This window comes from Actinomadura sp. K4S16 (assembly GCF_008327685.1).
Classification (GTDB): domain Bacteria; phylum Actinomycetota; class Actinomycetes; order Streptosporangiales; family Streptosporangiaceae; genus Spirillospora.
Genome location: NZ_BDDE01000010.1, coordinates 283118 through 393420, shown reverse-complemented (window position 1 = coordinate 393420; position 110303 = coordinate 283118). Strand labels below are relative to the sequence as shown.

Below are 110303 nucleotides of genomic sequence, written 5' to 3'. Positions count from 1 at the left end.
TTCGGGCGCAACCTGTCGCGGTTCGTCCGGCACGGCATCGGCGTCCACCACGCCGGGATGCTGCCCAAGTACCGGCGGCTGGTGGAGCGGCTCGCGCAGGCCGGGCTGCTCAAGGTCATCTGCGGGACCGACACCCTGGGGGTGGGGGTGAACGTCCCGATCAGGACCGTCGTCTTCACCGCGCTCAGCAAGTACGACGGGCACCGGGTGCGGCGGCTGAGGGCGCGGGAGTTCCACCAGATCGCCGGCCGGGCGGGGCGGGCCGGCTTCGACACGGTCGGGTTCGTCGTCGCGCAGGCGCCCGAGCACGTGGTGGAGAACGAGAAGGCCCTGGCCAAGGCCGGCGACGACCCGAAGAAGCGGCGCAAGGTCCAGCGCAAGAAGCCGCCGGAGGGGTTCGTCGGCTGGGACGAGGACGTCTTCAAGAAGCTGCAGGAGGCCGAGCCGGAGATGCTCCGGTCCCGTTTCCAGGTCAGCCACGCGATGCTGCTGTCGGTGATCGCGCGGCCGGGCAACGCGTTCCAGGCCATGAAGCGGCTGCTGACCGACAACCACGAGGAGCCCGCGGCGCGGCGCAGGCACATCTCCCGGGCCATCGCGATCTACCGGTCGCTGCTGGCGGGCGGCGTCGTCGAGGTGCTGCCGGAGCCGGACGACGTCGGCCGGTACGCCCGCATCACCGTCGACCTCCAGGAGGACTTCGCGCTCAACCAGGCGCTGTCGACGTTCGCGCTCGCGGCCTTCGAGATCCTCGACCCGGCGTCGCCGTCGTACGCGCTGGACGTCCTGTCGGTGATCGAGGCGACGCTGGAGGACCCGCGGCAGATCATCGCCGCGCAGCTCAACCGGGCGCGGGGCGAGGCCGTCCAGGAGATGAAGGCCGAGGGCATCGAGTACGAGGAGCGGATGGAGCTGCTCCAGGACGTCGACCACCCGAAGCCGCTGGAGGAGGAGCTCGGCGCCGCCTACGAGGTGTACCGGGCCGGGCACCCGTGGGTCGGCGACCACCCGCTGCGCCCGAAGTCGGTCGTGCGCGACATGTACGAGCGGGCGATGACGTTCACCGAGTACATCGGCTTCTACGAGCTGGCGCGGGGCGAGGGCCTCGTCCTGCGGTACCTGTCGGGGGCCTACAAGGCGCTCCAGCAGACCGTCCCGGAGTCGATCAAGACCGACGACCTGATCGACCTGATCGAGTGGCTGGGCGAGCTGGTCCGGCAGGTCGACTCCAGCCTGCTGGACGAGTGGGAGCAGCTCGCCAACCCCGCCGCCGAGGACCTGGACGAGCCGATCGAGGAGCGGGTCACCAAGGTGACCGCGAACGCGCGGGCGTTCCGCGTGCTGGTGCGCAACGCGATGTTCCGGCGGGTCGAGCTGGCCGCGCTGGAGCGCTACGGCGAGCTGGGCGCGCTGGACCCCGACTTCGGCGCCGACGCCTGGGCCGAGGCCATGGACCGCTACTTCGAGGAGCACGACGAGCTGCTCACCGGGGCCGACGCGCGGGGGCCGAAGCTGCTCCAGATCGAGGAGGTCCCGGAGGACGCCCTGTGGCGGGTCCGGCAGGTGTTCGACGACCCCGCGGGGCACCACGACTGGGGCATCAGCGCCGAGGTCGACCTCGCGGGTTCCGACCAGGAGGGCGAGGCCGTCGTCCGGGTGACCGGCGTCGACCGGATGTAGGAGGCAGCGGATGGTGCGGGTGGCGGTGGCGCAGTTCGCGCCCGGAACCGACAAGGACGAGAACCTCGCGGCGATCGGCGGGCTGGCCGCCGAGGCGGCCGGGCAGGGCGCGCGGGTCGTGGTCCTGCCCGAGTTCGCCATGTTCACCGCGCCGAGGATGGACCGGCGGTTCGTCGACTCGTCCGAGCCGCTGGACGGTCCGTTCGTGCGCGGCCTCGGCGACCTGGCCCGGCGGCACGGCGTCCACGTCGTCGCGGGCGTGAACGAGCGGCTGGACGACGACCCGGACCGGATCTCCAACACCCTCGTCGCCGTCGCCCCAGGCGGGGACGTCGTCGCCGAGTACCGCAAGATCCACCTGTACGACGCGTTCGGGTACGAGGAGTCGGCGCTGGTGCGGCCCGGCGGGATCGGCGAGCCGGAGACCTTCGCCGTCGACGGCGTCACGTTCGGCATGCAGACCTGCTACGACGTCCGGTTCCCCGAGGTGACGCGGCGGATCGTGGACGCGGGCGCCGACGTGCTGGCGCTGCCCGCCGAGTGGGTGCCGGGCCCGCTCAAGGAGGACCACTGGCGGACGCTCGTGCGGGCCCGCGCGATCGAAAACACGATCTACGTGGCGGCCGCCGACCAGTGCGCCCCGACGGGCGCCGGCAACAGCATGGTCGTCGACCCGATGGGCGTCGTCGTGGCCGCGCTGGGGGAGGGGACCGGCGTCGTGTCCGGGGACGTCTCGCCCGAGCGGATCAAGGCCGTCCGGGCGAAGAACCCGGCGCTCGACCTGCGCCGTTTCACCGTCACCGAGTCCGGCTAGCGGCCCCCGCCGCGCGGGGACCGGCTCCCGGGCCCTTGACAAATGAGTGAGTGCTCACTCAAATGGAGGTGTCCGGCGGCGAACGGGAGGCGGGCAGATGGCTGATCGGCGGTTCAGGTTCGCGGTGATGGCCGCGTGGGCGCGGGACGGCGCGGACTGGGCGGCGCAGGCGCGGCGCGCCGAGGAGCTCGGATACGCGACGCTGCTGACCCCCGACACCTCGGGCACGGCGATGCCCGCGGCGTCCCTCGCCGCGGCGGCGGGCGCCACGACGACGCTGCGGGTCGGCACGTTCGTGCTCTCCGCCGCGACCCGCCCGCCGCACATGATCGCCTGGGAGGCCGCCTCGATGGCGTTCGCCACCGGGGACCGGTTCGAACTCGGGATCGGCGCCGGGCGGCCCGGCGGCGAGGACGACGCCGCGCTGTTCGGCGTCCCGTACGGGTCGGGCGCCGAGCGGCTGGCCAGGGTGGAGCGGGTGCTCGACGCGGTCGCGCGCCCGCCGGAGCGCCTGTTCGCGGGGACGGGCCGCGCGCCGCGCGTGCTCGTCGCCGCGTCGCGGCGCCGGATGCTGGAGCTGGCCGCCCGGCGGGCCGACACGGTCGCGTTCGGGGTGCCGCCGATGACCGACGACGTGCGGCTGGCCGAGTACGTGGAGATCGTCCGGAAGGCGGCGGGCGAGCGGTTCGACGACCTCGAGCTGTGCACGCAGGTCCACGTCGTCGGCGACGAGGTGCCGGAGTGGCTGAGCCGGCAGATGAACGTGGACACCGCCGCCCTGGCGAGTTCCGCCGCGATCGCGAAGCTCTCCGGGACGCCCCGCGAGATGGCCGACACGCTCGCCCGCCGGCGGGACGAGCTGGGCGTGTCATACGTGTCGGTCGCCTCCGCGTTCGCCGAGGAATTCGCGCCGGTGGTGGAGCTGCTCGCGGGCCGCTGACCCGCACGCGAACCTTCGGGGGCCGACCCGGAACTCACGGCCCGCGCGGGGAGTCGTAAATGATCGTGAATTCCAACAGCCACGACATCATCGGCACCGCCCTCGTAGACGCGTTCGCGCAGCGCGGTTATCAGGCGGCGCTGCCCGACCCCGACACCGTCGCCGTCACGCTCAGGGACGGCACCCGTGTGCAGGCGGGCATCGCGGAATGGCGGGCGCACGCCGGGCGGAACCCGAGGTCCGCGCTGCCGGGCATCGCGGCCCAGTACGCCGACCAGGCGGTGCAGGCGCTCGAGCGGCGCCCGGCTCCGCCTCCGGCCGGCGGAACGCCCGACGTCATGAGCCTGCGCGTCCGGCTCTATCCCGAGGAGGCGCTCGACGAGCGGATGCGGGCCGCCCTCGTGACCCGGCCGCTCGCACCCGGGCTGCTCCAGACCGTCGTCATGGACTATCCGGACTCGATCGTGCCGCTCAACCGGGTGGACCTCGGCGGCCTGCCCGAGGCCGAGGCGTTCGGTCACGCGCTGACGCAGTCGATCGAGCGGGAGCCCCACTACGTCCAGGCCACCGACGTGCAGGGCATCAAGATCGCGAACATCGGCGAGCAGCACCGCTACATCGGCGCGCACGTCCAGGTCCTGCGGCGCTACTTCCCCGGGCCGCTGCCGTTCGGCGCACTGGTCGCGTTCCCGCTCCCGGAGTACGTCATGGTCCACGAGATCGGGACCGAGCAGCACCTGGTCCTCGCCATGAAGACCGTCCAGGACGCCGCGGCCAGGCTCGCCGGCACGGGGGAGAAGCCGATCAGCCCGCAGGTGTACTGGTGGCGGCCGGGCGACTACGAGGCCCTGCCCGAGCGCGACGCCCTGTTCGGCGGGCGCGTCCCGGACCTGCGGCCCGTGGGCGTCCAGGTCGAGCAGGGCGGGGAGCGCCTCCAGGTCGGACTCGTCGGCGACCACACCGCCGCGCTGGTGCAGGGCTGGGAGGCGGCGCGCCGCTGAGCGCGGCCGGGGCGTCCCGAAGACCAGGCGGGGGTATCGAGGTGGCAACGTCGCGGCTATTTTCCGTGTCCGGTCGGCTGCTAAGCGTGACCATCGGAGGGTGCGCCTTTCCTCCAGCCTTCCGCCCGCCGGCTTCACCCGCGGCGCGCCCCGGCCGCCCGCCCGGCGCCGGCGCCGCCGGTCGGTGGCCGTCGCGGCGCTCGCCGTCGCCGCGGGGCTCCTCCTCGTGATCGCCTACGGGACGACGCGGCTCGCCCCGGCCCGTTCGGTGGACAGCGTCACCGTTCCCGCGCCGCCCGCCATGCCCTCGTCCGCCTCCTCGCCGCCGCCCGGACGGGACGTCGCGGCGCCCCGCGAGGCGGATCACCGTCACCGCCGCCACGCCGGGCAGAAGAAGCGGGCCCGTCCCCGCAAGCAGGACGCCCCGCCGCGCAGGCACCACCGCCCCGTGCGGCGGCCGCACAGGCCCGCGGTGCGCAGGCCGCCGAAAGCCGCTCGGCCCGCGCCCCCGCAGTGGATAACGAACGAGTGCAAGCGGCGCTACCCCTACGATCCCGCCCGCAGCGCCGCCTGCGTCGGCATGCTCACCGGCGTCTTCGGCCGCTGACCGGCCGAGGACCGGGCGCTCAGGCCGGTGCGCTCAGGCCGCCTTGGACGTCAGCAGGCGGCGGACCTCGGCGCGCAGCGCCTCGAGGTCGACCCCGGCCTCGGCGGCCAGCCGGGCCGACAGGAAGTCCTCGTCGTGCAGGAGGCCGAGCAGGAGGTGGCCGCTGCGGATCTCCTTCTGCCGGAGCCGGATCGCGTGCCGGAGGCTCAGTTCCAGCGCCTTCTTGGCCTTCGGTGTGAAGGGGATGTGGCCCCGGCGGTACCGGTCGATCTTGCCGGCGGGGACGTCGAGGGCGCCCTCGCCGAAGCTCTGCTCGGTGGCCTCCCGGACGGCGTCCAGGTCGATCCCGATGCTGCGCAAGGCGTCGGAGTCGAGGACTTCGCCCCCCGCGCGGTTGACGCGGGCGATCCGGGCCCGCAGGTCCTCCGGGTCGAGCCCGTGCTCGCGCAGCGCGCGTCCCGTGGCGTTCTCGGCGCCCGCCAGGGTGAGCAGGACGTGCTCAGTGCCGATGTGGCGGTCGCTCAGGGCGCGGGCCTCGGCCTGGGCGCCGGTGACCGCCTGCCGCGCGTCCGCGGTGAAACGCTCGAACATCTCCCTACTGCTCCTTCTTGAGAATTCGGCGGCCTGAGCCGTGCTTCTTGTGGACGGCCTGCCTGCTCACGCCGAGGCAGACGGCGATCTCCTGCCAGGACCAGCCCTGGTCGCGGGCGCTGGCGACCTGGAGGGCCTCCAGCCGCTCGGCCAGCTCGCGCAGCGCGCGCACGGCCCGCAGCCCCACCGCGGGATCCCGGCTGCTCGCCTCCTGGGCGAGCGTCACTCCATCGCTCATGGCTGTCAATGTAGGTTGACACTCGCGCCGTGTCAACCAACGTTGACATCGGTGGGGGTGTCAGCGCACGGCCAGCAGCGTGGTGAGCAGGTCGTCCAGGCTGACCAGGCCGGCGACGCGGCCGTCCGGCGCGACGGCGAGGCCGAGGTGGCTGTGGCCGGCCTTCAGGGTGGCGACGGCCTCGCCGACGGGGGTGCCGACCGGCATCGCCGGGACGGGGTGCGCCAGGTCCCGGGCGGGGGTGGTGCGGCCCCGCGCGCGGGCCACGAAGGCGTCCCGGACGTGCACCATGCGGGCCTGCCCCGGCCGCCCGGCGCCGCGCAGCATGAGCCGGGTGTGGCCGGTGCGGGCGGCCGTGTCGATGACCTCCTGCGGGGTCGCGTCCGGCGCGACCGACACGATGTCGGAGACCGGCACGACGAGGCCGGACAGCGGGGCGCGCGGCGCGTCCAGCGCGGCGGTGATCAGGGTCAGCTCGCCCTGCTCGATCAGCCCCAGCCGCCGCGACTCCTGGGCGATGCTGCGCAGCTGCTCGGGGGTGCGCGACACCTCCCGCGAGTCGGCGGGGCGGATGCCCACCAGCCGCAGCAGCAGGTTCGTCGTGCCGTTCAGCGCGGCCAGCACGGGGCGGGCGGCGGTGGCGAACGCGCGGAACGGCAGGCCCAGCACGCTCGCGGAGCGCTCCGGGTCGGCGATCGCCCACGACTTCGGCGCCATCTCGCCGACGACCATGTGCAGGAACGTCACGAGCGCGAGGGCCAGCACGAACGCGACCGCGTGCGCCGCGCCCTCCGGCAGGCCGGCGGCGTGGAACGGCGGCGTGAGGGCACCCGCGAACACCGGTTCGGACACCAGGCCGAGCCCGAGCGAGCACATCGTGATGCCGAGCTGCGCCCCGGCGAGGGTCAGCGACAGCTCGTCGATCCCCGCGACGGCCGCGCCGGCGCCCCGCCCGCCGCGCGCGGCCGACCGCTCCAGCCGCGGCCGCCGCGCCGCCACCAGCGCGAACTCGGTGGCCACGAAGAACCCGTTGCCCGCCAGCAGCGCCAGCGTGACCGGAGCGCCCAGCGCGAGGTTCATCGGCCCTCCTCCACGGTGCGGATGCGGATCAGCTCCGGCACGTGCCGGTGGATCGTCAGGACCTCCACCACGGCGGTGCGGGCGGGCTCGTCCAGCGTGGTCGGCGCCAGCTCCACCCGGACGACGTCGCCCGGCCGCGCGACCCGGCCGAGCCGCTTCATCAGCAGCCCCGCGACGGTCTCGTAGTCGCCCTCCGGCAGCGCGATGCCCGTCTCGTGGGCGACCTCGTCCATCCGCAGTCCCGCGTCGGTCGTCCACCACTCGCCGCTGCGGATCGCGAGCTCCTCGCCCGGCTCGTTCTCGTCGGCGATCTCCCCGACCAGCTCCTCGGCGACGTCCTCCCAGGTGAGGATGCCGGCGAAGCCTCCGTACTCGTCCACCACGCAGGCGATGGGCACGCCCGCGCCCTGCAGCCGCAGCACCACCTCCGGCAGCGGCAGCGACGACGGCAGCAGCAGCGGCGGCCGGGCGATCGCGCCGACCTCGGTGCGCTCCGCCGCGCCCGGACCGAGCGCGACCAGCTCCTCCAGCCCGACGATCCCCACCACGTCGTCGACCCCCTCGCCGAGGACGGGGTAGCGGGTGTGCCCGCTCGCCGCGATCACGTCGCTCATCTCGGCGGCGCGCGCGGAGGCCGGTACGGTCACCACGTCGACCCGGGGCACCATGACCTCCTCGGCGTCCCGCTCGGAGAACACCAGGGCCCGCTCCAGCAGGTCGGCGTGGCCCGCCTGGAACTGCTCCCCGGACTCGCCGATCATGTGCCCGAGCTCCTCCAGCGTCGCGCCGTGCCGCAGCTCCTCCACCGGCTCGATGCCCACCGCGCGGACGAGCCGGTTCGCGGACACGTCGAACAGCTTGATCAACGGGCCCGCCACGGCCAGGTAGACCAGGGTGGACCCGGCCAGCGCGCGGGCCAGCGGCTCCGCCCTCGCCAGCGCCAGGTTCTTGGGGAACAGCTCGCCCAGCACCATCTGGATCACGGTGGCGAGGACGAACCCGAGCGCGACCGCCACCCCGCCGGACGCCGCCTCCGGGACCCCGGCCGCGTGCAGCGCCGGGGCGATCAGGTCGGCCAGCGCGGGCTTGGCGATGAAGCCCACGACCAGCGCGGTGACCGTGATGCCGAGCTGCGCGCCCGACAGCATGAACGACAGCCGCCCCATCACCTGCACCGCGCGCCCCGCGGCCCGGTCGCCCTCCGCCGCCCGCTGGTCGAGCGCCGGGCGGTCCGCGGTGACGAACGCGAACTCCTGCGCCACGAAGTAGCCGGTCGCGGCGGTCAGCACGAGGACGGCCAGCAGTCCGAGCGCGGCGTTCACCCGGGGTTCCTCCTCATGCGCGGCGGCTTCGAGATCACTTCTACCCCCGCCCGGGCCGACCCTCCCCGAGGCTTGGGACGGTTATCGACCGCTCTGTGTGGAATGAACCACATTGCAGGCGAAGAGGCCGGGGCCACGACCGCGAGGGGGCGCCCATGCCGAGACCGTTCGCGTCGTCCGCGGATCTGGGCGACAAGACGCAGACGCTGGAGGTCCTCGCCGACGGGGTGTACGCGCTCACCGCCGAGGGGGACCCGAACGTCGGGGCCGTGGAGGGCGAGGACTTCCTCGTCTGCTTCGAGGCCCTCGCCACGCCCGCCGCCGCACGCGACTGGCTCGCCGTCCTGCGCGAGCACACCGACAAGCCCATCCGCTACCTGGTCCTGTCGCACTACCACGCCGTCCGGACGCTGGGCGCGAGCGCGTTCGGCGCCCCGGTGGTCGTCGCGCACGACCTGACCCGGGCGCTGATCGCCGAGCGCGGCAAGCAGGACTGGGAGTCCGAGTACGGCCGGATGCCCCGGCTGTTCAAGGACCCGGACGGCATACCGGGGCTCACCTGGCCGAGCGCGACCTTCTCCGGCACCCTCACCATCGACCTCGGCGGCGACCGCGGCGACCTCGACCTGGCCTACTGCGGGCGCGGGCACACCGAGGGCGACATCGTGGCGTGGCTGCCCCGGCACCGGATCCTGTTCGCCGGCGACCTCGTGGAGACGCAGGCCGCGCTCTACACCGGCGACGCGTTCCACCGCGAGTGGGCGTCCGGCACGCTCGACCACGTCGACTCCTTCGGGGCCGAGATCCTCGTCGGCGGCCGGGGCGCGGTCGCGCACGGCCGGGACGCCGCCCGCGCCGCCGTCGGGCAGACCCGCGACTTCCTGACCACGATGATCGACGAGGTCGGGCGGGTCCGGCGCGACGGCGGGACGCTCAGGGACGCCTTCGCCGCCGTGCACGCGGCGCTCGCCCCCGCCTACGGCCGCTGGCCGATCTTCGAGCACTGCCTGCCGTTCGACGTGTCCCGCCTCTGGGACGAGCTGGACGGCGTCGAGCGCCCCCGGATCTGGACGGCCGAACGCGACCGGGAGGTCTGGGCGGAGCTGCAGGACTAGCCGGTACGGGGGGAGTGGTGCCCGAGACAGCAGGAGATGTCCGGATCTCGTGACAACCCGGGGAGGGCCGGGTCCCGCGTGGCAGGCTCGGAACCGCCCGCGGGCACGGGGTTCCAGACGCGGAGGGAGTGACGATGACCGAGCGGTACCGCCCCCGTCCGGTGTTCGATCCGGGCATCGCCGGCGACGAGCGCGCGCTGCTGGCCGCCGCGCCCGAGCGGCTCGTCCCGGCCTGCATGCCCGCGCCGCCGCCCCCGCGGCTGCGCACCGCCACGGTCGCGGCGCGGCTGGTGTGGATCCCGGCGTTCGCGCTCTTCTACGGCGTGCTGCCCGGGGGATGGCTGCGCGTGTGCTTCGTCGCCTCGCTGGACGACGACGAACTGGTGGGCGGCGCGGTGCGCTGGGGGAGGCTGCCCGTGCTCGCGATGATGCTCACCCCGGCGCTGCAGGTCCTCCTGCTGCTGCTCGGCCAGGTGGAGGCCGCCGTCGTCCTCGCCGCCGCGAGCTTCGCCGGCTGGGTCGCCGGGGCGCTGCGGCACGTCCGGGAGCCGGCCGCCGCCCGCGCCGCGCGCGAGCACCACGGCCGCTACCTGCTGCCCGCCGACTTCGACGGGACCGCCGCCGGCCTGCTCGTCCGCGCCCAGCGCGCCGTGGACGGCGTCCTCGGCTCGCAGGCCCACGTCGCCGGACTGCTCGACGACATCAACAACGCGGTCGTCCTGCCCCGGCAGGAATGGGCGATCGCCGGCGCCCTCGCCGAGCACACGCGGCTCCGCCGGGAGCGCCGCGCCCAGCAGCCCGACCGGCTCTCGCCGCGCGTCCGGGCCCTGCTGGAGCCGCAGGACCGCGCCCTGGAGTTGTCGGTGCGCTCGGTCACCGGGCGGATCGAGGCGCTGGAGGCGTACGCGCGCCGGGCGGGCGAGGCCGACGACGCTTACCACGAGTCCAGTGTCCTGCAGGGGCTGCCCGAGCAGAACGCCCGCTACCGGGACCTGCTGGCGAGCACCGTCGGGGACGAGATGGCGGGCGAGCAGATCCGCGGGATGGCCGAGGACGCCCGCCGGGCCGAGCTGGCGCTGCGCGAGCGCGTCGCCGGCGCCGTGCGGGCCGGGCACGAGCTGGGCCCGCCGCTCGGATGACGCCCGGCCCCGGGGCCGCACGCGGTCCCGCTCGCTGCCCCGGGGCGCGGTCCGCGCCCCGGCCGGTCAGTTCTCGGCCAGCACGATGACGCGGTCGTCGGCCGACAGGGTCAGCGGCGCCGTCTTGTCCGGGTTCAGCACCACCCCGTAGCCGGGCGGCTCGTGGAACCGCTCCGTCAGCCGGTAGCCGAGCGCGACCTCGCCGCGCCGCCGCGCCGCCTCGATGAGCGTCGCGAAGTCGGCCTCGGCGCCGGGGGCCAGGTAGTCGCAGGCCGGCTTGAGGTAGATCTCCGAGCCCGCCGGGTCGAGCAGGTCGGCGAACACCTCGTACAGGTGCCGGTTCTCGCTCAGCTGGGTCAGCATCAGGCTGATCAGCTTCTCGCTGACCACGAAGTCGTCGGCCTTGGTGACCTGCGCGATCTCCCGGTTGGCGTCGTCGTTGATCTCGCTGACGATGGCGAAGGGGTCGCCGAGCGCGTCCTCGATGTCGCGCAGGTGCAGCAGCGTGACGAGGGTGCGGGCGTCGGCGTGCTCCCGGTCGTGGCGCGCGTCCGACAGCACGATGACCTTCTGGAAGGAGCCGAGGTCGAGGGACTCCAGCGCGGGCCGCTCGGTCGGCTCCGCCCGGATGAAGTCGATCTTGAGGTTGGCGTGCTCGCGCAGGGCCCCGGTCGGGTCCTCGCGCGGTGCCGCCACCACGAGCGCCGACTCCGGGGCGAGGAACTCGTCCAGCAGCTCGATGATCTTCGGGGCGCGGTGGTTCCAGCCGAGCATCAGCGTGCGCTCGGGCACCGGGGGGCGCGGGGTCGCCGTGGTGATCGCCGCCTCCCGGACGGGCGGCGCGGGCCCGGTGGCGAGCCGGATCAGCAGGTCGTCCTCCGCCAGGAGGATGATCTCGTCGTCGGCGCGGATCACGGTGTCCATCGGCGGGTTCAGCAGGACGGCCCCGTCCGCCCGCCGCAGCCCGGACGGGACGCCGAGGTCGTAGGCCGACAGCGACTCCCCGAACGTCATGCCCACGAGGGCCGGCTCGGGGCGCATGTAGAACTCGTGCCCGATGAAGTCCAGCAGCTCGGTGCAGACCTGCGACAGGCCGGACTGGCGGTGCGACTGCACGATCAGCCGGATCGCCACGTCGTCGGCGTCGATGACGTGCGCGGCGGGGCCGCCCGCGAGCCGGGCGGCGGGCAGGTTGGCCGAGTCGTGCACGGCGGCGACCACGTGCGGGCGGTGCCGCCCCCAGGGGCGGGCTCCGAGCGACAGCAGCACCTTGATGACGCGGGCGTCGGCGTCGTCGACCTGGGGGGTGACCACCATGATCGACCGCGCCGTGCCCGGGCTGATCAGCTCCACGTCCGCGACCTTCAGCGGGTCGCCGGTGCGGCACACGATCCGGGTGCGGCCGAGGTCGCCGACCCGGGCGCGGATGGCGTCCTCCATCTCGACCTTGTCGCGGTCGGCGAGGATCGCGACGCACGACCTGCGCCGGCTCTGGTTGGCCTCGACCAGCTCCGCCACCACGGTGAAGACCTGCTCGGACCAGCCGAGCAGCACCGTGTGGTCGTGCTCGACGATCCGCGACCGGCCCTTGCGCAGCTCGGTGATCTTGGATTCCAGGCCGGTGGTGAGCACACCGATCAGCGAGCTGACGATGAAGATCCCGCCGATGGTCGAGACCAGCATCAGGCCGAGGAAGGGCGCGGTGCCCGCGTCGTCCCCCATCGTGCCCGGATCGAGCGTGCGCAGGAGGCTGCGCCAGACCATGCCGGGCCAGTGCCCGTGGGAGTCGCTGTCGCCCGGCGCGATCAGCACCGCCGCGGTCGCCACCACGAGCACCAGCGCCACGGACGCGAGCCCGAGCCAGCCGATGAGCGCGGGCGTCCCCTTCGACATCGTCCGGTCGAACCAGTACCGGACCCTGTCCCGTCGCGTCACGCGTGTCAACGGGCCGCCCCCTCCGCCGTCGCCCCGGGCGCCAGCCTATTGTGTTGTCTTGCACCATTCCTGGCATTCTCTCCCTCAATGAGGGGAGAATTGGCCCGATGCGCACGCGACGGGGCCGGGGCGTCGACAAATCCACCCCGGCCCCGCCGTGCGCGCCGGAACGCCGCCGGCCGCGCTGCGGCCGCTAGTGCGCCGCTTCGTACTGCTCGATCACATTGGCGGGGATACGGCCCCGCTCATTGACCTTGATACCGCTGTTCTTCGCCCACTCGCGAATCTCCGCGGAGCGCTCGCGGCTGCCCGCCGTGCGCGTCCCGCGGCCGCCCCGGACGGGGGCCTTGCGCGCCTTGCGGGCGCCGGCCACGAACGGCTCCAGGCCGCTGCGGAGCTTGGCGGCGTTCTTCTTGCTCAGGTCGATCTCATAAGACGTCCCGTCGAGGGAAAAGCTGACGGTCTCGTCAGCCTCTCCGCCGTCGATGTCGTCCACGAGAAGGACTTCGACCTTCTGTGCCATGCGGGGACTCCCTCTAGCTATGCGTCCGGCTTGGCGTCCGGATGTGCCTCGATGAATGCAGCATAGACCTCATCCGATATCTTGCCACGTTCGGAGACTTCGATGTCCTCTCGCAATGCCCACGCGCGGACATCGCCGTTCGTGTAGCCCTTGATCTTCGCCGTGCGGGACTTGCGCCCCTTCCCGGCGGGCTTCACCTCGGCGGCGTTCTCGATGAAGGGCGCGAGGGCGTCCAGCATCTCGTTGAGCCGCTTGTAGTTGTCATCGCTCAAGTCGATCGTGAACGTGCGCTCCAGGACTTCGAAGTCCCGCTTTGCGACATCGGCTCCTTCGGAGCCGTCGATGTCGTCCACCCGAATGACCTTCTCGGCCATGTGTTCTGTGTCTTCCTTCCCCTCGCCGACGCGGCGACCTTGACCGTAGCGGATTCCGGGGCCGGTCATGGCGGCGGGACGCGCCGGGCGAGGCGGCGGACGGGCGCCAAGTTCCGGTCAAACATCGCATGGTGCGCGCATCCCGGGGTAGCCGCCACAAGACGTGTGCGATCACCAGCGTCGAGTCACCACCCGAGGGAGCTGCACCATGGCCGACCCCACTGGCCGCGACGACCGGAAACAGGAGCAACTGGGCCATCGGCGGGTGAGCCCGGAAGGGGCCCGGCTCACCACCGACCAGGGGGTCCGGGTCGATGACACCGACAACTCGCTCAGCGCGGGCGAGCGCGGTCCATCGCTGATGGAGGACTTCCATCTGCGCGAGAAGATCACCCATTTCGACCATGAGCGGATTCCCGAGCGGGTCGTGCACGCGCGGGGCTCGGGCGCCTACGGCCATTTCACGCTGCACGAGTCCCTCGCCGAGTACACCACGGCCGAATTCCTGTGCGACACGTCGCTGACGACGCCGGTGTTCGTGCGCTTCTCCACCGTCGCGGGGTCCCGCGGGTCCGCCGACACCGTCCGGGACGTCCGCGGCTTCGCCACGAAGTTCTACACGCGGCAGGGCAATTTCGACCTCGTCGGCAACAACATGCCGGTCTTCTTCATCCAGGACGGCATCAAGTTCCCCGACTTCGTGCACGCGGTGAAGCCCGAGCCGGCGAGCGAGATCCCGCAGGCGTCCTCGGCCCACGACACCCTCTGGGACTTCGTGCAGCTCCAGCCCGAGACCATGCACATGATGATGTGGCTCATGTCGGACCGGGCGCTGCCGCGCAGTTACGCGATGATGGAGGGCTTCGGCGTCCACACTTTCCGGCTCGTGAACGGCCAGGGCCGCGGGACGTTCGTGAAGTTCCACTGGAAGCCCAAGCTCGGCACCCACTCGCTCGCTTGGGACGAGACCCAGAAGATCGCCGGGAAGAACCCGGACTTCAACCGGGCCGACCTGTGGGAGCGGATCGAGGCGGGCGCCTTTCCCGAGTACGAGTTCGGCGTCCAGCTCGTCCCGGAAGAGGACGAGCACGCGTTCGACTTCGACCTGCTCGACCCGACGAAGATCATTCCGGAGGAGGAGGTGCCGGTGCGGCCGGTCGGCACGCTCGTGCTCGACCGCAATCCCGACAACTTCTTCGCCGAGACCGAGCAGGTCGCGTTCCATCTCGGCAACGTCGTCCCCGGCATCGACTTCACCAACGACCCGCTGCTGCAGGCGCGGCTGTTCTCCTACCTGGACACGCAGCTGATCCGGCTCGGCGGGCCCAACTTCCCGCAGCTCCCCGTGAACCGGCCGGTCGCGCCGGTGCGCAACCACCACCGCGACGGCTACCACCAGACGGACATCCACCAGGGGCGGGCGAGCTACCACAAGAACTCGCTGTCGGGGGGCTGCCCCGCGGTCGGCGGAGAGGGCTCCTACACCCACTACCAGGAGCGGGTGGACGGCGCCAAGATCCGCAAGCGGAGCGAGAGCTTCGCCGACCACTACTCCCAGGCGAGGCTGTTCTGGAACAGCATGTCCGACTGGGAGAAGGAGCACATCGTCGGCGCGTTCCGGTTCGAGCTCGGCAAGTGCGACCACCGGCACATCCGGGAGGGCGTCATCGGGCATCTCAACCACGTCGACCACTCCCTCGCCGTCCAGGTCGCCGAGGGCGTCGGGGTGGAGCCGCCGAAGGAGCCGGACGCCGCGGCCCACGTCCGCACGTCGCCCGCGCTGAGCCAGGCGAACGCGCGCGCCGACTCCGTGCGGGGCCGCAAGATCGCGGTGCTGGCGGCGGACGGCGTCGACTCGGCGGCCGTCGCCGCGGTCGGGGACGCGCTCACCGAGGCCGGGGCGGTGGTCGAGATCCTCGCCGCGAAGGACGGCTTCGTCCAGGCGGCCAACGGCGGCCAGGTCGAGGTGACCCGCGCCATGCCGACCGTCGCGTCCGTCCTCTACGACGCGGTGCTCGTCCCGGGCGGCGAGCAGAGCGCGCGGACGCTCGCCCAGGACGGCGACGCCGTCCACTTCGTCGCCGAGGCGTTCGTGCACTGCAAGCCGATCGGCGCGCTGGACGCGGGCATCGGCCTGCTGGAGCGCGCCGGGATCGACAGCGTGCGGTTGTCGGACGGCGACACCGTCGACGACGCCGGCGTCGTCACCGGGCGGGGGCCTGGCGGCGACTTCGCCGCCAGGCTGATCGAGGCGGTCGCGGCGCACCGGCACTGGATTCGCAAGAAGGCGCACGTGCCGGCCTGATCCGGCGGCCGGGACCGTCCTCCCGCTCGCGGGCGGTGCGGATCGGGGACCGGGGTCCGGCGCGGCGGCCCGCGCGAGCCGCCGCGCCGGACCCCGCCGCACTGGCCGCATTCCGCCAATTAATTGTGGGCAACGTCACAGCGGCGCGCGTAGTCCGGCTCAATTGAATTCTCATCTGAAAATATACCTTGTGCGAATGCGCTGGGAATTCGCGCGCTGGTCGGGCGGAAACGGGCCGCTTTCGCTCCGCGCGGGGGCCGGTGACGTGCGGGGTCCGGGCCGCCCGCCGCCCGGCCGCCTCCTGCAAGCGGGCGCTGACATGCGGTTTCCGGGGCGGGAGCGCCTCGCGCGGAGCGCGGCCGGCCGGTGCCGGTTGCCGGACCGGGCAGCCCGGCGCGGCCCGGACTGCCCGGGGGTGCAGTTCAGCATCCCGCATTTCTGTAGCAAGATAACGGCCGTCCGGTCGTATTGTCCGCCCTTCCCGAGGATCGCCGGCGCCGTTTTCGGCGCGGATCCGCGAGCGCGGGCCGGAGAAATGGAGGAAACGCGCGTGGCCGCGTCCGTCATCAACCGATTCCGTGCCCCGGCCGCCGGCGCGCTCGATCCCCGTGATCCCCCCCTGGAGCGGGCACCCGCTCGACCGCGTGCCGGGGACGCCGCCGTTCCCCGGCACGGCCCGGATCCCGGGCGGGCGCGCCCGGCACTGACGGGCCCCGCCGGAGCGCCGGCACGGCCCGAGACCCCCGCAGCAGAGGAGTTGGCACGTGGACGAAGGAGTGTTCGGCAGGGCGGCCCAGGAACGGGCGATCGCCGAGGTCGAGGCGGAGATGGCGCGGCTGTGCGAGCTGCTCGCCGAGGGCATGGCGATGGGGGTGGACGAGGGGCGCGAGATGGTCGGGGGCGCCATGTCGGAGTTCCTCGTGGAGTTCTTCGACCTCGTCCGGGCCGAGGGCCCGCGGCCGGGCGTGAAGAGCGTGGTCACGCTGCCTCTGCTGGTGCACGGGGCCGAGACCGGCGAGCCGGGCCCCGGCAGGCCCGTCGCCGTGCTGCACCTGCTCTGGTGGGCGTCGGCCCGCTACCTCGACGGACTCCCGGAGGCCGCCGGCGCGCCGTCCGCCGCCACCGGCGGGAAGGTGCTCACCGCGCTGGCCGTCGGCGGCCAGCTGCCCGGCAGGCTCATCGCCGGCCTGCCCGTCGGCGGCCCCGTCCGCGCCGCGCTCGCGGACGAGCTCTCGCGCGCCTGGGTGGACGCCGTGGACGGGCGGCTCCGCCGCCTCACCGAGCGGGCGTCGAACGCGACCCTCGCCTCCGTGCTGCGCGGTTACGAGGGCGGGACGGGCGCGCCCTACGCCATGGCCGCGGCCTCGGCGGCGCGGCTCGCCGGGGCGGACGACCGCCGGACCGCGGGCTGGCGGGCGTACGGGCGCGCCCTCGGCGTGCTGCGCCGGCTCGCCGACGACCAGCGCGACCTCGTCACCGGGCGGTACGAGGACCTGGCCGCCGGCACCGCCACGTTCCCGCTCGTCCACCTGCTCACCGAACTGCCCCCCGCGCGGCGCCGCGAGGCGCTCGCCCTGCACGCCTCCGCCCGCCACTCGGCGTCCGCGCGCGCCGAACTGGCGGCCTGGATGCTCGACGAGGAGATCGCCGAGTCCTGCGCCGCCGCCGTCGCACCCCTGATCGACCGCGCCCACGGCCTGCTCGACATGCTCGGCGGCGATCCCGGCTGCGTCCGGGAGCTGCACCGGCTGGTCGACGGGACCGTCGGCCGCCTGCCCGGGCTCCGGCTGGCCGTGGCCTAGGGGGAGGACCGTCGATGACCGTCTCCGGCGGACTCCCGGAAGTCCTCACCGCGCACTGCCCGCGGGTCGCCGCGGCGATCCGGGAGGCACTGCACGGCCACCCCGCCTACCAGCCGATCAGGCGGGCGGCGGGCCCGATGTTCGGCGGGCGCCGGGAGACCTGCGCCCGGCTGCTCGGCCTCGTCCTGCGCCGGTCCCCCCTTCCCGACGACGACCGGGGGCGCTTCCGCGACCTCGGCGTCCTCGCGGCCCGGCAGGCGGTCCCGCTGCCGGTGCTGTCGGAGGCGTGGGACCTCGCGCTCTCCGCCGCGGCGCGGAGCTGCTGGACGGTCGCGCCGCCCGGCTGCTTCGCCGAGATGGCCGAGCTGACCGCGCACGCGGCCCGGCTCGCCGACGGCGCGCGGGAGGCCTGCATCCAGGGCTACGCGGAGGCGCCCCGCGAGGGAGCGCGGTCGCGGCCGCTGCGCCGGCTGCTCGCCGAGACCCTGATCGACGGGGCTCCCGCCGGTGTCATCGCCGACGCGGCCGGCGTCCGCCTGGCTCCCGCCTACCTCGTCCTGCGGTGCGAGGCCCCCGCGCTCGCGGCGGAGGACTGGGAGCGGGAGAGCGAGCGCCTGGAGGCGTGGGAGGGCGTCCTGTACTCGGGCGGCCCGGAGGGGCTCACCGTGCTGTTCCCCGCGGCCGAGCCGCTGCGCGCGGAGAACCTGGCCGCCGAGTTCACCGCGGGCCTGGCCGCCCGCTCGCGCGGCCCGGTGCACGCCGCCGAGTCCTTCCGGCGCGGCATCGCCGAGATCCCGGCCGCGCTGGAGGAGGCGTCCCGGGTCCTGACGATCGCCAAGGCGATCCCCGACGCCGAGGACCGCCCCTACCGGGCCGACGAGCTGCTGGTCGAGCTGGCGATCCTCGGGCAGCCCGCCATCCGCGGCCGGCTCTCCGCCGTGCTGTCCCCGCTCGACGCCGGCACGGACCTGCGGCGGACGCTGGAGGTGCTGCTCGCCTGCAACCTCGACCGCGAGCGCGCCGCGCGGGAGCTGTGGATCCACCGCCGCACCCTGCACTACCGGCTGGACCGCATCCGGGACCTGTCCGGCGTCGACCCCAGCTCCGCGCGCGGCATCCAGCTGTTCCGCGCCGCTCTCACCTCGGCGCGGCTGACGTGCCTGGAGCGCGACGGCCGCCGCGCGGAGGACGCCTCCCTGCCCCCGCCGCTGAGCGCCTGAACGGGGCGCTCCCCGGGCCGGCCGCCGAGGAGCACGGCGCCGGCCCGGTCCTGACGGCGGTCAGGCCAGGCCCATCTCCCGCCTGACCGCCTCGAACTCCACCGCCATCGCGTCCGAGAGCGCCTGCGCGCCCGACAGCGGCCGGACCATGACGCAGAACTCGTCGATGAGCCCGTCGTCGTCGTGGTGCAGGAAGTCGCAGCCGTGCACCTCGCGGTCGCCGACGCGCGCCTTGAAGACCAGCGCGTGGTCGCGGCCGCCGCCGATCTCGCGGACGTAGCGGAAGTCGGCGAAGACCCGGGTCACCGCCCGCAGGATCGCGGTGACCGCCGCCCGCCCCTCGTACGGCGCGAACGCCACCGGGCTGAGGAACGTCACGTCCTCGGCCAGCAGCGCCGGGAGGGCGTCCAGGTCGCCCTTCTCGACGGCCGAGCGGAACGGGTGCATCGGGTCCACCTCCAGACCCCCGGTCATCGGCACGCCCGGGGACGTGCCGAAAGCCTAGGGCCGGCCCCCCGGTCCGCGATCACCGACCGGCCGGTGTCACGTGCCCGGCTGCAGCAGCACCTTGATGGCGCCGTCCCGCTTCTTCTGGAACATCTCGTACGCCTCGGGCGCCTTCTCCAGCGGCCAGCGGTGCGTCGCGAGGTCCATCACGCCGAGCGGGTCGGCGTCGTCGGCCACGAGCGGCATCAGCTCGTCGATCCAGCGCTTGACGTGCGCCTGGCCCATCCGGACGGTGATGCCCTTGTCGAACATCTGCAGCATCGGCAGCGGGTCGGTCATGCCGCCGTACACCCCGCTGAGGGAGATCGTCCCGCCCCGCCGCACGGTGTCGATGGCGGTGGTGAGCGCGGCGAGCCGGTCCACGCCGACGCGGGACATCAGCGGCGCGGCGGAGTTGCCCGGCATGAGCCCGGTGAGGGTCTGCGCGAGCTTGGCGCCGGGGGAGCCGTGCGCCTCCATCCCCACCGCGTCGATCACCGAGTCGGTGCCGCGCCCCCCGGTGAGCTGCCGGACCGCGTCCGCGACGTCGTCGGCGTCGGAGGCGTCGATCACCTCGACGCCGTGCCGGCGCGCCATCTCCAGCCGCTCCGGCACGAGGTCGACCCCGATCACCCGGTGGCCGAGATGGCGGGCGATCCGGGCCGACATCTGCCCGATCGGGCCGAGCCCGAGCACGGTGACCGAACCGCCTTCGGGGATCTCGGCCCAGGCGACGGCCTGCCAGGAGGTGGGCAGGACGTCCGAGAGGTAGAGGAACCGCTCGTCCGGCGGGCCGTCCGGCACCTTGATCGGCCCGAACTGGGCCTGCGGCACCCGCAGGTACTCGGCCTGCCCGCCCGGCACCTGCCCGTACAGGCGGGTGTAGCCGAACAGCGCCGCGCCCATGCCCTGCTCGCGGACCTGCGTCGTCTCGCACTGGGCGTACAGCTCCAGGCCGCACATGTGGCAGTGCCCGCACGAGATGTTGAACGGGATGACCACACGGTCGCCGGGCTTGACGTGGGTGACGTCCGGGCCGGTCTCCTCGACGACGCCGATCGGCTCGTGGCCGAGCACGTCGCCCTCGTTCATGAACGGCCCGAGCACCTCGTACAGGTGCAGGTCCGACCCGCACACGCCGGTCGAGGTGACCCTGATGACCGCGTCGTTCGGCTCCTTGATCTGGGGGTCGGGGACGTCGTCGACGCGGACGTCGCGCTTGCCGTGCCAGGTGACAGCCTTCATCGTGCTCCTCCGGTGGGACGGGGCTCCGTCCCAGGCGGCCCTACCCGCGCGACCGGGGCGAAACGTCCGGGGCGCGGCCCTCAGGGGCAGCGGTGGGCCCGTGCCGCGGCGCGCACCGCCGCCCTCCTGGTCGCCCACAGGTAGGGCACGCCGGGCGGGTACGCCTCCGGCCCGGGTTCCGGGCGCAGCCGGAACCCGCGCGCGTCGTAGGCCTCCCAGCCCGTCCGGCGGCCGCGCAGGTTCAGGACGTGCGTCACGGTCCCGGCGGCGTGCCCGTGGTGCCGCAGATGCCAGCGGTGGGCGTCCCGGTCGGCGGTCGTGAACTGGTGCAGCCGCCAGCCGGGCCCGACGTGGTGCGCCAGGTCGAGCGTGACGAGCGGCTCGTCGTCGGCGGGGCGCCTCGTCCGGGCCTGGGCGGGGACGCGGTCCCCGGGGCCGGCGCGGGCGGGCCGGCGGCCGGAGTCGCGGACGAGCCGGGCGAGCTCGCGCGCGGCCTCGGCCAGAGCGCGCGCCGCCTCCGCGAGCCGCTGCTCCTCCGCGGGCGGCGGCCAGCTCGCGCCGGTCTCGCGGCGCGCCCGCGCCGCCCTCCTGCGCGCGCCGTCCAGCCGGTCGAGGGCGCGGGCGGCCTCGTCCCGCGCGGCCGCGACACCGGCCCGGCTGTCGAAGTCCTGCGTCCGCATGGGCTCCGCGGGCTCGCGGGCCCGCGGGGGCGTCCGGTCCTTCCGCATCGGGGGGAGCTCCTTCGCATGTGCTTTCCGAGCGCACTTCCCCGAGTTCCCGGCTTCATCCCTCGCACGGTCCGGGGGCGCCGCGCCCGCGGCCGGCGCCGAGGAGCCCCCGGACCGGGTGTCCGGCCTGGTGGGCGGGCGCCGGGGGCTGGTCGGGGCCCGGTCCGCGCGGCGTTTGAAACAGGACTGCGAGGCAAGTGGCCGGATGGGGTTAGGACGAGGGAGGGCAGGCCGGGATGACGACCGTCCAAGGGCGGCAGGACACCAGCGTCGCCGACGCGCTCGCACGGCACCGCAAGGGGACCAGGATCAGCCATGTGCTGGCGACGACCGACCACAAGATGGTCGGCTACCTCTACCTCGGGACGTCGTTCGCGATGTTCCTGGCCGCCGGCCTGATGGCCATGGTGATGCGGGCCGAGCTGCTGGAGCCGGGCAAGCAGGTGGTGAGCAACCACACCTACAACGAGATGTTCACCATCCACGGCACGATCATGATGCTGCTGTTCGCCACCCCGCTGTTCGCCGGGTTCGCCAACGTGCTCGTCCCGCTGCAGATCGGGGCGCCGGACGTGGCCTTCCCGCGGATGAACGCGCTCACCTACTACCTGTTCCTGTTCGGCGCGCTCATGGTGCTGGCCTCGTTCGTCATGCCGGGCGGCGCTCCCGGGTTCGGCTGGTTCGCCTACACGCCCCTGTCCACCCAGACGTACTCGCCCGGCCAGGGCGGCGACATGTGGACCATGGGACTGATCCTGTCGGGGTTCGGGACGATCCTGACCTCGGTGAACATGATCACCACGATCATCGCGATGCGCGCCCCGGGCATGGTGATGTTCCGGCTGCCGATCTTCACCTGGAACGTGCTGCTGACCAGCCTGATGGTGCTCATCGCCTTCCCGGTGCTGGCCGCGGCGCTGTTCGCGCTGGAGGCCGACCGCAGGATCGGCGCCCACATCTACGACCCCTCCAACGGCGGCGCGCTGCTCTGGCAGCACCTGTTCTGGTTCTTCGGCCATCCGGAGGTCTACATCGCGGCGCTGCCGTTCTTCGGGATCATCACCGAGATCCTCCCGGTGTTCAGCCGCAAGCCGCTGTTCGGCTACCTCGGCATGGTCGCCGCCACCATCGCGATCACCGGGCTGTCGATGACGGTCTGGGCGCACCACATGTTCGCCACCGGCGGCGTGCTGCTGCCCTTCTTCTCGATCACCTCCTTCATGATCGCCGTGCCGACCGGCCTGAAGTTCTTCAACTGGGTGGGGACGCTGTGGAAGGGGCAGTTGACCTTCGAGACCCCGATGCTGTTCGCGCTGGGGTTCCTGGTGACGTTCCTGTTCGGCGGCCTGACCGGGGTCATCCTGGCCTCGCCCCCCATGGACTTCCACCTCACCGACTCCTTCTTCGTCGTCGCCCACCTGCACTACGTCCTGTTCGGCACCGTGGTGTTCGCGATGTTCGGCGGGTTCTACTTCTGGTGGCCGAAGATGACCGGCCGGATGCTGAACGAGACCTGGGGGAAGATCCACTTCTGGACGCTCTTCGTCGGCTTCCACACCACCTTCCTCGTCCAGCACTGGCTGGGCGCCGAGGGCATGCCGCGCCGCTACGCCGACTATCCCGACCAGTTCGCGACCCTGAACCTCGTCTCGTCGATCGGCTCGTTCATCCTGGGGGCCTCGACGTTCGCGTTCCTGTGGAACGTGCTGTGGTCCTGGCGGCACGCCGAGCGCGTCCAGACCGACGACCCTTGGGGCGCGGGCGGCTCCCTGGAGTGGGCGACGTCCTGCCCGCCCCCGCGCCACAACTTCACGTCGATGCCGCGCATCCGGTCGTCGCGCCCCGCGTTCGACCTGCACTACCCGCCGAAGGAGCCGCCGCAGGAGGCGGAGCCGGCGCTGCCCCCGCCGTGACCGTCCGGCCGGCCGGCGCCGGTCACTCGCCCCGGCCGTCCTCCGCGGAGCCGTCGCGCAGGTCGCCCTGGCCGCCGCCGTGCGACTCGGCCTGGTAGTTGAGGTAGAAGCGGTTGACGCGGGTCCGGACCTGCGTGCGGGCGCGGTCGGGCGTCGGCAGCGGGATCAGGTGGTGCGGGTACGGCGCGACGAGCTCGCCGGGCTGCCGGGCCTCCATCACCGCCTCGGCGTCCTCGGACGGCTGCTCGTGCCGCTCCCGGAACCCCCCGTCCGGCGTCAGCGAGATGAGGCCGCTCTCCACGCCCTCCTCCCGCGTGCGCAGGTCGCGGCGCTGCAGGCTCAGGCACACCCGCCGGGCGATGGCGAAGGCCGCGAGCGGGAAGACGAAGAACCCGGCGCGGAAGAACCAGGTCGTCCAGAACAGCGGGATCTTGAAGGTCGCGGAGATGACGTCGTTGCCGCCGGCCGCCAGCATGTTGCCGTACCAGGCGACGGCGGCGGCGCCGATCGCGGTCCTGGTCGCGGCGTTGCGCGGCCGGTCCAGCAGGTGGTGCAGGCGTTCGTCGCCCGTGGCCCAGCGCTCCACGAACGGGTAGAGGCCGATGAGCGTGAAGAACAGCCCGGGCAGGACGACGGCGGGGAGCAGCACGTTCCAGGCGATGGTGTGCCCGAAGAGGTTCGTGGACAGGCGCGGCATGGTGCGCAGCGAGCCTTCGAGGAACCCGACGTACCAGTCGGGCTGGGAGCCGAACCCGACCTGGTCGGGCTCGTACGGGCCGTACAGCCAGACCGGGTTGATCTGGAAGAACGCCGCCAGCAGGGCCAGGACGCCGAAGGTGAAGAGGAAGTAGGCCGTGCTCTGCGCGGCGAAGTGCGGGAAGGTCGGCTCCCCGGTCACCGCCCGCTCCCGCCGGCCGCGGCCCGGGAAGATGGTGTGCGTCTGGTGCCACAGGATCATCAGGTGCGCGGTGACGAGGGCGATGAGGATGCCCGGGATCAGCAGGATGTGCACGGTGAACAGCCGCGGGATGAACTCCTCGGCGGAGGGGAACTGCCCCCCGAAGATCCACAGGGCCGCGTACGTCCCGATGACGGGGATGGAGAGCACGATGCCCTGGAAGATCCGCAGGCCGGTGCCCGACAGCAGATCGTCCGGCAGCGAGTAGCCGGCGAACCCCTCCGCCATCGCCAGCGCGAACAGCGTCGTGCCGATCACCCAGTTGATCTCCCGCGGCTTGCGGAACGCGCCGGTGAAGAAGATCCGCATGAGGTGGACGACGATGGCCGCGACGAAGACGTTGGCCGCCCAGTGGTGGATCTGCCGCATCAGCAGCCCGCCGCGCACGTCGAACGACAGGTGCAGGGTGGAGGCGTAGGCCTCGCTCACCTTGACGCCCCTGAGCGGGGCGTAGGAGCCGTCGTAGACGATGTCCGTGCCGCTCGGCTTGAAGAACAGCGTCAGGTAGACGCCGGTCAACACGAGGATGACGAACGAGTAGAGCGCGATCTCGCCGAGCAGGAACGACCAGTGCTTGGGGAAGGCCTTCCGGATGTTCTTGTCCAGGAACTCGGTGGAGCCGAGCCGGTCGTTGACGCCCCAGAAGAGTTTCTGCACCCGCTCTGATTTGGCGCTTTCTCTCCCGTTTTGTACCGCCATAGAGCTCTCCCCGGCCCGGCCGTCGTGTCCCTGGGGCGGCTACCCGGGGCGGGTTGGGGCAAACGCTGCGCCGCGGCGGCCCCGGGGCCCTCAGGCGCTGGCCGCGTAGAGGACCTCTCGCATACCGGGTACGGTCTCCCGGTCAGCCCGCCAGACAAGGCGAAGACCCAGGTCGGGAACGTCGAACGCGAGCCGGGCGAGGGTCCCGGCCGCGAGCCGGTCGCGGACGGCGAACTCCGGGAGCAGGGCGATGCCGAGGCCCTGCTCCGCCCAGGACGCCATCACGGTCACGCTCCCCGCCCGGACGCGTTCGACGGCGTCGCCGAGGAGCCGCTCGCCGGCCATCCAGAACGAGCACGCCGGCACGTTGACCAGCAGCCTCTCACCGCGCAGATCGCCCGCGGCAAGGCGCCGCGCCCCGGCGAGCACGTGGTCCGGCGCGGCGACGAGCGCGAGCGGCACCGGCTCCAGGTCGAGGAAGTCCAGCGGTGCGGGCGGCGGCGTGAAACCGAGCCCGCCCACGTCGTCGCCGGCGTCCAGCAGCAGCGCCGCCTCCAGGTCCCCGGCGGCGACCGCGTCGAGGAGCTGGTCGCGGGCCGCGTCCGACCGGACGTCGACCCGCAGGCCCGGCCGCCGCTCGGCCAGCCTGGCCAGGACGCGGGGCACGTACGCGGCGGCGATCGACTCCAGCGCGCCGAGCCGCAGCACCGGCCGCTCCCCGGCCACGTCGCGGCGGGCCTCCTCGGCCTGCCGGAGCAGGCGCCGCGCCCAGCCGCGCAGCCGCTCGCCCTGCTCGGTCGGCCGCATGCCCTTCGGGCCGCGGTGGAACAGCGGCACGCCCAGCGACGCCTCCAGCGCGCGGATCTGCTCCGACACCGACGACGGCGCGAGGCCGAGCGCGTTCGCGGCGTCGGTGACGGTCCGGTGGGCGACGACGGCCTCGAACGTCCGCAGCTGGCGCAGTTCCATGCCGGTGCCAACCCGGGCCGCGCGTTCGGATATTCCGAACGCGGCGTGCGGCGCAGCCGGTGGAGCCTGGCGGCCCGGATTCCCAGACTGGGGCGCCATGAACTCGGTTCTCTCACCCGCACCGGACGGCACGACCCCAATGCGGCGAGGCCCCGCCCTGCTGGGCATCTCGCTCGGCTACTTCATGGTGCTGCTCGACACGACCGTCCTGTCGGTGGCCGAACCCGACCTGGCCCGATCCCTGCACGGCACGGTCGCCGGCCTGCAATGGGCCGTCACCGGCTACACCGTCGTGTTCGGCGCGCTCCTGCTGTCGGCCGGCGCCGTCGCCGACCGGTACGGCGCCCACCGCGTCTTCCGCGCGGGGATCGCGGCGTTCGGCGCCGGATCGCTGCTGTGCGCCGCCGCGCCGGACCTGTGGACGCTCGTCGCGCTGCGGGCGGTCCTCGGCGCCGCCGCCGCGGCCTGCGTGCCCGCGTCCATGGCGATGATCGCCCGCCTCTACCCCGCGCCCGCCGAGCGCGCCCGCGCCGTCGCGACCTGGGCGGCGACCAGCGGCGCCGCGCTCGCGGCCGGACCCGTCGCGGGCGGCGCGCTGGTCGGCCTCGCCGGCTGGCGCGCGATCTTCCTGATCAACGTCCCGCTCGCCGCCGCCGTCCTCGCGCTCGCGGCGGGACGGGCCGTGCGCTGCCCGCGCGGGTCCCGCGGCCTCGACCCGGCGGCGCAGCTCCTCGCGTGCGCGGCGCTGGGACTGCTGACCGACGCCCTCATCGCGCTGGGGAGCGGCGGGGGCGTCCACGCGGCCGCCTCGGCGGCCGGAGCGCTCGCGGCCGGCGCGGCGTTCGCGGTCCGCGAGCGCGGGAGCGCGGCGCCGGTCCTGGTCCCGGCGGTGGTGCGGGCGCCCGGGATGCCCGCCGCGCTGGCCGCCGGCGCCGCGGTCAACTTCGTCATGACCGGCGTGCTGTTCGTGCTGCCGCTGGTGTTCCAGCGGACCCTGTCCCTGACGCCGTTCCAGACCGGCCTGGCGTTCCTGCCGATGACGCTGCCGTTCGCGTTCAACCCGCTGCTCACCGGGCGGATCGTCGCGCGGACCGGGCCGCGCCGCCCCGTCCTCGCCGGGCTCGGCCTGCTGACCGCCGGGGGAGTGCTGTTCGGGGCCGTGCTGCTCGGCGGCGCCTCCTATCCGCCGCTCGTCGCCGGGCTGCTGTGCACCGGATTCGGCGTGTCGTTCGCCCTGCCGGCCCTCGCGACCATGGTCGTCGCGGCCGCCCCCGAGGGCACGGCCGGCGCGGCGGGCGGCCTGCTGAACGCCGTCCGGCAGCTCGGCGCCACCCTCGGCGTCGCGATCATGGGCGCGTTCGCGCCGGTCGGCTCCGGGGGAGGCGCCGGCGACCCGGCCTACGCGCTGTTCACCGCCGCCGCCGTCTGCGCGGTCGTGTGCGCGGCCGTCCTGGCCCTCACACCACGCGCACGTTCGCGCCGGACGCCTTGAGGTCGTCGCGCAGGGCGCGGATGTCGGTGCGCAGCCGCTCGGCGGCCAGCGGGTCCCGCTCCAGGCCGCCGAGGCCGTCCTCGATGAGGGCGAGCTCGGCGGCCCGGAGCCGTGCGAGCAGCCGCCGCGCCTCGCCGACCGGCACGCCCCACTGCTCCTTCCTGCGCCACTTGCGGAACGCGAGCACGTGGCCCTCGCCCGGCACGAGGACGCCGCCCGCGGTCTCCGCGTGCACCGTCCGCCGGAAGTGCGAGAGGTAGCGGCGCCTGGCCAGCCGGTAGGCGACGACCGCGGCCAGCAGGATCGGCGCGCCCTTCACCGGCATCAGCATCAGCCCGGACAGGACGGGGGCGTCCCACCAGGAGTGCAGCGCCATGGCGAGGACGAACGCGCCCACCGCGGCGGCCACGTGCGCCTTGGAGAACCGCCCGATCAGGCAGCCGAGGCCCGCGCCGCCCACCGCGGTCATGGCCCAGTGGCTCCACCACGCCCCGCCGACCACCCGGCTCCCGAAGGAGAAGAACGCCGCGTTCGCGTCGTGGGTGGCGCCGGTCAGCACGATCGTGTTGAGGACGTACAGGAAGTTCTCCGCGAACTGGAAGCCCAGCCCGGCCAGCGCGCCGTAGCCCCACCCGTCGAGCGGCCCGCGGACCGCCGCCGGCGCCATCAGCGCCACGACCGCGACGCCGAGCAGCTTCAGGATCTCCTCGTCGACCGGCGCGGCGATCGACGCGCCCCACGCCGCGTTGAAGCCCGGCCCCGCCGTCTTCCCGACGATCGCCTGGAACGCGGCGTTGGCGGGCAGCGCCGTCCCGAACGCGGCCAGCCCGCCCCACGCCACCGCGACCAGCGCGTAGCCGAGCGGCGGCGAGCGGACCGGGTGCAGCCGCCGCAGCAGCCACACGCCCGCGGCCAGCGCCGGCGCGAGCAGGACGAGCCCGGTGATCGCGCCCGCGGGGAAGGCCGCGGCGTGCGCGCCGATCCCGCGGAGCGCGATCCAGGCGCCGAGCAGGCACGCCGCCGCCCACAGCCAGAACGCGGGACGGTGCGCGAGGTCCCCGCGGGTCAGCCCCATGGCGCCGCGATCCTGATCGTCCGCACCATCGCCTCGACCTGCGGCACCGCCTTCCGGAAGGCGTGCGGCGGGCCGGTGGCCGTGACCGACGCGCCGAGCGTCCCCTTGGCGAGGACGGTCGCCGTGCCGACGCGCTCGCGCCCGGCGAGCCGTCCCGTCAGCCCCGTCACGCCCTGCGCGGTGGTGACCGGGACGGGCCCGGTCCCGAGGCGCGCGTGCCCGCCCGCGGCGACGATCCGGCCGAGGCCGCCCCACAGGGCCCGCGCGTCGGCCGATCCCAGCGGGACCACCACGTTGAGGTCGAAGACCACGTCGCCGCTGAACAGTTCGGCGCCGTTGGAGAGGGACGTGTCGCCCCGGTTCAGGGCCCAGCCGGACGAGGTGACCGAGAACGTCACCGGGCGGACGCCGCCGCGCTCCGTCCCGACCGACACGACCGTGCCGGGCGCCAGCGGCTGCCCGCGGAGTCCGAGGACCCGGTCGAGCAGGGGAAGCCCGGCCCCGAGGACCAGCAGCACGAACGCCGCGGCGCCCGTGCCCCACCATGTGACCCGCACCACGCGACCCCCCGACGTGCGCTGCGGAAAAATGCCCTTTGACGGGCGAAAATGCCCCCAGACCGGGCGGCTAAACAAGATCAGGCCGCGGGCGCCGGCCAGTGCGCGGGCCGCGCGAGCGACTCCGGCAGGCGGGTCGCCGCGTCGCCCCGCGCCGAATCGAGCTGCGCCTGGGTCAGGAAGAGGCACCCGGTGAGGTCCGCCCCCCGCAGGTCGGCGTCCCGCAGGTCCGCCCCGATCAGGTCGGCCGCCCGAAGGTCGGCGCCCCGCAGGTCGGCTGCGATCAGGTACGCGCCGCGCAGGTCGGCCCCGCGCAGGTCGGCGCCCTTCAGCTTCGCGCCCAGGAGGTCCGCGCCCCGCCGGTCCTTCCCGCGTCCGGACAGACCGGCCCGCGCGAGCACGCTGGCCCGCGACAGCAGGCCGCCCGCGCTCTCCCGGACCGCCCGGACGTCCACCTCGGCCAGCTCGCCGGGCCCGCCCCGGGTGAGGCGGTCGATCTCCTCGAAGGCCCGCCGCAGGTCGTCGCGGATCGGCCCGGAGGACGGCAGCGCCGCGGCCTCGTCGAGGTACCGGAGCAGCTCGTGGAGCTGCCGCATGACGGGGAACACGGCGAACATGCGGCGCGCGACGTCCGGATCGCCGCGCCAGTCGCGGCCGGAGAAGGTCAGCTGCGACACCTTCTGGCCGGCGCCGAAGCAGTCGAAGACCGTGCAGCCCGGGAAGCCGCGCCGCCGCAGGTCCGCGTGGATGCCGCAGCGGAAGTCGGCCAGGAGGTTGCGGCAGGGCTCGCCCGCGTCCTTGTCCATCGCGAAGTCGGCCGACCTGGCGAACGGCAGCGCCACGCAGCACAGCCCGAAACAGCTGGCGCAGTCGGCCCTCAGGTCCGCTCTGTCCGACACCCCTGACCCCCGGCTTCTGGACGACGCTCCATTGTCGCGCCGGGCAGGCCATGCGGCGAACGCGTGGGAGCGGCGCGGCCGGGATAAAGTTGCGGACTCCTATGACAGCACCCCTCACCGAACCCGGCATCGTCTCCCGGCTCCGCGCCGCAGGCTGCGTTTTCGCCGAGGACGAGGCCCGCCTCATCCTCTCCACCGCCCGCACCCCCGGCGAGACCAGCGCGATGGTGGAACGGCGCGCGGCCGGCGAGCCGCTCGAACACGTCCTCGGCTGGGCGATGTTCTGCGGGCTGCGGATCGCCGTCGGGCCCGGGGTCTTCGTGCCCCGCCGCCGCACCGAGTTCCTCGTCCGCCGGGCCCACGCCCTCGCGCCGCCCCGGCCCGTGATCCTCGACCTGTGCTGCGGGTCCGGCGCCCTCGGGGCCGCGCTCGCCTCCGGCCTCGACGAGTGCGCCCTGCACGCCGCCGACATCGAACCCGCGGCGGTGCGCTGCGCCCGCGGCAACATCGCCCCGTACGGCGGCGAGGCCTACGAGGGCGACCTCTTCGATCCCGTCCCGGACGCGCTGCGCGGCCGGGTCGACGTGCTCCTCGCGAACGTCCCCTACGTCCCGACCGGGGACGTCGCGCTCCTGCCGGCGGAGGCGCGCGACCACGAGCCGCGCTCGTCGCTCGACGGCGGCGCGGACGGCCTCGACGTCCTGCGCCGCGTCACCGCCGAGGCGTCGCGGTGGCTGGCCCCCGGCGGGCATCTGCTGTTCGAGACGAGCGAGCGGCAGGTCGCCGGCGCCGTCGAGGCCGTGCGGCGCGGCGGCCTCGCGGCGACGGTCGCGGAGTCCGGCGATTTCCATGCCACCGTCATCGTCGGAGCAAAGCCGGTGTAAAACTCCTCAGCGGGGTATCGGTTCGTCAGGACGAACCGAAGGAGTGAAGACAGATGCGCCGCATCAGCGCAGCGATCAGCGCCATTGTCGGGACGATCGTCAGCGTCGTGACCCTGCCGTTCCGCGTTCTTGGGCGGTTGCTGACCCCCGGTCGCGGCCGCGCCCGCACCCGCCGCGGGGCGGTGTGACGCATATCCGCTTCGCCCCGGGCCGCTCCTCAGGAATGGCCCGGGGCGAGCGCGTGGAAAATGCGTTGCACGCCTGCCCGGCGTCCCGCACCATAGGGGTATCGAACTCGACGGAAGTGAACGGGAAGGAGCGGTGACCATGGTCGCGACCGTCGCGCAGCAGGCGCCGCAGCCCTTCGGGGCCGGGGCCGGCCGAGGTCTCGCCTTCGCCCGGAACGCCTCTGGATAGAGCCGTCAGGCTCCGCCGGAGGCCGCCAGGGAGAAATCCCGGCGGCCTTTCTCGTTCCTCGTCGCAGGTCGTTATTCATCGCCTATCGAAGTTCTACACGGGTCAGTAGCTCAATGGGAGAGCACCCGCCTTGCAAGCGGGGGGATGCCGGTTCGAGTCCGGCCCGATCCACGGTCCTCAAAGCGGAATCATTCGGCTCCGCACGTCGCACAGGCCTAAATGGTGAGGCGGCTGGCTTCCACCCAGCAGAACCGGGTTCGATCCCCGGGTGCGGCTCTGGACTGGACCGGCGGGAGTAACGACCCCCGGCCGGTCCTTCCCGTGCCCGCGGCCGGCGGACGCCACCGCCCGCCGGCGGGCACCCGTGCTGGATCGTCCAATGGCAGGATGCGTGACTCTGGATCACGTCATGCAGGTTCGAGTCCTGCTCCAGCAGCTCGTCCGGCGGTGAGCGGGGCGCGTGTCAGGGACGGGCGCCCACGAGGGTCCGCCGCGTCGTCCAGGCGCGGGCCCGCTCGCTGAGCGTGATGCCGAGGCCGGGACGGGCCGGGACGTGCATCCGCCCGCCCTCGATCGCGGGCTTCTCCTCGAACAGCGGGCCGAGCCAGTCGAAGTGCTCCACCCACGGCTCGGACGGGTACGCGGCGGCCAGGTGCAGGTGGATCTCCATCGCGAAGTGCGGGGCGAGCAGGAGGCGCCGGTCCTCCGCGAGCGCGGCGACCTTGAGGAAGTTCGTGATGCCGCCGATGCGCGGGGCGTCCGGCTGGAGGACGTCCGCGGCGCCCCGGTCGACGATCTCGCGGTGCTCGGCGACGCTGGTGAGCATCTCCCCGGTGGCGACGGGGGTGTCGAGCGCGCGGACCAGCGCGGCGTGCCCCTCGGCGTCGTGGGCGTCCAGCGGCTCCTCGATCCAGGTGAGGCCGAACTCCTCGAGCGCGCGGCCCATCCGGCGCGCGGTGGGCCGGTCCCATTGCTGGTTGGCGTCCACCATCAGCGGGAACCCGTCGCCGAGCCGCTCCCGGACCGCGGCGACGCGGCGCAGGTCCTCGGCGGGGTCGGGATGCCCGATCTTGATCTTGACGCCGCCGATCCCGGCCCGGGCGGCCGCGGCCGCGTTGGCGAGGACCTCCTCCAGCGGCGTGCTCAGGAACCCGCCCGTGGTGTCGTAGCAGCGGACGGAGTCGCGGTGCGCGCCGAGGAGCTTGGCGAGCGGCAGGCCCGCGCGCCTGGCCTTGAGGTCCCACAGCGCGATGTCGACGGCGGCGATCGCCTGCGCGGCGAGGCCGCCGCGCCCGGCCGAGGCGCCCGCCCACTCCAGCATCGCCGCGATCCTGCCGATGTCGCTCGGGTCCTCGCCGATGACGGCGGGGGCGATCTCGGCGGCGTGCGCGAACTGGCCGGGGCCGCCGGCGCGCTTGGCGTACCCGAAGCCGATGCCCTCGTGGCCGCCCTCGGTGCCGATCTCGGCGAACAGGAGCACCACCTCGGTCATCGGCCGCTGCCGCCCGGTGAGCACCTTGGCGTCGCTGACCGGTGCGGCGAGCGGCAGCGTGACCGACGACAGCTCGATCCAGGCGATCCGGTCGAGGACCGCCTCCGCAGCGGCGCCCGCCATCTCAGCCCACCCGCTTCACGAGCTCCGCGAGCCGGGCGGTCTCGTCCTCGGTCAGGTCCGTCAGGGGCGGGCGGACGGGGCCCGCGGGGTGCCCGGCGACCCGCATGCCCGCCTTGACGATGCTCACCGCGTAGCCCTTGCGGCGGTTCCGGATGTCGCAGTACGGCAGGACGAACTCCGCCAGCCGCCGCTGGACCGCGTCCCGGTCTCCGGCCCGGACGGCGGCGTGGAAGGCGAGCGCGAACTCCGGGGCGAAGTTGAAGATCGCCGACGAGTACGTCGTCACGCCCATCTCCCGGTAGGGGAGCGCGAACGTCTCGGCGGTCGGCAGCCCGCCGATGTAGACGAGGCGGTCGCCGAGCCGGGACCGGATCCGCGTCATCAGCTCCAGGTCGCCGACCCCGTCCTTGAACCCGACGAGGTTCGGGCACGCGTCGGCCAGCCCGGCGACCGTCGCGTCCTGGTAGACGGCGTTGGCGCGGCTGTAGACCGTCACGCCGAGGCCGGTCGCCGCGCACACGGCCCGGACGTGCGCGGCCAGGCCCTCCTGCGGCGCCTCGGTCAGGTAGGGCGGGAACAGCAGCACCCCGTCGGCGCCCGCGCGCTCGGCGTCCTCGGCCATCCGCACGGCCGCCGCCGTCCCGTATCCCGCGGGCGCGATCACCGGGACGCCGTCCGGCGCCTCCGCGACCGCCGCGCGCACCACCCAGCCCACCTCGTCCGGCGTCAGCGAGAAGAACTCGCCCGTCCCGCCCGCGGCGAACAGCCCGGCCACGTCGTACTCGCCGAGGCGGGCGATGTTCTCCCGGTAGGCGTCCTCGTCGAAGGACAGGTCGTCGCGGAAGTGGGTGACGGGGAACGACAGGAGCCCGGACCCGAGCCTCCGGGCGGTCTCGTCGGGCGCGCTCTGCATCATGCCCCGAGGCTAGGATGGCCGATCGATCCAGGTCCAACACAGAAAACGCATCCACTGATACCCGGAATGAATCGATGTTCACGCTCACCCAGCTCGCGAACTTCGTGGCCGTCGCCGAGGAACTGCACTTCGGCCGCGCGGCCGCGCGGCTGCGCATGACGCAGCCGCCGCTCAGCCGCCAGATCCAGCTGCTGGAGAACGAGCTGAAGGTGCGGCTGTTCGACCGGACGAACCGGTCGGTGCGCCTCACCCCGGCCGGGCGCGCGTTCCTCGTCGAGGCCCGCAGGCTGCTCCAGCAGGCCGACCAGGCCGCGACGTCCGTCCGGCAGGTGTCGGCGGGGGAGGCCGGGACGGTCACACTGGGCTTCACGGCCGCGAGCGCCTACGCCACGCTCGGCCGGGTCCTGGAGGCCGCGCGGACGGCCCTGCCGGACGTCGAGATCGTGCTGCGGGAGATGGTGACCCGCGACCAGGTGCGCGCCCTCGCCGAGGGCGGTCTCGACCTCGGGCTGGTCCGGCCCCCGGTGAGCGACCCCGACCTGGAGGAGCGCCGCGCCGACCGCGAGGCGCTGCTCGCGGCGGTCCCGAGCGGCCATCCCCTCGCGGAGGGGGACGGCCCGCTCTCCCTCGCCGACTTCGACGGGCGGCGGTTCATCATGTACTCGCCCGTCGAGGCGCGCTACTTCCACGAACTGCTGATCAGCCTGTTCCGGCAGGCCCGCGTCTCGCCCGTGTACGCGCAGTACCTCAGCCAGGTGCACAGCGTCCTCGCGCTGGTCAACTGCGGCTGGGGCCTCGCCCTCGTGCCCGCGGCGGCGGCGCGGCTGCGCTACGCGGGCCTGACGTTCCGGGCGGTCGACCTGCCCGATCCGGCTCCCGTCGAGCTGAGCCTGGCCTGGCGGCGCGGCAACGACAACCCGGCGCTCGTCCGGCTGCTGCGCCACCTGGGACCGCCCTGACCACCGGTGCCCCGCCTTGACGGCGCCCGCCCGCTCGCTTAATTTGGCGTCCAAATATTGGCCGTCAAAGTATCGGCCCGCACCGCCCGCACCCTGGAGGAACGATGAGCGACTTTCCCGCGTACGCGCCGTCGGAGGAGCATGAGCTGCTGCGGCGTACGGTGCGTGAGCTGGCCGAGGCCAAGATCGCTCCTTTCGCGGCGGAGGTGGACGAGGAGTCGCGGTTCCCGCAGGAGGCGTTGGACGCGCTGGTGGCCAACGATCTGCATGCGGTGCACGTGCCCGAATCGTACGGGGGTGCGGGGGCCGATGCGCTGGCGACGGTGGTGGTGATCGAGGAGGTGGCGCGGGTGTGCGCGTCCTCGTCGTTGATCCCGGCGGTGAACAAGCTGGGGACGGTGCCGGTGCTGCTGGCGGGGTCGGCGGAGCTGAAGGAGCGGTTCCTGGGGCCGGTGGCGCGGGGCGAGGCGATGTTCTCGTATGCGTTGTCGGAGGCCGATGCGGGGTCGGACGCGGCGGGGATGAAGACGCGTGCGGTGCGCGAGGGCGAGGGGTGGGTGCTGAACGGGACCAAGATGTGGATCACCAATGCGGGGGTGTCGCGGTTCTACACGGTGATGGCGGTGACCGATCCGGGTGCGGGGGCGCGGGGGATCTCGGCGTTCGTGGTGGACGCCGAGGCCGACGCGGGGGTGTCGTTCGGGCCCAAGGAGCGCAAGCTGGGGATCAAGGGGTCCCCGACCCGGCAGGTGATCCTGGAGGACGTGCGGGTCCCGGCGGACCGGATGATCGGTGCGGAGGGGACGGGGTTCAAGACGGCGCTGGCGACGTTGGACCACACCCGGATCACGATCGCGGCGCAGGCGCTGGGGATCGCGCAGGGGGCGCTGGACTTCGCGGTGGGGTATGTCAAGCAGCGCCGGCAGTTCGGCAAGGCGATCGCCGACTTCCAGGGTGTGCAGTTCATGCTGGCCGACATGGCGATGCGGCTGGAGGGGGCGCGGCAGCTGACCTACCACGCGGCGATCAAGTCCGAGCGGGCGATGGCGGGGGAGAGCGTTCCGGACCTGACGTTCGTGTCGTCGGCGTGCAAGGCGCTGGCCTCGGACGTGGCGATGGACGTGACCACCGACGCGGTGCAGTTGCTGGGCGGGTACGGGTACACGCGCGAGTTCCCGGTCGAGCGGATGATGCGCGACGCCAAGATCACCCAGATCTACGAGGGCACCAACCAGATCCAGCGCATGGTCATGGCCCGCCAGCTCCTCAAGTAGCGCGCTCCCGAAGCAGCGCGGTCCCGAAGCAACGCGGTCCCGAAGCAACGCGTCCTCGAAGCGGCGCGGCCTTGAAGCGGTGCGCGGGACGGCCGTCGGGGCGGGCCGTGCGGCCCGCCCCCTCGGCTTCGGCTCGCCGGTGCGAGCGGCCGGAAGTGGGCGAAGGGGGCCGCCTGGTCACCCTCGACGACGTCGGCTCAACCGTGATGCGCGTGGCCGTCGCCGTGTCGAGAGAACTTCACCCAGTTGCCAGCGTGACATGTTCCCACTCGTTGTAGTTCTGGATTAGTTCATCGAGCTTGTTGCGAACGAGCTCGAGTCCGTAGCTGCCTACTGCGAGGCGCAGCGGAGGGTTGTCTGTGCCGACGACATCGGCCACAGCGGACATCGACTTGACCAGGTCGCCACGGCGCGCGCCCGCTGAGAAGTCCGCCATTGCCCGGCGGGCCCCGTCATAGTCGGCAAGTTGAGGATTGGTCGACAGATTGTCGAAGAACGGCGTGGTGAATCCGACAGGCTCAATAATGGTGACGTCGATCCCAATGGGCTCAAGTTCCTTGCTAAGTCCCTCTGAGAGCCCTTCCAGTGCGAACTTCGAGCTGGTGTAGGCCGTCATCGTGGGGAGGCTCACGTGGCCTCCCATCGACGAGGTGTTGAGGATGTGCCCTTCTCGTCGCTCGCGCATCTGCGGGAGGACTGCGTCGATGACCCGGACGACCCCGAACACGTTGGTTTCGTACTGGGCCCGCCAGCGTTCAAGGCTGACCTCTTCCAGCGTCCCGGTCTCTGCATATCCGGCGTTGTTGATCAACGCGTCGATCGGCCCGAACCTGTCGTTTGCTTCTTCGACCGCAGTTCGAACCGACTCGTCGTCGGTCACGTCCGCACGAATAACTTGTACCGCGTCCAGCGCGGCGAACGCACGGTCGGCCTTGCCTGGGTCTCGCATCGTCGCCGCGACATTCCAGCCTCGAGCTGCGAGCTGATGAACAAGTTCACGGCCCATCCCGGTTGAGCTTCCGGTGATGAAAACTGTGCGGCCGTTCTCCTGGCCGACGGTCAGCTTGGTCATGGTGAGGCTCCTCAGCTCGTGGGCGGGTGGTGGATCAAGTGTTCGGGCCTCGCAAGGCGCCGAGCATCAGTCGAATGACTGCACCGGATTCGAGAGGTACCTCGTCCGACAGGCCACAGCAGGGACGGGTGTTGAGCAGCAGCCCCCCAACGCCAGGAGAGGTACTCGATGAGCAGGCCGCCGACGATGACGCCCACGCTGGCGCCCGCACCGATGACCGCGCTGTAGATCGCGATCGCCCGGGTGCGCTCGACGGGGCTGGGAAAGCTCGTGACCAGCAGGGCGAGGGTGGACGGGATCGCGAAGACGACCGCCCTCCGGCGTGACGTGTGCATGGATGAGATGCGTGCTCCGTCGGGGTAGCGGGGGGTGCTGCCAAGATCACCCAGATCTACGAGGGCACCAACCAGATCCAGCGCATGGTCATGGCCCGCCAGCTCCTCAAGTGGCGGCCGGCGGCGCCGGTGGCGATGACTGACCTTCGCCCGTAGCGGGAAGAGGTCGGCCGAGGGGGTGGCTCATGACCGAACAGAGGCCCGTGCCCGGCATCGACACGAGCGTCCCGCACGTGGCGCGCATCTGGAACTACTGGCTGGGCGGCAAGGACAACTACCGGGTGGACCGCGAGGTCGGGGACCAGATCCTCGGGATGCTGCCGGACGTCGCCCGGCTGGCGCGCGCCTCCCGGCTGTTCCTGAACCGGGTGGTGTGGCACCTGGCCGCCGAGGCCGGGATCCGCCAGTTCGTCGACATCGGCACGGGGCTGCCGACGGTGGACAACACCCATGAGGTCGCGCAGCGCGCCGCGCCCGAGGCGAGGATCGTCTACGTCGACAACGACCCCCTGGTCCTGGAGCACGCGAAGGGCCTGCTCACCAGCACGCCCGAGGGGAGGACCGCCTACATCCACGCGGACGTGCGCGAGCCCGACGCGATTCTGGAGGGCGCCGCTGAGACGCTCGACCTCGCGAAGCCGGTCGCGTTCACGCTGATGGGCATCCTGGAGTTCGTCCCGGACAACGACCAGGCGTACGGGATCGTCCGCAGGCTCATGGAGGCGGTGCCCTCCGGCAGCTACTTCGCCATGTACGACGGGACGAACGTCGTGCACGGCGAGGCGTCCGACCGCATCGTGGACGTCTGGAACGCCTCGGGCAACGCGCACCTCCGGCTTCGGACCCCCGAGGAGATCGCGCACTTCTTCGACGGGCTGGAACTGGTGGAGCCGGGCGTCGTCCCGGTGACGCACTGGCGCCCCGACACGACGACCGAGCCGGAGGCCGTGGACGCCTACGGCGCCGTGGGCCGCAAGCCCTAGGAATCCCCGGAGCAGGCCCCGATGAGCGGAAACGAGTTCGTCTACACCACCTACGTCAAGACCACTCCAGAGCGGCTCTGGGAGGCGCTCACCGACCCCGCGTTCACCCGCCGCTACTGGGGCGTCGCCTTCGAGACCGACTGGAAGCCCGGGTCCGCCATCACCTGGCACGACGAGGGCGCGACGATGTCCGGCCCCGAGCAGGTCGTCCTCGAAGCCGAGCCGGGCCGGCGCCTCTCCTACACCTGGCACACCTTCACGCCGGAGTGGGCGCGGTCCGCCGGCGTGGACGAGGAGACCCGGGCCATGCTGCTCCGGGAACCCCGCTCCACGGTGGCCTTCGAACTCGAACCCGCCGGGGAGACGGTGAAGCTGACCGTGGTCCACGAGGGCGGGGAGGTCCTGCTCGGCATGTCGCGGCAGGGCTGGCCGCTCGTCCTGTCCGGCCTCAAGACCCTCCTGGAGACCGGAGCTCCGCTCCCCGCCACGTGACCGGTCTCGTGGGCCGCCTCGGCCTGTGCGCCGCCGTCCGCAGCGGAACGGTCCACCGATGCCCGGCCCGTCACATGAGCATGCTGCTGCCGCCGGACTCCTCTTCGCCGTCGGTGGTGTGCTCCAGCTCCAGGTACTCGTCGTCGGGCCAGAGCTCGTCGGCCACGAAGGCGAGGTACTCCTCGTCGTCCGGGTCCAGCTCGGCGGTCATGGACTCCGGGTGCCCCGGGGGCTCGGCGGCCGGGGGAGGGACCGCGACGGGAGACGGCGTCTCGGGAGCGAACCGCCGCGGCTCCGCGGCGCATCGCGGCGGCATGGGGTGGAGGAGGTTCGGCAGGAAAAGGCCGAACAGGGCGACCAGGGACGCGAGGACCAGGACTGTGACCACACCACACCGTCCTTTCGCGGTCGAGTTCCGCACGATTGTTGCGTAAGTAGCAAAACAGTTGAACGCTACCGGGATCGCCCGCCGGATGGGAGCCCGACATGCGAACCCGCCGGAGACGAAGAGGCCGTGGAGTCTCCCGCGGGCGCGCGCGAGCCGGCGAGGATCACCTGGGTTCACCCCGCCCGGTCGATCACCTCTCCAAGGCTGACGCGATCCGCGCGCAGCGGAGCCGCGACACGCGGGCTTGCGGCGCACGCTGCCAGGCTTTGGTGTGAGGGATGGAATCCGGTGGTGGTCGGCTCACGCGGGCGCGGAAAAGTGGCCTCGGCATGGGCTGCGACGGAGATAACGGCACCGGCGTCCCGGTGGGCGCCGTAGCGGCGCGGTGGGGGACGAGCGCCGGTTCATCGGGCCGGTGGGGCGGGCCTGCGGCGGGCGGCGGTCCTGTGCGGGGTCGGACGGCCAGTGGCCCGATGTGCGGGCCCGGGGCGGCCTGGGCGGCGGAGGAGGAGCTCACCCGGCGTCGGAGAGGACCGGCACTGCCGTCGGACGGCCGTGCCGGGTCGGGCCGCGCGGCTAGGCGGCCGTGATGGGGCGGTGCGGGTCGATGACGCGGCCGTCGGGAAGCAGCTCGCCGGTGTCGTCGAAGACGACGACGCCGTTGCAGAGCAGGTTCCAGCCCTGCTCGGGGTGGGCGGCGATGATGCGCGCGGCCTCGCGGTCGAGGTCGTCCGGCTGCGGACAGGGCGGCTCGTGCGTGCAGACGGTGTGGTGTTCGGCGGTCACTGGCTCCTCCAGGTGTCCCACGTGATTAAGGGACATAAAGCAGCCTGCCGCGCGGCGTCCGAAATATGCAAGTGGATGACGGATTTTTTACCCTCGAACACGTGTGAACGCCCCCAAGCTCGGGCAATCAGGGGCGATTCACCGCAAGATGCCACCATCCGGTTCGTCGCCGTGGTCCACGTCCAGGCCGACGACGGCCGTGCAGCCCGTGCAGATCCACTCGGCGATGACGGCCTCGGAGTTGGTGCCGTGCGTCCGGTAGGGGCGCTCGACGGCGCGGCGCCGCATCCCGTGGCCGCAGGACGAGTGCAGGAGCCTGCCGCAGGCGGGGCATGGCCAGACGTCCTCGCGCCGCAGGTCGCACCGGGGGCACAGCGGCGACTCGTAGTGCCCCGCCGGCTCGCCGAACTCCAGCTCGACCCGCCACTCGTGCTCCAGGTCAAGGTACTCGTCGGCCGGCCAGTGGTGGTCGGCCAGCCACGCGAGGTACTCCTCGTCCCCCGGGTCGAGGACGGCCGTCAGCGACTCGGGGTGCTGGTCGTCCGAACGGTCTCGGCTGCGGCCGCGCCGCGCGGTGGCCAGCAGCGTCAGCAGGCCCAGGAGCGCGGCCGCGGCCAGGCCTGTCGCCAGGGGCATCGCGGCGTCCTCAAATGATCTTGTGGCGGGGAAGTCCGATCATGAATGCACTTCACAAAACGCTGCGAACGCTACAAGAAAGGCTCAACAACGGAAAAGTCGATCTAAAAGATCCTTTACTGTGATCATGACCGGACCGGAGTCCGAAACCGGCGGCGGGGCCGTCCGTAACCGCACGGCCTGCGGGAACCGGGCCTCCGAGCCTCCTCCGCGCGCGGCCGGCGGCGGACCCGGTTTCACTCTCCGCTGAATCGGTCGATCAGTCCTTCCGCCCCAGCACGGCGACCATCTGGGTGTGCAGCGGGTGCTCCAGAGGTCCGGTGGGCCCGGCGGGCCGCCACTCGGTCACGTGGGCCACTCCCGGCTCCAGGATCGTGAGGCCCTCCATGAACCGCTCGATCTCGGAGGAGTGCCGGAAGTAGGACCCGCCGAGCCCCGACTGCAGGACGCGCTTGGCCTCCTCGACGCGCGGGTCGTCCCCCGCGTCGTGCAGGTGGGTGAGCACGACGTGGCTGCCCGGCGCCAGGAACTCGTGGAGCGCCCGGACGACGCCCGCCGGGTCGCGCTCGTCCGGCACATGATGGATGATCGCCGCCAGCACGACCCCCACCGGACGCGACAGGTCGAGCAGCGCCGTCAGCGCGGGGTCGGTGAAGATCTTCCGCGGCTCGTACAGGTCGCCCTGGATGAACGTGGCGACGCCGGTCTCGGTCAGCAGCGCCCGCCCGTGCGCCAGCACGATCGGGTCGTTGTCGACGTACACCACCCGCGCGTCCGGGTTGGCCGCCCGGGCGAACTGGTGGACGTTCGAGGCCGTGGGGAGCCCCGAGCCGATGTCGACGAACTGGTCGATCCCGAGATCGCGGGCCATGTAGGTGACCGCCCGCTCGATGGCGACCCGGTTGCCCTGCGCCACGACGGGGGCCTCCGGCACGAGCTGCATCACCATGTCGGCCACCTCGCGGTCGGCGGCGAAGTTGTCCTTGCCGCCGAGGAAGTAGTCGTACACGCGCGCGAACGTGGGCGTGGTGGGGTCGATGCCCGCAGGCGCGTTCTCTGGGAGGTCGTCGGCCACGTGTGCGGCTCCTTCTGTTGTGCACCCGGGTGCCCGCGGGGCGGTGACGTGATCGACTAGCTTAGGCCGATCCGCCCTGCCCGTCAGCCGATCCGCGCTGCCCGCCGGCCGTTCCGCCGCGGCGTCCTCGCTGTCCCGCGGTCCGCGGATTCTCGCGGACCCTCCCTGGAAAATCGGACTAACGGCTACAAATCGGGTACATCCCGGTCGTACCCATCGTGGACACCCGTGACGTCCGAGGACGGGGGCGACGAGCACGGGCCGCCGCTCCGGGCGCCTGCGAGCCGACTCTCTACCCGGAAGGAGAGGACATGGCGGACACCAACCGAGGCGTCGTGTACCAGGGGCCGGGCGAGGTCACGGTCGAGGACCTGGACTTCCCCAAGCTCGAACTGGCCGAACAGGGCGGGCGCAAGCTGGAGCACGGCGTCATCCTGAAGGTGCTGGCCACCAACATCTGCGGTTCCGACCAGCACATGGTGCGCGGCCGGACGACCGCGCCGGCCGGGCTCACGCTCGGCCACGAGATCACCGGTGAGGTGATCGAGACAGGCAGGGACGTCGAGTTCATCAAGGAGGGCGACCTCGTCAGCGTCCCGTTCAACATCGCGTGCGGCCGCTGCCGCAACTGCAAGGAGCGCAACACCGGCGTGTGCGAGAACGTCAACCGGGAACGGCCGGGCGCCGCCTACGGGTACGTCGACATGGGCGGCTGGCACGGCGGCCAGGCCGAGTACGCCGTCGTCCCGTACGCCGACTTCAACCTGCTCAAGTTCCCGGGCGACCGCGACACCGTGATGGAGAAGCTGCCCGACCTGGCGATGCTGTCGGACATCTTCCCGACCGGGTACCACGGCGCCTACAGCGCCGGCGTCACGACCGGTTCGACCGTGTACGTGGCGGGCGCGGGACCGGTCGGCCTCGCGTCCGCGACCGCCTGCCTGCTGCTCGGCGCCGCCGTCGTGATCGTCGGCGACATGAACGAGCAGCGGCTGGCGCAGGCCCGCGGCTTCGGCTGCGAGACCATCGACCTGTCGGAGCACGGCGACGTGGGCGCGCAGATCGAGCAGATCCTCGGCGTTCCCGAGGTGGACGCCGCCGTCGACTGCGTCGGGTTCGAGGCGCGCGGCCAGGGGCACGAGGGGGCGGGCACGGAGCAGCCGGCGACCGTCCTCAACACGCTCATGGACGTCACCCGCACCGCCGCCGGGCTCGGCATCCCCGGCCTGTACGTCACCGGTGACCCGGGCGCGTCGGACGAGAACGCGAAGGAGGGCCGGCTCGGGCTGCGGATCGGCCTCGGCTGGGCCAAGTCGCAGTACTTCGTCACGGGCCAGTGCCCGGTGATGAAGTACAACCGGCAGCTGATGATGGCGATCCTGCACGACCGGGTCCAGGTCGCCCGGAACGTCAACGCGTCGGTCATCCCGCTCGACGAGGCTCCGCAGGGCTACGCCGAGTTCGACCGGGGCGCGGCGCGCAAGTACGTCCTCGACCCGCACGGCACGCTGGGGGCCGCGGCCTGAGCCCGCCCTCGGTCTAGCGCACGCCTGAACGGGCGAAGGCGGTGATCCGTCGTCAGGGCGGATCACCGCCTTCGCCTTCCCGGCGCGGCAGGGGTGCGGTTTTCCGCAGGGGAGCGGTGCGGCGTGCGGCCGGACGGGTCGGCGGTGCGCTCCATGGTGGCGGGACGCCGCGGTTCCTAGCGTCGTGTACATGATCGAGACGATGTACGCGGCCTCCGGGAGCGAGCCCGCGGGGGGTGTCGCGGGGTGGGCGACCGACCTCATGGACAAGCTGGGCGCGCCGGGGGCGGGGCTGGCGATCGCGCTGGAGAACCTGTTCCCGCCGCTGCCGAGCGAGGTGATCCTCCCGCTGGCGGGGTTCGCGGCCGCGCAGGGCCGCATGAGCCTGGTGGCGGCGCTCGCGTGGACGACGGCCGGCAGCGTGGCCGGGGCGCTGGCCCTGTACGGGATCGGGGCGCTCATCGGACGGGACCGGATCCGCTCGCTGGTGGCCCGGCTGCCGCTGCTGAAGCTCGACGACCTCGACCGGACGGAGGCGTGGTTCGCCCGGCACGGGACCAAGGCGGTGTTCTTCGGCCGGTTGGTCCCGATCTTCCGCAGCCTGATCTCCGTCCCGGCCGGGGTCGAGCGGATGCGCATGCGGGTGTTCCTGCTTTGCACCGCCCTCGGCAGCCTGCTGTGGAACACGGCGTTCGTACTGGCCGGATACGGGCTCGGGGACAACTGGCGGACGGTCGAGGAGTTCGTCGGGGCCTACTCCAAGGCCGTGCTCGCGCTGGCCGGACTGGCCGCGCTGGCGTTCGCCGCCGTACGTATCGTGAAGGCGCGCGGGTCCTCGCGGCGGCCGGGGGCCGGGGCCCACCGAGCGGAGGCGAGAGAACTCGAACGTGATCGCAACTTCTGAGGCGCGGCGCGGCGGGACGCGCCCGGTGGGCCGGGCCGCGGCCGGCCTGCTGCTCGGCGCGGCCACCGCCGGAGCGGAACTGGTGCTGCTGGCGGTGGCCGCGCTCCTGATGGCGTACTCGATGGCGTTCTCGCGCGGGCGGCGGAAGGTCCCCTCGGCCGTCGCGGACGGCGCCGAACTCCTGGCCGAACTGGAGCTGTGGCGGCTCCGGGTGTTCCTCGGCGAGGACCGGGCCGTCCGGTACGGGCCGCTGAAGGCGCTCGCGTACCTCGTGCTGCGGGTGCCGGTGGGGCTGCTCGGCGGCGTCATCCTGCTGCTGGTCGGCTACGGGGCGGCGGCCGCGGTCCGGCTCGCGGTCGGCTGGTGGATCACAGGCGACCACATGGACGGCATCCCGCCGAGCTGGTGGATCGTCCTCTACGTCGCCGCCGCGGGCCTGGTGCTGCTCTTCCTCGCCGTCCAAGGCCTGGTCGGGGTCGCGGCGATGGAGCGGAGCGTGGCCAGGCGCTGCCTCGGGCCGAGCCCGCTGGAGGAGTACGAGCGCCGGATCGCGCAGCTGTCGGTGACGCGGGCGCAGGTGGTGGACGCGGTGGACGACGAGCGCCGCCGCATCGAGCGGGACCTGCACGACGGCGTCCAGCAGCGGCTCGTGGCGCTCGGCATGCTGATCGGCCGGGCACGCCGCGCCGGGGACGGGGACCGGGCGTCGGAGCTGCTGAGGCAGGCGCACGAGGAGTCGCAGCGGGCGCTGGCGGACCTGCGGGAGGTCACCTGGCGGGTCTACCCCGCCGCGCTGGACGGCGAGGGGCTGCGGGCGGCGCTGGAGACGGTGGCCGAGCGGTCCGCGCTGCCGGTGGCGATCGACTACGACGTCCCGGTCCGGGCCCCGCACGCGGTGGAGACCGCCGCCTACTTCGTCGTCTGCGAGGCCGTCACGAACGCCGCGAAGCACTCGGGCGCCTCGGCGGTGCGGGTGGCCGTCCAGCACCGGCAGGCGGGTTCCGCGACAATGATCGGCGTGCGCATCGAGGACGACGGAGGCGGGGGAGCCGACCCCGCGGGCGGCGGGCTCGCCGGGCTGGCCCGCCGGGTCGCCGCCCTGGACGGGACGTTCGCCGTGGACAGCCCGCGCGGCGGCCCGACCGTGATCACCGCGGAGCTGCCGTGCGGGTGATGCTGGCCGAGGACTCCACGCTGCTGCGCGAGGGCCTGGTGCGGCTGCTCGCCGAGGAGGGCCACCGGGTGGACGCGGCGGTCGGCGACGGCGACGCGCTGGTCGAGGCGGTGGCCGGCGGCCCGCCCGACGTGGTGGTCGTGGACGTCCGGATGCCGCCGACCCACACCGACGAGGGCCTGCGCGCCGCCCTGGAGATCCGGCGGCGCTGGCCGGACGTCGGGGTGCTCGTCCTGTCGCAGTACGTGGAGAAGCGCTACGCGGCCGAGCTGATCACCGCCGACACCGCCGGCGTCGGGTACCTGCTGAAGGACCGGGTGGCGCAGGTCGACGAGTTCCTCGACGCCCTGGAGCGCGTCGGCGCGGGCGGCGCCGCGTTCGACCCGGAGGTGGTGCGCCGGCTGCTAGCCGCGCACGGCGCGCGGAGCGACCCGCTGGCGCGGCTCACTCCGCGCGAGCGGGAGGTCCTCGACACGATGGCGCAGGGGCACGCCAACGCCTCGATCGCCGCCCACCTCCACATCTCGCAGAGCGCCGTCGAGAAGCACGTCAACGCGATCTTCGACAAGCTCGACCTGTCGCACACGACCGGCTACAGCCGCCGCGTCCTCGCCGTCCTGCGGTACCTGGGGTCCTGACGGCGGCCGGTCGGAGGAGGGCCGCGGCGCCCTACTCGATCCCCTCGGCGATCCGCAGCGCCATCGCCATGATGGTGAGCTGAGGGTTCACCTCGGGGCAGGTCGGCAGGACCGACGCGTCGGCCACGTGCACGCCCCGCACGCCCCGCAGCCGTCCGGACGGGTCCACCGGCGCCCGCGCCGCGTCGCCGCCCAGCTTCACCGTCCCGGTCGGGTGGAACCCGGCCAGGTGCAGGTCGGCGGCGGGCGCCATCGCCACGGCGCGGACGAGTTCGGCCTCGTCCCGGGCGACCGGGCCGCGCGGCAGGCCGGTGAGGACCTCCTCGGCTCCGGCCGCGAACAGGATCCGGCCCATCGCGACGAGCGCCCGCCGCAGCCGGGCCGCGTCTTCGCGGGCCAGGTCGTAGCGGACGAGCGCGCGGTGCCGGGCGCCGTGCACGCGCCCGGACGGGGCGTCGGCGATCATCGCGCCGAGCACGGCGAGGCGGTCGGCGTCCTCCAGCGCGCGGCGCAGCGCCCGTCCCGCGCCCGGCAGCGGGAACGAGCTCATGCCGGGCGGGCTCGCCGTCGCCTCGATGAGGATGCCGTCGCCGTGCAGCTCCTCGACGCCGACGCTCTGCATCACCCCCGACCACGACACGACCGGCTCGGCGAAACGCCCGGCGATGTTGGTCGCGGGGTGGACGGCCATCCCGCGTCCCACCCCGGGATGCCCGCCGAGTCCCGACCGCCGCAGGAGCAGGAGCGTCTCCGTGGCGCCGGCCGCGACGACGACGCGGGGCGAGAGGATCTCGAAGGCCGTGCCGTCCGGGCGGCGCGCGCGCACGCCGGTGGCCGTGCCGCGCTCGACGAGGATTCGTTCGACCCGGGCGTGGGAGACGATCCGCGCCCCCGCCTCGCACGCCTGGGGGAGCGCGTTCAGGTGGACGCCGTACTTGGCGTTGTGCGGGCAGCCGGCGGCGCACTGCCCGCTGCCCACGCAGTCGGGCGCGTTGCGGCGCAGCGGCCCCGCGCGCCAGCCGAGCCGCTGCGCGCCCTCCAGGGCGAGCAGCCCGTTGCGGCCGAGGGGGCCGAGCGGCTGCCGCGCGACCCGCAGCGTGGCCTCGACCTCGTCGAGCCGGCCGCCGAAGTCCTCGACCGGGACGCCGAGCCCCGCCCACCGCCGCAGGACGCGGTCCGGCGTCCGGTAGCAGGTGCCGCTGTTGACGACGGTCGTCCCGCCGACCGCCCTGCCCTGGGGCAGCAGCACGGGCGGGCGGCCGAGCGCGACGGTGGAGCCGCCGTCCCGGTACAGGTCGAGGAAGCGGTCGAGCGGCGGGCGGTCGCGGAACTCGGCGACCGTGAACCGCCGCCCCTCCTCCAGGACGACCACCGACATGCCCCGCCGGGCGAGGGTCCGCGCCGCCATCGCGCCGCCCGCCCCCGACCCGATCACGACGGCGTCGGCGGTCGAGCACGCGGGCCAGCCGCCGGACGGCGTGCAGTCCAGCGGCGCGTCGGGCCGCGGGTCGCCGGCCGCCGGGGGGAGCGGCAGCAGCTCGGTGCCGGCGGCGAGCAGCAGCGGGATCTTCAGCGCCTCGACGAGCCGCGCCGCCGGCTCGCGGGAGGTCAGCAGGGCGCAGAACGCGTCCCGGCGGTCGGCGTCCAGGCCGTCCAGCGGGTGCCCGGTGGCGAGCCGGGAGAGCGCGTCCAGCGTGCCCGCGCCGGCGCGCAGCCCGAGCCGCGCGGGCGCCGGGAGCGCCCGGCCGATGGCCTCCGCGCGGGCCGAGACCCGGGCGAGGTCGCGGGCGTCCTCGATGCCGAGCAGCGCCGCGACCGTTCCGGTCATCGCGCTCACCGCAGCCCCACCTCCGCGTGCCCGGTGCCGTCCAGCCGCCACTCGCGCTCGGTCTCCCAGCCGCGTCCCGACCGCCGGGCCAGGACGATCCGGACGTCGGCGCGCTCGGAGTTGTGGCAGACGGCCGGGGCGCCGTCCGGATCGGCGTAGTCGACCGAGACGGTCTCCCCGGGCGGCAGCGCCACCCTGACGTGGACGGCCCGGTCCCCGATGCGGCCCCGCACGGTCCAGACCGGCAGGCCGATGTCGGCGCGCAGCCGCAGCGCCGCGAGCAGCGGGTCGCCGGAGGCCAGGTCGGCACCGTCCACCCGGAGCCGGAGGAACGGCAGCGGGGGGAGCCGGTTCATCCCCGGCCGCGTCGAGACGGCGGCCACGATCTCGCACACGTCGCCGCCGCCGAGGTCGGCGTGCAGCCACGCCCACCGGCGCGCGTTCCCGTGCCCGTAGATGCGGGCGGACGCGCCCGGCGCCGCGGCGAGTTCGAGGGTGCGGCCGCCGAACCGGACCACGCCGTCGTACGCCGCGGCCGGCCTCGGGACGATCTGCGCCGCCGGGAGCAGCTCCGACTCCCATGCCCAGCGCGGGAACGTGTAGAGGGGCGGCCCGCCGCCCGACTCGCGCAGATCCCAGGTGAGGTCTCCGGCGGTCCCGGTGAGCCGGCCGTCCGCCTGCACGACGGGCCCGGCGGAGAACGCCGCGTCCTCCGGAGGGCTCCACTCCCGCGGGCCGAACCGCGCGAGGACCGGCGCCTCCCCGGGCGGGAAGACGGCGGCCCAGCCGTGCGCCCGCGCCGCGCCCGCCGCCCCGTCCCCGGTCGGCCCGTCCCCGGTCGGCGCGTGCTTGGCCGGGGCGACCAGCTCGTGGTGGATCCAGACGCCGGTTCCGGTGGCCGGATCGGTCAGCGTCGTGTACCAGACCTCCAGCCGCCCGGCCTGGCCGCGCCAGCGCGACCGCATCGGATCGGGCCCGGGGAACCGGAAGCCGCCGAGGAAGCGGGCGAGGTCGCGGCGCAGGCGGAAGCGCAGCCGCGCCTCACCGACCACGGCCCCGTCCTCGTCGGTCACCGTGAGCGGCAGGAACGTCATCGACCGGACGGGGCGCCGCGGGGTGACGGTCTTCCAGCCGTCCAGGCGCAGCCGCCGCCCGTCGCCGGCGGTGAAGCCGAGCGTGTAGCGGATCCGTCGCGCCGCGATCGGCGCCACCCGCAGCCGCCCCGCCGCCGCGGGGTCGTCCGCCCAGTCCGGCACGTGGACGCGGCCGGCCAGCGTCCCCTCCGCGTCCCCCCAGGGCCGCAGGACGCCCGGCAGGTCGGCGGTCAGCTCCAGCCGCATCGGGCGGTCGCGGTCCTCTCCGGCGAGCCGCAGGGACCCCTCCATCACCTCGCTGAAGACCGTGCGCCGCGCGCTCACCGCGCACCCCGCATGATCGACTCGGTCTCGGTGAAGTACGCGCCGGCCGCCGCGCGCGCCCGCGCGGCGTCGCCGTCGCACAGGGCGTCGACCAGGGGCGCGAGCCGGCCGGCGGCGGCCGGCGGGTCGGCGAACGCGTGCGTGAAGCCCTCCCGGACGGCGAGGTAGGCGTTCAGCAGGGCGTTGACCATGAACCCGTAGACCCGGTTGCCGGTGGCCGCCGCGATGACCCGGTGGACCTCGCACTCGGCGAGCTGCGCCTCCTCGGCCCCGGCGGCGTCCCGCACCTGCCCGGCGAGCTCCCGCAGCCGGGCCCGCTGCTCGCCGGTCGCGTGCACCGCCGCCTTGGCCGCGACCTGCGCGCCGACCTCGCGCCGCACCTCGAAGATCTCCGCCATCCAGGCCGTCCCGACCGTGCTGACCAGCATCGGCAGCAGTTCGGGGCCGCCCAGCCGCTCGTAGTCGCGGACCCGCGTCCCCACGCCGTGCCGCGTCTCCAGCAGTCCGGCCTGCGCGAGCCGGACGATGGCGTGCTTCAGCGACGTCCGGGTTACCGCGTAGCCGGCCGCGAGGTCCCGCTCGGGCGGCAGGTAGGAGCCGGGCGGGTAGCGGCCGCTCAGCACGTCGTCGCGCAGCCGGTCGACGAGCGCGTCCACGACCGTGTCGCGGGGGATCGGGGAGGACGGCACCGAGAACCTCCAGAGGATGAGTGGATGAGCCACTGGACCACGCGGGCGGCCCTGCCGTCAAGACCGTGGCAGGGTGGGAGGCATCACGGGAGGGGGACGGCACATGGTCGGCACGCTCGACTGGAGCCCGGCGGACGAACGGCTCGACCTGCTGGCGGACCCGGTGGCCGCGGCGATCGGCGGCCTGCCCGGCGCGGAGGCCGCCGAGATCGATCCCGACCTCGCCGACACGGCGGCGTTCTGCGAGCGCTACGGCGTCCCCCTCGACGCCAGCGCCAACTGCGTGGTCGTCGCGGCCAAGCGCGGCGGCGAGGTCTCGTACGCCGCCTGCATGGTGCTGGCGACCGGCCGCGCGGACGTGAACGGCGTGGTCCGCAAGCACCTGGGCGCCCGGAAGGCCTCCTTCGCGCCGATGGCCGACGCCACGTCCCTGACCGGCATGGAGTACGGCGGCATCACCCCGGTCGGCCTCCCCGCGGGGTGGCCGATCCTCGTGGACGAGGCCGTGGCCGCCTCTCCGCACGTCGTCATCGGCAGCGGCCTGCGCAAATCCAAGATCCTCCTGCCGGGCGGGGCCCTCGCCGGGCTCCCGGGCGCGGAGGTCATGGCCCTGGCGCAGTGAGCGGTCCCCGCACGGGAGCCGCTACCTTGCCGTAATGCCCTCCGCGATCCTGCGCAGCGCCCTCGCCGATCCCGGTCTCCGCCCGCTGCCGGAGCGGGCCGCCCGCCTTCTGGAGGACCTCGACGCGCCGCCGCGCCTGGCCGCCCACCTGCGGGCCGTCCACGACGTGGCCGCCGAACTGGTCGAGTGGGCCCGCGAGCGCCACCCGGGACTCGCCGTGGACGCGGAGGCCGTGCTGTTCGGCGCGGCCACCCACGACATCGGCAAGGTGCTGCACCCTGCCGAGCTGTCCGGCCCGGGCGCCGAGCACGAGCGCGCCGGGCACGCACTCCTCCGGGAGCGGGGCGTCGAGGAGCGGCTGGCCCACTTCGCCCGCACGCACGCCTCCTGGGACGGCCTCGGCGTCGGCATCGACGACCTGCTCGTCAGCCTCGCGGACAAGGTCTGGAAGGCCAAGCGCGTCCCCGACCTCGAACAGCGCGTCGTGGAGGCGCTCGCCGCCGCGTCCGGCGCGGAGGAATGGCAGGTCTTCATGGACCTCGACGACGTCTGCGACCGGCTCGCCGCGGGGGCCGACCGGCGCCTGGCCTTCCAGTCGGCCTACCCCGTGGGCGGGACCGAGTCGACGGCGTAGCGGACGCCGCCGACGGCCTCGGCCCGGTCGAGCAGGGCCCGGTTGGCGGCGAGCATCGCGGCGACCGACGCGCAGCCCGGTGAGGCGGTGCGCAGCACGCTGAACAGGACGGGATCGGCGGGCGCCGCCAGCATCGGGACGCGGCCGACCCGCAGCGCCTTGACGAGGATCACGCCGCTGAGGCCGAGATCCGCGGTGGTCATTCCGGCGACCGTCTCCTCGATCACCGCCGCGGCGGCGGGGCCGGGCAGGAAGACCATGCCCCACGGGTGCGGGCGCGCCCACTCGCCGAGCGCGACGAGCTCCGCCACGTCGGGACGCAGCCGGTCGGCGAAGTCGGCGTAGGAGAGCTCCTCGGTCTCCGTGGTGCCGGGAGGCGGTTCGCCCGGTCCGTACAGGACGGCCTTGGCCTCGTACGCCCAGCCGGCCTCCGAGGGCTTGACCTGGCCCGAGATGTGCTCGGCCGGGGTCTCGCGCTGGACGCGCAGGAGGGCCGCGGCGTCCCGGCACCGGACCGTGCAGGACAGCACCCGCTCCGGCGCCGGGACGAGCCGCAGCGTCGCCCCGGTGATCACGCCGTGCCGGCCGGGCCCGCCGCGGACCGCGTCGAAGACGTCCGGGCGGACGTCCGGCGAGCAGGCGACGGGCTCCCCGTCCACGACGACGTCCAGGGCGAGGACGTTGTCGGCCTGCGTCCCGTACCGGTGGGAGGTCCCGCCGACGCCGCCCGCCGAGATCGTCCCGCCGACCGTGACGTCGAGGTGGTCGGTCAGAACGGGCGGGGTGAACCCGAGCGGCAGGGTCGCGGCGAGGACGGCGCGCCAGCTCGTCCCGGCGCCGACCACCGCGCGGTCGGGGCCGACCTCGTGCACGCCCGCGAGCCCGCTCAGGTCGACCGAGACGCCCGAGGTGAGCGACTGCCCGTAGGTGGAGTGTCCGAGGCCCCGCGGCACCGCTTCGAGGCCGTGCGCGGCGGCCTCGCGGACCGCCGACGCCGCCTCCCGGGCCGTGGCCGGCCGGACGGTCCGCGCGGGCGTGCGTTCGACGATCCCCCCGAAGTCGCGCATGCAGTGATTTTAGTTGGCATGAAAACAGTCTTGAGGTTTCTAGATGGTCTGAATTTGAATCACTCTGCCCGCGTCCCCCGGGACGCTCGAACCTCCGACCGAAGGAGATGGGGAATGCTCCCACCCCGCCGCCACCCCGCACTGCCCGACGCCGGCCTGCTGATCGGCCGGATCGCGGTCGGGGTGGTCTTCGTCGCGCACGGCTGGCAGAAGCTCACCGACGAGGGCCACGCCGCCGTCACCCGCTCGTTCGAGCACCTCGGCATCCCGCTGCCGGGCCTCGCCGCCGTCTACGGAACCTGGGTCGAGCTGCTCGGCGGCCTCGCGCTCATCGCCGGCGTCCTGGTGCCGCTCGCGGGCGTCCTCATCGCCCTCGACATGGCCGGGGCCTTCTGGTACGTCCACATGGGCAAGGGCCTGTTCAACCAGGAGGGCGGCTACGAGTACGTGATGGTCCTCGGCGCCGCCTGCCTCCTCCTGGCCTTCACCGGCGCCGGACGGTTCTCCCTGGACGCCGTCCTGTGGGGGCGCCGCGGTCGCGAGGAAGTCCCTGCCCGGCGCTCCGTGAACGCCTGATCCACCGGGCCCCCGCGGCCGCGCGGGGGCCCACGACTGTGATCTGGGTAACTTTCGCCGCGCGCGGCGCCGGACGGCGTGACCGCGGCGTCAACAGCGGTCACCTGCCGGGAAAGGAATATGGCCCGCTCCAATCCGCCGTCCGCGCCGCCCCGGCCGTCTGACATCCCCCTTTGCGGGCATCGGGTCCTTTACGTCGAAGTGACAAGATGTTCCCGATGACCGTTTCTGGGCATGAGTGAGCGCTGAGAGTTCCCTGGAGAGGCGGGTCGCAGAGTGTCGCGCGGTAGTGAGTTCGTTGTGGTGGCCAATCGGTTGCCGGTGGACCGTAACGTCGGAGCCGACGGCGTGCCGCGCTGGCGGCGCAGCCCTGGCGGGCTGGTCAGCGCGATCGCCCCGGTGATGAGGCGCAGGCAGGGCACGTGGATCGGCTGGACGGGCGCGCCGGACGAGGAGCTGGAGCCGTTCGAGGAGGACGGCATGTCGCTGCATCCCATCGCGCAGTCCGCGCAGGAGGTCGAGCTCTACTACGAGGGGTTCTCGAACGCCACGCTGTGGCCCCTCTACCACGACGTCGTCGCCCCGCCCGTCTACGACCGGGCCATGTGGGACGCCTACGTCCGCGTCAACCGGCGCTTCGCCGAGGCGGCGGCGAAGGTCGCCGCGAAGAACGCCATCGTCTGGGTGCAGGACTACCAGCTCCAGCTCGTCCCGCAGATGCTCCGCGAGCTGCGCCCCGACCTGCGCATCGGCTTCTTCCTCCACATCCCCTTCCCGCCGGTGGAGCTGTTCTGGCAGCTGCCGTGGCGGCGGCGGATCCTGGAGGGGCTGCTCGGCGCCGACCTGGTCGGATTCCAGCTCCCCGGGGCGGCGGCCAACTTCGTGCGGCTCTGCCGGCGGCTCCTGGACGCCCGCTTCCTCAAGCAGGACGTCTTCTGGGACGACCGCGTCGTGCGGGCCCGCGCGTTCCCCATCTCGGTGGACGTGGGCGAGCTGCACGACCTGGTCGGCCGCGAGGACGTCCAGGAGCGCGCGCAGGAGATCCGCACCGACCTCGGCGACGCGACCGTGCTGCTGGGCGTCGACCGGCTCGACTACACCAAGGGCATCACGCAGCGGCTCCAGGCGTTCGGGGAGCTGGTCGAGGAGGGCCACATCAAGCCCGGCCAGGCCGTCTTCGTGCAGATCGCGACGCCGAGCCGGGAGCGCGTCGAGCAGTACCAGCTGCTCCGCGAGGAGATCGAGCAGCTCGTCGGCCGGATCAACGGGGAGCACGGCGAGATCGGGTTTCCGGTCATCCATTACCTGCACAGCTCGTACGACCGCGCCGAGCTGACCGCGCTGTACCTCGCGGCGGACGTGATGGTGGTGACCCCGCTGCGCGACGGCATGAACCTGGTCGCCAAGGAGTACGTGGCCTGCCGCAAGGACCTGCGGGGCGCGCTCGTGCTCAGCGAGTTCACCGGGGCCGCCGCCGAGCTGAAGCGCGGCGCCTTCCAGGTCAACCCCTACGACATCGACGGCCTGAAGAGCACCCTGATGGCCGCGCTGAACGCCGAGCCCGCCGAGCAGGCGCGGCGGATGCGCGCCATGCGCCGCCGCGTCATCGAGCACGACGTGGACCGGTGGGCCCAGGCGTTCCTCAGCGAGCTGGAGAACCCCGCCCGGCCGGCTCCGGCCGAGCAGACTACCGCTGTGCTGGAGGGCTGAGGCGCAGGTCGAAGGCGGCCCAGACGGCCTTCCCCCCGGTCGCGAGGCGCGCCCAGCCCCAGGAGTCGCTGACCGCGCCGACGACGACGAGGCCGCGGCCGCCCTCCGCGCACCGGTCGGGCTCGCCCGGTACCGGCTCGGGCGCGCCCGAGCCCGGGTCGGTCACCGACACGATCAGCCGCCTCGGGTGGCCGATCAGGACGAGCTGGATCGGGCACAGCGGCAGCGGCTGGGGGATGCCCTCCAGGCCGTGCCGCAGCGCGTTGGTCACCAGCTCCGACACGGCGACGACCACGTCCCCGGCGTCGTCGGCCAGGCCCCACGCGTCCAGCGTGACCTGGGTGAACTCGCGCGCCGACCGGGGCGCGGTGATCTCGGCGGGGAGCACCCGCCGGGCCGTGCGGGGGGTGCCCGCGTGCGGGGCCGGCCAGAGCCCGGCGAGGCCGGGGACGGCGGCCGGGACGCGCGCGGCCTGCTCGGGGACGTTCGGGCCGAGCGGCATCGGCGGGGCGTCGGGCCAGGGCGTGCGGACGGCCGAGACGTGCCGCGGCCGCGCGCCCCCCATGGCGGCGTGGGCTGCGACGTCGTCTGCCTGGTCAACGGTCATGGTCAAACCTCAGAGGCGTGCGGGTTGGTCACCGGCGAGCGTTCGCTATCTTGCTCCCCAAGTCGTGCAGATGCAAGGCCGTCTGCATGAACGAATGCAAGAACGAATGCACGTGCATCTCGTACCATGGTGTGGGGTGGGGCGAGATCGCGGTCTCCCGGGACAGGGAGGCCGAGACGCCTAGAGGGGGCATTGATGGACGGCCACCACCAGATGTCGGACGTCCGGCGCAACGGGCTCGTCTGGCAGAAGAGCCGGCGGAGCAACCCGTCCGGGAACTGCGTCGAGATGGCGGAACTCCCCACCGGGGAGATCGCCGTGCGCAACTCCAGGGACCCCGAGGGAGCGATCCTCGTCTACACGCGCGAGGAGGTGGAGGCGTTCGTCGGGGGAGCCAAGGACGGTGACTTCGACCACATCCTCATCTGACCCGACGGCAAACCGAACGGGATTCCATTTACCGGTCCGGCCAGGTAGGTTGCGGCCATGCATCTGGGGCAGATCGCCGCTCGGACGCCCGACAAGCCCGCCGTGGTCATGGCGGGCTCCGGGCGGGTCGTCACCTTCCGCGAACTGAACGAGGAGTCCAACCGGCTCGCGCAGCTGCTCCGTGCGGAGGGGCTGCGGCCGGGGGACCACATCGCGTTCATGATGGAGAACCATCCGCTCTACCTGGCCGTCGCCTGGGCCGCCCAGCGGTCCGGGCTCTACTACACCGCCATCAGCTCGCGGCTCCAGGCCGACGAGCTCGCCTACATCGCGGGCAACTGCGAGGCGAAGGCCTTCATCACCAGCGCCGCCACGGAGGTGGCGGCGCAGTCGCCGCCGGACGTGCCGCTGCGCCTGATGCTCGACGGCACGGCGCCCGGCTACGACTCCTACGAGGAGCGTGTCGCCCAGCACCCGCCCACGCCGATCGAGGACGAGTGCGAGGGCATGGACATGCTCTACTCGTCCGGCACGACCGGCCGCCCCAAGGGCGTGAAGCCGCCCCTGTCGAAGGCGCCGATGGGCGAGGCCGGGCCGCTGTACCAGCTCCTGGCGTTCCTCTTCCAGCCCGACGCCGACTCCGTCTACCTCTCCCCGGCGCCCCTGTACCATGCCGCGCCGCTGAGGTACTCGCTCAACTTCCACCGGTTCGGCGCCACCGTCGTGGTGATGGAGAAGTTCGACGCCGAGCAGGCCCTCGCCGCCATCGAGAAGTACCGCGTCACGCACAGCCAGTGGGTGCCGACCATGTTCATCCGGATGCTGAAGCTGCCGGAGGAGACCCGCGCCCGCTACGACGTGTCGTCGCTGCGCTGCGCGGTGCACGCCGCCGCGCCCTGCCCCGTGCCCGTCAAGGAGCAGATGATCGCCTGGTGGGGGCCGATCCTGCACGAGTACTACGCCGGCACCGAGGGCAACTGCTTCGTGTACACGAACTCCGAGGACTGGCTGGCGCACAAGGGCACGGTCGGCCGGCCCATCCTGGGCGAGGTCCACGTCTGCGACGAGGACGGCCGGGAACTGCCGCCCGGGGAGCCGGGCACGCTCTACTTCGGCAACGGCCCCGTGTTCGAGTACCACGCCGACGAGGCGAAGACCGCCGCGTCCCGCGACCCCTGGGGGCACGGCTGGACGACCCTCGGCGACGTCGGCCACGTGGACGAGGACGGCTTCCTCTACCTCACCGACCGCCGCGCCTACATGATCATCAGCGGCGGGGTGAACATCTACCCGCAGGAGGCCGAGAACGTCCTCGCGGTGCACCCGAAGGTCGCCGACGTCGCGGTGTTCGGCGTCCCGGACGCCGAGATGGGGGAGGCGGTCAAGGCCGTCGTCCAGCCGCTGTCCATGGACGACGCCGGTCCCGAGCTGGAGGCGGAGCTGATCGCCTACTGCCGCGACCGGCTCGCCCACTACAAGTGCCCGCGCTCGGTCGACTTCCGCGCCGAGCTGCCCCGGCATCCCACGGGCAAGCTCTACAAGCGGCTCCTGAAGGACGAGTACTGGGCGCACGCGCGCCCTGCCACGGCCTGAGAGCGCCCTGAACGGCCAAACCCCGGCCGGGGCCCTTGGGGGACCGGCCGGGGTTTGGAACGCGCCAGGGGCGTTCTAGTGCATCGGCATCGGCGCGTCGACCGCGGGGGCGGCCGGCTTCTTGCGCGGCAGCAGCAGCGCCGGCAGGAACGCCAGGAGCAGCAGCCCGGCCGAGTACCAGTAGGTGTGCTGGAACGCGTCCGCCATCGGCCCGGCGATCTTCTGCATGACCGCGGGCGGCACCTTCTCGGTGCTGCCGATCTCGCCGCCGGCCCCGCCGCCGAGCTCGGACACCAGCCGGTTGGCCAGCAGCACGGAGATCATCGCGGTGCCGACGGAGGCGGACACCTGCTGGATGATGTTCAGCATCGTGCTCGCCCGCGGCACCTCGTCGTGGACGAGCGTCTGGATGGCCGCCGCCATGGTCGGCATCATCGTCATGCCCATGCCGAGGCCCATCACGAACAGCGCCCCGCCGAGGGCCCAGTAGGAGGTGTCGGCCTCCAGGATCGAGGCGAAGCCCGACACCGACGCCACCACGATGAGCATGCCGACCAGCACGACCCGGCCGGGGCCGATCCGGTCGGTCAGCTTGCCGCCGATCGGCATCGTGATCATCGCGCCCAGGCCCTGCGGGGCCAGCAGCAGGCCGGACTGGAGGGCGCCCTCGCCGCGCACCGTCTGGTAGTACAGCGGCAGCAGCAGCATCGCGCCCATGAACGCGACCATGAACAGCACCATCGTGCCGGACGCGGCCGCCACCGAGCGCCGCTTGAGCAGCCGCAGGTCGATCAGCGGGTTCTCGGCCTTCAGCGCGCGGAACACGAACCCGAGCACCAGCACGGCGCCGACCGCCCAGAACACCAGGGCCTCGGTCTTCAGGAAGTCCTTCAGTTCGGCGCCCTTGGCCACGCCGTAGATCAGCGAGGCGAGGCCGGGGGACAGCAGGAGCAGCCCGATGAAGTCGAGCCGCTCGGTCTTCTTCGGCTGGTCGCGCTTGAGGATCCGCGCCGCCATCACCAGCGCGACGATGCCGATCGGCAGGTTGATGAAGAAGATCCACCGCCACGACACGTCGTCGACGAGGTAGCCGCCGATGATCGGGCCGAGGATCGGGCCGAGCAGCATCGGCACGCCGACGATGCTCATCACCTGGCCGACCCGCTGCGGGCCGGCCGCCTGGGTCAGGATCGTCATGCCGGCCGGCATGATCATGCCGCCGCCGAGGCCCTGCAGCACCCGGAAGGCGATCAGCGACTCGGCGGACCAGGCCATGCCGGCCAGCATCGAACCCGCCACGAACAGCCCGATCGAGATCATGTAGAGGCGCTTGGTGCCGAACCGGGCCGAGGCCCACCCGGTGATCGGGATCACGGTGGCCAGCGCCAGGGTGTAGCCGGTCGCGACCCACTGGATCGTCGCCAGCGAGGTCTCGAACTCCTTCGCGAGGTCGTTGATCGCGACGTTGACGACCGTCACGTCCAGGATGGACATGATCGCCCCGAGGACGACCACCATGGCCGCCGCGAGCACACCGCGGTCCAGTCCTCCTCCGGCGTCGGATTTCTCCAGCGGGCCGTCCGCCATCTTGGGAGATGCGGGAGCGGTCAACTCTCTTCCAATCGTCAGGGCCCGCATGTGGGCACGCGAGGGCCGTGGGCACGTAGCTCAGGGGGTTTGCTCAGGGCTTGCCTAGGTACCGCCGCAAAATACTGCAGCGACTGACACTTTCGCGAACGATTAAACCCTGGGCGCTCCGGGAGTATTCCAGCGGGGTCCGACAAATCCTGCCTGCTCCGCGCCCACCACCCTCCGACCTCCAGCGCACTCGAGGTCAACGAAGTGTGACGGACGCGACATCCCAACCTCCCTCCGCCTGCACGCACCCCAGACGGACCGGCGCGACCCCCGAAACTCATCGCTCCGCGCGGGCCCTTCCAGCGCCCCGCCCGGGCAGGGTGTGCTCCCGGCCCCTACTTCGCGGGCAGGCTGAGGGCGTAGTCGAGCCCTCGGTCCACCCAAGCGGCCACATCGGACGGCGTGCCGCAGGCCTCGGGCTCCACCGTGATCCATCCCCGCATCGGGTGGCCGCGCATGACGGTCGTGGAGGTGCCCGGCTCGGCGAGCATCGCGTCGTGGTCGTCAGGGGAGACCCGGACCATCAGTCCGCCCCGACCCCTCACGACGACGGCCATGTTGCCGTTCACCATCCACGCGATCCCGCCGAACATCCGCTTGGGCGCCGCGTCCCGCCTCGCCCCGAGCAGGTCTTCCACCCGATCGGCCAGTTCCTTGTCGTAGCTCACCACGGCATCCTCCCCCTCTCCCCGGACCGCATGTGCCACCCGGATCTCCTCTCCCCCCGGCGGAGGTGGAGCGACGTCAGGGGTGGCGCTGGAAGCCGTCCTTGGTGCGGAGGCCGTAGCCGAGGGCGCGGTCGAAGGAGATGTGCGCCATCCATCCGCAGAGGGCGGCGAAGATCGGTGCCCAGTTCAGCGGGGTGACCGTGTAGACCACCATCAGCGCGAACGGCACCAGCGCCCGGTGCAGGGAGTTGTAGTACGGGACGGCGCGCGGGGGGAGCTGTCCGGGCTCCACTGTGCGGGCCTCGCGCAGGCCGGCGAGGAAGGCCAGGTCAGGGACCACGAAGAAGGTCAGGGCCAGGATGACCGCGGGCCACCCGTGGTTGACGCCTTCGAGGACGGCGAAGGCGGCCCAGAAGAGCGCCCCGGCGAACCATGCGGCGCGGCGGACGATGCGGACGCCGGAGGCCTTGCCCGGCGCGGTGACTGTGCTCATGACGACGACCTCCGAAGTAGTGGCTAACGTCATTAGCCAAAATAAAGCTAAGGATCTTAGCTGTCAAGCTATAGAGCGGTCGGCCAGGCTTGGCGGCCTCCTGCTCGCGTCGCGCCGCCTCGGCGGCGGCCGTGCGGTAGTTCGCCGCACGAACTGCCGGGATACGCTGGGCGCGTGGGCAAGGATGACGAGGGACGGATCGGCGTCGTGGGGGCACTCGTGCGGGGTGCGTTCCTCGTGAACGCCGTTTATGCCGAGTCGGCGCGGGAGTACGGCCTCACCTCGCAGCAGGGGCAGTTGCTGTGCGTGCTGATGAGGCAGCCCCTGGGGATGGGGGAACTGGGCGCGATGCTCGGGCTGGCCAAGTCGAGCCTCACCGGCCTGGTGGACCGCACCGAGCGCAACGGCCTGGTGCGCCGCGAGGCCGACCCGAGGGATCAGCGCGCGGTCAGGGTCGCGCTGACCGAGCGGGGGAGCGGGCTCGTCGATGAGTTCTACGCCGAGACCTGCCGGCGGGTCGACAGGCTGCCGGAGGGTCTCAGCGAGGCCGAGCGCGACACGCTCGCCGACCTGCTCGGACGCGTCGTGCTGGAGAACGACGTTCCGGTGGTGTTCGCGGAACCCGACGAGGGGGCCGCCCGCAGGCACTGAGAGCGCCCGCCTCGGAATGGGGTTGCAGTTCGTAGTACGAACTAATATTGTTCGTAGCGCGAACTGTAATTCCTGTCTGCGGGAGCGTGCAATCATGAGCAGTAAGGTCGCGGTCGTCGGCGGAGGGTACGGAGGGGCGGCGGTCGCCAAGGCCCTGGACTCCGAGGCCGACGTCGTCCTGATCGATCCGCGCGACGCGTTCGTCAACGCGTCGGGAGCGCTGCGGGCGCTGACCCGGCCCGACTGGGCGGGCAACATCTTCTTCCCCTTCGACACGCTGCTCACCCGGGGCACGGTGCTGCGCGACCGGGCGGTCTCGGCGGACGCCGCGGGCGTCACCCTGGCCTCGGGGCGGCGCGTCGACGCGGACTTCCTCGTCCTTGCGACCGGCTCCGGCTACGCCTTTCCGGCGAATCCCCGCGCCGAGTCCGCCGACGAGGCGCTGGAGGACCTGCGCCGCACCCACAAGGAGCTGGCGGGCGCGGACCGGGTGCTCATCCTCGGCGCCGGACCGGTCGGCCTGGAGCTGGCGGGCGAGATCAAGGAGGTGTGGCCGCACAAGCCGGTGACCGTCGTCGACCCCGCCGGGGAGCTGCTTCCCGGCTACCGCGCCGAGCTGCGCGAGGACCTGCTCCGCCAGCTCGGCGAGCTGGACATCCGGCTGCGGCTCGGCGCCGCCTTGACGGCCCCGCCCCCCGGCGACCCCGGACGGGCCGGGACCTTCACGGCCGCCACCGCCAGTGGTGAGGAGATCAGCGCCGACATCTGGTTCCGAGCCCACGGCATGACGATCAACAGCGGCTACCTGGCCGACGGGCGCCTCACCGCGCTCACCCCGCAGGGCAGGGTTCCCGTCACCGAGGCCCTCAACGTCCACGGGCACGAGCACGTCTACGCGATCGGCGACATCACCGACGTCCCCGAGTCCAAGAGGGCCGGGTACGCGATGCAGCACGCCGAGGTCGTGGCGGAGAACATCGCCGCCCGGCTCCGGGGCGAGCGGCCCACCGCCCGCTACCGGCCCGCGCCCGATCCCATGATCCTGCTTCCCCTCGGGCCGCGCCGCGGCGTCGGCCAGCTGCCCGGACCCGATGGCCCGCAGGTCGTCCCGGCCGAGACGGTCGCCGAGTACAAGGGCGCCGACCTGTTCACCGGCCGCTTCGCCGACCTGTTCGGCAAGGCCTGACGACCCAACGACGAAAGGAAGAACGATGTCAGCACAGCGGCCCCTCTTCGGGTTCGGCGCGCACACCGTCATCGAGGACGCCGCCGGCCTGCTGCGCATGGCCCAGCAGGCCGACCGGGACGGCCTCGACCACTTCTCCCTGTCCGACCACCCCTACCTCGGCGACCGCGTGGACGCCTACGCCGCCATCGGCTTCGTCCTCGGACGCACCGAGCACATCGCGGGCCTGGCCAACGTCACGAACCTGCCGACCCGGCCCGCCCCCATGCTCGCGCGGACGGTGACGTCCCTGTCGGCGCTCTCCGGCGGCCGCGTCGTCCTCGGCATGGGCGCGGGCGGGCTGTGGGACCGGATCTCCGACATGGGCGTGCCGCGGCTGCCCGCGGGCGACGCCGTGGACGCCTTCGAGGAGGCGATCGTCCTGGTCCGGAAGCTGGCGGGCGGCGGCCCGCCGGTCACCCACCGGGGCCGCCACTACCGGGTGGAGGAGATCGAGCCGGCCCCGGTGGCCGCGCCGCCGGTGTGGACGGGTTCGGTCGGCCCGAAGTCCCTCGCCGCGACCGGCCGGGTCGCCGACGGCTGGATCCCCGGCCACGCGGCGGACTGGCTCAGCGAGCGCTACCGGACGTCGCGGCCGGTCATCGACGAGGCCGCGGCGGCCGCCGGCCGCGACCCGCGCGAGATCGGCACGATCTTCAACCTCCCGGGGCGCATCACCGACCGCCCGCTGCGGGCCACCCGCGACCTCGACGGGCGCTGGATCGGCGGCTCTCCGGAGCAGTGGGCCGAGGAGCTGACCTGGGCGGTCCTGGAGCACGGCGCGTCCGGTTTCACCCTGTTCTCGCCCGAGGGCGGGACGCAGGACCTCGCCTCCGTCGGCCGCTGGGGGCAGGAGATCGCCCCCGCCGTCCGCGAAGCGGTCGCGAAGGAGGCCGGCGGCCGCCCCGCATACGAGGCACGGCGCTGAGGAGCGGCCGGCGCGGCCGGCGCGGACTAGGAGCCGAACAGGGTGCGTTCGACGTGCTGCGTGTCGGTGTACTCCCGGACCGACGTGATCTTGCCGTTCCGGACGGTGAACACGCCGAGGCACGGGTTGTCGTAGTCCGCTCCGCCGCGGGCCGTTCCCCGCGACGTCCATTCCGCCACGACCCGGTCGCCGTCCGCGACCACACCGGTCAGGGCGACCTCGGGCTCGCCCCCGGGCTGGAAGAGCTGTCCGGCGCCTCCTAGGAAGCCGTCGACGATCGCGTCCCGGCCCTTCCAGGTGCCGCTCAGCGGAAGGTCGCCGGGGTAGGTCCAGCTGGCGTCGTCGGCGAAGCTCGCCTTGATCGTGTCCAGGTCGCCGCTCGCGACCGCCTCGACATAGCGCCGGACAACGGACGCGGGGTCGTCGCTCAGCCGGGCGGCGAGCCAGTCGAGCGTCTCGGGAAGCCAGAGCCAGCGGCAGTTCTCCAGGAGGTGGTTGCCCTCGGGTACCAGCACGTACTCGCCCTTCGCCGCCCGGCGGGCCAGCTCCTCGCCATTGGCGACGCCCGGGATGACGTCCAGCCCGCCGTCCAGGACGCGGAGCGGCTGCGGCACCGGGGGAGCGGTCACCCGGCGGGCGAACTCGCGGGCGGCCGCCTCCCCGCCCGTGCGCAGGACGAACGACTCCGTCACGTACGGCGGCAGCTCGTCCCACGTGATGGCGGTGGGCCCGCTCACGGTGACGACGGCGCCGATCCGGGGCTCGTGCCGCGCGGCGGCGGAGGCGAGGAAGCCGCCCATGCTGAGGCCGATCAGCCCGACGGCGGCGGGCAGGCCGTCCACGGCGTCGAGGGCCTGCGCCACGACCCGCTGGTAGTCGGGTTCCCAGACACCGCGGACGGCGAGCTCTCCCTGGCCGGGCCCGTCGATGGCGAGCACGGCGAGACCGCGGTGCACGAGCGCGTCGGCGATCGGCATGAACTCGACCTTGCCGGAGTTCATGCCCGGCACCAGGACGACCAGAGGCGCGTCCGCGGACGGGCGCCGGAGGACGCCGGTGAAGTCGGGGCCGGTGAGGTGCGCGGCGTCCGGCGCGAGGACGGCTAGCGACCGGCGCAGGGCGTCGGCGGACGCGGCGGCGGCCCGGCCGTGTTCGGCGAGGTCCGGGTTCGGCAGCACCGTGGCGAAGTGGAACCACAGCGCGGCGTCGCGGAGCGCCTCGCCCGCCGAGCGCGGCAGACGCGCCTTCTCCGCGAGGGCGAGATGCTCCCGCCCTGTCCGCGCGAACGCGTCCGGCCACTGGTGCAGGGAGGTCAGGCCGGCGGTGACCGCGTCGTACTGGTGGGGGTCGATCCCGGCGGCGATGGCGCGCGACCGGTTGACGGCGGCGAAGGGGGCGACGGGCTCGTCGAAGAAGGCGGTCATCGGTTCTGCTCCAGGGTGAGGACGGCGTTGCCGCGGATGCGGCGCTCGCGGAGGTCGGTGAGGACGGCGGCGGTCTCGCTCCAGTCGGCGACGCGGCCGAGTTCCGGGTGGAGGCGCCCGGCCGCGGTCAGCCGGACGAGCGTGGCGAGATCGTCCCCGTACGGGGCGCCCGCGTAGTGGAAGTGCCTGATGGACGCGGACTCGGGGCCGTCGAAGAAGTCGAAGAAGTCCAGCGTCACGGGCCGGCGGCTCGCCTGCCCGAACCAGATCAGCGTGCCTCCGGCCGCCGTGCGCGCCAGCGCGAGCGGCAGGGCGTCCCCGCCCGTGGACTCCAGAGCGACGTCGAAGGGCCCGGCGGCGTCCCGCACATCGTGGACGACCGCGGCGCCCAGTTCGGCGAGCCGCCGCCCGCGGTCCGGGGATGCCGTGACCGCGGTGACCTCGGCTCCCGCGCCGGCCGCGAGTTCGACGAAGTAGTGCCCGACGCCGCCGGACGCCCCCGTCAGCAGGACGCGCGTCCCGGCCGTGGCGCCGGAGGCGCGCAGCAGGCGCAGCGCGGTGAGCCCGGCCAGCGGCAGCGCGGCGGCCGACTGGACGCACACGGAGGCGGGGATCTCGGCGAGCGACGCGGTGGGGACGGCGACGTACTCCGCCCAGCCCGCCGACGGCGGATGGCCCACGACCCGGCTGCCGGCCGCGGGCCCCGAGCCGTCGGCGGCGGCCTGGACGACGAGGCCCGCGACGTCCTTGCCGGGCCGCCAGCCGGGCCGGTCGGACTCCAGTTGGAACGTCTCACCCCGGTTCACCGAGAACGCCGCGACCTTCACCAGCGCCTCGTCCGGACGGGGGACCGGCTCGTCGACCTCGCCGAACGCCACCGATCCCGCTTCGGGAAGGAGTGCTCTCATGCCCCGCAGGAAACCGGGCGGGCGCCGGGCCGGTCCAACAGCCGCCGGGCCGGGTTGACAACCGTCGGTTGTCGCCCACGATGAGGGGCATGGACCTCGACCTCGGCCAGGTGCGCGCGTTCGTCGCCGTCGCGGGCCACCTGCACTTCGGGCGGGCCGCCGAGGAGCTGTCGATCAGCCAGCAGGCGGTGTCCAAGCGGGTGGCGAGGCTGGAGGCGGCGCTCGGAGTCGCGCTGTTCACCCGCGGGAACGTGGAGCTCACCGGAGCAGGGCGCCGCTTCCTGGAGCCGGCGCGGGAGGCGCTGCGGGCCGCCGAGGCCGCGGTCGGCGCGGTCCACGCCGCCGGCCGGCCGCTGCGGCTCGACGTCTGGGGGCACCTGTACGGCCCGGCCCGGACGGTCGCCCCGGTGATCGAGGAACGGCCGGAGCTCGACGTCGAGCTCGGCATGAGCCGCGACCTCCCCGCGGCGGTGGCGGCACTGCTGCACGGCGACGTCGACGCCGCGTTCGGGCGCGTGCACCCGCCGCTGCCGGACGGGCTGGCGCACCGCCTCGTCCGGCTCGAACCCGTGGACGTCCTCGTCGCCGCCGGGGATCCGCTCGCCGCCGCGTCCGGCGTCCGCCCGTCCGACCTCGCCGGACGCGACCTGTGGTTCCCCGCGGCCGCCGACCGGCTCGACTTCATCAACCGGTTCTGCGAGGAGTTCGGCGTCCGCGCCGTGTCCGGCGGCGCGAACCTCGGACTGGAGCACCTGCTGGCCGGCCTGCCGGCGGAGCCGGGACGGATCACGCTGTTCCCCGCCGACGCTCCGCTGCCCGGCGCCCCCGGAGTCCGGGCCGTCCCCGTCGTCGACCCGACCCCGCTCTACGCCTGGTCGCTGATCTGGCCGCGGCATGCGCCGCACCCGATGCTCCCGGCGCTGATCAGGGGGTTCGCCGAGTACGGGCGGCGGCACCGCTGGCTGGAGTACGACCCGGCCCGCGACTGGCTGCCCGGCGAAGCGCCCCCTCCGGCTTGCTAGTCGCCGGGCCGGCGGAGGCGGGCGTAGACGTCCCCGGAACGGCCGCGCGGACGGATCTTCTCCAGCCGCCGGCGCAGCTCGGACGCGTCGAGCCAGCGCGGACTGGCCAGGAGCATCGTCTCGATGGGGGAGTAGTTGTAGACGTAGTCGCCCAGCCCGTCCACGAGGCCCAGCGCCTTGAGGGAGGCGTCGTGCGCCGACGGCACGTACTCGAAGGACAGGGCGGGCAGGGGCCGGGACAGCCCCGCCAGCACGTCCGCCTCGAAGCCCTCGACGTCGATCTTGCAGAAGGCGGGCACGCCGTGGGCGGCGATGAGCTCGTCGAGCGTCGTCACGTCGACGCCGATCGAGCGGTCCCAGCGGACGCGGGCGAAGCTCTGGTCCGTCGTCACCGCGTCGATCCAGCCGGGCGACATCGAGGACACGGTCGGCGTCGCGGTGGACAGGGCCAGGGCGGCCCGCCCGGCCTCGGCCCCGACGGCGCCCGGCACGATGGCGACGTCGCGGTCGCGGCCGAAGAACAGGTTCAGGACGCGCAGGCAGTCGGGCTGCGGCTCAACGGCGACCACCCTCGCTCCGAGGCGCCGCCAGGTGCGCACCCGGCCGCCCACATGGGCGCCGATGTCGAACGCGAGGTCACCGGGCCCGAGGAACTCGCCGTAGAGGCGCATCGCGCGCCGGTGCTTGCCCGGCACTCCGTAGTACATGAGCAGGGAGCGGGCGATGCCGTACGCGCGCAGCAGCATCCGCCGACTGTACCGCGCCGGCCGCGCCGCGACCGCGAGCGAAGCGCGGCGCGTCCGACCGGCCGGAAGGCGCCATCGCCAAGGCGGGGCGGAGCCCCCCGCCGGGGGGAGCGCTGTTACTTTGGCGATCATTCTTGACCAGACGAGAATGTGTCTTATACGGGCATGTTCAATTTCCCTTGCCGCTTGATTTGCTGGCGTGTGTTTCACTGATTTCTGGCGATCTGGCGACGGCAGTTCTAGGGGCGATGCGGCCATTGTCGCATTCACCCGAAAGGGGAAAAATGGGCGCATATCGAAGGGTGTTCCTCGGTGCGGGGGCGTTCGCCGCCCTCTCCGCGGCGGGAATGGCCGCGGCCTCGCCGACGGTGCCCGCGCGGGCGGCGAGTCCGGACCGGGCCGAACCGATGGCGGCCCACCAGTTCAAGGCCGATGTGCTTTGCGACACCGGGGAGCTCAAGTCGGCGATCGAGACCGGCAACACGAAGCCCGCCGCGACCATTCGGCTGGCCCCGAACTGCACGTACGGCTACACCACCGCCAACGGCCCGGCCTCGGCGCTGCCGCAGATCACCGGCAGGATCACCCTGGTCGGCCAGACGGGAACGAAAATCGCCCGGGACCCGTCCGCCACGGGGCAGTTCCGCGTCGCCGACGTGGCCCCCGGCGCCACTCTCGAGGCGACGAACGTCTCCTTCGAAGGCGGCGACGTCGACGGAGAGGGCGGCGGGATCCTCAACAACGGGACGCTGTACCTCTTCCGGTCGGGCGTCAGCGACAACAAGGCGACCGGCGACGGAGGGGGGCTGTCGAACGGGAGCGGCGCGACCGCGCTGATCTCCACCAGCAGCACGATCAGCGGTAACACCGGGGTCAGCGGCGGGGGAGTCGCCAACTCCGGCGACCTCAGAATCGCGGTGACCCGCATCACGGGGAACACCTCCCCGCAGGACGGCGGCGGCGGCGTCTACACGAGCGAGAGCGGCAGGACGACCATTTCCTCCAGCCGCATCGACAACAACTTCGCGGAGTTCGCGGGAGGCGGCGTCCTGAACTACGGCGTCACAGCCCTCTACGGAGTCACGATCGAGAACAACCAGAACTCCGCCGCCCAGGGGTTCCCGGGCGGCGGCGTCTACAACGTCGTCTACAACATCCCCACCCCGGGTGTCGTGACCTCCGTGGGTTCGACGATCAGGGCGAACATTCCGGACAACTGCTACCCGCCGGGCACCATCCGCGGCTGCGAGCCGTAGACCGTACCGAGGCCGGTCCCGGTCCACGGCATGCCGGGAGAGCGATGACCGCTCACCGCCTCGATGCCGATGAGGCGCCGGCCGGCCACGGTACGGCTTCTTCGCGGAGTCCCCTCCTATCCGATGACGTAGGAGAAGGCGTCGATCTTGGTAGCGGTACCGCCCGCGGTGTTGACGACCACGTCCACGGTGCTCAGGACGCCGGGACCAGCAGGGGCCCAGGTGACGATCTCGGTCTCCGAGACGGGGTTGGAGGCGGCCTGATAGCCGCCGAAGGCGACGGTGATGGAGTTGCCGACGAAGCCCGTCCCGGTGATGGTCACCTGGGTGCCCACGATGCCGAGGGAGGGGAGCGAAGTCGCGATCGTCGGTGTGTCGTAGGCGACGAACCGGCCGGTCAGCGTCGCGCTTCCGCCGGCGGTGCGGAGGGTGGCGTCCACGTACTGGAAGTAGGGCGGGCCGCCCACCTGGGCGATGGCGGCGGGGATCGCCTGGACCGCGTTGTCGGTGGTGGCGGACGCCGTCACCGGTGTGGCGTCGAACGTCGCCTGGTTGGCGGTCAGGAGGTGGTTGCCCGTGATGGTGATCGCAGGGGGCGCGGCAGACGGTCCTTCGGCCGGACTGAGGCCGCAGACGTACGGCGACGGGATGTAGTAGAAGGGCAGTGTGTTGCTCCAGACGCCGGCGTTGTAGACGGCGACGGCGACCACTCCGTTGCCGGTCGGGACGGTGCAGGTGGCCGTCGTGGCGGTGGTGGCGCTGGGCGTGGCCTGGGGGCCGTTGGTGCCGAACCTGACCCTGGTGGACCCAACCAGGCCCGTCCCGGTGACGGTCAGGGCCTGGGGCGCGTTCCCTTGGTTGGTCGCTTGCGGGCCGCAGGAAAGGGAGGTGATGACGGGTGCCATTGGTGGATCTTCTTTCTGGGGTGATCTGCCGGTCTGCGAACGCGCCTCAAGGAATGCGGGCCGGGTGCCGGCAACGCCGGTCATCGTGCGAGTTGTGTCTCGGCCTACGGCTCAGTCGTAGGTGTACGGCACGGCGGGGGAACTGGACGCCAGCCTGTTCGCCACGGCGACCAGGACGGTCTCGCCCGAGGTGCCGCCCGGCGCGATGGCGGTGATCTGGTTGTCGGAGACGACGGTGAAGGGGACGATGGTGTCGCCGAAGAGCACGGTGTCGACATCGGTCAGGTTCGAGCCGTTGATGACGACGGAGTTGCCGCCGAAGGCCGGGCCGTGGTCGGGAGCCAGGCTGGTGACCGACGGGACCCCCATGTAGGTGTAGGTGCCGCACGTCCCTGCCCCGCCGGTACCGCAGGGTGCGTTGACCGATACGTCGACCGTGCCGGTACCGGCGGGGACCGTGGCCGTGATCTCGCTGTCCGAGACGACGGTGAAGGCCAGGGCGGCGGCCGTACCGAACCACACCGAGGTCACCGTCGTCAGGCCCGTGCCGTTGACGGTGACCGTGTTGCCCCCTTCGAAGGGCCCCACATCGGGGTCGACGCTGGTGACACCGGCCGGACCGGTACTGACGTAGCTGTAGAGCACCCCCGACTGGCTGCTGCCGCGCGGAGTGGTGACGATCACGTTGACCGGGGTCAGGGTGGATGCGGGCGGCGCCGTCGCGGTGATCCTGGTGTCGGAGTTGAAGATGAAGTCCGCGTTGGCCGTGCCGAAGCGGACACGCGTCACTCCGGTGAACCCGTGTCCGGTGATGAACACCGGATTGCCGCCGGAGGACGGGCCGGAAAGCGGGTTCAGGCCGCTGACCACTGGGAGAGCGATGACTGATCACTTCCTCGATGTCGATGAGGCGCCCTGGCCGGCGCCGGCCGGCCAGGACGCAGCTTCTTCGCGGAACCCCGGTACTTACGCCGGGTAGGTGAAGCCGTCGACCTCGGTGTCGCTTCCGCCCAGAGTGGTGACGACCACGTCTTGGGCTCCCGTGAGACCGGGGGGTGCGGTGGCGGTGATCTGTGTCTCCGAGAGGGCCGTGGCCGCGGCCTCGACCCCACCGAAGGTGACGGTGATGGAGGGGCCGACGTAGCCCGTACCGGTGATGAGCACCTCGGTGCCCGCGTCACCGCTGGAGGGCGCCACAGTGCCGATCGTCGGCGCGTCGTAGGCGAGGTAGTCGCCGTTCAGCGTCGTGCTGCCGCCGGCGGTCCGCAGAGCGACGCTCACGCTCTGGAAGTAGGGACTTACGCCCAGGGGAGCGATGTTGGTGGGGGTGGCCGTTGCCGCGTAGTCGACGGCGGCGGCCGCGGTCTCGTTGTCGGTGCCGTTGAACGTCGCCTGATTGGCGGTCAGGAGGTTGTTGCCCAGGAGCGTGATCTCCGGTGCGGGGGTCCCCGGCCCCTCGGCGGGACTGATGCTGCAGAGGGACGGCGGAGGGATGTAGTAGAAGGGGCGGGAATTGCTCGTGACGCCGCCCACGACGACGACGACCACGACCGTGCCGCTGCCCGACGGAACGATGACGGTGACCGTCGTGTCGGCGACGGTCACGGTGCCTGTGCGGCTGGTGCTGCCGAATTTGACGGTTGGAGTGGAGCCGAGTGCGCCCAGGCCGGTCCCGGTGATGGTCAGGGTCTGTCCTGCGTTCCCTTGGTTGGTCCCCTGCGGGCCGCAGGAAAGGGAGGTGATGACGGGTGCCATGATGGATCTTCCTTCTGGAGTGGTCTGACCGGGTTCGAGCGTGCATCCAGGGGCGCGGTGGTAGCCATGTGCTTTCCTGGAGCAGGTGGGGCCAACGCGGCTCGCTCGAAAGGCCGCGTCATTTATTGGACTTTGCGGTACATCTCGCGAGAGCGTGACAGTCCAGCGAGATTGCTGTTCGGAAAAGGCGGGAGGTTTCTCCCGGTGAAGATCGCGGATCCTCGCAGGTCTCGGGCGGGGGCGCCTGTGGCGCGGCTACTCTGAGCGGGAGTCCTGAGTCAATTGCTGACCCCCCTTGTGATCGATCTTTACTCTATGTCCAACTCAGAGAATACCCTTTGGCAAACTGCATTAAAAGCGAGTCGGACGCAGATCATGAAAGGCGTAAAGTAGATCTTTTGCTACGCTGATCGATTGATGGAGCAAATGCCATAAAAGGGATATGGCAAGGTCGGAGCGTGAGGTGGCGCCCCTGCGCCGCTCATCGGTGGGGAGGCTCGACCGAAAGTGTGAAGGGCGCCATGCAAAAGGGCGCCCCTGAGACAGGGGCGCCCATGGCGCGATTCGGCGGCCGGGCCGCGGGGTGCGGGCCGGCCGCCGGAGCGGTCAGGTCAGGAGGACGGGAGGCCGAGGGCGCGGGCGATCAGCATGCGCTGGACCTCGGAGGTGCCCTCGCCCACTTCGAGGATCTTCGCGTCGCGGTAGAACCGGCCGACGGCGTACTCGTTCATGAAGCCGTAGCCGCCGAACACCTGCGTGGCGTCGCGGGCGTTGTCCATGGCGGCGTTGGAGGCGACCAGCTTGGCGATGGCGGCCTCCTTCTTGAAGGGCTCGCCCGCCAGCATCTTCGCGGCCGCCGCGTAGTAGGCGAGGCGGGCGGTGTGCGCGCGGGTCTCCATGTCGGCGACCTTGAACTGGATCGCCTGGTAGCGGCCGATCTCCTTGCCGAACGCCTCCCGCTCGCGGACGTAGCGCAGGCACTCGTCCACGCAGCCCTGGGCGAGGCCGACCGACAGCGCGGCGATCGCGATGCGGCCCTCGTCCAGGATCCGCAGGAACTGGGCGTACCCCCGGCCGCGCTCGCCGACGAGGTTCTCCGCCGGGACGCGGACGTCGTCGAAGGACAGCTCCCGCGTGTCGGACGCCGACCAGCCGACCTTGGAGTACTTGCGGCCGACCGTGAAGCCCGGGGTGCCGTTCGGGACGATGATCGTGGAGATCTCGTTCTCGCCGGTGAAGGCGGTCACGGTCACGAACGCGGTGATGTCGGTGCCGGAGTTGGTGATGAACGCCTTCGAGCCGTTGATCACCCAGGAGTCGCCGTCCAGCCGGGCGGTGGTGCGCATGCCGCCGGGGACGTCCGAGCCGCCGCCCGGCTCGGTCAGCCCGAAGCCCGCGAGCCGCTCGCCCGAGGTGAGCCGCGGCAGCCACCGCTCCTTCTGCTCGGCCGACCCGAACCGGTAGATCGGCATCGCGCCCAGCGATACCCCGGCCTCCAGCGTGATCGCGACGGACGAGTCGACGCGCGCCAGCTCCTCCAGGGCCAGGCAGAGCGTGAAGTAGTCGCCGCCCATGCCGCCGTGCTCCTCGGGGAACGGCAGCCCGAACAGCCCCATCTTCCCCATCGCGGCGACGATCTCGTAGGGGAACTCGCCGCGCTCGTACAGGTCCCCGATCACCGGGGCGACGCTCTCGCGGGCGAACCGCTCGACCGTGCGCCGCAGCTCCTCCTGCTCCTCGCTGAGCGTGAAGTCGATCATTTGCGCTACTCCGATTCAGGTGACAGGGCTTGGACTACGCGGGACGGGCTGGGGCGGCCCAGGTGGCCCGCCATCCACCGGCTCGTGGCGACGAGCCCAGCGAGGTCGACGCCGGTCTCGACGCCGAGGCCGTTGAGCATCCAGACGAGGTCCTCGGTGGGCAGGTTGCCGGTGGCGCTCTCCGCGTACGGGCAGCCGCCGAGGCCGCCCGCGGAGGAGTCCACGACGGTGACGCCGGCGCGGAGCGCGGCCAGGGTGTTGGCGAGGGCCTGCCCGTAGGTGTCGTGGAAGTGGACCGCCAGCCGGTCGGTGCCGATGCCCGCCTCCGTGAGCGCCTCGATGAGCGCGGTGACCTGGCCGGGCGTGCCGACGCCGATGGTGTCGCCGAGGCTGAGCTGGGAGCAGCCCATGTCCATCATCCGGGACGCGACGGACACCACCTGCTCGACGGGCACGTCGCCCTCCCACGGGTCGCCGCACACCATGGACACGTAGGCGCGCACCCATAGGCCCTCGGCGCGCGCGCGTTCCACGACGGGGGCGAACATCGCGAGGGACTCGTCCACGGTGCGGTTGAGGTTGCGGCGGGCGAACGTCTCGGTCGCGCTGCCGAAGATCGCGACCTCCGTGACGCCGTTGGCGAGCGCCCGGTCGAGGCCGCGCTCGTTCGGCACGAGGACGGGATACCGCAGCTCGGGAGAGCGGGGCAGGATGTCCAGCAGCTCCTCGGCGTCGGCCAGCTGCGGCACCCACTTGGGGTGGACGAAGCTGGTCGTCTCGATCGTGCGCAGCCCCGCGCCCGCGAGGCGGGTCACGAACTCCGCCTTCACCTCGGCGGGGACGACCGCCTTCTCGTTCTGCAGCCCGTCCCGCGGCCCGACCTCGTAGATCGTGACCCGCTCGGGAAGCCCGGAGAGGGGTACCGGCACCGTCATGCCTCCTCGATCACGGCCAGCACCGCGTCGAGGGCGACCTGCGCGCCCGCGCGGACCGGCAGCTTCGCCACGACGCCGGCGAGCGGCGCGGTGACGGTGTGCTCCATCTTCATCGCCTCGACGACCACGAGGGCCTGCCCGGCCTCGACGCGGTCGCCCTCGGCCGCCTTGACCGCCAGGACCGTCCCGGGCATCGGGCTGCGCAGCACCCCGTCGCCCGCGGCCGCGGCGTCGGCGCCGCCCTCGGCGCGGACGTGCTCGCTCAGCGCCCACGCGTGCCCGTCGCGCCCGAGCCACAGGGTGCGCCCGTCCCGGGCGCTCGCGAACGAGGTCGTCCTTCCACCGTAGGTCAGCGTGAACGGCCTGGTGAGCGACGCGGTGACCGGCTCCTCGCCGCCGACGGCGACGCGCGCGGACGCGGCCCTGCCCTGGACGCGGACCTCCACCGGGTCGCCGCCGGACGGGGTGATGATCCATGGCGCCCAGGCGTGGGCGCCGGGCCGCCAGCCGTCCGGCACGTCCCACGGGTCGTCGCCGGACTCCAGGTCGAGCATCCGCTCCAGCGCGGCGGCGGCGAGCACCTCGGGCGGGACGGACGCGCCCGCGACCAGCTCGTCCAGGGCGCGCTCGACCAGGCCGGTGTCGAGGTCGCCCGACACGACGGACGGGTGCCGCATGAGCGCGCGCAGGAACGCGACGTTCGTCGGGACGCCCAGCAGCGTGTAGGACGCGAGCGCGCGGTCGAGCTTGTGGAGCGCCTCGGCGCGGTCGGCGCCGTGGACGATGACCTTGGCGAGCATGGGGTCGTAGGAGCCGCCGACCTCCGTCCCGACGTCCAGCCCGGAGTCGACCCGCGCGGTCTCGGGCTCGCTCAGCGCGAGCACCTTCCCGCCCGTGGGGAGGAAGCCGCGGGCCGGGTCCTCGGCGTAGACGCGGGCCTCGATGGAGTGCCCGTCGAGCCGCACCTCGTCCTGCGTGAACGGCAGCGGCTCTCCCGCCGCCACCCGGAGCTGGAGCTCGACCAGGTCGAGGCCCGTGACGAGCTCGGTGACGGGGTGCTCGACCTGGAGCCGGGTGTTCATCTCCATGAAGAAGAACTCGTCCGGGCGGTCGGCCGAGACGATGTACTCGACCGTCCCGGCGCCCACGTACCCGACGGCCTGTGCGGCGGCGACGGCGGCGGCGCCCATCCGCTCGCGGGCCGCGGCGTCCAGCAGCGGGGACGGCGCCTCCTCGATGATCTTCTGGTGGCGGCGCTGCAGGCTGCACTCGCGCTCGCCAAGGTGCACGGCGGCGCCGTGCGCGTCCGCGAAGACCTGGATCTCGATGTGCCGCGGGTTCTCCACGAACCGCTCGGCGAGCAGCGTGTCGTCGCCGAACGAGCCGCGGGCCTCCCGCCGCGCGGACGCGATCGCCTCCGGCAGGTCCGCGGCGTCCCGGACGAGCCGCATGCCCTTCCCGCCGCCGCCCGCGGACGGCTTGAGCAGGACCGGCAGCCCGACCTCCAGCGCGGCGGCCTCCAGCTCGGCGTTGGACAGGCCGGGCTCGTCCCGCCCGGGGACGACGGGGACGCCGGCGGCCGCGACGGTCCGCTTCGCGCGGATCTTGTCGCCCATCGCGTCGATCGCCTCGGCCGGCGGGCCGATGAACACCAGCCCCGCCTCGCCGCACGCCCGCGCGAACGCCGTGTTCTCGGCGAGGAACCCGTACCCGGGGTGCACGGCCGAGGCGCCGGAGTCGCGGGCGGCCGCGATGACGGCCTCGATGTCCAGGTACGACGGGATCAGCAGGGCCTCGTCGGCCTCCCGCACGTGGCGCGCCAGGGCGTCGGCCCCGGTGTGCACGGCCACGGACCGGATGCCGAGCCGCCGCAGCGTGCGGAACACGCGGACGGCGATCTCCCCGCGGTTGGCGACCAGGACGCTGTCGAACATCAACACCCTCACATCCGGAAGACGCCGTAGCCGACCGGCTCCAGCGGTGCGTTGGCCGCGACCGACAGCCCGAGCCCCAGCACGCGCCGGGTGTCGAGCGGGTCGATCACCCCGTCGTCCCACAGCCGGGCCGTCGAGTAGTACGGGTTGCCCTGCGCCTCGTACTGCTCGCGGATCGGCGCCTTGAACCCTTCCTCGTCGTCGGCGGGCCACTCCTCGCCGCGCGCCTCCATCTGGTCGCGGCGCACGGTGGCGAGGACGCTCGCCGCCTGCTCGCCGCCCATGACCGAGATGCGGGCGTTCGGCCACATCCACAGGAAGCGCGGCGAGTACGCCCGGCCGCACATCGCGTAGTTCCCGGCGCCGAACGAGCCGCCGATCACGACGGTGAACTTCGGGACGCGGGCGCAGGCGACGGCGGTCACCATCTTCGCGCCGTGCTTGGCGATGCCGCTCGCCTCGTACTCGCGGCCGACCATGAACCCGGTGATGTTCTGCAGGAACACCAGCGGGACGCTGCGCCGGTCGCACAACTCGATGAAGTGCGCGCCCTTCTGGGCGGACTCGCCGAACAGGATGCCGTTGTTGGCGACGATCCCGACCGGGTGCCCGTGGATGCGCGCGAACCCGGTGACCAGCGTGGCGCCGTACTCCTTCTTGAACTCCTGGAAGCGGCTGCCGTCCACGATGCGGGCGATGACCTCGCGCACGTCGTAGGGGGTGCGGGAGTCCGGCGGGACGATCCCGTACAGCTCGGACGGGTCGGCGGCCGGCTCCTCCGGCGGCGCGACCTCCCACGGGCGCGGTTCGCGCGGCCCCAGCGTGCCGACGATGTCGCGGACGATCCGCAGCGCGTGCGCGTCGTCCTCGGCGAGGTGGTCGGTCACGCCGGAGGTGCGGGAGTGCAGCTCGCCGCCGCCCAGCTCCTCCGCCGTCACGACCTCGCCGGTCGCGGCCTTCACCAGCGGCGGCCCGCCCAGGAAGATCGTCCCCTGGCCGCGGACGATGACGGCCTCGTCGCTCATGGCCGGGACGTAGGCGCCGCCCGCCGTGCACGACCCCATCACCGCCGCGATCTGCGGGATGCCGCGGCCCGACATCGTGGCCTGGTTGTAGAAGATGCGGCCGAAGTGCTCGCGGTCGGGGAACACCTCGTCCTGCCGGGGCAGGAACGCGCCGCCGGAGTCGACCAGGTAGACGCAGGGCAGGCGGTTGTGGAGCGCCACCTCCTGCGCCCGCAGGTGCTTCTTCACCGTGACCGGGTAGTAGGTGCCGCCCTTGACCGTGGCGTCGTTGGCGACCACGACGCACTCGCGGCCGGAGACCCGCCCGATCCCGGTGATGATCCCGGCGCCCGGCGCCTCGTCCCCGTACATGCCGTTCGCGGCCAGCGGCGACAGCTCCAGGAAGGGCGAGCCGGGGTCCAGGAGCGTGTCGACCCGGTCGCGGGGGAGCAGCTTGCCGCGCGCCACGTGCCGCTCGCGGGCGCGCTCCGGTCCGCCGCGGCCCGCCCGGTCGACGCGGTCGCGCAGCTCCGCGACGAGCGCCTCGTTGTGCGCGGCGTTCGCCTTGAACGCCTCGCCCGCGACGTCGGCGCGCGAGCCGATCTCGGGTCCGCTCATGACCCCCCTTCCCGGTTAACGTTCATTAACAATGCCGATGTTAACGGTCGTTAACAACTCTAGTCTAGACTGGCCGCATGACGTCGCATCCGGCCGAGGCGCCGCCGGGCCCGCCCAATCCGCGCCGGGCCGAGATCCTCGGCGCCGCCGCCGAGCTGTTCGCGCGCCGCGGCTACCACGGGGCGTCCATCGGCGACCTCGGCCGGGCCGTCGGGCTCACCGGGCCCGCCCTCTACCGGCACTTCAGCGGCAAGGAGGCCGTGCTCGCCGAGATGCTCCTCGACATCAGCGAGCGGCTGCTCGCCGAGGGCGTCCGCCGCGCCGCCGACCCCGACCCCGGCCGCGCCCTGGACGCGCTGCTGCGCTGGCACATCGCGTTCGCCCTCGACAACCCCGCGCTGATCACCGTGCACGAGCGGGAGCTGGACAACGTCCCCGAGCCGCAGCGCCACCGCATCCGCCGGCTCCAGCGCGCCTACGTCGAGGAGTGGGTCGCCGTCCTGCGCCGCCTCGGCCCCCGGCTCCCGGACGACCGCACCCGCGCCGCCGTCCACGCCTGCTTCGGCCTGCTCAACTCCACCCCGCGCAGCGCCGCGCAGGGCCTCGACCGCGACGCGATGGGCGACCTCCTGCACGGCATGGCCCGCGCGGCCCTCGAACGCGCCTGCTGACCGGCCGCGGTCAGCAGGACGCCGTGCGCCCGTCGAGCGAGCGGCCCACAACCCTGGCGAACGTCCTCGCGTCCGTCCCCGACCGGTCGAAGATCTTCTGCACGCAGCCGCGGAACGTACCGGTGAACGTGCTGTAGTGCGGCGTCACGGGACGGGGCTGCGCCCGGTCCAGCGCCTGCACCACGGCCTTCCCGAGGTCGGTCAGCTGCGCCTCGTCGAGTTCGACCTCCTCCGATTCGGCGCCGTCGGATCCGCCGCCCGACTTGAGCGCCTGCTCGGCGGCGGAGCACGTCATCACCTTCACATCGGCCGCCGCGTGGTGCTCGGGGCTCAGGCCGAGCGCGCTGTAGCGTCCCGGCGCGAAGCCGCCGCACGCGAACAGCAGCCGCTGGCTGTCCGTTCCGCTCAGGTACTCCACGAGCTTGAGCGCGGCGTCCGGATGGGGGGAGTGCTTGGAGACGGCGAGGTTCTGACCGCCCAGGACGGTCGTGCCGGGCAGGGCGGCCACCGCGTACCGCAGGCGCTTCCCGGCCCGCATCCCCGGCTCGGTCGCGAGCGTGGAGAACGCGTAGGGCCAGTTCCGCATCAGCGGCGCCCCGGACAGGAACGCCTCCATGCTCTTCTGCTCGTCGTACGACCGCGACGCCGCCAGCGGCCAGCGCGCCGACCGGGGCTCGCGCACATGCGAGGCCATCCGCTCCAGCGCCGGGAACACCTTCTTCCGCAACTTCTCCTGGTCGGGGTGCTCCTCGCCGGTGAGCAGACGGCCGCCCCCGTCGTTCCACACCGCTTCGAGGGCGTTGACCGTCAGCCCCTCGTAGTCGCCGAGCTGCAACGCGGCCCCGGAATCGAGCAGGTTCGACCAGTTCTCCGGGGCCTGCACGCCGTCGCGGCGGTAGAGGAGCCCGACATCCACGTTGAACGGGACGGCGTACTGCTTGCCGTGCCACTGCCCGGTCTCCAGCGCGACGGGGAAGAAGTCGCTCCGCCTCCCGATGCCGTCGAGCGGCCGCAGGTAGCCGCCGGCGGCGAACTCCGCCGTCCAGGTGTTGTCCATGACCAGCACGTCGTAGCCGCAGCCGCCGGACTCCTCCATCGCCTTGATCTGGCTGTGCTGGGAGTCGGTGGACTCCGCGACCTCCACGAGCGTGGCGTGCGGGTTGCCCCCGGCGTTCCAGTCCCGGATCAGCTGCCGGCGCTGGTTGTTCAGGCTCACGTCGGTGCCGCCCGCGACGACCAGCTCCGAGCGGGCGCAGTCGGGCGCCAGGGCCCGGTAGCCGGAGGAGCCGGGCCACAGGACCAGCGCCGCCCCGCAGACCAGCACCGCCGCGGCCCCGCTCGCGGCGCCCAGCCAGGACGTCCGCTCCCGGGGCAGGAACCGTCGCCGCCGTCCCGTCATCGCCCTCCGTTCATCGCAGGTCGGAGAGGAGTTGCGCGGCCTGCTGCGGTTCCGGCGTCCGCGTCAGCGCCACGCACCCCGTGCCGTCCGCGGGGCCGAACGCGTCCGCGACCTCCTTGGCGGGGGAGGCGTCGCAGCCCGTCGGACCCGTCAGCACGACCGTCACCCGCACGTCCCGGTGCCGGTCGCGGAACCTCGCGGCCGCCTCGCGGATCGATCCGGGATCGCCGGATCCGCCGGACTGCCCGTCGGTGACGACGATCAGGTTCTTCGCCCCCTGGCCCAGCTCGGCCTTCCCGATCATGTCGCCGAGCGCGATGTCGCTCCCGGTGGTCGCGATCGCCTGGAGGTGGCTCGCGATCCGGTTCTTCTGCCGGGGGTCGGTCCCGGTGAGCCGGACGTTCTCCAGGGTGTAGGGGTCGACCGGCGACTTCTTCTCCGACGCCACCTGCAAGCCCGCGCTGTCATGGCTCTGGAGCTGGGCGACCAGGCTCTGCAGGAACGAGACCCCGCGCGCCAGCCGGGTGTCGCGGCCCACGGCCGGGCGGCTCATCGACCCCGACACGTCGAGCATGAGAGCCACGGAGATCGGGGGGCGCGCGCCGGCGACGCGTTCGAGGTTCGCGGCCACGTCCTGGCCGCCGCCGTTCGCGCCCACCGGGGCCAGCTGCGTCGGGACGATGTTGGAGCCGGCCTTCTTCCGCAGGGCCACCAGGTCGGGGCGGGCGGAGTCGCCCTCGTGCGCGGACGGCATGAGGCCCTGCGGGTCCCGGAAGCCCTGCTGGGTGAGGGGATGGTCGGCCAGCCACCGGTGGAACCGGGCGACGCCCTGGTCGCGCTCGCGCGTGTCCTGGCCGCGCCAGGTCACCTGGATGAAGGGGTAGTCGAGCGTCGGCAGGTCGGCCGCGTAGTACGGGTACAGCATCCACTCGCCGCCGGCGTCGGGCGCGTCTGCGGCGGCGCACTGCTCCTTGAGCCGTCCGGTGTCGTAGTCGCTGACGACCTGCTCCGGAACGGCGAAGGCGATGCGGTCCGGCGGACGGGAGCCCTGGCGGGCCTTGCACAGCAGGGTCACCGCGTCCGGCGCGACCAGGGCGGTGGGCGAGGCGAACTCCTCGTCCTGACGCGCGTCGCCCGGCAGCGCCTGGTAGAGGACGGGCGTCACCGCCAGCGCGGGAGCCGACGTCTCGGGGACGGGACGGGCGATGTTGCGCGGTCTCACGCCCGCCTCGGCGAAGCGCTGCAGCAGGGCGGCGGTGGACCGCTCCGGCGGCTTGAAGGCCGAGTACCTGACCCCGTACCTCCCGAATAACGCGAGGACCAGGGGCGACGACCCCAGCGAGCCGCGGGGCGTGAACATCGGGCCGACCTTGGCGGGCGGGCTCGGGCTCGGGGACCCGGCGGCGGCCACCTCGCGGACCTGGGCCGGGCTCTTCTCCACGTACTCGAACTCGGCCGTCGACGACGGTATCCAGACGTCGGGCTGCGGGCCGTAGAGCCGCTCGTCGGCCGGCGCGGGCGCCACCTCGCCGCTCGGGGGCTCGCTGCGCCGCCACAGCCGCCCGAACGCCTCGGAGAGCTGCACGAACTCCGGCTCCGGCGTGACGGTGACGGTGTACTCGCGGCAGCCCCGCTCCTCGCTGGCGGCCTCGAAGCCCTTCGCGGTGTCGCGCAGCGCGGAAAGCGCTTCCGGCGTGGTGACGACGCGCAGTTCCAGCGGCCGGCCGCACGGGCGTGCGTGCCCGGCCAGCGCGACGATGCCCGTCCCCGCGAGCAGGACCACCGCCATGGCCGCCGCCCCGGCGAGCGTCCACGCCACGGCCTCCGCGTTCCAGGGGAGCTTCTCGAAGACCCTCTTCAGCACGGCCCCCGCCCGCTGGGAGCGGAACAGCGCCACCGACAGCGCCACCGAGCCCGCCGCGATGGCCAGGGCGAGCAGCGCCAGCGTGAGGGTCTCCAGCCAGGCGAACGCGTTGATCAGTTTCACGATCAGGCCGGAGAGCACACCGAAGAGCAGACCGGGAATCGCCGCCTGCATGAGCCGGTCGAGCCGCGAACCAGAGTTCTCGTTGCCCGACTCACTCATTCCGGCTCCGTCGCCGAGGAAAGCACGCTCTGCCGTTCTTCGATCTGACGTCCAATGATAATTGCCCGGACGAGCAAGGTCATGGAAAACCGCTGTCCTGGATCGGACGATCTTCCCCCTCGGGCGCGGGCCGGACGCGGGCGGCCTTGACTGTCCCGGCGCCGCCCCGATCAGATGGTCGAACAGGATTCGGTTGCATGCCCCCGGACGGAGGAGAGCCGCATGGGCGTCGAGGGTGTCGGCTTCTACGAGATCGCGCGCAACGACCCGGACCGCCCCGCCGTGCTGGCCCCCGGCGTACCGATGTCCTACGGCGAACTGCACGCCGAGGTGAACCGGCTCTCCAACGCGTTGACCGCGCTGGGGCTGGGTCCCGGCGACACGCTGGCGACCGTCCTCGGCAACCGGCCCGAGTTCCTGGCCGTGCTGCTGGCGGCGGTCCAGTCGGGCCTGTACCTGGTCCCGGTGAGCCGCCACCTGACCGCGCCCGAGATCGGCTACATCCTGGGCGACAGCGGCGCCAAGGCCGTCATCACCGAGAGCGCGCTGGCGGAGGCGGTGGCGGACGCCGCCGACGAGGCCGGGGTTCCGGCCGAGGGCCGGGTGAGCGTCGACACCGGCGGCGGGCTCCGGTCGATGGCCGCGCTGTGCGCCTCCGGGAGCGCGGAGCCGCCCGCCAAGCGGCGCATGGGCTCGATCATGCTCTACACCTCCGGGACGACCGGGCGGCCCAAGGGCGTCCGGCGGCCCCTGCTCGACATCGCGCCCGAGGTGCTGATCGACATCATGCGGCGGACGCTGGGGCGGCACCTCGGGCTCATCCCCGGCGACGAGGTCCACCTCGCCGTCGCGCCGCTCTACCACTCCGCGCCCTGCGTCCACGCGATGATGGCGCTGAACCTCGGCCACGCCGTCGTCGTCGCCCCGCGGTTCCACCCCGAGCACACCCTGGAGCTGATCCAGCGGCACGGCGTCACCAACGCGTTCATGGTGCCGACGATGTTCCACCGGATGCTGGCCCTGCCCGACGACGTCCGCGCCCGGTACGACCTGTCGACGCTGCGCCAGGTGTACCACAGCGCCGCGCCCGTCCCCGTGGAGACCAAGCAGAGGATGATGGACTGGTGGGGGCCCGTCCTCTACGAGTACTACGGCTCCACCGAGAGCGGCGCGGTCGTCGTCGCGGCCCCGCACGACTGGCTCGCCCGCCCCGGGACGGTCGGACGCGCGGTCGACGGCGTGCAGATCAAGATCCTCGACCCGGAGGGCGCCGAGCTGCCGCCGGGGGAGATCGGCCTCATCTACGCGTCGGGGCAGCCCGGGTTCGAGTACCACGGCGACCCGGACAAGACCGCCGCCGCGATGCGGGGCGAGTACTACACCCCCGGCGACCTCGGCCGCCTCGACGAGGACGGCTGGCTCTACATGAGCGACCGCCGCACCGACCTCATCATCTCCGGCGGGGTGAACATCTACCCCGCCGAGGTCGAGTCGGTCCTGCTCCAGCACCCGGCGGTCGGTGACGTCGCCGTCATCGGCATTCCGGACGACGACTGGGGGCAGCGCGTCGTCGCGCTCGTCGAACCCGCCGAGGGCGCCGCCCCGGGGGACGCCCTCGCCGCCGAACTGCTCGCGCACTGCGCGCCCCGGCTGGCGCGGATCAAGCACCCCCGGCAGGTGGAGTTCCGCGAATCGCTGCCGCGGACGCCGTCCGGCAAGCTCAGCCGCCGCAGCGTGCGGGAGGCCTACCTGCGGGAACAGAAGGGCTGACGCCGCCGGGAGGGGACGGAGAGAACTCGTCGCCGCGAACGTCGAACGCCTCCGGGCGTCCGTGCGTACAACGGCACATGAAAGACCTGAAGGTCGCCCCCCTCGACAACGTCGCCCCGACCCCCGCCGCCCCGACGCAGACCGACCTTCCCGTCATCACCGACCCCGCCGCCTACGCCGAGGCGGAGGAGCCGGCGGCCCGCGCGGACCCGGCGGGCCCGCGGGCGGCCTCCGACGCGCCGCCGGACGCCCCGGCCGGGGCGGGGCAGGCGCCCGCCCCCGAAGACGACCGCGCCGGGATCGCACGCCTCGGTGACCCGGTCGCGGTCTGGCCGTGCGCCGGCTGCGGACGGCCCGTGCCGCAGCCGGTGCGCGGCGCCCGCACCGTCCGCTACTGCCAGGACGGCGACGGCGCGTGCGAGCGGGCCGCGCGCGAGAGCCGGGAGCGCGGACTGGAGTCGCCCGGCCTCACCGGCCAGGTCGCCTGGACGTGGGAGATGGTCGACCGGCTGGAGGGCCTCGCCGACCGGCTCGCAGGCTCGCTGGTGTCCGAGCTGAGCGTCGCGGGCGTCGAGCGGCGGATCGCCGAGGCCCGCGCCGAGGCCGCCGGGCACGTGGCGATCGCGCAGCGCGAGCGCGACGCGTCCCAGCGGCAGGCCGAGGTGGCGTGGCGGGAGACCGCGACCGCCCGCGCCCGCGCCGAGGCCGCCGAGCAGGAGGCGGCCTCCGCCCGCGCCGAGGCCGAGCGGCTCGCCGCCGAGCGGGACGCCGCGCGGCGCGAACGCCAGGAGGCGAGGGACGAGGCCGACGGCGCGGGGGCCGCCCGGCTCGCCGCCGAGCGCGAGCGCGACCGCATGGCGGCCCGGGAGGGCGAACTGCTCGCCTCCCTGGAGAGCGCCCGCTCGGAACTCGTCGCCCTGCACGGGCGGCTGTCGGAGGCCGAGACCCTCGTCGAGGGGCAGCGCGTCGAGGCCGCCGCGGCCGTCCGCGCCGCCGAGGACCTGCGCTCCGCCGTCCGCGACGCCGAGGCCAAACGGGGGCAGGCCGTCGCCGATCGCGACCAGATCCAGGCGCGGGCCCGCGAGCTGGAGCAGCACAACTGGCAGCTCACCCGCGCCGCCGAGGAGTTGCGCGCCGCGGTGAAGGCGCTGACCGCCGAGCGGGACGCCGCCCGGGCCGAGGCCGAGCGCGCGCGCCGCCGCGTCGACGCGCTCACCGCGCTGTCGGAGGGGCGCGCCGACCCGGCCGCGACGGGGCCGCGCCCGGGCGTGGACCGCGAGCCGCCGACCGGGCTGCACTCCCTGCCCCCGATGGGCGGGTCCCTGCTGGACGGGGGCGACCCGCTCGCCACCGACCCGCTGCACCGCAACGACTACAACGGCTACGGACACGGAGGACACAGCGGGATCAACGGACATCGCCTTCCCCACGCCGGCTGATCGCCTGCCGGCCACGCGACGCACAGGTAGGAGGTGAGGCCTGACCCCCACACTGCACTGGCCCTGAGACCGGCCGCCGTACCGCACCGGGGTGGTACGGCGGCCGGTGCTAACCGCCGGCTTCCAGCCGGGCGGCGTAGTCGAGGGCTCCGGCGCGGACGGCGGCGTGCACGGCCCGGGCGATCCGCGAACCCCAGGTGGAGCGGGGTCCCGCGAAGACCTCCTGCTCCCCGCGGGTCGTGGCCGCGACGCAGATCGCGTCGGACGCCGTGCCCGTGCACGGGAAGCCCGCCTCCAGCAGCGCCTGGGTCTTGGCCTCGGTGGCGGTGACGACCGCGTTGACCAGCGCCGCGTCGCTCATCGGGATGGGAACGGCGACCACGATGTTGATCGTTCCGGGCGTCCGGGCGTGCGTCCCGTCCCCCTCCAGCGGGGCCAGTTCCGGGTCGGGCGTCCCGGCGGGGGACGCCGCCCACGTCGGCACGCGCAGCCCGACCGTCGCCGACACGCTCACGCCCTCGTCGTCCCGCCGCACCGTGCGCGCGACCGAGGCCGCCGTGAGCATCCCGACGCCGGGGCCCTCCAGTCCGCGCGCGGCCGCGAGTTCGGAGAGGTGCGCGACCGGGTCGGTCCGCGCGTACGCGCCGGGCACCTGCGCGTTCAGCACCCAGCGGGCCGGGCCGATGCCGCCGCCCAGCATCGCAGAGGAGATCATCCGATGGCCGGGGCCGGCCCGCCACACGGTCGAGGCGAGCCGCCGGCCGTCCTCCTCGCGCCACACCGTCTCGAGGTTCACGGGCGCTCCAGCGACAGGACCGGCCGGCCGCCCGGCCCCGGGGTGACGACCACGCGGGCGTCGAAGTGCTTCTCGACGGTGTCGCGGGTGAGGACCAGGTCGGGCGGGCCGGCCGCCGCCACCCGGCCCTCCGAGACGAGGACGAGCCCGTCGGCGTACTGCCCGGCGAGCGTCAGATCGTGGATGGTGGTCACCACGGTCAGCCCGTCGGACAGCCGCAGCCGGTCGATCAGCTCCATCACCTGCTGCTGGTGGCCGATGTCGAGCGCCGTCGTCGGCTCGTCCAGCAGCAGCACCGACGTCTGCTGCGCGAGGGCGCGGGCCAGCACCACGCGCTGCCGCTCCCCGCCGGAGAGGTGGTCCAGCGGGCGGGCCGCGAACGGGGTGAGGCCCAGGCGGTCGAGGACCTCTCCGGTGACGGCGCGGTCGCGGGCGCTCTCCCGGCCCAGATGCGGGATGTAGGGGGAGCGGCCCAGCAGGGTGTAGTCGAACACCGTCATGCCCACCGGAAGGTTCGGGCTCTGCGGGGCGTAGGCGACGAGCCGGGCGCGCTGCCTCGGCTTGAGCGACTGCAGGTCCGCACCCGCGAGGGTGATCTCGCCGTGGGACGGCACCAGGCCGAGGACCGCGCGCAGCAGCGTCGACTTCCCCGCGCCGTTCGGCCCGATGACCGCCGTCCACGACCCGGCCGGGACGTCCAGCGACACGCCCTTCAGGACCTGCCGCCCGCCGAGCGCGACATCGAGGCCCCGCACCGAGACGGTCATGTGTCCACCTGCCTGCGGGAGGCGCGCAGCACCGCGACGAAGAACGGCCCGCCGACGAACGCCGTCACCACGCCCAGCGGCACCTCGCCCGGGCTGATCACCGTCCGCGCCACGAGGTCGGCGACCTCCAGGAACGCCGCGCCGCCGAGCAGCGAGAGCGGCAGCACGATCCGGTACGACCCGCCCGCCAGCCGCCGCACGATGTGCGGCACGACGATGCCGACGAAGGCGATCAGCCCGCTCACCGCCACCGCCGACGCCGTCGCCAGCGACGCCGCCACCAGCACCGTCAGCCGGACCCGCGCCGCCGACAGGCCGAGCGACGCAGCCTCCTCGTCGCCGACGCTCAGCACGTCCAGCAGCCGGCCGTGCGCGAGGAGGACCACGGTGGACACCAGCGCGTACGGGAAGACGAGCGCGAGCTGGTGCCAGTCGGCCGACCCGACCCCGCCGAGGATCCAGGAGTAGATCCGCTGCAGCTCCTCCGACTTCATCTGCTGGATGAGCGTCTGCACCGCGGCGAGGAACGACGAGACAGCGACGCCGGCCAGGACCAGCGTCGCCGTCCCGTTCCCGCGCCCGGTGGCGGCGCTGCCCAGCAGGTAGGCCAGGGCCACTCCGCCGATCGCGCCGACGAAGGCCGCGAGCGGCACCCCGTACCCGGGGTCGCCGGGCACCAGCGCGATGACCAGCGTCGCCCCGACCCCGGCCCCGGCCGCCGCGCCGAGCAGGTACGGGTCGGCGAGCGGGTTGCGGAACACCCCCTGGTACCCGGCGCCCGCGACGGCGAGCATCCCACCGACCAGCGCCGCCATCAGGGCCCTCGGCACCCGGAGCTGGAACAGCACGTTCTCGTCGATGACGCCGAACCCGCTGTCGACGCTGACGAACGGGATCCTGTCGGCCAGCGCCTTCAGGACCCCGCCGACCGACAGCCCGGCCGACCCGACCAGCACCCCCGCCAGCAGGGTCGCCAGCAGCAGCCCGGCCGCCGCCACCAGTGGCAGCGCCCGCAGCTTGGCCTGGCTCCCGTCCCGTGAGCCGTCGTCCCGGGGCCGCGGCCGACGCCTGCTCACGGCCGGGCGTCCTCGGCGGAAGCGGTCACTGAACCTTCTGGACCGCGTCGCCGATCGCCTTGACGAACTCCGCCAGGCGCGGCCCCCAGCGGGAGGCGATGTCGTCGTCGAGCTCCACCACGCCGCCGTGCCCGACCGCGTCCAGGTCCGACCAGCCGGGGCGCTTGGCGAGGGAGGCGGCGCTCTGCCCGCAGCACTTGGTGTCGGCCAGGAAGATCAGGTCGGGGTCCTGCTTGAGCAGGTACTCGCGGGACAGCTGCGGGTAGCCGCCGGACGCCTTGTCCGCCTTGTCGGCGATGTTCTGCAGGCCGAACAGCCCGTACACCTGGCCGACGAACGTCTTGGACGTCACCGAGTGAAGCTGGTTGTCCAGCTCGTGGTAGTAGGTGAGGCCCTTGGCCTTGGCCGACGCGGCGACCGTCTTCTGGATGTCGGCGCGCATGCCGTCGGTGACCTTCTTCGCCTCGGCCGCGTGGCCGGTCGCCTGCCCGAGGTCGTTGATCTCGTCGTACACCTCGTCCAGGTTCGCGGCCGCCGGCTCCAGCAGGACGGGGACCTTCACCTTCCCCAGCGCCTTGACGATGCCGTCCAGGTCGTCGGACAGCACGACGAGGTCCGGCTTGTACGCGATGATCGCCTCGGCGTTGGGCTTGAAGCCCGACAGCTTCGTCCGCGGGGCGTTGGCCGGGTGGTTGGAGTAGTCGTCCACGGCGACCACCTGCGACCCGGCGCCGATGGCGAAGAGCGTCTCGGTGTGCGTGGGGGAGAGGGACACGATGCGCTTGGGCTTGGCCGGGACGGACACCGCCCCGTTGGCGGCCTGGACGGTGACGGACGCCCCGTCCTGAGTGCCACCGGACTTGCCGTCGCCGCCGCCGCATGCGGCGGCGAAGGTGACGACGCCGATGGCCATCACCGCGCCCAAGGTGCGTACGGGTCTCACAAGAGCCTCCTGGCTGGAGGGAAGCCGCGGCCCGTTCAGGACGGATCGCCCTTCCACGAGGTCGACAATCGTCGGCGCGCGAGGAGGCGACCTGGCTCGGCCACTTCGAGAGGGGCACCACAGTTGCGGGACAGCGCCGGATTTTCCACCGGACTTCGCTCCAGGCGCGCAGCATCGCAACGGTATCAGCCACCGAATGCTGATCTGTCGGGTTGTGCGGAGTGAGTACTCACTTCGGTATTGACGGAGTGAGTACTCACTCCGTACCGTGGCGGGCATGGAGCAGAAGACCAGGCGGCGCGCCCCCGGGATGAGCCCGGAGCAGCGCCGCGAAATGATCATCCGGACCGCCCTGCCGCTCGTCGCCGAGCACGGCACGGCCGTCACCACCGCGCAGATCGCCCGCGCCGCCGGCATCGGCGAGGCGACCATCTTCCGCGTGTTCGCCGACAAGGACGAGTTGCTGGACGCCTGCGTCGCCGAAGCGCTGCGGACCGACCACGTCCTCGCGGAGATCGGCGCCATCCCGCTAGACCAGCCGCTGCCCGCGCGGCTCGCCGAGGCCGCCGCCGCGATCGACGCCTACCTCGCCCGCATGGGCCTGGTGCTCGGCACCCTGCACGCCACCGGGCGGCGCGAGCGCCGCGCGCCCGGGGAAGGCGAGCCGGGCCCCGACCGCGCCGCCTCCATGGTTCAGACCTGCGAGGCGCTCGCCGAGCTGTTCGAGCCCGAACGCGACCGGCTGCGCCTGCCCGTCGAGCAGGTGGCGAGCCTCTTCATGGGCTTCGTGTTCAGCCGCGGCCGCGGCGCCGGCCCGGGCGCACCGGGCCCGTCCGTCGAGGAGTACCTGGACGTCTTCCTGCACGGCGCTCTCAAGGAAGGGGACGCCGCGTGACGATCACCCTGAACCACGCGATCGTGACGGCCGCCGACAACGACGAGGCCGCCCGCTTCTTCGCCGCCGTCATGGGCCTGGAGTACACCGGCGCGCACCCGCACGCGCGGCACTTCGTCCCGATCCGCGTGAACGAGGGCCTCACCCTCGACTTCCTGACCGTCGCCTACCCGCAGGGCCACCACCTGGCCTTCGACGTGGACGCGGTCACCTTCGACACGATCGTGGAACGCCTCGACGCCCGCGAGATCCCCTACGGCGACGACCCCGCCCACGCCGACAACGGCCGCGTGAACGAGGACCATCCGCTCGGCGGCCGCGGCGTCTACTTCTCCGACGCCAGCGGCAACCTCTACGAGCTCATCTCCCCGCGACCGACTTGAGGAAGTCCCGGGTGCGCCGGTCGCCCGGCATGTACTCGGCGGCGACGAAGTCCGTGACGCCCGCCTTCGCCAGCTCCTCCAGCTTCGCCGCGACCGCGTCCTCGTCCCCGACGATCGCGAGGTCCTTCGGCCCTTCCACGCCCTCCCGGTCCATCATCGCCCGGTAGGACGGCAGGACCCCGTACACCTCGAACGTCTCCGCGGCCTGCTCCCGCGCGCGCTCCACCTCGCCGGTGACGCACACGGGCAGGACGCACACGACGCGCGGCGCGTCCCGTCCGGCCGCCTCGGCCGCCGCCGTGATGGTCGGCACGATGTGCTCGCGGACGGTGACGGGCCCGGTCATCCACAGCACCGTCCCGTCCGCGCGCTCGGCCGCCAGCTTCAGCATCTTTGGGCCGAGCGCCGCCAGGAGCAGCGGCACCCGCCCCTCGTTGGGCACGCTCAACCCGATGTGGCCGCGCACCGTCTCGCCCGTGAAGGAGGCGTTCTCCCCGGCCAGCAGCGGCGCCAGCACTGACAGGTACTCGTCCATGTGCCGGAGCGGCCGGCCGTAGTCGTACCCGTACATGTCCTCGATGACGATCTTGTGGGACAGCCCGATGCCGAGCGTGAACCGCCCCTGCAATGCGAGGGCGGTCGTCCTCGCCTGCTGCGCCAGCACGGCCGGGTGGCGCGGATACGTCGGGACCACCGCCGTCCCAAGCTCGATCCCCGGCACCCCGCTGCCCGCCACGGCCAGCGCGGTGAGCGCGTCCACCCCGAAGATCTGCGACATCCAGGCGGAGGAGAAGCCGTCGTCCGCCGCGCGGCGCGCGTCGTCGGCCAGCTTGCCCAGCGCCTCGACCCCGCCCCGCTCGTTAAGCAGAACCCCAACCCGCACAAGGACCTCCTCTAGAGATGATCAGATCCTTACACAGTTCCCCACCGCCCGAGCGGCCAAGCCGGAGCGCGTCCGGGCTCGGCGGGCCGGCGACGCCGACGGGCCCGGCATCGGGCTGATGCCGGGCCCGCCGTCCGCGGTCAGGATCCGGTGGGGAGGCGGTCGGCGACCTTGACCTGGAGGACGGTGGTCTTCACCTCTCCGGCGCCGCTCTCCGGCTCGGAGGTCCAGTCGCCGCCGACGGGGCGGGGCTTCAGATCGAGGTAGCGGCTGCCGAGGAAGCGGTAGGTGGAGCGGTCGAACACCAGCTCCAGCCGGCCGCCGCCGGAGTCCTGGGAGAGGGCGACGGCGGGACGGTCGAGGGCGTCGGTCGCGTGCTCGTCCACCCTGACCCGCGGGACGTCGCTGAGGAACTCGAAGACCTCGGCGCGCAGTCTCGGGGGCAGGTAGTCGCCGACGAGCTCGCCGACCCCGTACCAGTCCCACTCCCCGAACGGCCTGCCGCGGACCGGGGTGGCTGCGGGGGCGGGCGTGTGCGCCTTGACCTGGGGAATCCAATGCTCGATCAGCCCCGGCAGTTCACGCACCAGCCACAGATGACTGCCCGGACGGGGGACGGGCGCGCTCTCGTCCTGGACGGGGATCGGGGAGTCGCAGACTTTGGCTCCCGGCCTGCGGCAGGGTTCGCGCAGCAGCCCCGGCTTGGAGCCGTCGACCGACACCCAGCGCTCCCGCGTCTCCTTGCCCGCGGACTTGCCCGGAGCGACCTTGCCCGGCCCCCAGGCGACGACGGACCGGACGTAGAGGTACTGGCCGGGACGGGGGTGCAGCTCGGGCTCCAGGCGGGCGGTGGCGGCCGCCCGGGTCAGCACCTCGTGGGCGCTGACCGGCCGGATCTCGCGGGGGCCGTCGTCCGAGCCCTGCGCCGCGACCACCACGGCCCCGGCGGCCGCCACCGCGCCGGCCAGAGCGACCGCCGGCAGGCCCCTGGACCGCCGGGGCCGCGGGCTGCGGCGCCGGTCGTCCCCGGTGAGGGCGACCAGCCGGGCCCGGCCCTCGGCCAGGACCTCCGGGCTCGGCGGGGCCACCTCGTCGTACATGCGGCGGAGTTCACCCATGGAACTGCTCCTCTCCCATGTCAAGGGGGTCGATCCCGCCGAGCGCCTCGCGCATCCTGGTGCGGGCGCGGCTGAGCCGGGAATGGACGGTGCCGGTGGCGATGCCGAGGGCCGTGCCGATCTCGGCCGGGGACAGGTCTCCGGACGCGGTCAGCAGCAGCACGTCCCGCTGCCCGCGGTTCAGGCGGCGCAGCGCGTCGGCCAGTCGCGGCCGGGTGCCCTGGGCGGCCACCCGGTCCGCCACCCCCTCGTCGGCCGAGCCCGCGGCGGGGTCGGCTCCGGTCACCGCGGTTTCATCCTCGTCATCGCGGACCCTTCGCAGCGTCGGTGCCGGTCACCCGGCTTTTGACCGCATCCCCGCGTCCGCTTCCCGCCGGTTCAGAGGGCCGGCCTTCCGCATGACGGAGTCATGCGCCGGCGGCCGACGCCTCCGCGTCCCGCCGCGTGCGGGGAGGCGGGTTCAGAGACGGTCGGGTTCGCTGCTTCGCGGCGCGTACTGCCGGGCCAGGCTCCTGTCGTTGTCGGCCCATCGGCGATGGCGCGCGGCCGACTTGAGATGCAGTTCCGCCTCTTCGGGATGGGCGGTCGCCATTCCCTCCAGGAGCACCGCGGCGCGGTCGTGGGCCCGTGCCGAGGAGATCATCGCCTGCCGAGCGTACTCCTCGGCCTCGCGCCGGTGCTCCGGAGCGGTTCCCGGGGATTCCGGATCGTCCGGGAGCGGGATGCCTCCGCGCTCACCGGCTCGCCGCGTACGGCGTGCTCTCACCCGAAGCGCGCGGTCTTCGCTGTCCATAGCAGCCAATCCGACGCCTGAGCCCGCCGACCAACCAGCCCACCAGACACGTTCGGATATCTACCCGGCGGCCTGCCCTTTCAGCCCACCCCGGAGGTGACACCCCCAAATCATCATTTCCCCATGGACAACCGTGGTGCCTGCTGTGGGCCATTGAGGTGCGGGATTCCCGGGGGTCGATTAAAGCACCGGTTCCGCTTGGGAGTCTTTGTGCTCGGCGTGACCAGAACCGTGGTTTGGGAATGCGGTTTTGGCCGTGTCGCGGGAAGGCCGTTATGGGACCGAGGAGAAGCCGTCCCGGCCCTCACCGCGGCCGATGCGGGATCATTGAGGTGTGGCGACACCCGAACCGCTGACCCTCTACGCCGCCGACGGCGTCCGCATCGACGCCGGTCACACGCGGCACGAAGGCGACGTCTGCTTCGTCCTGGCGCACGGCTTCACCTGCTCGTGGCGCCAGCCCGCGCTCCGCCGGATCGCCGCCGCCCTCGGACGGCACGGCGGCGTCATCGGGATCGACTTCCGCGGCCACGGACGCTCCGGCGGGCATTCCACGGTCGGTGACCGCGAGGTCCTGGACGTCGACGCGGCGGTCGCCGCGGCGCGCCGCCGGGGATACGGACGGATCGTCCTGACGGGGTTCTCCATGGGCGGCGCCGTCGTCGTCCGGCACGCGGCGCTGCACGGCGGGGTCGACGCGGTGGTCTCCGTCAGCGCCCCGGCCCGCTGGTACTACCGCGGGACGGCGCCGATGCGGCGCGTCCACTGGGTGATCGAACGGCGCGCGGGCCGGATGGCCGTCCGGCTGGCGCGCGGCACCCGGATCGCCCCCAAGGGCTGGGATCCGATCCCGGAGGCGCCTCACGAGGTCGCGGGGCGGATCGCGCCGGTGCCGCTGCTGGTCGTCCACGGGGCCGCGGACTCCTTCTTCCCCGTCGAGCACGGCCACCAGCTCTACCGGGCGGCGTCCGACCCGAAAGAACTGTGGATCGAACCGGGTTTCGGCCACGCCGAGGTGGCGGCCACCCCCGACTTGATCAACCGCCTGGCCCTGTGGGCGACGAGCGCCGTCTCCGCGACCCCGGTCCCCGAGGAGCCACCGCCGGGCGGCACGCTCCGCGCCTAAAGCTCCGACCTGGGGAAAATCAAAGTTATCCACATTCTTGGGCCGGCATTCACGCAAACCCCCGGCCCGGCATCATCGTCCCATGGACGGATTCACCCTCACCTGGAAGCGAACGGCCGCCGATTCGATCATTCCCATCGGCCCGGACGCCTATCTCCTCCCCGTCAAGGGAGCCGGTCTCGCCGCACGCGCCGCGGCGCTGAGCGGCCTCCTTCCCCGTGAGGTCGTCATCGCGCGGCGCACGGCCGCATGGTTGTGGGGCCTCGACGTATTACCCCCGGGAGTGAGCGAGATCGACTGGGACGTCGAGTTCCTCACTCCCGGAACGTCCGACTCATTTCCGGTCACCGCCGACAACGCCGAAATACCGTCCGAACACGTAGTGGAGGAATCCGATGTACGCCTCACATGCCTGGCCCGCACCGCCCTCGACTGCGCCCGCTGGCTCCCCCGCTGCGAGGCGGTCGCGGCTCTCGACCAGTTCCTGCGCCGGGACATGGACGTCGGGGAACTCGCCGCGATGGCGCGCTCGCTGCCGGGATACCGAGGCAACGAACGGCTGCGCCAGATCCTCCGGCTCGGTGACCGCGGCGCGGCCTCCCCCGGCGAGAGTTGGATCCGCGTAGCCGTCGCGGACGCCGGCTTCCCGCGCCCTCAGACCCAGATCCCCGTCCGGGGCCCACGGGGCCATCCGCTCTACGTCGACCTCGGCTACCGCGACTTCCGCGTAGGCCTCGAATACGACGGTGAACGCCACCACACCGGCCGAGAGGCCAGAGCCCACGACACCCGCCGCCGAGACTGGCTAGCCAAGGAAATGGGCTGGGAAATCATCCCCGTCACCAAGAACTTCCTAACCCGCCCCACCCCCTACCTGGCCGCCCTCCTGACAGCACTACAACAACGCGGCTGGAACCCCGACAACACCACAATGAACCGCATAGCCACCCGCCTAACCCACCTGAACCGCCGCCCACGCTGACCCCTCGCCGTCAACACCGGGCACCCCCGACACCAGCCCAACCCGTACCGCAAATCGCCACATTGACCGCCGCCCTCCGCCACCACCCCCGACCCACGCACGAATGCCCGGCCCCCGCCGCGCCCACGGACCGACCCCGTCGAGCGCACGACACCCGGTACGCCGCTCATATGCAACCGAGCCCGCCGCGCGGACGGGGCGAGCACGCCGCACGGATGGCCGAGCGTTGTGAAAAGGCCGGATGCGCCGACACCGGGTGTCGGCGGCGGTGTGTCAGTGAGGGGAGGGCTGCTCGTCGTCGAGGAGCTTGGCCAGGCGTTTCGGGGCGATGAGTCGGTAGCTGTCCTCGATCAGCTCGGACATCTCGTCCCAGTCGTGGTCGATGTCGAGTCGTGCGCCGACCCAGCCCTTGGCGCCCACGTACTTCGGGACGAAGAAGCGCTCCGGGGCCTCCGACACGAGGGCTTCCTGCACGCCGGGTCCGGCCTTGAACGTCAGGGACAGGCCGTCCTCGGACGTCATCACGAACATCTTGTCGCGAATGCGGAAGGAGGGCGCCGTGTGGCCGCCGAAGGGTTTCTCCACCACCTCCGGCAGTGACAAACAGATCTCTCGCACCCGGACCAACGCGTCGAAGTCACTCATTTCTGCCATCCCATCCTGAAGTCGGCCCGTTCACGGAGGAGCTACTCAATGAGAGAGGTGTGAGGCCGCAACACGCAGAACTCGTTGCCTTCGGGGTCGGCGAGCACGACCCACGACACGTCGGCGGACTGGCCGATGTCGACTCGGCGGGCGCCCAGAGCCAGGATGCGCCGCACTTCGGCTTCCTGGTCGTCCGGGTCGAGATCGATGTGCAGCCGGTTCTTCGAGGTCTTCGTGGCGTCGTCGCGAATGAAGCACAGTCCGGGGTGGGTGTGCGGGTCCGCCCCGACGATGACCTCGTCGTCCGACCGGTAGAGGACCGGCTGCTCGAGGACGGCCGCCCAGAACTCGGCGAGGGCGGACGGTTCACGAGAATCGATGACCAGGTGGGAGAAACGCGCTGCCATGGCCAGAGGCTAGCCGCCCCCACCGACACGCGCGCCGGTGCGGGAGCTGAGCCGCCGCGCCCGTCCCAGAAACAATCGGCGGCGTGCAATGCGCAGGCCGGGCAGGCGGACCGGAAGAGTCAGCATGAGCTGGGCGGTGGCACGGCCAGCCTCTTCCGTCCTGAACGGCGGCGGTGTCTGCTTCACCCGCAGGCGCGCCGGCGATAGCGGCGCGGGCGGCCATGCCTGAGCACTGACGTGGTCCGAGTGCCGGGGTGGCCCTGGGGTGGTGGCCCTGGGGTCGACGTGGGCCTGGGGTTGGACGCGGCCCTGGGAAGCGGGGGCCGCGTCCAGCCCGGGGAACTGAGGCGGGGGTGTGCGTCGGACGTTCAATTCTTTGCGGGTGTGCGTTACGGGGACGGGGGTTCCTTCCATTGTGTGGAAGCAAGGCTGACCGGTAGGCGGTCGGCGGTGTGGAGGTGCATGCGAGTGGTCTCCGCGGCCCCCGGCGGTGGGGTGTCGTTGTGCCTGCGGCTCGGATTCCGCGGCGGCGGTGCTCGGCGCGCGCGCCCCGCTCCCGCGGCCGGACAGGGCCGCCGCGCGCAGCGCCGCCGCCGCGCTGGTTGGGGCGGCCGTCCGCGTGGTCTTGGGTCAGGGGGTGGGGTGTAGGGCGCGGCGGAGGGCGTTGGTGCGGTCGGCGAGCATGCGTTTTGTGATGGTCGCGGCTGTGATCATCGTGGAGCCGTGGAAGGTGCCGGGGTAGTGGTGGACCTCCGTGGGGATGCCCGCCTGGATCAGGCGTTGGGCGTAGGCCAGGCCCTCGTCGCGTAGCGGGTCGAACTCGCAGGCCGTGATGTAGGCGGGCGGTAGACCGGACAGGTCTTCGGCTCGGGCGGGTGCCGCGTACGGGGAGACTGCTTCGGTGCCGCGGACACCCTTGCCCAGGTAGTAGTCCCAGCTCAGTTCGGCGTTGGGGCGGTGCCAGATCGGCGTGTCGGTGAAGGTGCGCATGGAAGGCGTGTCGAGGCGGTCGTCCAGTTCCGGGACGCTGAGGAGTTGGAAGCACAGCGGGGGACCGCCCCGGTCCCGGGCTAGCAGGGCGACGGCCGCGGAGAGTCCGCCGCCCGCGCTCTCCCCGCCCACCGCCAGCCGTTCAGGGGCGATGCCGAGATCGGTGGCGTGCGCCGCCGTCCAGGTGAGGGCGGCGTAGCAGTCCTCAAGCCCGGCGGGGAAGGGGTGTTCGGGAGCGAGCCGGTACTCGACGGAGACCACGACGGCGCCGGCCTCTGCCGCGATGCGGGTCGCGTCGTCCTCGGACATGTCGATGCTGCCGAGGACGAATCCGCCCGGATGGAGGTAGACGAGGCCGGGAAGGACTCCCTCCCGGTTCGCCGGAGCGTAGACGCGGAGCGGGACGTCCGGGGCGCCCGGCGGTCCGGGGACGGTGATGTCGCGGGTCTCGACCGGTGCGGGAGGGACGTATTCCGGCATCCCGCCGAACATCTTCGCCTCGTCCCGGCGGGTCTGCTCGATGTCGGCGATCGACAGATCCGGGACCGTCTCGATCCACGGGAGGAGTTCCGGATCGTAGGCGTACGGCACCTCGGGGCTCCTTTCGGCGCGGTCCCACCAGTGTCGGCCGGTCCCCGCCCTTTGCCCAGCCGCCTTGTCCAGAGGACCTCCTCGGTGGTCGATCTGCGGTCGCTTCGGCGCGGCGGAGTGGGGGGTTCGCGGGTCTGGCGGCGCTGCGGGCGGGGGTGCGTGTTCGTTCTCACCGATCTGTTATTGCCAGACTGATCATCCGTAGGCAGCCTCTGAGGTATGGGAGACGCCGACGCCACCGTCCTTGTCCGGGCTCCCGCCGACCCCCGCGGTGAGGGGAGGCGGCGATGAGCTTCTCCGAGTACCTCGCCGAACGCTGGCCCACGATCGCCCGGATGGCGGGCGAGCACGCCGAGGTCGTCCTGATCGCCGTGGGGATCGCGGCGGTGGTCGGGATCGGGCTCGGTATCGCGGTCGAGGGGCGGCCGCGGGCGCGGGGGCTGGCCCTCGGCGTCGCCGGCACCATGCTCACCGTCCCGTCGCTCGCGCTCTTCGGGCTGCTCATCCCGGTGTTCGGGCTGGGCCTGGCGCCCACCGTCACCGCGCTGGCGCTGTACGCGGTGTTCCCGATCCTGCGCAACACGATCACCGGCCTGGACGGCGTGCCGAGCGCCGTCGAGGAGGCGGCGCGGGGGATGGGGATGGGGCCGCTGAGCCGGATGCTGCGGGTCAGGCTGCCGCTGGCCTGGCCGGTCGTGCTCACCGGTGTCCGGGTCGCCACGATCATGACCGTGGCGATCGCGGCGATCGCCGCCGCGGTGGCCGGGCCGGGGCTCGGCGAGCTGATCTTCGGCGGGCTGGCCCGCATCGGCGGCGCCAACGCGCTGAACGACACGCTCGCCGGCACGCTCGGCGTCGCCGTCCTGGCGCTCGTCCTGGACGCGCTGTTCCTCCTGCTGTCCCGGCTCACCACCCCCAGGGGGCTGCGATGACCGAACCCGCCGCGACCGAGACCGCGCAAGCCGCCCCGCCAGGACGGGAGATGATCCGGCTGGAGGGCGTCACCAAGCGGTATCCGGGGCAGGACGCTCCGGCCGTCGACGGCCTCACGCTCAGCGTCCGGGACGGGGAGATCGTCGTGCTGCTGGGCCCGTCCGGCTGCGGCAAGACGACCACGCTGCGCCTGATCAACCGGTTGATCGAGCCGACCGCGGGACGCATCCTGCTCGACGGGGAGGACGTCACCCGGGCCGACCCCGACCGGCTGCGCCGCCGCATCGGCTACGTGATCCAGCAGGTGGGGCTGTTCCCGCACATGACGATCGCCGCGAACGTCGGGCTCATCCCGCGCACGCTCGGCTGGGACAAGGGGCGCGTCCGCGCCCGCGTCGACGAGCTGCTCGACATGGTCGGGCTCGACCCGGGCACCTACCGCGGCCGGTATCCGAAGGAGCTGTCCGGCGGGCAGCAGCAGCGCGTGGGGGTCGCCCGCGCCCTCGCCGCCGACCCGCCCGCGATGCTGATGGACGAGCCGTTCGGCGCCCTCGACCCGATCACGCGGGAGCGCCTGCAGGACGCGTTCCTGGAGCTCCAGGCCCGGATCGGCAAGACGATCGTGCTGGTCACCCACGACCTCACCGAGGCGCTCAAGCTCGGAGACCGGATCGCGATCCTCGGACAGGGGGCGAAGCTGGTGCAGTACGACACGCCCGCGGCGATCCTCGCGGAGCCGGCCGACGGGTTCGTCAGGGAGTTCGTCGGGGCGGGCGCCGCGATGCGGCGGCTCCGGCTCGTCGAGGTCGGCTCGATCGAGCTGCGGCCCGCCGCCGAAGGCGCCGCGGGCGCGACCGTCCGCGCGGACCAGTCCCTGTACGAGGCCCTCGACGCGATGCTCCGCGCCGGGGCCGAGACCGCGACCGTCCTGGACGAGGACGGCCGCCCCGCTGGCGCCGTCTCGTGGTCGGCGATCGTCCGGCAGGCCCCGGAGCGGCGGCGATGACCGTCACGGCGGTGCCGGAGCGGACGAGGCCCGGCGACGAGGCCGCCGGACGCTCCCTCTCCGGGCTCCTCGTCACCCCCGTCTTCCTCGCCGCGGTGTCGGCGGCGCTCTACCTCTACGTGCGCGGCCTCGACCTCGACGCGATCGAGCGCCGCTCCCTCGACCGGTCCGAGATCACCCACCAGTTCCTCCGGCACATCGCGCTGGTCGCGGTGTCGACGGCGCTCGTCCTGGCGATCGCGATCCCGCTCGGCGTGCTGCTGACCCGGCCGCGGCTGGACCGGCTGGCGGCGCCGTTCCTCGCGCTCGCCAACGTGGGCCAGGCCGTCCCGTCCATCGGGGTCCTCGTCCTGCTCGCCGTGACGGTGGGCATCGGCTTCCAGAAGGCGGTGATCGCGCTCATCCTCGTGTCGGCCCTGCCGGTGCTGCGCAACACGATGGTCGGCCTGCGGGGCGTCGACCGGTCGCTCGTCGAGGCGGGGCGCGGCATCGGCCTGTCCAGGGCGGCGGTCCTGTTCCGCGTCGAGCTGCCGCTCGCCGTCCCGGTGATCCTCGCCAGCGTCCGGGTCGCGGTGATCCTCAACGTGGGCAGCGCGACGCTGGCCGCGTTCACCAACGCGGGCGGGCTCGGCGACCTCATCAACACCGGCATCTCCCTCAACCGGACCCCGATCCTGCTCACCGGAAGCGTCCTGACCGCCGTGCTCGCGATGGCCGCCGACTGGCTGGTCGGCATCGTCGAGTTCGTCCTGCGCCCCCGCGGCCTCTGAACCCTGAGGAGAGTCACCATGCGCATGCTCCCCGCCGCCGCGTCCCTCGCCGCCGTCGCCCTGACCGCCGGATGCTTCAGCTCGACCGGAACCGACGCCAAGGCCGGGAGCCTGGCCAAGGGCGCCTCGCTGAAGGGCGTCACCCTGACCGTCGGGTCCAAGGAGTTCACCGAGCAGCTCGTCCTCTGCCAGGTGACCGCGCTCGCGCTGCGCTCGGCGGGCGCGACCGTCAAGGAGAAGTGCGGGCTCCAGGGCAGCAACACGACCCGGGCCGCGCTGACGTCCGGCAGCATCGACACGTACTGGGAGTACACGGGAACCGCCTGGATCAACTACCTCAAGCAGACCGAGCCGATCGGCGACCCGGCCAGGCAGTACGCGGCCGTCGCCGAGCAGGACCTCGCGAAGAACGAGGTGAGGTGGCTGGCCGCCGCGCCCGCCAACAACACCTACGCCATCGCGGTGAAGACGACGAGCATGCGGCAGCTCGGGATAGCGGACCTGTCGGGTTACGCGCGGCTGGCGAAGAGCGACCCGTCGAAGGCGTCCACGTGTGTGGCGAGCGAGTTCGCGGGACGCAGCGACGGCTGGCCCGGCCTGCAGAAGGCCTACGGGTTCACCCTGCCTAAGTCGGCCGTGGCGACCCTGGCCGAGGGCGCCATCTACGACGCCGTCGGCAAGGGCAAGCCGTGCGCCTTCGGGGAGGTCGCCACCACCGACGGGCGCATCAAGGCGCTCGGCCTGACCCCGGTGCCGGACGACAAGAAGTTCTTCCCCGTCTACAACCCGGCCCTCACCGTCCGGGAGTCCGTCTACAAGGACGCGCCCGCCATCGGCAAGATCGTGAACCCGATCGCCGCGGCGCTCACCGACTCGGTGCTCCAGGAGCTCAACGGCGAGGTCGACATCAAGGGCAAGCAGCCGGAGGAGGTCGCCGAGAGCTGGCTGAAGTCCAAGGGGTTCATCGGCGGGTAGCCGGTGGCCGGGGCGGCGCGCGGCCGCCCCGGCCACCCGGTCAGGGCGTCACACCATGTACTGGTCGTGGCGCCGGTACAGGTCCGTCCACTCCTCGTCGGTGAGCTGCCGGCCGCTCGCGGCGATCTCCGCGAGCTCCTCGAAGTAGGCCTCGCGGGGAGCGCCCGGCGTGAAGAGAATCAGCATCGCCGCCGGCTCGCCCGACTCGTTGCGGAACGCGTGCACGCCGCCCTCGGGGACGAACAGGAAGTCGCCGGCCGAGGTGTCCTTCCAGCCCGTCCCGTCGTACAGCCGGATCGTCCCCGAAAGGATGTAGAACGACTCGGTGATGGTCCGGTGGAAGTGCGGGCTCGGGCCGGAGGGCTTCGGCCCCATCTCCCACCGGTAGAGGCCGAACGCGCCGTTCGTCGAGCCGCCCGTGCCGAGGTAGTGCACTCGCGTCCCGCGGTGGACGCCGTCGTCGTCGGCCGCGCCCATGAGCAGGTCGGGCGCGGCCCCGGCGGGACGGAACGCTCCACTGCTCTCGCCGCCGTCGCCGAAGTAGCGGGCGTCGGGATAGGTCATGGCTACACCACCAGGTTCAACAGGAGGACGAACACGAGGCCGCTTACCGAGATGACGGTCTCCATGATCGACCACGTTTTGATGTTCTGCCCCACCGACAGCCCGAAGTACTCCTTGACCAGCCAGAACCCCGCGTCGTTGACGTGGGAGAAGAACAGCGAGCCTGCCCCGATCGCGAGGACGAGCAGCGAGGTCTCGCCGCTGTCGAGCGTGGTGACCAGCGGCGCGAGGATCCCGGCCGCGGTGACGGTGGCGACGGTCGCCGACCCGGTGGCGAGCCGGATGAGGACGGCGACCAGCCACGCCAGGAACAGCACCGACATGCCGCTGTCCTTGACCCAGTCGGCGACCAGTTCGCCGATCCCGGTGTCGACGAGCGTCTGCTTGAAGCCGCCGCCCGCGGCCACGATCAGCAGCGGGCCGGCGATGGGCGGCAGCGACCCGGCCAGCGAGGAGGCGATCGCGTCCCGGTCCATGCCCGAGCCGCGCCCGAAGGTGAACATGGCGACGACGACCGCGATGAGGAGGGCGACCAGCGGGGTGCCGAGGTTGTCCAGGACGGTGCGCACCTGGCCGCCCTCGTCCAGGGTGATGTCGGCGATGGCCTTGCCCAGCATCAGCACGACCGGGAGCAGCACGGTGAGGAGGGTGACCGGGAAGGACGGGCGCCGCCGCGGCTTGAGCTTCGTGACGGCTTCGTCGTCGGCGCCGCGTTCGTCCGCGGCCTCGCGCTCGTCCGCGCCGGTGACGTAGAGCTCAGGAGCGGGGACGTCGACCCAGCGGGCCGCGTACCGGGCGAAGACCGGGCCGGACAGCGCGATGGTCGGCAGCGCGACGAGGATGCCGAGGCCGAGGGTGAGGCCGAGGTCGGCCTTGAGGGCGTCGATCGCGACGAGCGGCCCGGGGTGCGGCGGGACGAGCCCGTGCATCGCCGACAGGCCCGCCAGCGCCGGGATCCCGACCGCCACGATCGACATCTGGGCGCGGCGCGCGACCAGCACGATGACCGGCACCAGCAGGACCAGCCCGATCTCGAAGAACATCGGCAGCCCGATGAGCGCGCCGACGAGCGCCATCGCCCACGGCAGGAACCGGCGCCCGGTGCGCCCGATGATCGTGTCGACGATCTGGTCCGCGCCGCCGGAGTCCGCCAGCAGCTTGCCGAACATGGCGCCGAACGCGATCAGCGCGCCGACCCCGGCGGCGGTGTCGCCGAACCCCTTGACGAAGGCGTCGATGGTGTCGGCGACCGGCAGCCCCGCGACGAGGCCGACCAGCAGCGAGCCGAGCGTGAGGCTCAGGAACGGGTGCACCTTGAAGTAGGTGATCAGTACGACGATCAGCGCGATGCCGGCGAGCGCGGCCGGCACGAGCCTCCCGCTCGACGCCGCCGGCGCCGCGGCCAGCACGATCGGGTGCATGGGTCATCCTCCTGGGAGCCGGAGCGAACGATGATGGTCGCCCGAGTGTCGCGGCTATAACCTGCTGTTAACAAGGGATAGAGCCGTAAAATCGTATCTTTGTCGGCATCTGACCCTGTTTCATGTGATGATTGGCGCATGGTGGAGACCCCGCCGGCGGGCCTGCACGGCAGCGTCCTCGACCGGCTCGGCATGCTGATCACGTCCGGCGCCCTGCCCGCGGGCGAGGTGCTGCGGATCGAGCAGCTGGAGGCGCGGTTCGCGGTGTCCCGGTCGGTGGTCCGGGAGGCGATCCGCGTCCTGGAGTCGATGGGCATGGTCACGAGCCGCCGCCGGGTCGGCGTCACGGTCGCCCCGCGCTCGGCCTGGAACCTCTTCGACCCGCAGATCATCGGCTGGCGGCTCGACGGCGACGGCCGGGACGAGCAGCTGCGCTCCCTCGGCGAGCTGCGCCGCGGCCTGGAGCCGGTGGCCGCCGCGCTGGCCGCCCGCCGCGCGACGCCCGCGCAGTGCGGCGCGCTGACCGGCGCGGTCATGGAGATGGCGGTGCACGGCAGGTCCGGCGACCTGGAGGCCTACCTGGACGCCGACATCCGCTTCCACCGGACGCTCCTGGAGGCGTCCGGCAACGAGATGATGGGCGCGCTGAGCGGCGTGGTCGCCGCCGTCCTGGCGGGCCGCACCCACCACGACCTGATGCCCGCGCACCCCGAGCCGGCCGCGATCCGCTGGCACGCCGAGGTGGCGCAGGCGGTGCAGGCCGGGGACGCCGAGGCCGCCGAACGCGCCATGCGCGACATCGTCGAGGAGGCGACCCGGGCGATGCTGGAGCCGGGCTGACCGGTCAGAACAGCGTCGGAGGCTCCGCCGGGACGGGCTCGGGCAGCGGCTCCAGCCCGGGCACGCGGGCCCGCACCTCGTCGTGGAAGCGGCGGGCGAGTGCGAGCGCGTCGGCGTTGTCGGGCGTGTGGACGAACACGGTGGGGGAGCGCCCCTCGGCCAGCCATCCGGCGACCCGGCCGACCCAGAACCGCCAGCCCTCGACGGTGCTCTCGGTGTCGTCCCGTCCGAGGTAGCGGACGATGGGACGGTCGGTGAGCGCAGCCGCCCGGCGCGGTACCCGCGGCTTCTTCGTCCAGGCGTCCCGCTCGGCGTCGCTGGTCGGGCGGCTCCGGAAGAACGCGGTCGTGTCGAACGGGACCCATTCGGCGCCGGCCCGGGTCAGCACCCGTTCGAGGTCGCGCGCGGACCCCGCGTCCTCGAAGAACGCGCGGTGGCGCACCTCGACGGCGTAGCCGTTCGCCGCGGGCAGCCCGCGCAGGAACGCCGCCAGCGTCCCGAGGTCACCGGGGCCGAACGAGCCGGGGAGCTGGATCCACAGCGCGTGCGCCCGCGACCCGAGCGGCTCGATCGCGTGCAGGAACGCCCGCAGCTCCTCGCCGCCTCCGGCGAGCCGCCGCTCGTGCGTGATCGTCTTCGGCAGCTTGAGCACGAACCGGAAGTCGGCACCGGTCTGCTCCGCCCACGACTCCACGGTGCCGCGCTCGGGCGTCGCGTAGAAGGTGGTGTTGCCCTCCACCGCGTTGCACCAGCTCGCATAGGCCCGCAGCCGCTCGCCCGGAGGCAGCGACGGCGGGACGAACCGCCCCTGCCACCGCGCGTGGGCCCACATCGCGCACCCCACATGAAGCCGCATGCCCCGACGCTACCGGTGATCCGGCCCGGCGAGGGCCCGTGGCCCCGGCCGCCCCAGGAGTCAGGGGGCGGAGCGCCGGTCGGCGGCCGGGAGGAAGCGGCTGACCGCCATCGCCGCGGCGATCGCCCCCGCGGCCGTGGCCCAGCCGATCGGATCCAGGGGGATGCAGCCGAAGAAGCCGCTGACGCCCGGCGTCTGGACGATGACCGCCAGGAGCGCCGCCGAACCGAGCGCGCTGATGAGGACGGCGCGGTCGTTGTGGCCCGCCTTGAGCGTCTGGGCGAGCTGGGTGCCGATGAGGGCGACCAGGCCGATGGTGCGGGCGCGGACGGCCGGGCCGGTGAAGCGGCCCGCCAGCCAGCCGGTCAGCGCGCCGAGCGTGGTCACCGCCGCGCGGTGCGCGATGTCGTGCGTCAGGGCGGAGCCGAGCGAGGTCTCCGGGCCTTCCGACAGCAGCACCGTGCTGGTCTCCTCGGTCGGGACGCGGACGGCGACGGCCAGGGCGGGGGCCAGGTCCGTGAGCAGGTTCATCAGCAGCATCTGGCGGGCCGACAGCGGGGCGCGGCCGGTCAGCAGCGAGCCGAGCAGCGTGAAGGCGATCTCGCCGAGGTTGCCGCCGACCAGGATGGCGAGGGCCTCGCGGACCGACGCCCACATGGCGCGCCCCTCCACGAGCGCGGAGACGATGGTCTCCAGCCGGTCGTCGGCGACGATGAGGTCCGCGGACGCCTGCGCCGCGGCCGTGCCGCGCCGGCCGAGCGCGATGCCCACGTCGGCGAGGCGGATGCCGGCCGCGTCGTTGGCGCCGTCGCCCGTCATCGCGACGATGCGGCCCCGCCCGCGCAGGGCGCGCACGACGCGGACCTTGTGGACGGGAGTGCAGCGGGCGACGACGTCCACGCCGATCAGGGCCTCCGACAGGGCGTCGTCGTCAAGCCGGTCGATCTCGTCGGCGGTGATGACGCGGTGCTCGACGCTGTCGCCGGCGACCTGGGCGGCGATCGCCGCGGCGGTCGCCGGGTGGTCGCCGGTGAGCATGATGATCTGGACGCCGGCGGCGCGCAGCTCGGCGACCGCGGGCGCGGCGGTGGCGCGGACGGTGTCGGCGAGTCCGAGCAGCCCGAGGAAGGTCATGCCCGTCACCTCGTCCTCGCCGACCGTCTCGGCGCCGTCCGGCATGCGGCGCTCGGCGACGGCGAGGACGCGGTGGCCGCTGGACGCGAGCCGCTCGACGCGCGTGCCAATGCGCCGCCGGGTCTCGCGGTCGAGCTCGCCGTCCGGTGTGCGGGCGCAGAGCGGGAGCACGACCTCCGGGGCGCCCTTGACGAACACCGTCGGTTCCCCGCCGAACGAGCCGAGGGTCGCGTGGAACGCCCGCGACGGCTCGAACGGCATGCTGTGGATCTGCTTCCACGCCCCGCCGAAGTCGCGGTCCACGCCCGCCTTCGCGGCGCCCTCGTCCACGGCGGCGTCGGTGACGTGGCTGTGCCGCCCGTTGGCGGGGAGCGGTGTGGCGCGCAGGGCGGCGGCCAGGACGCCGCGGAGCGGCTCGTCCGGCCGGTCGGCGTCCCCCTCGTGGCGGTGGTCGGCGATGCCGGCGAGCGTGATGCGGCCCTCGGTCAGGGTGCCGGTCTTGTCGAAGCACAGCACGTCGACCCGGCCGAGCGTCTCGATGGTGCGCGGGTCGCGGACGAAGATCCCCCGGTCGGCGAGCCGCCGGATCGCGGCCACCTGCGCGGCGCTGACCAGCAGCGGGAGCCCCTCCGGGACGGACGCGACGGCCAGGTTGACGCCCTCGGACAGCGCGCGGCGCAGCGGTCCGCCGCGCAGCAGGCCCGAGGTGACGACGCCGAGGGCCGCGCCGAGCGCCATCGGCGTGGTCGCCTCGGTGATCTGCTTGAGGCGGGCCTCCACGCCGCTGGTGGTGGGGCCCGAGGCCAGCGAGGCGGCCATGGCCCGCCCGCTCTCGGTGGCGTCGCCGAGCGCGACGACCACGGCGGTGCAGTCCCCGGCGGCGATCGAGGTGCCCTCGTAGAGCATGCAGCGGCGCTCGGCGACGTGCCGGGTCAGGGTCGGCGCGGTGTCCTTGGACACCGGGAGGGACTCGCCGGTGAGGGACGACTCGTCGGCCTCCAGCCCGCGCGCGGTGACGAGCCGGCAGTCGGCCGGGACGGCGTCCCCCGCGGCGAGCACCAGGACGTCGCCGCGGACGAGGTCCTCCGCCGGCACCCGGGTCTCCTCGCCGTCCCGCAGGACGCGGACGGGCCCGCCGGACCGGGCCGAGATCCCCGCGATGATCTTGTTGGCGGAGACCCGCTGCCGCCCGCCCACCAGGCCGGACAGGCCGATGGTCGCGGCGACGAGCGCGGCGTCGGCCGGCGAGCCGACCGCCGCCGCGCCGGCCGCGCCCGCGGCCAGCACCGCCGTCAGGGGGTTGGCCAGTTCCTGGAGCACGGCTCGCAGCAGCGGCCGGCCTCCCTCTTCGCGCTCCGGTCCGCGCGTGCCGCGCTCGCGCGCCTGGTCGCCGGACAGGCCGCCCGGACGGCTGTCCAGCCGGTCCAGCACCGCCTCCACGGGCATGGCGTGCCAGGGCGTGGACGCCAGCGGCGGCGCCGGAACGCGCCGCATCACCTCGCGGGCCGTCCAGGCGCCGTGGACCATGCCCAGGGCCGCCGCGCCGTTGACGGCCGCCAGGGCGCGGTCCGCCGCCTTTCCGGGCGGCCCGGTGAGGGCGAGCAGCGCGGCCACCCCCGTGCCCGACCACGCGAGCATGACGCCCCGCTCGCTGACGCGGCGTGCGGCGGCGACCGCCGCGACGACGTACGCGGCCGCGGCCGGGTCCCGCAGGACCATCAGGTGCGCGCCCCACGGCGGCGCACCGTCCGTCCGGACCGCCACGCCGATGTCGGCCGCGGCGAGAGCCTCCGGATCGCCCGAGACCAGCAGGACGCACGCCCCGTCCTGCTGCAGTCCGTGGACGGAGGCGGCGAGGTCCGCGCCGCCGGGGGCGGTGGCGTCCGGGGGGATCGGCAGCTCGACGCCGGAACCGGCCAGCACGATCGTCGCGCCGGCCTCGCGCGCGGCGGTCACCAGGGCGTTCGTCTCATCCCGCAGGGAGCGGCGCATGCGGATGAAGGCGCGCGGCCGTCCGTCCTCGGCCAGGGCCAGCACCGGCCCCGGACCGCGGAGGAGTTCCCGGCCCTCGGCCGGGAGCCTCCGGCCGGGCAGCACGCTCCCGACCGGGCCGAGGGACCATCCGTCCGCCTCCCGGACCTCGTCCGGCGCCTTGAGGTCGAACAGCGCGTGGACGCGTTCGGACACCTCGGCCTCCGACGTGTCCGCGAGCACGGCGACCTCGTCCACCACCAGGTCCCCGGCCTGGAGGGCGCCGGCGTCCAGCACCACCGTGTCGATCCGGTCAAGGCGGCGCAGCGCCCTCGGGTCCAGGGCCAGCACCCCCTGCCCGGCCAGCCGGGTCGCGAGCTCGGCCGCGAAGACCTCGCGCGCGGCGTGGGGCGCCTTCGGCACCGCGGAGACCCCGACGTCCAGCGCGCGGCGCCCGCTTCCGGTCAGGAGCCCGCCGAGCGCGATCCCGCCGAGGCCGACGGCGAGCATCCGGCGCGCGTGCCGCTCCGGCGGCCCGTCGGGCAGCTCGCGTGCGGGCCCGCCGGGGGCGGCGGTGGAGGCGGCCCGCTCGGGGGCGCCGGTCAGCTCCGCCTCGGCGAGCCGCCACAGCCGGCCGGTGGCGGCGGCCTCGCGGCACTGCCACAGCCGCTGCGCCGCGTCGACGGCGAGGCCCGCCCCGCTGGACGTCAGCGCCTGCACGGCGGCCTGGGTCAGCGGCAGCCAGCGCTCGATCGGCGCACCCGGCACGGCCCGCTCCAGGATTCCGCGCAGGAGGGGCACCGTGTCCGCGAACGCCACCAGCCCCGAGAGCTCGGACGGCAGCAGAGCCCGCCCGAGCACCCGCTGCGCCCCCGTGATCGTGAGCCCCACCAGGTCGGCGCCGAGGGCCAGCGCCGCGGGCGGCGCCGCGGATCCGCCCAGAACGGGCACCTCGCCCTCCAACGCCTCGTCCAGCGCCTCGACGACCTCCAGGACGGTCTCCGGTGAGACCTCGTCGGACACGTGGACGATCAACCGTCCCAGGGCCGCGTTGACGCGCGCCCAATGCACGGAGGGAAGCCCTTCGACGGCGTGCTCCAGGGCTTTCGCCTCGGACCGCCTTTCCGCCCTGTGCAGGTGCCGCAGCTCGATGTGCAGCCGCTCGGGGTACCGGTGGACGGTCCGCGCCGGCCGGAGGGCCCGCCCCACCATGCCCTCGACTCCGCCGAGGACGCGTCCCGCCCGCCGGATCGGGACGGACGCCGCCCGGACCCCGAGAGCCCCCGTCCGGACGCCCAGAGCCCCCGCGTGGTCCGCCGCGGCGACGACGGTCTCTCCGCCGGGGAGGGCGGCGGCCGCCGCCAGTCCGCGGCGCAGGAAGTCAAGGGCCATGACGCAGCCCTAACCCCTCAAACGGGGCCTAAGCGCGTATCAAAACCTGTTTGCGGAAGTTCACCGCTCACGTGACCTGGTCGGGAGGGAGCGCGGCGGCCAGGCGGGCGCGCAGGACGGGCATCCGGTCGGGGGCGGCGGCGAAGGTCGTGGGCGGCCCCTCCTCCGCCAGGATCTGCAGGAGGATCGCCAGCTGGCGCGGCTCCTCCTCGGCCAGGAGCTCGTCGGCGCGCGCCACGGTGAAGGCGGGCCGGTCGAGGTCGCGCAGGCAGTCCAGGAACGCGTCCCAGTTGCGGCCGAAGTAGGCGGGGAAGCCGAGGGCCCGCGCCGCCTCCCGGAAGAAGGCGGCGCGGGTCCGGCAGTCGTGCCCGTCGACGGCGGCCCGCACCGGGTCACTGGTCAGCGTCAACCAGGGCGGCGGCGAGGTCATCGGACGGGTCCCGTTCTAGGAGATCTTGTAGAAGTTCGAGTAGTGGTCCGGGGAGAAGTAGACGGCGCCGGTGCTGCCGTGGACGATCCGGTAGGCGTCGCGCGAAGCGCCCTTGTTCCGCGAGTACACGTCGTACTCGTGGTAGGTGGCGCTGGAGGGGAGCTGGCCGTCGTAGTTGTGGTAGACGCCGCCGGTGTAGTTGTACAGGCCGTCCGGCCAGGAATACCAGCCCGAGGTGGCCGGCCACCCCTTCCCGGCCCACACCGAGGCGGCGTAGCGGCCGTCGGAGCAGCGTGAGATCGTGCAGGATCCGTAGACCGTCGCGCTTGCCGGGACGTTGGCGGTGACGCCCGTCGCGCACGTCGCGGCCACCAGGGTGGCGGCGGCTCGTTTCGTCCAGGACGGCCGGGAGCGCTGCTTGAGCACAGGTACCTCCTACGAACGAGTGAGTCCCCGGAGGGGACGGTTCCCTCGGGCCCGGCGCTCCCGGGACCGGGGGCGAACGCCGCCATGATGACCTTGCTCATGGGCGTAGTCGATACAAAGCCGCCAAGTTTCTATGAATAGCTCGTGATCCCTCGAATTCGGATTCAAGGAATGAAGTGGACGAAACCGATCGTCCGCCGCCGGATCAGCGCAGCTCCTGGATGCGGACCAGGTTGCCCGCCGGGTCGCGGAAGGCGCAGTCGCGGACCCCGTACGGCTGCTCGGTCGGCTCCTGGACGACCTCGGCCCCCGCGGCCTGGACCCGCCCGAAGGCGTCGTCGAGGTCGGGGGTGGCGAACAGGATCCAGCCGTAGGTGCCCTTGGCCATCATCTCGGCGATGACGCGGCGCTCGTCGTCGGTGACGCCGGGGTCGGTGGCCGGCGGCGCCAGCAGGATCGAGGTGTCCGGCTGCTTGGGCGGGCCGACCGTGATCCAGCGCATCCTGCCGCCGCCGACGTCGCTGCGGACCTCGAAGCCGAGCGCGTCGCGGTAGAAGGCCACCGAGGCCTCCGGGTCGTCATGGGGGAGGAAGGTCGTGTGAATGGTGATGTCCATGCCGATCACGCTAGCCGCGGCTTCCTCAGCCGCGCTTCCCGACTCCGCACGGGTCTCGCCATGGGCCGCCCGGGCTTCGCCATGCGGCGGCCAGGACGGACGCCGCGGCCGGACGGCGCCCGCCGGGTGCTAAGTGCCGGCGAGCAGGCCCTGCCGGAGCCGCTTCAGGGTCTGGGCGAGGAGCCGGGAGACGTGCATCTGCGACAGCCCCAGTTGCGCGGCGATCTGGGACTGGGTCTTGTTGCCGAAGAACCGCAGCAGCACGATGGTGCGCTCGCGCTCGGGGAGCTCGTCCAGCAGCGGCCGGAGCGCCTGGGCGTCGACGATGCCCTCCAGGTCGGGGTCGTCGGCGCCCAGGCTGTCGCCCAGCGTGCCGGGGTCGCCC

Annotated in this window: 107 protein-coding genes and 3 tRNA genes (2 of these 110 running past the window's edge); 48 read left to right on the top strand and 62 right to left on the bottom strand. The window is 73.2% G+C overall.

All coding sequences use genetic code 11. From position 1 onward, the window contains the following. The 5 genes from K4S16_RS02585 to K4S16_RS02565 all read left to right on the top strand — a co-directional run. Nucleotides 1-1680, top strand: partial view of an RNA helicase gene (locus K4S16_RS02585; RefSeq protein WP_149257171.1) — the 3' portion only. 828 nt of this gene lie to the left of the window's left edge; 1680 of the gene's 2508 nt are visible here — the last part of the coding sequence; the start codon falls outside the window, past its left edge; it ends in the stop codon at nucleotides 1678-1680. Between the two features lie 10 nt (nucleotides 1681-1690). Continuing rightward, on the top strand, nucleotides 1691-2494 hold the full coding sequence (locus K4S16_RS02580; protein WP_149257170.1) for a carbon-nitrogen hydrolase family protein: 804 nt from the start codon (nucleotides 1691-1693) through the stop codon (nucleotides 2492-2494). Between the two features lie 97 nt (nucleotides 2495-2591). Next, the gene (locus K4S16_RS02575) at nucleotides 2592-3434 is read left to right on the top strand and encodes an LLM class flavin-dependent oxidoreductase (RefSeq protein ID WP_149257169.1); all 843 of its coding nucleotides are present in this window, start codon (nucleotides 2592-2594) and stop codon (nucleotides 3432-3434) included. A 59-nt stretch (nucleotides 3435-3493) separates the two neighbouring features. Further along, a complete protein-coding gene (locus tag K4S16_RS02570) occupies nucleotides 3494-4435 on the top strand; it encodes a hypothetical protein (RefSeq protein ID WP_149257168.1) in 942 nt (313 codons plus the stop codon). A 100-nt stretch (nucleotides 4436-4535) separates the two neighbouring features. Beyond that, nucleotides 4536-5042 carry a hypothetical protein gene (locus K4S16_RS02565; RefSeq protein ID WP_149257167.1) on the top strand — a complete coding sequence of 169 codons (507 nt, stop codon included), beginning with the start codon at nucleotides 4536-4538 and terminating at the stop codon, nucleotides 5040-5042. Nucleotides 5043-5075: 33 nt separating this feature from the next. Here the strand turns inward: K4S16_RS02565 and K4S16_RS46885 are convergent, their stop codons facing one another. Genes K4S16_RS46885 through K4S16_RS02545 form a run of 4 tightly spaced genes read right to left on the bottom strand, consistent with a single transcriptional unit; the run spans nucleotide 5076 to nucleotide 8273 of the window. Beyond that, nucleotides 5076-5633, bottom strand: a complete 558-nt coding sequence (locus tag K4S16_RS46885; RefSeq protein WP_149257166.1) for a Clp protease N-terminal domain-containing protein — start codon at nucleotides 5631-5633, stop codon at nucleotides 5076-5078. Nucleotides 5634-5637: 4 nt separating this feature from the next. Beyond that, complete coding sequence (locus K4S16_RS02555; protein ID WP_200841653.1) at nucleotides 5638-5871, bottom strand: helix-turn-helix domain-containing protein; 234 nt, start codon at nucleotides 5869-5871, stop codon at nucleotides 5638-5640. A 60-nt stretch (nucleotides 5872-5931) separates the two neighbouring features. After that, on the bottom strand, nucleotides 5932-6951 hold the full coding sequence (locus K4S16_RS02550) for a hemolysin family protein (RefSeq protein WP_149257164.1): 1020 nt from the start codon (nucleotides 6949-6951) through the stop codon (nucleotides 5932-5934). Then, complete coding sequence (locus K4S16_RS02545; protein WP_149257163.1) at nucleotides 6948-8273, bottom strand: hemolysin family protein; 1326 nt, start codon at nucleotides 8271-8273, stop codon at nucleotides 6948-6950. Before K4S16_RS02545 ends, K4S16_RS02550 begins: the two co-directional genes overlap by 4 nt. A gap of 155 nt (nucleotides 8274-8428) precedes the next feature. On the opposite strand from K4S16_RS02545, the gene K4S16_RS02540 reads away from it, so the two are divergent. Beyond that, nucleotides 8429-9388, top strand: coding sequence for an MBL fold metallo-hydrolase (locus K4S16_RS02540; protein WP_149257162.1), 960 nt, complete (start codon nucleotides 8429-8431; stop codon nucleotides 9386-9388). A 134-nt stretch (nucleotides 9389-9522) separates the two neighbouring features. Further along, nucleotides 9523-10527, top strand: a complete 1005-nt coding sequence (locus K4S16_RS02535; protein ID WP_149257161.1) for a hypothetical protein — start codon at nucleotides 9523-9525, stop codon at nucleotides 10525-10527. Between the two features lie 66 nt (nucleotides 10528-10593). On the opposite strand, the gene K4S16_RS02530 is transcribed toward K4S16_RS02535, so the two are convergent. From K4S16_RS02530 to K4S16_RS02520, 3 genes are all read right to left on the bottom strand, one after another. Beyond that, complete coding sequence (locus K4S16_RS02530; protein ID WP_308800774.1) at nucleotides 10594-12462, bottom strand: potassium transporter TrkA; 1869 nt, start codon at nucleotides 12460-12462, stop codon at nucleotides 10594-10596. A gap of 193 nt (nucleotides 12463-12655) precedes the next feature. Then, a complete protein-coding gene (locus K4S16_RS02525; protein ID WP_149257160.1) occupies nucleotides 12656-12985 on the bottom strand; it encodes an Lsr2 family protein in 330 nt (109 codons plus the stop codon). A 17-nt stretch (nucleotides 12986-13002) separates the two neighbouring features. Continuing rightward, nucleotides 13003-13359, bottom strand: coding sequence for an Lsr2 family protein (locus K4S16_RS02520; protein WP_149257159.1), 357 nt, complete (start codon nucleotides 13357-13359; stop codon nucleotides 13003-13005). Nucleotides 13360-13567: 208 nt separating this feature from the next. Here K4S16_RS02520 and K4S16_RS02515 point away from each other — a divergent pair, with 208 nt between their 5' ends. From K4S16_RS02515 to K4S16_RS02505, 3 genes are all read left to right on the top strand, one after another. Further along, the gene (locus K4S16_RS02515) at nucleotides 13568-15664 is read left to right on the top strand and encodes a catalase (protein WP_149257158.1); all 2097 of its coding nucleotides are present in this window, start codon (nucleotides 13568-13570) and stop codon (nucleotides 15662-15664) included. Between the two features lie 764 nt (nucleotides 15665-16428). After that, nucleotides 16429-17466: a polyprenyl synthetase family protein gene (locus K4S16_RS02510; protein ID WP_149257157.1), complete on the top strand. Its 1038-nt coding sequence runs from the start codon at nucleotides 16429-16431 to the stop codon at nucleotides 17464-17466. 14 nt (nucleotides 17467-17480) lie between these two features. Beyond that, complete coding sequence (locus K4S16_RS02505) at nucleotides 17481-18686, top strand: CdaR family transcriptional regulator (protein ID WP_149257156.1); 1206 nt, start codon at nucleotides 17481-17483, stop codon at nucleotides 18684-18686. 60 nt (nucleotides 18687-18746) lie between these two features. Here the strand turns inward: K4S16_RS02505 and K4S16_RS02500 are convergent, their stop codons facing one another. The 3 genes from K4S16_RS02500 to K4S16_RS02490 all read right to left on the bottom strand — a co-directional run bounded on the left by K4S16_RS02500 (nucleotide 18747) and on the right by K4S16_RS02490 (nucleotide 21145). Continuing rightward, on the bottom strand, nucleotides 18747-19133 hold the full coding sequence (locus K4S16_RS02500) for a nuclear transport factor 2 family protein (protein ID WP_149257967.1): 387 nt from the start codon (nucleotides 19131-19133) through the stop codon (nucleotides 18747-18749). A 96-nt stretch (nucleotides 19134-19229) separates the two neighbouring features. Further along, on the bottom strand, nucleotides 19230-20417 hold the full coding sequence (locus tag K4S16_RS02495) for a zinc-dependent alcohol dehydrogenase (protein ID WP_149257155.1): 1188 nt from the start codon (nucleotides 20415-20417) through the stop codon (nucleotides 19230-19232). An 80-nt stretch (nucleotides 20418-20497) separates the two neighbouring features. Beyond that, on the bottom strand, nucleotides 20498-21145 hold the full coding sequence (locus K4S16_RS02490) for a hypothetical protein (RefSeq protein ID WP_149257154.1): 648 nt from the start codon (nucleotides 21143-21145) through the stop codon (nucleotides 20498-20500). Nucleotides 21146-21381: 236 nt separating this feature from the next. Between K4S16_RS02490 and ctaD the strand changes: the two genes are divergently transcribed. Continuing rightward, nucleotides 21382-23058, top strand: coding sequence for a cytochrome c oxidase subunit I (gene ctaD / locus K4S16_RS02485; protein ID WP_149257153.1), 1677 nt, complete (start codon nucleotides 21382-21384; stop codon nucleotides 23056-23058). Nucleotides 23059-23080: 22 nt separating this feature from the next. On the opposite strand, the gene K4S16_RS02480 is transcribed toward ctaD, so the two are convergent. Both K4S16_RS02480 and K4S16_RS02475 read right to left on the bottom strand, forming a co-directional pair. Then, complete coding sequence (locus K4S16_RS02480; RefSeq protein WP_235036515.1) at nucleotides 23081-24673, bottom strand: ubiquinol-cytochrome c reductase cytochrome b subunit; 1593 nt, start codon at nucleotides 24671-24673, stop codon at nucleotides 23081-23083. A 132-nt stretch (nucleotides 24674-24805) separates the two neighbouring features. Continuing rightward, on the bottom strand, nucleotides 24806-25684 hold the full coding sequence (locus tag K4S16_RS02475) for a LysR family transcriptional regulator (protein ID WP_149257151.1): 879 nt from the start codon (nucleotides 25682-25684) through the stop codon (nucleotides 24806-24808). Nucleotides 25685-25781: 97 nt separating this feature from the next. Between K4S16_RS02475 and K4S16_RS02470 the strand changes: the two genes are divergently transcribed. Next, nucleotides 25782-27176: an MFS transporter gene (locus K4S16_RS02470; RefSeq protein WP_200841652.1), complete on the top strand. Its 1395-nt coding sequence runs from the start codon at nucleotides 25782-25784 to the stop codon at nucleotides 27174-27176. Here the strand turns inward: K4S16_RS02470 and K4S16_RS02465 are convergent. The 3 genes from K4S16_RS02465 to K4S16_RS02455 all read right to left on the bottom strand — a co-directional run bounded on the left by K4S16_RS02465 (nucleotide 27142) and on the right by K4S16_RS02455 (nucleotide 29707). Then, complete coding sequence (locus K4S16_RS02465) at nucleotides 27142-28251, bottom strand: PrsW family intramembrane metalloprotease (protein WP_149257150.1); 1110 nt, start codon at nucleotides 28249-28251, stop codon at nucleotides 27142-27144. The two genes, K4S16_RS02470 and K4S16_RS02465, sit on opposite strands and share 35 nt — an antisense overlap. Then, nucleotides 28242-28811, bottom strand: coding sequence for a hypothetical protein (locus tag K4S16_RS02460; protein ID WP_149257149.1), 570 nt, complete (start codon nucleotides 28809-28811; stop codon nucleotides 28242-28244). Before K4S16_RS02460 ends, K4S16_RS02465 begins: the two co-directional genes overlap by 10 nt. Nucleotides 28812-28888: 77 nt before the next feature. After that, complete coding sequence (locus tag K4S16_RS02455; protein ID WP_149257148.1) at nucleotides 28889-29707, bottom strand: pentapeptide repeat-containing protein; 819 nt, start codon at nucleotides 29705-29707, stop codon at nucleotides 28889-28891. 101 nt (nucleotides 29708-29808) lie between these two features. Between K4S16_RS02455 and K4S16_RS02450 the strand changes: the two genes are divergently transcribed. The 5 genes from K4S16_RS02450 to K4S16_RS02435 all read left to right on the top strand — a co-directional run bounded on the left by K4S16_RS02450 (nucleotide 29809) and on the right by K4S16_RS02435 (nucleotide 31444). Continuing rightward, entirely contained in the window at nucleotides 29809-30591 is a 783-nt protein-coding gene (locus K4S16_RS02450) for a putative protein N(5)-glutamine methyltransferase (protein ID WP_149257147.1), read from the top strand. 53 nt (nucleotides 30592-30644) lie between these two features. Continuing rightward, nucleotides 30645-30779: an LPFR motif small protein gene (locus K4S16_RS46365; protein ID WP_268843208.1), complete on the top strand. Its 135-nt coding sequence runs from the start codon at nucleotides 30645-30647 to the stop codon at nucleotides 30777-30779. A 328-nt stretch (nucleotides 30780-31107) separates the two neighbouring features. Beyond that, nucleotides 31108-31179, top strand: a tRNA-Ala gene (locus tag K4S16_RS02445). Between the two features lie 33 nt (nucleotides 31180-31212). Beyond that, nucleotides 31213-31284, top strand: a tRNA-Gly gene (locus tag K4S16_RS02440). Nucleotides 31285-31373: 89 nt separating this feature from the next. Next, a tRNA-Gln gene (locus K4S16_RS02435) sits at nucleotides 31374-31444 on the top strand. Nucleotides 31445-31471: 27 nt separating this feature from the next. On the opposite strand, the gene K4S16_RS02430 is transcribed toward K4S16_RS02435, so the two are convergent. Together K4S16_RS02430 and kdgD are read right to left on the bottom strand one after the other, a co-directional pair. Further along, on the bottom strand, nucleotides 31472-32623 hold the full coding sequence (locus K4S16_RS02430) for a mandelate racemase/muconate lactonizing enzyme family protein (RefSeq protein ID WP_149257146.1): 1152 nt from the start codon (nucleotides 32621-32623) through the stop codon (nucleotides 31472-31474). Between the two features lies 1 nt (nucleotide 32624). Further along, entirely contained in the window at nucleotides 32625-33539 is a 915-nt protein-coding gene (gene kdgD, locus K4S16_RS02425) for a 5-dehydro-4-deoxyglucarate dehydratase (RefSeq protein ID WP_149257145.1), read from the bottom strand. 74 nt (nucleotides 33540-33613) lie between these two features. Here kdgD and K4S16_RS02420 point away from each other — a divergent pair, with 74 nt between their 5' ends. Both K4S16_RS02420 and K4S16_RS02415 read left to right on the top strand, forming a co-directional pair. After that, nucleotides 33614-34498 carry a LysR substrate-binding domain-containing protein gene (locus K4S16_RS02420; protein ID WP_149257144.1) on the top strand — a complete coding sequence of 295 codons (885 nt, stop codon included), beginning with the start codon at nucleotides 33614-33616 and terminating at the stop codon, nucleotides 34496-34498. 104 nt (nucleotides 34499-34602) lie between these two features. Beyond that, complete coding sequence (locus tag K4S16_RS02415) at nucleotides 34603-35772, top strand: acyl-CoA dehydrogenase family protein (RefSeq protein ID WP_149257143.1); 1170 nt, start codon at nucleotides 34603-34605, stop codon at nucleotides 35770-35772. 238 nt (nucleotides 35773-36010) lie between these two features. On the opposite strand, the gene K4S16_RS02410 is transcribed toward K4S16_RS02415, so the two are convergent. Together K4S16_RS02410 and K4S16_RS46880 are read right to left on the bottom strand one after the other, a co-directional pair. Next, nucleotides 36011-36844, bottom strand: coding sequence for an SDR family NAD(P)-dependent oxidoreductase (locus tag K4S16_RS02410; protein ID WP_149257142.1), 834 nt, complete (start codon nucleotides 36842-36844; stop codon nucleotides 36011-36013). A gap of 11 nt (nucleotides 36845-36855) precedes the next feature. Continuing rightward, nucleotides 36856-37179, bottom strand: a complete 324-nt coding sequence (locus K4S16_RS46880) for an MFS transporter (protein WP_200841651.1) — start codon at nucleotides 37177-37179, stop codon at nucleotides 36856-36858. A 185-nt stretch (nucleotides 37180-37364) separates the two neighbouring features. On the opposite strand from K4S16_RS46880, the gene K4S16_RS02395 reads away from it, so the two are divergent. Continuing rightward, nucleotides 37365-38162 carry an SAM-dependent methyltransferase gene (locus K4S16_RS02395; protein WP_149257141.1) on the top strand — a complete coding sequence of 266 codons (798 nt, stop codon included), beginning with the start codon at nucleotides 37365-37367 and terminating at the stop codon, nucleotides 38160-38162. A gap of 21 nt (nucleotides 38163-38183) precedes the next feature. Beyond that, nucleotides 38184-38654, top strand: coding sequence for an SRPBCC family protein (locus K4S16_RS02390; protein ID WP_149257140.1), 471 nt, complete (start codon nucleotides 38184-38186; stop codon nucleotides 38652-38654). A gap of 70 nt (nucleotides 38655-38724) precedes the next feature. Here the strand turns inward: K4S16_RS02390 and K4S16_RS02385 are convergent, their stop codons facing one another. From K4S16_RS02385 to K4S16_RS02370, 4 genes are all read right to left on the bottom strand, one after another. Next, nucleotides 38725-39042, bottom strand: coding sequence for a hypothetical protein (locus K4S16_RS02385; protein ID WP_149257139.1), 318 nt, complete (start codon nucleotides 39040-39042; stop codon nucleotides 38725-38727). Nucleotides 39043-39618: 576 nt separating this feature from the next. Beyond that, nucleotides 39619-39828, bottom strand: coding sequence for a DUF5999 family protein (locus K4S16_RS02380; protein WP_235036514.1), 210 nt, complete (start codon nucleotides 39826-39828; stop codon nucleotides 39619-39621). Between the two features lie 138 nt (nucleotides 39829-39966). Next, entirely contained in the window at nucleotides 39967-40464 is a 498-nt protein-coding gene (locus K4S16_RS44880; protein WP_200841650.1) for a hypothetical protein, read from the bottom strand. Between the two features lie 259 nt (nucleotides 40465-40723). Then, nucleotides 40724-41539 carry an SAM-dependent methyltransferase gene (locus K4S16_RS02370; protein ID WP_149257137.1) on the bottom strand — a complete coding sequence of 272 codons (816 nt, stop codon included), beginning with the start codon at nucleotides 41537-41539 and terminating at the stop codon, nucleotides 40724-40726. Between the two features lie 311 nt (nucleotides 41540-41850). On the opposite strand from K4S16_RS02370, the gene fdhA reads away from it, so the two are divergent. The 4 genes from fdhA to K4S16_RS02350 all read left to right on the top strand — a co-directional run bounded on the left by fdhA (nucleotide 41851) and on the right by K4S16_RS02350 (nucleotide 45781). Then, entirely contained in the window at nucleotides 41851-43065 is a 1215-nt protein-coding gene (gene fdhA, locus K4S16_RS02365; RefSeq protein WP_149257136.1) for a formaldehyde dehydrogenase, glutathione-independent, read from the top strand. Nucleotides 43066-43255: 190 nt separating this feature from the next. After that, nucleotides 43256-43969: a DedA family protein gene (locus K4S16_RS02360; protein ID WP_149257135.1), complete on the top strand. Its 714-nt coding sequence runs from the start codon at nucleotides 43256-43258 to the stop codon at nucleotides 43967-43969. Next, entirely contained in the window at nucleotides 43953-45143 is a 1191-nt protein-coding gene (locus K4S16_RS02355) for a sensor histidine kinase (RefSeq protein WP_235036513.1), read from the top strand. Before K4S16_RS02360 ends, K4S16_RS02355 begins: the two co-directional genes overlap by 17 nt. Continuing rightward, on the top strand, nucleotides 45134-45781 hold the full coding sequence (locus K4S16_RS02350) for a response regulator transcription factor (RefSeq protein ID WP_149257134.1): 648 nt from the start codon (nucleotides 45134-45136) through the stop codon (nucleotides 45779-45781). Before K4S16_RS02355 ends, K4S16_RS02350 begins: the two co-directional genes overlap by 10 nt. A 31-nt stretch (nucleotides 45782-45812) precedes the next feature. On the opposite strand, the gene K4S16_RS02345 is transcribed toward K4S16_RS02350, so the two are convergent. Genes K4S16_RS02345 through K4S16_RS02335 form a run of 3 tightly spaced genes read right to left on the bottom strand, consistent with a single transcriptional unit; the run spans nucleotide 45813 to nucleotide 49716 of the window. After that, entirely contained in the window at nucleotides 45813-47609 is a 1797-nt protein-coding gene (locus tag K4S16_RS02345; protein WP_149257963.1) for a GMC family oxidoreductase, read from the bottom strand. A gap of 5 nt (nucleotides 47610-47614) precedes the next feature. Beyond that, complete coding sequence (locus K4S16_RS02340; protein ID WP_200841648.1) at nucleotides 47615-49027, bottom strand: hypothetical protein; 1413 nt, start codon at nucleotides 49025-49027, stop codon at nucleotides 47615-47617. Further along, complete coding sequence (locus K4S16_RS02335; protein WP_200841647.1) at nucleotides 49024-49716, bottom strand: FadR/GntR family transcriptional regulator; 693 nt, start codon at nucleotides 49714-49716, stop codon at nucleotides 49024-49026. Before K4S16_RS02335 ends, K4S16_RS02340 begins: the two co-directional genes overlap by 4 nt. A 103-nt stretch (nucleotides 49717-49819) precedes the next feature. Here K4S16_RS02335 and K4S16_RS02330 point away from each other — a divergent pair, with 103 nt between their 5' ends. Further along, complete coding sequence (locus K4S16_RS02330; protein ID WP_149257961.1) at nucleotides 49820-50338, top strand: YbaK/EbsC family protein; 519 nt, start codon at nucleotides 49820-49822, stop codon at nucleotides 50336-50338. A 34-nt stretch (nucleotides 50339-50372) separates the two neighbouring features. Next, nucleotides 50373-50972, top strand: coding sequence for an HD domain-containing protein (locus K4S16_RS02325; RefSeq protein WP_149257133.1), 600 nt, complete (start codon nucleotides 50373-50375; stop codon nucleotides 50970-50972). On the opposite strand, the gene K4S16_RS02320 is transcribed toward K4S16_RS02325, so the two are convergent. Beyond that, nucleotides 50939-52039, bottom strand: a complete 1101-nt coding sequence (locus K4S16_RS02320; RefSeq protein WP_149257132.1) for an FAD-binding protein — start codon at nucleotides 52037-52039, stop codon at nucleotides 50939-50941. The genes K4S16_RS02325 and K4S16_RS02320 overlap by 34 nt on opposite strands. A 114-nt stretch (nucleotides 52040-52153) precedes the next feature. Here K4S16_RS02320 and K4S16_RS02315 point away from each other — a divergent pair, with 114 nt between their 5' ends. Both K4S16_RS02315 and K4S16_RS02310 read left to right on the top strand, forming a co-directional pair. Then, nucleotides 52154-52615: a DoxX family protein gene (locus K4S16_RS02315; RefSeq protein WP_149257131.1), complete on the top strand. Its 462-nt coding sequence runs from the start codon at nucleotides 52154-52156 to the stop codon at nucleotides 52613-52615. A gap of 276 nt (nucleotides 52616-52891) precedes the next feature. Continuing rightward, on the top strand, nucleotides 52892-54325 hold the full coding sequence (locus tag K4S16_RS02310) for a trehalose-6-phosphate synthase (protein ID WP_149257130.1): 1434 nt from the start codon (nucleotides 52892-52894) through the stop codon (nucleotides 54323-54325). Here K4S16_RS02310 and K4S16_RS02305 read toward each other — a convergent pair. Then, a complete protein-coding gene (locus K4S16_RS02305) occupies nucleotides 54303-54932 on the bottom strand; it encodes an ATP-binding protein (RefSeq protein WP_149257129.1) in 630 nt (209 codons plus the stop codon). The genes K4S16_RS02310 and K4S16_RS02305 overlap by 23 nt on opposite strands. Before the next feature lie 195 nt (nucleotides 54933-55127). Between K4S16_RS02305 and K4S16_RS02300 the strand changes: the two genes are divergently transcribed. Then, the gene (locus K4S16_RS02300; RefSeq protein ID WP_149257128.1) at nucleotides 55128-55361 is read left to right on the top strand and encodes a DUF397 domain-containing protein; all 234 of its coding nucleotides are present in this window, start codon (nucleotides 55128-55130) and stop codon (nucleotides 55359-55361) included. Nucleotides 55362-55418: 57 nt separating this feature from the next. Then, a complete protein-coding gene (locus K4S16_RS02295) occupies nucleotides 55419-56954 on the top strand; it encodes an acyl-CoA synthetase (protein ID WP_149257127.1) in 1536 nt (511 codons plus the stop codon). Nucleotides 56955-57029: 75 nt separating this feature from the next. On the opposite strand, the gene K4S16_RS02290 is transcribed toward K4S16_RS02295, so the two are convergent. The 3 genes from K4S16_RS02290 to K4S16_RS02280 all read right to left on the bottom strand — a co-directional run bounded on the left by K4S16_RS02290 (nucleotide 57030) and on the right by K4S16_RS02280 (nucleotide 59753). Continuing rightward, nucleotides 57030-58565, bottom strand: a complete 1536-nt coding sequence (locus tag K4S16_RS02290; RefSeq protein ID WP_235036512.1) for a DHA2 family efflux MFS transporter permease subunit — start codon at nucleotides 58563-58565, stop codon at nucleotides 57030-57032. A 362-nt stretch (nucleotides 58566-58927) separates the two neighbouring features. Next, nucleotides 58928-59260, bottom strand: a complete 333-nt coding sequence (locus tag K4S16_RS02285) for a TfoX/Sxy family protein (protein WP_149257126.1) — start codon at nucleotides 59258-59260, stop codon at nucleotides 58928-58930. A 76-nt stretch (nucleotides 59261-59336) separates the two neighbouring features. After that, nucleotides 59337-59753, bottom strand: a complete 417-nt coding sequence (locus K4S16_RS02280; RefSeq protein WP_149257125.1) for a DUF4260 family protein — start codon at nucleotides 59751-59753, stop codon at nucleotides 59337-59339. Nucleotides 59754-59927: 174 nt separating this feature from the next. On the opposite strand from K4S16_RS02280, the gene K4S16_RS02275 reads away from it, so the two are divergent. The 3 genes from K4S16_RS02275 to K4S16_RS02265 all read left to right on the top strand — a co-directional run bounded on the left by K4S16_RS02275 (nucleotide 59928) and on the right by K4S16_RS02265 (nucleotide 62557). Continuing rightward, nucleotides 59928-60404, top strand: coding sequence for a MarR family winged helix-turn-helix transcriptional regulator (locus tag K4S16_RS02275; protein WP_149257124.1), 477 nt, complete (start codon nucleotides 59928-59930; stop codon nucleotides 60402-60404). A gap of 94 nt (nucleotides 60405-60498) precedes the next feature. After that, nucleotides 60499-61590 carry an NAD(P)/FAD-dependent oxidoreductase gene (locus K4S16_RS02270; RefSeq protein WP_149257123.1) on the top strand — a complete coding sequence of 364 codons (1092 nt, stop codon included), beginning with the start codon at nucleotides 60499-60501 and terminating at the stop codon, nucleotides 61588-61590. Nucleotides 61591-61615: 25 nt separating this feature from the next. Continuing rightward, nucleotides 61616-62557, top strand: a complete 942-nt coding sequence (locus K4S16_RS02265; RefSeq protein WP_149257122.1) for an LLM class flavin-dependent oxidoreductase — start codon at nucleotides 61616-61618, stop codon at nucleotides 62555-62557. 26 nt (nucleotides 62558-62583) lie between these two features. Here the strand turns inward: K4S16_RS02265 and K4S16_RS02260 are convergent, their stop codons facing one another. Together K4S16_RS02260 and K4S16_RS02255 are read right to left on the bottom strand one after the other, a co-directional pair. Further along, nucleotides 62584-63981, bottom strand: a complete 1398-nt coding sequence (locus tag K4S16_RS02260) for an alpha/beta fold hydrolase (protein ID WP_149257121.1) — start codon at nucleotides 63979-63981, stop codon at nucleotides 62584-62586. Then, entirely contained in the window at nucleotides 63978-64889 is a 912-nt protein-coding gene (locus tag K4S16_RS02255) for a zinc-binding dehydrogenase (protein WP_149257120.1), read from the bottom strand. The genes K4S16_RS02260 and K4S16_RS02255 overlap by 4 nt, the downstream gene beginning before the upstream one ends. Before the next feature lie 89 nt (nucleotides 64890-64978). On the opposite strand from K4S16_RS02255, the gene K4S16_RS02250 reads away from it, so the two are divergent. Beyond that, nucleotides 64979-65911, top strand: a complete 933-nt coding sequence (locus K4S16_RS02250; RefSeq protein ID WP_149257119.1) for a LysR family transcriptional regulator — start codon at nucleotides 64979-64981, stop codon at nucleotides 65909-65911. Here K4S16_RS02250 and K4S16_RS02245 read toward each other — a convergent pair. After that, on the bottom strand, nucleotides 65908-66657 hold the full coding sequence (locus K4S16_RS02245) for an FkbM family methyltransferase (protein WP_149257118.1): 750 nt from the start codon (nucleotides 66655-66657) through the stop codon (nucleotides 65908-65910). The genes K4S16_RS02250 and K4S16_RS02245 overlap by 4 nt on opposite strands. A gap of 284 nt (nucleotides 66658-66941) precedes the next feature. Here K4S16_RS02245 and K4S16_RS02240 point away from each other — a divergent pair, with 284 nt between their 5' ends. Continuing rightward, a complete protein-coding gene (locus tag K4S16_RS02240; protein ID WP_149257117.1) occupies nucleotides 66942-67913 on the top strand; it encodes a hypothetical protein in 972 nt (323 codons plus the stop codon). A gap of 116 nt (nucleotides 67914-68029) precedes the next feature. Here K4S16_RS02240 and K4S16_RS02235 read toward each other — a convergent pair whose 3' ends face one another. The 7 genes from K4S16_RS02235 to K4S16_RS02205 all read right to left on the bottom strand — a co-directional run bounded on the left by K4S16_RS02235 (nucleotide 68030) and on the right by K4S16_RS02205 (nucleotide 76824). Further along, nucleotides 68030-68818, bottom strand: a complete 789-nt coding sequence (locus K4S16_RS02235) for an IPT/TIG domain-containing protein (RefSeq protein WP_160160839.1) — start codon at nucleotides 68816-68818, stop codon at nucleotides 68030-68032. Between the two features lie 111 nt (nucleotides 68819-68929). After that, the gene (locus K4S16_RS02230; protein WP_149257115.1) at nucleotides 68930-69688 is read right to left on the bottom strand and encodes an IPT/TIG domain-containing protein; all 759 of its coding nucleotides are present in this window, start codon (nucleotides 69686-69688) and stop codon (nucleotides 68930-68932) included. 96 nt (nucleotides 69689-69784) lie between these two features. Beyond that, nucleotides 69785-70573: an IPT/TIG domain-containing protein gene (locus K4S16_RS02225; RefSeq protein WP_149257114.1), complete on the bottom strand. Its 789-nt coding sequence runs from the start codon at nucleotides 70571-70573 to the stop codon at nucleotides 69785-69787. A gap of 611 nt (nucleotides 70574-71184) precedes the next feature. After that, complete coding sequence (locus tag K4S16_RS02220; RefSeq protein WP_149257113.1) at nucleotides 71185-72333, bottom strand: acyl-CoA dehydrogenase family protein; 1149 nt, start codon at nucleotides 72331-72333, stop codon at nucleotides 71185-71187. Between the two features lie 5 nt (nucleotides 72334-72338). After that, on the bottom strand, nucleotides 72339-73268 hold the full coding sequence (locus tag K4S16_RS02215) for a hydroxymethylglutaryl-CoA lyase (protein WP_149257112.1): 930 nt from the start codon (nucleotides 73266-73268) through the stop codon (nucleotides 72339-72341). Further along, nucleotides 73265-75202 (bottom strand): biotin carboxylase N-terminal domain-containing protein, encoded by a 1938-nt coding sequence (locus tag K4S16_RS02210; RefSeq protein ID WP_149257111.1) that lies wholly within the window; start codon nucleotides 75200-75202, stop codon nucleotides 73265-73267. Before K4S16_RS02210 ends, K4S16_RS02215 begins: the two co-directional genes overlap by 4 nt. 8 nt (nucleotides 75203-75210) lie before the next feature. Next, nucleotides 75211-76824: a carboxyl transferase domain-containing protein gene (locus K4S16_RS02205; protein ID WP_149257110.1), complete on the bottom strand. Its 1614-nt coding sequence runs from the start codon at nucleotides 76822-76824 to the stop codon at nucleotides 75211-75213. Between the two features lie 77 nt (nucleotides 76825-76901). On the opposite strand from K4S16_RS02205, the gene K4S16_RS02200 reads away from it, so the two are divergent. Next, the gene (locus K4S16_RS02200) at nucleotides 76902-77495 is read left to right on the top strand and encodes a TetR/AcrR family transcriptional regulator (protein WP_149257109.1); all 594 of its coding nucleotides are present in this window, start codon (nucleotides 76902-76904) and stop codon (nucleotides 77493-77495) included. A gap of 10 nt (nucleotides 77496-77505) precedes the next feature. Here the strand turns inward: K4S16_RS02200 and K4S16_RS02195 are convergent, their stop codons facing one another. Both K4S16_RS02195 and K4S16_RS02190 read right to left on the bottom strand, forming a co-directional pair. Then, nucleotides 77506-78894, bottom strand: a complete 1389-nt coding sequence (locus K4S16_RS02195; RefSeq protein WP_149257108.1) for an extracellular solute-binding protein — start codon at nucleotides 78892-78894, stop codon at nucleotides 77506-77508. A 10-nt stretch (nucleotides 78895-78904) separates the two neighbouring features. Beyond that, a complete protein-coding gene (locus tag K4S16_RS02190) occupies nucleotides 78905-80980 on the bottom strand; it encodes a vWA domain-containing protein (protein ID WP_149257107.1) in 2076 nt (691 codons plus the stop codon). Between the two features lie 222 nt (nucleotides 80981-81202). On the opposite strand from K4S16_RS02190, the gene K4S16_RS02185 reads away from it, so the two are divergent. After that, nucleotides 81203-82750: an AMP-binding protein gene (locus tag K4S16_RS02185; protein WP_149257106.1), complete on the top strand. Its 1548-nt coding sequence runs from the start codon at nucleotides 81203-81205 to the stop codon at nucleotides 82748-82750. Between the two features lie 77 nt (nucleotides 82751-82827). Next, nucleotides 82828-84189, top strand: coding sequence for a chromosome segregation ATPase (locus tag K4S16_RS02180; RefSeq protein WP_149257105.1), 1362 nt, complete (start codon nucleotides 82828-82830; stop codon nucleotides 84187-84189). A 109-nt stretch (nucleotides 84190-84298) separates the two neighbouring features. Here K4S16_RS02180 and K4S16_RS02175 read toward each other — a convergent pair whose 3' ends face one another. The 4 genes from K4S16_RS02175 to K4S16_RS02160 all read right to left on the bottom strand — a co-directional run bounded on the left by K4S16_RS02175 (nucleotide 84299) and on the right by K4S16_RS02160 (nucleotide 87771). Continuing rightward, the gene (locus K4S16_RS02175) at nucleotides 84299-84985 is read right to left on the bottom strand and encodes an adenosylcobinamide amidohydrolase (RefSeq protein WP_235036511.1); all 687 of its coding nucleotides are present in this window, start codon (nucleotides 84983-84985) and stop codon (nucleotides 84299-84301) included. After that, nucleotides 84982-85752, bottom strand: coding sequence for an ABC transporter ATP-binding protein (locus K4S16_RS02170; RefSeq protein WP_149257104.1), 771 nt, complete (start codon nucleotides 85750-85752; stop codon nucleotides 84982-84984). Before K4S16_RS02170 ends, K4S16_RS02175 begins: the two co-directional genes overlap by 4 nt. Beyond that, nucleotides 85749-86768, bottom strand: coding sequence for an iron ABC transporter permease (locus K4S16_RS02165; protein ID WP_149257958.1), 1020 nt, complete (start codon nucleotides 86766-86768; stop codon nucleotides 85749-85751). The genes K4S16_RS02170 and K4S16_RS02165 overlap by 4 nt, the downstream gene beginning before the upstream one ends. An 85-nt stretch (nucleotides 86769-86853) precedes the next feature. After that, nucleotides 86854-87771, bottom strand: coding sequence for an ABC transporter substrate-binding protein (locus tag K4S16_RS02160; protein WP_235036510.1), 918 nt, complete (start codon nucleotides 87769-87771; stop codon nucleotides 86854-86856). Nucleotides 87772-88048: 277 nt separating this feature from the next. On the opposite strand from K4S16_RS02160, the gene K4S16_RS02155 reads away from it, so the two are divergent. Together K4S16_RS02155 and K4S16_RS02150 are read left to right on the top strand one after the other, a co-directional pair. Beyond that, on the top strand, nucleotides 88049-88666 hold the full coding sequence (locus K4S16_RS02155) for a TetR/AcrR family transcriptional regulator (RefSeq protein ID WP_235036509.1): 618 nt from the start codon (nucleotides 88049-88051) through the stop codon (nucleotides 88664-88666). Next, on the top strand, nucleotides 88663-89049 hold the full coding sequence (locus tag K4S16_RS02150) for a VOC family protein (protein ID WP_149257103.1): 387 nt from the start codon (nucleotides 88663-88665) through the stop codon (nucleotides 89047-89049). Before K4S16_RS02155 ends, K4S16_RS02150 begins: the two co-directional genes overlap by 4 nt. Here K4S16_RS02150 and K4S16_RS02145 read toward each other — a convergent pair. From K4S16_RS02145 to K4S16_RS02130, 4 genes are all read right to left on the bottom strand, one after another. Further along, nucleotides 89027-89932: an LLM class F420-dependent oxidoreductase gene (locus tag K4S16_RS02145; protein ID WP_149257102.1), complete on the bottom strand. Its 906-nt coding sequence runs from the start codon at nucleotides 89930-89932 to the stop codon at nucleotides 89027-89029. The two genes, K4S16_RS02150 and K4S16_RS02145, sit on opposite strands and share 23 nt — an antisense overlap. Nucleotides 89933-90072: 140 nt before the next feature. Continuing rightward, nucleotides 90073-91050: a CU044_5270 family protein gene (locus K4S16_RS02140; RefSeq protein WP_149257101.1), complete on the bottom strand. Its 978-nt coding sequence runs from the start codon at nucleotides 91048-91050 to the stop codon at nucleotides 90073-90075. Then, nucleotides 91043-91336: an RNA polymerase sigma factor gene (locus K4S16_RS02135; protein WP_235036508.1), complete on the bottom strand. Its 294-nt coding sequence runs from the start codon at nucleotides 91334-91336 to the stop codon at nucleotides 91043-91045. The genes K4S16_RS02140 and K4S16_RS02135 overlap by 8 nt, the downstream gene beginning before the upstream one ends. Nucleotides 91337-91510: 174 nt before the next feature. Next, nucleotides 91511-91693 (bottom strand): hypothetical protein, encoded by a 183-nt coding sequence (locus K4S16_RS02130; RefSeq protein ID WP_149257100.1) that lies wholly within the window; start codon nucleotides 91691-91693, stop codon nucleotides 91511-91513. A 484-nt stretch (nucleotides 91694-92177) separates the two neighbouring features. On the opposite strand from K4S16_RS02130, the gene K4S16_RS02125 reads away from it, so the two are divergent. Both K4S16_RS02125 and K4S16_RS02120 read left to right on the top strand, forming a co-directional pair. Then, on the top strand, nucleotides 92178-92969 hold the full coding sequence (locus K4S16_RS02125; protein WP_149257099.1) for an alpha/beta hydrolase: 792 nt from the start codon (nucleotides 92178-92180) through the stop codon (nucleotides 92967-92969). A gap of 82 nt (nucleotides 92970-93051) precedes the next feature. Continuing rightward, complete coding sequence (locus K4S16_RS02120) at nucleotides 93052-93951, top strand: hypothetical protein (RefSeq protein ID WP_149257098.1); 900 nt, start codon at nucleotides 93052-93054, stop codon at nucleotides 93949-93951. A gap of 273 nt (nucleotides 93952-94224) precedes the next feature. Here the strand turns inward: K4S16_RS02120 and K4S16_RS02115 are convergent, their stop codons facing one another. The 3 genes from K4S16_RS02115 to K4S16_RS02105 form a co-directional block, all read right to left on the bottom strand. Continuing rightward, a complete protein-coding gene (locus K4S16_RS02115) occupies nucleotides 94225-94596 on the bottom strand; it encodes an MmcQ/YjbR family DNA-binding protein (protein ID WP_149257097.1) in 372 nt (123 codons plus the stop codon). Nucleotides 94597-94637: 41 nt separating this feature from the next. After that, on the bottom strand, nucleotides 94638-95003 hold the full coding sequence (locus tag K4S16_RS02110) for a VOC family protein (protein WP_149257096.1): 366 nt from the start codon (nucleotides 95001-95003) through the stop codon (nucleotides 94638-94640). A gap of 630 nt (nucleotides 95004-95633) precedes the next feature. Then, entirely contained in the window at nucleotides 95634-96584 is a 951-nt protein-coding gene (locus K4S16_RS02105) for an alpha/beta hydrolase (RefSeq protein ID WP_149257095.1), read from the bottom strand. 287 nt (nucleotides 96585-96871) lie between these two features. On the opposite strand from K4S16_RS02105, the gene K4S16_RS02100 reads away from it, so the two are divergent. The 4 genes from K4S16_RS02100 to K4S16_RS02085 are packed head-to-tail and all read left to right on the top strand — an operon-like array spanning nucleotide 96872 to nucleotide 100268. Then, complete coding sequence (locus K4S16_RS02100; protein ID WP_149257094.1) at nucleotides 96872-97516, top strand: ABC transporter permease; 645 nt, start codon at nucleotides 96872-96874, stop codon at nucleotides 97514-97516. Continuing rightward, nucleotides 97513-98523: an ABC transporter ATP-binding protein gene (locus K4S16_RS02095; protein WP_149257093.1), complete on the top strand. Its 1011-nt coding sequence runs from the start codon at nucleotides 97513-97515 to the stop codon at nucleotides 98521-98523. The genes K4S16_RS02100 and K4S16_RS02095 overlap by 4 nt, the downstream gene beginning before the upstream one ends. Further along, nucleotides 98520-99293, top strand: a complete 774-nt coding sequence (locus K4S16_RS02090; protein WP_149257092.1) for an ABC transporter permease — start codon at nucleotides 98520-98522, stop codon at nucleotides 99291-99293. The genes K4S16_RS02095 and K4S16_RS02090 overlap by 4 nt, the downstream gene beginning before the upstream one ends. Before the next feature lie 18 nt (nucleotides 99294-99311). Then, nucleotides 99312-100268, top strand: coding sequence for a glycine betaine ABC transporter substrate-binding protein (locus K4S16_RS02085; protein WP_149257091.1), 957 nt, complete (start codon nucleotides 99312-99314; stop codon nucleotides 100266-100268). Nucleotides 100269-100316: 48 nt separating this feature from the next. Here the strand turns inward: K4S16_RS02085 and K4S16_RS02080 are convergent, their stop codons facing one another. Then, complete coding sequence (locus tag K4S16_RS02080; protein ID WP_149257090.1) at nucleotides 100317-100832, bottom strand: cupin domain-containing protein; 516 nt, start codon at nucleotides 100830-100832, stop codon at nucleotides 100317-100319. A 2-nt stretch (nucleotides 100833-100834) separates the two neighbouring features. Next, nucleotides 100835-102253 (bottom strand): GntP family permease, encoded by a 1419-nt coding sequence (locus K4S16_RS02075; protein WP_149257089.1) that lies wholly within the window; start codon nucleotides 102251-102253, stop codon nucleotides 100835-100837. Between the two features lie 138 nt (nucleotides 102254-102391). Between K4S16_RS02075 and K4S16_RS02070 the strand changes: the two genes are divergently transcribed. Continuing rightward, a complete protein-coding gene (locus tag K4S16_RS02070) occupies nucleotides 102392-103093 on the top strand; it encodes a FadR/GntR family transcriptional regulator (RefSeq protein ID WP_149257088.1) in 702 nt (233 codons plus the stop codon). Nucleotides 103094-103097: 4 nt separating this feature from the next. On the opposite strand, the gene K4S16_RS02065 is transcribed toward K4S16_RS02070, so the two are convergent. The 6 genes from K4S16_RS02065 to K4S16_RS02040 all read right to left on the bottom strand — a co-directional run. Continuing rightward, nucleotides 103098-103949 carry a DUF72 domain-containing protein gene (locus K4S16_RS02065; protein WP_149257087.1) on the bottom strand — a complete coding sequence of 284 codons (852 nt, stop codon included), beginning with the start codon at nucleotides 103947-103949 and terminating at the stop codon, nucleotides 103098-103100. 60 nt (nucleotides 103950-104009) lie between these two features. Next, nucleotides 104010-108446: a cation-translocating P-type ATPase gene (locus K4S16_RS02060; RefSeq protein ID WP_149257086.1), complete on the bottom strand. Its 4437-nt coding sequence runs from the start codon at nucleotides 108444-108446 to the stop codon at nucleotides 104010-104012. Nucleotides 108447-108513: 67 nt separating this feature from the next. Further along, nucleotides 108514-108876 (bottom strand): barstar family protein, encoded by a 363-nt coding sequence (locus K4S16_RS02055; RefSeq protein ID WP_149257085.1) that lies wholly within the window; start codon nucleotides 108874-108876, stop codon nucleotides 108514-108516. A 15-nt stretch (nucleotides 108877-108891) separates the two neighbouring features. Continuing rightward, nucleotides 108892-109302 (bottom strand): ribonuclease domain-containing protein, encoded by a 411-nt coding sequence (locus tag K4S16_RS02050; protein WP_149257084.1) that lies wholly within the window; start codon nucleotides 109300-109302, stop codon nucleotides 108892-108894. A 205-nt stretch (nucleotides 109303-109507) separates the two neighbouring features. Then, nucleotides 109508-109918 carry a VOC family protein gene (locus K4S16_RS02045; RefSeq protein WP_149257083.1) on the bottom strand — a complete coding sequence of 137 codons (411 nt, stop codon included), beginning with the start codon at nucleotides 109916-109918 and terminating at the stop codon, nucleotides 109508-109510. Between the two features lie 129 nt (nucleotides 109919-110047). Next, nucleotides 110048-110303, bottom strand: partial view of an RNA polymerase sigma factor SigF gene (locus tag K4S16_RS02040; RefSeq protein WP_149257082.1) — the 3' portion only. It continues 527 nt past the right edge of the window; the window shows 256 of its 783 coding nt (coding positions 528-783); its start codon lies off the right edge, out of view — the gene reads right to left on this strand; it ends in the stop codon at nucleotides 110048-110050.

Excerpts from the sequence above, each read along its gene's own strand:
- K4S16_RS02320 (WP_149257132.1), bottom strand. The coding sequence starts at position 52,039 with ATGCGCGACTTCGGGGGGATCGTCGAACGCACGCCCGCGCGGACCGTC.
- K4S16_RS02475 (WP_149257151.1), bottom strand. The coding sequence starts at position 25,684 with ATGGAACTGCGCCAGCTGCGGACGTTCGAGGCCGTCGTCGCCCACCGG.
- K4S16_RS02280 (WP_149257125.1), bottom strand. The coding sequence starts at position 59,753 with ATGAGCACAGTCACCGCGCCGGGCAAGGCCTCCGGCGTCCGCATCGTC.
- K4S16_RS02580 (WP_149257170.1), top strand. The coding sequence starts at position 1,691 with ATGGTGCGGGTGGCGGTGGCGCAGTTCGCGCCCGGAACCGACAAGGAC.
- K4S16_RS02495 (WP_149257155.1), bottom strand. The coding sequence starts at position 20,417 with ATGAAGGCTGTCACCTGGCACGGCAAGCGCGACGTCCGCGTCGACGAC.
- fdhA (WP_149257136.1), top strand. The coding sequence starts at position 41,851 with ATGGCGGACACCAACCGAGGCGTCGTGTACCAGGGGCCGGGCGAGGTC.
- K4S16_RS02395 (WP_149257141.1), top strand. The coding sequence starts at position 37,365 with ATGACCGAACAGAGGCCCGTGCCCGGCATCGACACGAGCGTCCCGCAC.
- K4S16_RS46885 (WP_149257166.1), bottom strand. The coding sequence starts at position 5,633 with ATGTTCGAGCGTTTCACCGCGGACGCGCGGCAGGCGGTCACCGGCGCC.
- K4S16_RS02170 (WP_149257104.1), bottom strand. The coding sequence starts at position 85,752 with ATGACCGTCTCGGTGCGGGGCCTCGATGTCGCGCTCGGCGGGCGGCAG.
- K4S16_RS02090 (WP_149257092.1), top strand. The coding sequence starts at position 98,520 with ATGACCGTCACGGCGGTGCCGGAGCGGACGAGGCCCGGCGACGAGGCC.
- K4S16_RS02470 (WP_200841652.1), top strand. The coding sequence starts at position 25,782 with ATGAACTCGGTTCTCTCACCCGCACCGGACGGCACGACCCCAATGCGG.
- K4S16_RS02300 (WP_149257128.1), top strand. The coding sequence starts at position 55,128 with ATGGACGGCCACCACCAGATGTCGGACGTCCGGCGCAACGGGCTCGTC.
- K4S16_RS02205 (WP_149257110.1), bottom strand. The coding sequence starts at position 76,824 with ATGAGCGGACCCGAGATCGGCTCGCGCGCCGACGTCGCGGGCGAGGCG.
- K4S16_RS02060 (WP_149257086.1), bottom strand. The coding sequence starts at position 108,446 with ATGGCCCTTGACTTCCTGCGCCGCGGACTGGCGGCGGCCGCCGCCCTC.
- K4S16_RS44880 (WP_200841650.1), bottom strand. The coding sequence starts at position 40,464 with ATGCCCCTGGCGACAGGCCTGGCCGCGGCCGCGCTCCTGGGCCTGCTG.
- K4S16_RS02540 (WP_149257162.1), top strand. The coding sequence starts at position 8,429 with ATGCCGAGACCGTTCGCGTCGTCCGCGGATCTGGGCGACAAGACGCAG.
- K4S16_RS02045 (WP_149257083.1), bottom strand. The coding sequence starts at position 109,918 with ATGGACATCACCATTCACACGACCTTCCTCCCCCATGACGACCCGGAG.
- K4S16_RS02085 (WP_149257091.1), top strand. The coding sequence starts at position 99,312 with ATGCGCATGCTCCCCGCCGCCGCGTCCCTCGCCGCCGTCGCCCTGACC.
- K4S16_RS02100 (WP_149257094.1), top strand. The coding sequence starts at position 96,872 with ATGAGCTTCTCCGAGTACCTCGCCGAACGCTGGCCCACGATCGCCCGG.
- K4S16_RS02200 (WP_149257109.1), top strand. The coding sequence starts at position 76,902 with ATGACGTCGCATCCGGCCGAGGCGCCGCCGGGCCCGCCCAATCCGCGC.
- K4S16_RS02360 (WP_149257135.1), top strand. The coding sequence starts at position 43,256 with ATGATCGAGACGATGTACGCGGCCTCCGGGAGCGAGCCCGCGGGGGGT.
- K4S16_RS02220 (WP_149257113.1), bottom strand. The coding sequence starts at position 72,333 with ATGATCGACTTCACGCTCAGCGAGGAGCAGGAGGAGCTGCGGCGCACG.
- K4S16_RS02270 (WP_149257123.1), top strand. The coding sequence starts at position 60,499 with ATGAGCAGTAAGGTCGCGGTCGTCGGCGGAGGGTACGGAGGGGCGGCG.
- K4S16_RS02250 (WP_149257119.1), top strand. The coding sequence starts at position 64,979 with ATGGACCTCGACCTCGGCCAGGTGCGCGCGTTCGTCGCCGTCGCGGGC.
- K4S16_RS46880 (WP_200841651.1), bottom strand. The coding sequence starts at position 37,179 with ATGCACACGTCACGCCGGAGGGCGGTCGTCTTCGCGATCCCGTCCACC.
- K4S16_RS02390 (WP_149257140.1), top strand. The coding sequence starts at position 38,184 with ATGAGCGGAAACGAGTTCGTCTACACCACCTACGTCAAGACCACTCCA.
- K4S16_RS02195 (WP_149257108.1), bottom strand. The coding sequence starts at position 78,894 with ATGACGGGACGGCGGCGACGGTTCCTGCCCCGGGAGCGGACGTCCTGG.
- K4S16_RS02245 (WP_149257118.1), bottom strand. The coding sequence starts at position 66,657 with ATGCTGCTGCGCGCGTACGGCATCGCCCGCTCCCTGCTCATGTACTAC.
- K4S16_RS02555 (WP_200841653.1), bottom strand. The coding sequence starts at position 5,871 with ATGAGCGATGGAGTGACGCTCGCCCAGGAGGCGAGCAGCCGGGATCCC.
- K4S16_RS02525 (WP_149257160.1), bottom strand. The coding sequence starts at position 12,985 with ATGGCACAGAAGGTCGAAGTCCTTCTCGTGGACGACATCGACGGCGGA.
- K4S16_RS02575 (WP_149257169.1), top strand. The coding sequence starts at position 2,592 with ATGGCTGATCGGCGGTTCAGGTTCGCGGTGATGGCCGCGTGGGCGCGG.
- K4S16_RS02330 (WP_149257961.1), top strand. The coding sequence starts at position 49,820 with ATGGTCGGCACGCTCGACTGGAGCCCGGCGGACGAACGGCTCGACCTG.
- K4S16_RS02295 (WP_149257127.1), top strand. The coding sequence starts at position 55,419 with ATGCATCTGGGGCAGATCGCCGCTCGGACGCCCGACAAGCCCGCCGTG.
- K4S16_RS02550 (WP_149257164.1), bottom strand. The coding sequence starts at position 6,951 with ATGAACCTCGCGCTGGGCGCTCCGGTCACGCTGGCGCTGCTGGCGGGC.
- K4S16_RS02190 (WP_149257107.1), bottom strand. The coding sequence starts at position 80,980 with ATGAGTGAGTCGGGCAACGAGAACTCTGGTTCGCGGCTCGACCGGCTC.
- K4S16_RS02065 (WP_149257087.1), bottom strand. The coding sequence starts at position 103,949 with ATGCGGCTTCATGTGGGGTGCGCGATGTGGGCCCACGCGCGGTGGCAG.
- K4S16_RS02215 (WP_149257112.1), bottom strand. The coding sequence starts at position 73,268 with ATGACGGTGCCGGTACCCCTCTCCGGGCTTCCCGAGCGGGTCACGATC.
- K4S16_RS02235 (WP_160160839.1), bottom strand. The coding sequence starts at position 68,818 with ATGGCACCCGTCATCACCTCCCTTTCCTGCGGCCCGCAAGCGACCAAC.
- K4S16_RS02185 (WP_149257106.1), top strand. The coding sequence starts at position 81,203 with ATGGGCGTCGAGGGTGTCGGCTTCTACGAGATCGCGCGCAACGACCCG.
- K4S16_RS02225 (WP_149257114.1), bottom strand. The coding sequence starts at position 70,573 with ATGGCACCCGTCATCACCTCCCTTTCCTGCGGCCCGCAGGGGACCAAC.
- ctaD (WP_149257153.1), top strand. The coding sequence starts at position 21,382 with ATGACGACCGTCCAAGGGCGGCAGGACACCAGCGTCGCCGACGCGCTC.
- K4S16_RS02515 (WP_149257158.1), top strand. The coding sequence starts at position 13,568 with ATGGCCGACCCCACTGGCCGCGACGACCGGAAACAGGAGCAACTGGGC.
- K4S16_RS02055 (WP_149257085.1), bottom strand. The coding sequence starts at position 108,876 with ATGACCTCGCCGCCGCCCTGGTTGACGCTGACCAGTGACCCGGTGCGG.
- K4S16_RS02420 (WP_149257144.1), top strand. The coding sequence starts at position 33,614 with ATGTTCACGCTCACCCAGCTCGCGAACTTCGTGGCCGTCGCCGAGGAA.
- K4S16_RS02240 (WP_149257117.1), top strand. The coding sequence starts at position 66,942 with ATGGGCGCATATCGAAGGGTGTTCCTCGGTGCGGGGGCGTTCGCCGCC.
- K4S16_RS02075 (WP_149257089.1), bottom strand. The coding sequence starts at position 102,253 with ATGCACCCGATCGTGCTGGCCGCGGCGCCGGCGGCGTCGAGCGGGAGG.
- K4S16_RS02260 (WP_149257121.1), bottom strand. The coding sequence starts at position 63,981 with ATGACCGCCTTCTTCGACGAGCCCGTCGCCCCCTTCGCCGCCGTCAAC.
- K4S16_RS02465 (WP_149257150.1), bottom strand. The coding sequence starts at position 28,251 with ATGGGGCTGACCCGCGGGGACCTCGCGCACCGTCCCGCGTTCTGGCTG.
- K4S16_RS02080 (WP_149257090.1), bottom strand. The coding sequence starts at position 100,832 with ATGACCTATCCCGACGCCCGCTACTTCGGCGACGGCGGCGAGAGCAGT.
- K4S16_RS02305 (WP_149257129.1), bottom strand. The coding sequence starts at position 54,932 with ATGACCGTTGACCAGGCAGACGACGTCGCAGCCCACGCCGCCATGGGG.
- K4S16_RS02520 (WP_149257159.1), bottom strand. The coding sequence starts at position 13,359 with ATGGCCGAGAAGGTCATTCGGGTGGACGACATCGACGGCTCCGAAGGA.
- K4S16_RS02210 (WP_149257111.1), bottom strand. The coding sequence starts at position 75,202 with ATGTTCGACAGCGTCCTGGTCGCCAACCGCGGGGAGATCGCCGTCCGC.
- K4S16_RS02140 (WP_149257101.1), bottom strand. The coding sequence starts at position 91,050 with ATGGGTGAACTCCGCCGCATGTACGACGAGGTGGCCCCGCCGAGCCCG.
- K4S16_RS02120 (WP_149257098.1), top strand. The coding sequence starts at position 93,052 with ATGGACGGATTCACCCTCACCTGGAAGCGAACGGCCGCCGATTCGATC.
- K4S16_RS02570 (WP_149257168.1), top strand. The coding sequence starts at position 3,494 with ATGATCGTGAATTCCAACAGCCACGACATCATCGGCACCGCCCTCGTA.
- K4S16_RS02535 (WP_149257161.1), top strand. The coding sequence starts at position 9,523 with ATGACCGAGCGGTACCGCCCCCGTCCGGTGTTCGATCCGGGCATCGCC.
- K4S16_RS02070 (WP_149257088.1), top strand. The coding sequence starts at position 102,392 with ATGGTGGAGACCCCGCCGGCGGGCCTGCACGGCAGCGTCCTCGACCGG.
- K4S16_RS02325 (WP_149257133.1), top strand. The coding sequence starts at position 50,373 with ATGCCCTCCGCGATCCTGCGCAGCGCCCTCGCCGATCCCGGTCTCCGC.
- K4S16_RS02450 (WP_149257147.1), top strand. The coding sequence starts at position 29,809 with ATGACAGCACCCCTCACCGAACCCGGCATCGTCTCCCGGCTCCGCGCC.
- K4S16_RS02315 (WP_149257131.1), top strand. The coding sequence starts at position 52,154 with ATGCTCCCACCCCGCCGCCACCCCGCACTGCCCGACGCCGGCCTGCTG.
- K4S16_RS02155 (WP_235036509.1), top strand. The coding sequence starts at position 88,049 with ATGGAGCAGAAGACCAGGCGGCGCGCCCCCGGGATGAGCCCGGAGCAG.
- K4S16_RS02345 (WP_149257963.1), bottom strand. The coding sequence starts at position 47,609 with ATGACCGGAACGGTCGCGGCGCTGCTCGGCATCGAGGACGCCCGCGAC.
- K4S16_RS02115 (WP_149257097.1), bottom strand. The coding sequence starts at position 94,596 with ATGAGTGACTTCGACGCGTTGGTCCGGGTGCGAGAGATCTGTTTGTCA.
- K4S16_RS02130 (WP_149257100.1), bottom strand. The coding sequence starts at position 91,693 with ATGATCTCCTCGGCACGGGCCCACGACCGCGCCGCGGTGCTCCTGGAG.
- K4S16_RS02490 (WP_149257154.1), bottom strand. The coding sequence starts at position 21,145 with ATGCGGAAGGACCGGACGCCCCCGCGGGCCCGCGAGCCCGCGGAGCCC.
- K4S16_RS02180 (WP_149257105.1), top strand. The coding sequence starts at position 82,828 with ATGAAAGACCTGAAGGTCGCCCCCCTCGACAACGTCGCCCCGACCCCC.
- K4S16_RS02255 (WP_149257120.1), bottom strand. The coding sequence starts at position 64,889 with ATGAGAGCACTCCTTCCCGAAGCGGGATCGGTGGCGTTCGGCGAGGTC.
- K4S16_RS02410 (WP_149257142.1), bottom strand. The coding sequence starts at position 36,844 with ATGACCAAGCTGACCGTCGGCCAGGAGAACGGCCGCACAGTTTTCATC.
- K4S16_RS02095 (WP_149257093.1), top strand. The coding sequence starts at position 97,513 with ATGACCGAACCCGCCGCGACCGAGACCGCGCAAGCCGCCCCGCCAGGA.
- K4S16_RS46365 (WP_268843208.1), top strand. The coding sequence starts at position 30,645 with ATGCGCCGCATCAGCGCAGCGATCAGCGCCATTGTCGGGACGATCGTC.
- K4S16_RS02500 (WP_149257967.1), bottom strand. The coding sequence starts at position 19,133 with ATGCACCCGTTCCGCTCGGCCGTCGAGAAGGGCGACCTGGACGCCCTC.
- K4S16_RS02415 (WP_149257143.1), top strand. The coding sequence starts at position 34,603 with ATGAGCGACTTTCCCGCGTACGCGCCGTCGGAGGAGCATGAGCTGCTG.
- kdgD (WP_149257145.1), bottom strand. The coding sequence starts at position 33,539 with ATGATGCAGAGCGCGCCCGACGAGACCGCCCGGAGGCTCGGGTCCGGG.
- K4S16_RS02505 (WP_149257156.1), top strand. The coding sequence starts at position 17,481 with ATGACCGTCTCCGGCGGACTCCCGGAAGTCCTCACCGCGCACTGCCCG.
- K4S16_RS02110 (WP_149257096.1), bottom strand. The coding sequence starts at position 95,003 with ATGGCAGCGCGTTTCTCCCACCTGGTCATCGATTCTCGTGAACCGTCC.
- K4S16_RS02265 (WP_149257122.1), top strand. The coding sequence starts at position 61,616 with ATGTCAGCACAGCGGCCCCTCTTCGGGTTCGGCGCGCACACCGTCATC.
- K4S16_RS02430 (WP_149257146.1), bottom strand. The coding sequence starts at position 32,623 with ATGGCGGGCGCCGCTGCGGAGGCGGTCCTCGACCGGATCGCCTGGATC.